The organism is Streptomyces catenulae, assembly GCF_000718015.1.
GTDB lineage: Bacteria > Actinomycetota > Actinomycetes > Streptomycetales > Streptomycetaceae > Streptomyces > Streptomyces catenulae.
Map to the genome: position 1 here is coordinate 1 of NZ_JODY01000017.1, position 115,343 is coordinate 115,343.

A 115,343-nucleotide genomic window follows, 5' to 3' on the forward strand; every position below is an offset into this window, starting at 1 on the left:
CTCGGTGACGCATAATCACGTCGCGGTGTGAAATTCGGGCATGCCGAAATTCGTCCCGGTGAGGAGTCGTGCAGTAGTGGTGTGCCGCGATGCGGCGGATGGCTGCCACAGAACCGTTCCGGCTGAGTGGCAACTCGGAGAACACTACGTATCGGCCAGGGCCGTGTCAACCCGGTCAGTCGAGGTCGCTGAGGCGGCCTTCGGCGTCGGGCTGGGTCTCCTCCACGCGGCGCAGGAGACGGGTGAGGACCGCGCCGAGGATGCGGCGCTCCTCGCCGTCGAGGTCCTGGAGGAGGTCCTCCTCGAAGACGGAGGCCATCCGCATGGCCTCCAGCCACTTCTCGCGGCCCTCGTGGGTCAGCTCGACGATCACCCGGACGCGGTTGTTCTCGTCCCGCTCGCGGTTGACCAGCCCTTCGGCCGCCATGCGGTCGATGCGGTGGGTCATCGCCGCGGGGGTGAGGCCGAGGCGCTTGGCGAGTTCGCCGGGGCCGAGGCGGTACGGGGCGCCCGAGACGACGAGGGCCTTGAGGACCTCCCATTCGGCGTTGCTCATGCCGAGGGTGGCGGTCTGGCGTCCGTAGGCGACGTTCATCCGGCGGTTGAGTCGCTGGAGTGCGGAGACGACCTGTTCCACCTGGGGGTCGAGGTCTTGGAACTCTCGCTGGTAGGCCGCGATCTGTTCCTCAAGGCTCGGCTCGGTGGCACCGGCCGTATCTGAGGTCTCAGGCATGCGCCGCAGTATGGCATGGAACTCATTGGCGTTGAAGTCCTTCGCCATGTACTCTTTAGCTTCGAACTTTAGAGTTGAAGTCTTCAGGGTGTGATCGTCCGGTCCCCTGGAGCAGCGGGGGCTTCTTGGTGTCCGCGCGCCCGTCCGTCGGGCTTCCTCCGCAGTTCATCCCGTACTTCCTGATCGTCTTCCGACCTGACCTAGGTAGGTGAGTGTGACCACCGCAATGGGCGCCGCGCTGCGCCGGATCCAGCTGGGGAACGCGCTGAGCGCGTTCGGCAACGGCTTCACGGTTCCGTATCTCTACGTCTATGTGGCGAAGGTGCGGGACCTGGGTGCCAGTACCGCGGGTGTGGTGCTGGCGATGCTGGCGATCTCCGCGCTGGCCGTGCTGCCGCTGACCGGTCGGGCCATCGACCGGCGCGGTCCCCTTCCGGTGGCCGTCGTCGGTACGGTCTCGGCGGCGCTCGGTGCGCTGGGGATGGGGCTCTCCGTCAGCCAGGCGCAGGTCATCGCGTCGGCGGTGGCGCTCGGTGCCGGTATCGCGGTGATCCAGCCGGCGCTCGCCACGATGATCGTGTGGTGCTCGACGACGGTGACCCGCTCGCGGGCGTTCGCCACACAGTTCTTCCTGAACAACCTGGGTCTGGGTATCGGCGGGCTGGTCGGCGGGCTGCTCGTCGACCCGGCGCACGCGTCGAGCTTCGTGCGGCTCTTCGCCATCGAGGCGGCGATGTTCCTGGTGCTCGGTGCGGCGGTGGCGACCGTACGGCTGCCGCGGGCGCCGAAGGTCGAGGACGCGGTGCCGACCGGTGAGCGGCCGCAGGGTGCGTGGCGGGCGCTCTTCGCCGACCGGCGGATGGTGTGGCTGTGCGTGCTGGGCTTCGTCCTCTTCTTCGCCTGCTACGGACAGTTCGAGTCGGGGCTCGCGGCGTACGCCACCGAGGTCACCCGGATCGCTCCGGCCACGCTGGGGATCGCGCTGGCGGCCAACACGGCGGCGATCGTGGTGGCGCAGTTCGTGGTGTTGAAGCTCGTCGAGCGGCGGCGCCGCAGCCGGGTGATGGCGCTGGTCGGGCTGATCTGGACGGTGGCGTGGGTCGCGGCCGGTCTGTCCGGGCTGGTGCACGGCTCGCAGGTGATCGCGACGACGCTGCTGATCTCGACGTACGCGCTCTTCGGTATCGGTGAGTCGCTGCTGTCGCCGACGGTGGCGCCGCTGGTGGCCGATCTGGCGCCGGCGTCGCTGATCGGGCAGTACAACTCGGCGTTCGCGCTGGTCAAGCAGTTGGCGCTGGCGATCGGTCCGGCCGTGGGCGCGCTGATGGTGGGCCACGGGATGTCGGCGGCGTACATCGGGATGCTGGTGCTGTGTGCGCTGGGGATCACGGTGCTGTCGCTGCGGCTGGGGCGGATGCTCACCCCGGTGCAGGACAACCCGCACCGTGCGGCGGCCGCTCCGGTGCGTGCGGTGCAGGACGCGGAGACCGCGGTGGCGGTGGCCTGAGCGGTCCCGGCGGGCGGTGACCCGTACCCGTAGGGGGAGCCCGTACAGGGGAAGAGTGATGACGAACGGCCCGGCGAGTGCGCCGGGCCGTTCGTCATGAGCGGGGTCAGGGGGACGGGAGGGCGAATTCGCACCAGACGGCCTTGCCGCCGTCGGGGGTGCGGCGGGAGCCCCAGTTGGAGGCGATGGTCGCGACGATGGAGATGCCGCGGCCCGCCTCGTCCGCGGGCTCGGCGGTGCGGCGGCGCGGGAGGTGGTCGTCGCCGTCGGTGACCTCGACGATCAGGCGGCGGTCGGTGCGGCGCAGCCGCAGGCGCATCGGCGGGGTGCCGTGCTGGAGGGAGTTGGCGACCAGCTCGCTGGCGGCGAGGACGCCGAGGTCGTGCAGCTCGGGGGCGAAGCGCCAGGAGGCGAGCACCCCGGAGGCGAAGGCGCGGGCGCGCGGGGCGGCCTCGGTGCCGCCGTGCAGCTCCAGGACGGCGTTGTGGAACAGCTCGGCGTCGTGGCCGGTGCGCTCGGGGTGCTGGACGACGAGGATCGCGACGTCGTCGTCGTGCGCGTCGGTGATGCCCATGGAGCGCAGCAGGCGGTCGCAGACGACGGCGGGGGCGTCGTCCGCCCCGGCGAAGGCGGTGGCCAGCGCCTCGACGCCGTGGTCGATGTCCTTGTCGCGGCGTTCGACGAGGCCGTCGGTGTAGAGGACGGCGGCGGCGCCCGCACCGAGCGGGACGGTGCCGGAGGTGTGCAGCCAGCCGCCGGTGCCCAGGGGTGGGCCGGTCGGTTCGGCGGCGCGGTGGACGGTGCCGTCGGCGTCGCGGACGAGGATCGGCAGGTGCCCGGCGGAGGCGTAGACCAGACGGCCCTCGTTGGGGTCGTGGACGGCGTAGACGCAGGTGGCGATCTGGCTGGCGTCGATCTCGGCGGCGAGGCCGTCGAGGAGCTGGAGGACCTCGTGGGGCGGCAGGTCGAGGCGGGCGTAGGCGCGGACGGCGGTGCGCAGCTGGCCCATGACGGCGGCGGCGCGGACCCCGCGGCCCATGACGTCGCCGATGACGAGGGCGGTGCGGCCGCCGCCGAGGGTGATGACGTCGTACCAGTCGCCGCCGACCGCGGCGTCGGTGCCGCCGGGGCGGTAGGTGGCGGCGACGCGGAGGTCGTCGGGCTGCTCCAGCTCCTGCGGGAGGAGGGAGCGCTGGAGGGTGACGGCGGCGGCGCGCTGGCGGGCCTCGCTGGCGCGGAGGCGTTCGGCCGATTCGATCTGGTCGGTGACCTCGGCGCCGAAGACAAGGACGCCCTTGTGCGGGGCGACGCAGGCGACCTCCGGGTCGGGGGCCGGGCCGCTGGCGGCGACCTCGATGGGGGTGCAGGTGAAGGTGTAGTAGGTGTCGCGGACGCGGGCGGCTCCGGCGCGGATGCGGCGGGATTTGACGGTGCGGGGGCGGCCGCTGCGCAGGACCTGGTCCATCAGGGGGAGCAGGCCGAGTTCGTCCAGCTCGGGCAGGGCCTCGCGGGCGGTGCGGCCGGCCGGGCGGGGGCCGAAGACGGTGGCGTAGGCGGCGTTGACGTAGGCGAGGCGGTGCTCGGGGCCGTAGACGACGGCGACCAGGGCGGGGATGGTGCCGAGGATGTCGTGGACGGAGAGGGCGTCGACGGTGGGCGGGGTGGGGGTGCCCGTGAGGCCCTCGGTGCCCGTGGGGTCCTCGGGGGCAGCGGGTGGCTCCCCGCCGTCGGGGCCGGTGGGGCCGGAGGTCTCGGCGCGGGCGGCCGGGACGGCGCCGCCGGGCGGGGGTTCGGCCGCGGTGGGGCGGGCGGCGGGTGCCTGCCGGCCGTTGGGCGGGGTGGCGGCCGGGCGTGCGGTCCGGCCGGTGCGCCGCTGGGGGAGCTTGGCGCTCCAGCGCGTGAAGATCACGGAGGGGTACCTCTTACTTCGCTTCGTCGCGCGGGCTCGGACCTGTCGTCACGCTCCCGTTGTCGCCCGAAGGGCGCCGGGCAGGACCTTCCGGGCACGTCCTGGGGCCGTCGGCTCGTGGGACGTGCCTGCCGGGGGACCGGCGGGCGGTCGGCCGGGGTCCTGTGGGGCGCTCTCTGACGTGATGCAGCAAACGTCCGAATTCCTCGTGATTATTACTCTTCGCGGAGACGAGCCCACCCATGGTCACACGACCAGTGTGGCCGACCCGCGCGGTATCCGTCAGACGTCCGGGCACCGGGGTGGAGTTCCGGACTCCGTTTCGCCCGGCCGGACCCGGTGCGGCCGGGCCGCGCGGGTGGGGCGTGGCGTGTCCCGGCGGGCGGTGGGTCAGCTGGCCTCGTTGTGGCGGCCCGTACCGGCGGCCAGCTCGAATTCGGCGCGGGGGTTCTCCAGCGAGCCGAGCGAGACGATCTCGCGTTTGAACAGGCCGGAGAGGGTCCACTCGGCGAGCACCTTGGCCTTGCGGTTGAAGGTGGGGATGCGGCTGAGGTGGTAGGCACGGTGCATGAACCACGCCGGGTAGCCCTTGAGCTTGCGGCCGTAGACGTGGGCGACGCCCTTGTGGAGGCCGAGGGAGGCGACGGAGCCGACGTACTTGTGCCGGTAGTCGAGGAGCGGGCCGCCGCGGACGGCGGCGGCGACGTTCTCGGCGAGGGTGCGGGCCTGGCGTACCGCGTGCTGGGCGTTGGGGGCGCAGAGGGCGGGCGGGTCGTCCGGCGTGGCGGGTTCGGGGGCGGTCAGGTCGGGGACGGCGGCGGCGTCCCCGGCGGACCAGACGTGGTCGACGCCGTCGACCTGGAGGGCGGCGGTGCACCGGAGGCGGCCGTGGCCGTTGAGGGGCAGGCCGGTGGCGGCGAGGATCGGGTGCGGTTTGACGCCCGCGGTCCACACGAGGGTGCGGGTGGGGAAGCGGGAGCCGTCGCTGAGGACGGCGGTGCGGTTCTCGCAGGAGTCGAGGCGGGTGTCGAGGCGGACGTCGATGTTGCGGGCGCGCAGCTCGCGTACGGCGTAGCGGCCCATCTCGGGGCCCACCTCGGGAAGGATCTTTCCGGTCGCCTCGACGAGGATCCACTTCAGGTCGGTGGCCTCGATGTTGTGGTAGTAGCGGGCGGCGTAGCGGGCCATGTCCTCCAGTTCGGCGAGCGCCTCGACGCCTGCGTAGCCGCCGCCGACGAAGACGAAGGTGAGCGCGGCGTCGCGGACGGCCGGGTCGCGGGTGGAGGAGGCGATGTCGAGCTGTTCGAGGACGTGGTTGCGCAGGCCGATGGCCTCCTCGACGGTCTTGAAGCCGATGCCGAAGTCGGCGAGCCCGGGGACCGGGAGGGTGCGGGAGACGGAGCCGGGGGCGAGGATCAGCTCGTCGTAGGGGATCTCGGTGTCGGCGGCGCCGGTCGCCTCGGTGGCGAGGGTCTCGACGGTGGCGGTGCGCGCGTCGTGGTCGAGGGCGGTGACCTCGCCGATGACGACCCGGCACTGCGGCAGCACCCGGCGCAGCGGCACGACGACATGGCGGGGGGAGATGGATCCGGCCGCGGCCTCGGGGAGGAACGGCTGATAGGTCATGTACGGCTCGGGGTCCACCACGGTGATCTCGACGCCGCCCTGCCGCAGCTCCTGCTTGAGTTTCCGCTGCAGCCGCAGGGCGCTGTACATGCCCACGTAGCCGCCGCCGACGATCAGGATGCGCGCCACATCGTTCGAAGACACAGCCTTCACAGAGCTTCTCCTCGCGGTGGACCGGTCCCGGCAGGGCCCCGGGGTCAGGCCGGCCGGTGGCACGGCAGCCCCAGGAGGCACTGTGCCCCCGGGAAGGCACAGCACTGTTCCATGACGCCTTCCCGGCCGCGCTTTGTCCACAGGCTCGACGAAATGCGCGGGCGGTCGCGCGGGGCCGGGCGGAGGGTCGGCTTCCGCGGTGTGCGAGCGAGGTGCGCAGGTCAGGCGGGCGGTGGCGGGGCGCTGGGGGAACGCCGTGGAGAAGGTGGTGCCGGTATAGGCCGATCGGGGGTGCGGAGTGCCCGGAACTGACCCTTCATTCTTGACCGGGGCTCAACTATGTTCGGTAGCTCGTGGGGGCGGGCCCGCTCATCGGCGCGCCCCTTTTCCGTCAGGGCGGGGAGTCTCCGGGGGGAGACGTCATGACCGGGGGATCACATATGCATATGCAGGGCACACATTGGTCGGGCACCGTCACGGCGCCCGTTAACGGCGGCCGGGCCGCCATGGCGCACGGCGGCGAGGCCGACGGGCGCACCGGGCGGCCCGCAGGAGGGGGCTCCCGCAGCGCGCCGCTGCGGGTGGACGCCCAGCGCAATCTGGAGCACGTGCTGCGCGCCGCGCGCGAGGTCTTCGGCGAGTTGGGGTACGGCGCGCCCATGGAGGACGTCGCCCGGCGCGCACGGGTCGGCGTCGGGACGGTCTACCGCCGCTTCCCGAGCAAGGACGTGCTGGTACGGCGGATAGCCGAGGAGGAGACGTCCCGGCTGACCGAGCAGGCGCGCACCGCGCTGGGCCAGGAGGAGGACCCCTGGTCGGCGCTCTCCCGCTTCCTGCGGACGTCGGTCGCCTCGGGCGCCGGGCGGCTGCTGCCGCCGAACGTGCTGCGCGTCGGCACCGGTCCGGAGGCGGAGACGGTGGTCCCCGAGGGGGCGGCCGACGCCGGGCAGTCCGCCGCCGCGGGCGCCCGGGTGCCGCAGCAACGGGTGCCGGTGGCGGGCGGGGAGCCCGCCGTGGACGCGTACGGCGCGGAGGCGGAGCGCACCGGGGGTGTGCCCGCGCTGCTGGATGTCGTCGGGCGGCTCGTGGAGCGCGCCAGGTCGGCGGGGGCGCTGCGGCCGGACGTCACGGTCGGCGACGTACTGCTGGTGATCGCCACCAGCGCGCCGACGCTGCCCGATCCGGGGCATCAGCAGGCGGCGTCCGCGCGGCTGCTGGACATTCTGCTGGAGGGGCTCCGGTCGCGGCCGCAGAGCTGACGTAAGGGTGAGATCCGGCCGGGGCGGCGCGTCCCGGCCGGAGCGCTGTCCGCCGCCGGTGCCGGGGCGCGCACATTGTGCCCCGGAACCGCGTCCGAAGGGGCTCTCTCCGGGGAGCGCGCCCCGGACGAGTGGTTGCGGGGACTGACCCCTCGACCCGGGCGTGTCGTGTGGCACGCTTGCGCGGTGTTCCGGTGTGACGGCGTGTTCGGGGGCCTTGGCGATGACTCTTGACGGGCGGGACGAACAGCACGGTGGCGACCACACCACCACGGATCCGGACGGACGGACGGGACAGGTCCCGGGACAGACGGGGCCGCTGGGCGCCACTCCCCCGGCCGCCGGTCCGACGGCGCCGCAGGCGCGCGCCGGGGGGACGCCGCTCGCCGGTGTGCCGCCGCAGCGCGAGCGCACCGAGCCGCCGGGCGCCGGATCCGAGGGCCCGTCAGCCGCGTCCGGGCCGCGGGAGGGTACGGAGGACGCCGAGGGCGGTCCGGCATCCGATGCCGCGCTGATCACCGCGATGCGCGCCGGGGACGACGGTGCGTACGAGCAGCTCTACCGCCGCCATGCCGAGGCGGTGCGCCGCTATGCGCGCGGCTGCTGCCGGGACGCGCACACCGCCGAGGACCTGACCGGCGAGGTGTTCGCCCGCACGTTGCAGGCGGTGCGGGGCGGGGCGGGGCCGGACACCGCGGTGCGGGCGTATCTGCTGACGACGGTCCGGCGGGTGGCGGCCGCCTGGGCGAAGACCGCGAAGCGGGAGCAGCTGGTCGAGGACTTCGCGGTGTTCGCGGTCTCGGCGGCGGGGGCGTCGATGGGCGCCGGTGGCGGTCCGGGCAGCGGGGTCGATCTCGGCGCCGACGTCCGGGCGATGCAGGAGGCCGAGCGGACGCTGGCGATGCAGGCGTTCCGCAGCCTGCCGGAGCGCTATCAGACGGTGCTGTGGCACACCACCGTCGAGGAGGAGACGCCCAGTCAGGTCGCGCCGCTGCTCGGGCTGACCGCCAACGCCACCGCGGTGCTGGCGCACCGGGCCCGCGAGGGGCTGAAGCAGGCCTATCTGCAGGCGCACGTCAGCCAATCGCTGACCGCCGGTGGCGACTGCGCGCGCTACGCCGACCGGCTCGGCGCGTACGCCCGCGGCGGGTTGCGGATGCGGGCGGAGCGGGGGCTGCGCAAGCATCTCGACGGGTGTGCGCGGTGCCGGACGGCGGCGATGGAGGTCGCCGACGTCAACCAGCGGATCGGCGCGCTGCTGCCGGTCGCCGTCATCGGCTGGTTCGCCGCCACGTACGCGGTCAAGGCCGCGGCGGCGGTCGCCGGGACGGCCGGGGTCGGCGCGGTGGCCGGGGCGGGGGCCGCGGCGGCGGCGACCGGTGGCGGTTCCTCGGGCGGTGCGGCGGGCGGCGCCGCGGCGGGGGAGGCGCTGGGGATGCCCGCGAAGGTCGCGATCGGCGCCGGGGTGATGGTCGTCGCCGGTGCGGCGCTGGCGATGGCGATGACCGGGGCGCAGGAGCCGCCGAAGCAGCCGGAGGCGCGGAAGGCGCCGACGCCCGCCGTGGCGCCGCGGACGCCCGCGCCCACGCCGACGCCCACGCCGAGGCCGGAGCCCACGCCGCCGCCCGCCACCCGTCCGGCGCCGCCGCCCCCGCCGAAGCCCACCCCGAAGCCGACGCCCACGCCCACCCCGCCCAGGCCCAGCCCGACGCCGACGCCCACGCCGACGCCGACCCCCACGCCGAGCCCGGCGCCGACGCCGTACCCCCTCAACTCCCTCGGGATGGACCTCGGTGGGGACGGTACGGAGCCGGAGGTCCATCTCTGGGGCAGCAGTTGGATATGGCAGCGGGACGCGCCGGAGATCGCCGAGCGGTCGTACCCGCACGGGGTGACGGTCCACGGCGCGTCCAGCGTCGTCATCGACCTCAACCGCCCCTGCACCTCGTACGACGCGGTCGCCGGGGTGGACGATCTCAGCCTGGGGCGGGGCGCGGTGCGGTTCTCCGTGGAGGGGGACGGCGCGCCGCTGTGGCACTCCGACGTGGTGCGCGGCGGGCGGCCCGGGGTGCCGGTGCACGTGCCGCTGACCGGCGTGAAGACGCTGCGGCTGAGCGTGGCGCCGCAGCGGCCGATGGACGCGTTGACGCTCGCGGACTGGGCGCGGTCGGAGATCAACTGCCGCTGATCCGCGGCCCGTCGGACGGGTCCGCCGAGGGGTCCGCTCAGAGGCGGGCCCGGGGCGGGACCCCGGCGGCGACCGCGCGGCGGCGCGGGGAGGTGGCCGCGTCGGTCCAGCAGCTGCCGCGCCGCAGCACCAGACGGCGCAGCCACAGCTCGGTGGAGACCAGTTCGGCCAGGCCGTCCAGGGGCAGCGCGGCGCCCTCGGCGGCGGCCCGCAGCGCCTTGCGGACCACCCGCGCCTCGACCAGCCCGGCGTCGGCGAGCAGCGGGGCGTCGAAGAGCTGCACCAGTCCGTCGACGGCGGCGCGCAGCCCGGTGCGCTGGGCGGCGGTGTGCGGGAGGTGCACGGTGGCGCCCCAGCCCGGCGGCAGTTCGCGGACGCCCGCCCCGGCGAGGACGGAGCGGAGGACGGCGGCGCGGGCGCCGGGCTGGACGCGCAGGGTGTCGGGCAGCGCGCGGCAGGCCAGCACCACCTGGTTGTCGAGGAACGGCGCGTGCAGCCGCTGGCCGCGGACCTCCACGGCCTGTTCGAAGACGCGGTGGTCGGCGGCGCGGCGGGCCAGCGCGGCGCGCGCCCGGCGCTCGCCCGGGCGTCCCGCGCCGGGGGTGCGCGCCGCCGCCGCGCCCAGCAGGACGGCGACCTCGGCGAGCGCCTCGCCGGTGAGCCAGCGGGCGGCGGGCCCCGGGCGGCACCAGAACAGCGCGGCGAGGGAGGCGTCGACGGCGCCCGGGTCGCCGACGCCGTCGATCCGCCGCTCCCTCAGCCGCCGCGCGGTCTCGGCGACCCCGGTCCCGTAGGGCGTACGGGCGAGTTTGCGGGCGGCGCGGTAGACGGTGAAGGGGACCAGGACGGACTGGGCCGAGGGGCCGTCGGCCCTGGCCAGGGCGGTGACCGGGCGGAGCAGATGGCGTCGGCGGCGGTCGAGGAGGAGGTCGGCGAGGCGGGCCGGGTGGGCGTCGAGGACCTGGCGGGCGCCGTGGCCGGTGAAGTGGTCGGCGCCCCCGGCGAGCAGGCGGCTGCGGTGGCGGAACGCGGTGACGAGGGAGGGGCCCGGCTCGTCGGTGAGCGGGAGGGTGCCGAGCCCGGCGAAGGGCAGCGCCTCCTCGCCGCCGGTGACGACGCGGTGGTGCAGCCGGGGGTTGTCGGCGAGGGCGCGGGCCCGCTCCAACTCGGCGTCGCGGTGGGCCCGGCCGCCCTGGGTGGCGTGGTCGGTGAAGGTGACGGCGAGGAGGCGCTCGCCGTGGCCGGTGAGCGCCCCCGGTGCGCCGGGCAGCCCGGCGGCCAGCAGGGCGAGGGTGCCGGAGGCGCTGCCGCCGGAGAGGTCGGCGGCGACACCGGGGGCCGGGGCGCCGCGGGCCGCGCGCCGCTCGGCGGGGCCCATGCCCGGCACCGGTCCCGGGTCCAGACCGACGGGGCCGTCGGAACCGTCCGGGCCGTCCGGGGCGGCCACGTGCCGGGGGCTCGACAGCCGGGCCCGGACCGCGTCGACCAGCGCCTCGCGGACGCCGTCCACCGCCTGCTCCGGGGCGACCCGGGGACCGGCGACGGCCAGCGAGGCGGCCGGTTCGTACGAGGTGATCTCGTGGGCGCCGCCGCGCAGCACCAGGGCGTGGCCGGGCGGGACGCGGCGCACCCCTTCGTAGGGCGTGCCGGAGCCGAGCGCCTCGGGGGCGTCCGGGCAGGCCAGCAGGGCGCCGAGGTGGCCGATGTCGAGTCCGGCCTCGATGAGGTCGGCGAGCGGCAGGGCGGCGGTGGCGAAGGCGGTGCCGCCCTCCCAGGGGGTGTGGAAGACGGGGCGGGCCCCGGCGAGGTCGCCGGTGATCGTGAGGCGGCGGCCCATGCGGACGACGGCGGTGTAGCTGCCGGGCCAGGCGGTGAGATGGCGCAGCGCACCGCCGCGGGCCGCGAAGAGGCCGACGCGCAGCTGGTCGTCGGTGGCGCCGCAGACGCCGAAGACGGCGAGCGCGGTCTCCGGGTCGGCGCGGACGACGCGGACCTCGTCGGGCCGCCAGTCGCCGACCGCCCACAGCGGATCCGGTCCGTCCCACAGGAGTTGGGCGCCCACGGGCAGGACCGTGCGGCTCCCCCCGGTGGCGGCCGGCCCCGCGGGGGCACTGCTCCACCCCACCAACCAGCGCATGCCGCCTCCCCGCTCCCCGTGCCGCGGGGGCGCGCCACCGCCCCGTACCGCGGATTTCAGCCGTTGTGCCGTCCATGCTGCCATGACGGGGGCGTACGGGAGCCGAGCGGAGCGGCGGGGTGGCGCCCGGCGGCGGGGAGTTGACGCGGCGGGCGGGTCCGGGGCGCGGGGTGCGGACCGGAGCGGGGGCGGGGCGCGCGGCGGGCGCCGGGGGCGTGCCGCGGGGCGCGTCGCGCGGTGACGGAGGGTGCCGGACGGGTCCGCGGCGCGTTTCCGCCGCCCGTCGTTATTCGGCCAAACTCTGCTGAACTCCGTTCAATTGGCGCCGCGCCACGGCGTGTCGCACGGTGCGGCGGCGCGGGGCCGCTCCGGCTCGCGCGACGGTCCGGGAAGCGGGCTGCGCCTCCCGGACCGGACCACCGCCCGCGGGGAATGGAGCGGCGGTATCCCCCAGCCCACCGGATCCAGTACAGCGGGCCGACCCACGCGGCACCCATGCAAGCGGCGGCGTTCCCGGGGAGGCAGCGCGCACATGTGGGCGCACGGCAACACGTACCCGGAGCACATGCCAACTCCCGCTCCCCCGAGCCGAGATGAATCTCGCCATCCGGGACACCGGCCCTTAACGGTCGGGATCCGGCGAACTACTCTGGGTGGACGCACGCCCCGGGGCACCGGGGCTGCCGTCGCAGTGTCGAGGGGTGCGCATGTCCAGGGATATACGCGGGCCGAACGAGAAGCTCGGCACCGTTCTCGCCCTCGCGGGTATCAGCAACGCCGGTCTGGCGCGCCGGGTGAACGACCTCGGCGCACAGCGCGGGCTGACGCTTCGTTACGACAAGACGTCGGTCGCCCGCTGGGTCTCCAAGGGGATGGTGCCGCAGGGCGCCGCGCCCCATCTGATCGCCTCCGCGATCGGCAGCAAGCTGGGACGACCGGTCCCGCTGCACGAGATCGGCCTCGGGGACGCGGATCCGGCGCCCGAGGTCGGGCTGACATTTCCCCGCGATGTGGGCGCAGCGGTGCGTTCCGCCACCGATCTCTACCGACTGGATCTGGCCGGACGGCGGGCCGGCGGCGGAGGGATCTGGCAGAGCCTGGCCGGATCCTTCGCCGTCAGCGCGTACGCCACCCCCGCCTCCCGGTGGCTGATATCCCCGGCCGACAGCTCGGTGGCACGGAACGCGGTCGAGGCGGCCGAGGCGGGCGAGAAGGAGGCCGCCTCCGCCGCGGACGCGGCGACGCCCCAGCATGTCGGCCACAGCGACGTCAGCAAACTCCGCGAGGCGGCGGAGGACGCGCGCCGCTGGGACTCCAAGTACGGCGGCGGCGACTGGCGTTCGTCCATGGTGCCGGAGTGCCTGCGGGTGGACGCGGCCCCGCTGCTCCTCGCCTCGTACAGCGACGAGGTGGGGCGCGCCCTCTTCGGCGCGACCTCCGAACTCACCCGGCTCGCCGGGTGGATGGCGTTCGACACCGGGCAGCAGGAGGCCGCCCAGCGCTACTACATCCAGGCGCTGCGGCTGGCCCGCGCCGCGGCCGACGTCCCCCTGGGCGGCTACGTCCTCGCCTCGATGTCCCTCCAGGCGACGTACCGCGGCTTCGCCGACGAGGGCGTCGATCTCGCGCAGGCGGCGCTGGAGCGCAACCGCGGGCTGGCCACCGCACGCACCATGAGCTTCTTCCGCCTGGTGGAGGCGCGCGCCCAGGCGAAGGCCGGGGAGGCCCGGGCCTGCGAGGTGGCGCTGAAGGCCGCCGAGGGGTGGCTGGAGCGCTCCCGCGGCGGCGACGCCGACCCGTCCTGGCTCGACTTCTACTCCTACGAGCGGTTCGCCGCCGACGCCGCCGAGTGCTACCGCGATCTGCGCCTGCCCCGCCAGGTGCGCCGCTTCACCGAGCAGGCGCTCTCCCGGCCCACCGAGGAGTTCGTCCGCTCGCACGGGCTGCGGCTGGTGGTCTCCGCCGTCGCCGAGCTGGAGTCCGGCAACCTCGACGCCGCCTGCGCCGCGGGCACCCGTGCCGTGGAGGTGGCCGGCCGTATCTCCTCGGCCCGCACCACCGAGTACGTCCGCGATCTGCTCCACCGCCTGGAGCCGTACGGGGACGAGCCGCGGGTGGTGGAACTGCGCGAGCGGGCCCGCCCGTTGCTGGCGGCGCCCGCGTAGGCGCACCGGGGCACGCGGGGCGGACGGGCCGGAGCGTCGGCCGGGGCCAGGGCCGGGGCCGGGTGGCCGGTCGGTCGGGGTTCGGTCGGCCGATCGGTGGACCGCTTCCGCCGGAGTTGCCCGTTCCGCCGCCGTTTCGCAGGCTCTGCGGGGGTTCCCGCCCTGGTCGCGCGGTGTTGTCAGTACCTCGCGTCATGATGGGGTAGGTCGTCGGGCGACGGCGAGCGGGCCGCGGTCAGGGGTGGCCCGCGTCGGGGGCGGTTCCCGCGTTCTCGCGGTTGGGGAGGTGCAGTGGCGGCGCACGACTGCGACGTGCTGGTGATCGGTGCGGGCATCGTCGGACTCTCGACGGCCCATGCCCTCACCCGCGCCGTACCGGGGCTGCGCGTGACGGTGCTGGAGAAGGAGTCCGGCCCGGCCCGGCACCAGACCGGCCGCAACAGCGGCGTGATCCACAGCGGTATCTACTACCCGCCCGGCTCCCTCAAGGCCCGCTACGCCCTCCGGGGCTCGGCCGAGCTGGTGGCGTTCTGCGCCGAGCACGCCATCCCGCACGAGGTCACCGGCAAGCTGATCGTCGCCACCGACCGCGCCGAGCTGCCCCGGCTGCACGCCCTCATCCAGCGCGGACGCGAGCACGGGCTGCCCGTCCGCGAGCTGGGCCCGGCGCAGATCACCGAGTACGAGCCGGAGGTCCGCGGCCTCGCCGCCATCCATGTCGGCACCACCGGCATCTGCGACTTCGGCGCCGTCGCCCGCACCTTCGGCCGCCTCGCCCGGGAGGCCGGGGCCACGATCGCGTACGGCGCCGAGGTGACGCGGATCGGGCGGCGCCCGGGGCGGGTCGCCGTCGCCACGGCGGACGGCACGGTCCACCGCGCCCGCGCCCTGGTCAACTGCGCCGGGCTGCACAGCGACCGGATCGCCCGGCTGGCCGGTGACGACCCGGGTATGCGGATCGTGCCCTTCCGCGGCGAGTACCACCTCCTCGCCCCGGAGCGCGCCGGGCTGGTGCGCGGTCTGGTCTACCCCGTCCCCGACCCGGCGTTCCCGTTCCTCGGCGTCCATCTCACCCGCGGCGTCGACGGCGCCGTCCACATCGGCCCGAACGCCGTCCCGGCCCTGGCCCGCGAGGGCTACGACTGGCGCACCCTGCGCCCCACCGAGCTGGCCGGGACCCTCGCGTACCGCGGCTCGTGGCGGATAGCCCGGCGCCACTGGCGGTACGGCGCGGGCGAGCTGCACCGCTCACTCTCCCGCCGCGCCTTCACCACCGCCGTGCGCCGTCTGCTGCCCGCCGTCACCGAGGACGATCTGCGCCCGGCGCCCGCCGGGGTCCGCGCCCAGGCGGTCCTGCCCGACGGCACCCTCGTCGACGACTTCCTCTTCGCCGACTCCCCCGGCATCGTCCACGTCCTCAACGCCCCGTCCCCGGCGGCCACCGCGTCGCTGCCCATCGGGCGGGAGATCGCGGAGCGGGTGACGGCGGTGCTGGACCGGCGCTGAACGCACAGGTGGGCGGTGCGGGCGCGGGGCCCGCACCGCCCACGCGGTGCTCATGGACGGCGGGCCGTCCGGCGGAGGGTCGTCAGTCGGCGGGGATGGGCATCGGGGAGCCGCTCGACGCCTTGTAGGCGCGGAGGAACGGCTGGGAGGTCGACACCGACTCCCCCTCGACGTACAGCACCCGCTCGTTGCCGTCCCACTTCATCGACATGTTCGGCGCGGACGGCAGATCGTGCTTCTCGGTGAAGAGCGTGCCCATCAGCTCCGTCTTGGCGTCCCGCAGCCCCAGCGACAGCAGTTCGGGGTCCTGCGTGGCGGGGTGCGAGGGGCTGCCGTGGGAGGCACCGACCGCGATGACGTGCTCTCCGTCGAGCGCTACGGCAGCCGCCCCGGACCGCTTCCACAGGCGCTTGCCGGTCTTCAGGTCGACGGCGGTCGTGCCCGCGTGGTTGCCGTACGTCGTCACCAGCACCTTCGCGTCCTGGTCGACCATGGTCGTCCGGGCTTCGAGGTCCAGCTCCGCGAGGTCGCCCGTCAGCTCGATGGTCTTGTCCGGCTTCGGCCGGCTCTCGGTGTCGAACGTCCGCAGCACCCGCTTGTCGTTCGGGCCGTTGCCGCCCATCAGGAGGACCAGCGGGTCGTCGGAGACGATGCGCTCGACCTCCAGCTTCTCGTTGGGGACGAACGCGTTGAAGCTGTCCAGCTCGTGCTCCTGGACCAGCAGCGTGCGGTGCGGCTTCGCCTTCGAGCAGTCGCTGACCCGCGCCAGGTACTCGTTGCTCATACCGAACGACGCGGTGCAGTCACCGGCGGGCCACTTGAGGGTCCACTTGCCGGCGCCGCCGGAGATGGCGTAGCCGGAGTAGGTGTTGCCGATGGCGGCCACGACCTGCTCATGGCTGATGCCGACGAGCGGGTGGTCCTCCGACTGGCGGCCCTTGAGGTTCCGTACCCACAGGGTGTGGCCGGACTTGGTGTCGAAGACGGAGAGGAACGAGCAGTCGCCGCCGCCGGAGTCGAAGACCGCGGCGCCGACGCCGTCGCCGTTCGGCTCCGCGGGCAGCGCGCAGACCTCACCGGCGCCCTTCGGCGCCTCCAGCTCCCATTCCTTCTTACCGGTCTGGTCGTTGTAGGCGCGGACGCCGTCCTTGTCGCCGTAGACGACGGCGCCGTCGGTCATCCACACCGACCGCATCCCGAGCTTCTCGTCGGGCGGGGTGGCGCTCTTCTTCAGATCGACGTTCCACATCTGCGCCATGGAGAGCGGCGGCCGCTGCTCCGCCCCGTCGTCGGAGGAGCCGCGCAGCAGGAAGTACCCGCCGGTGCCGAGCGCCACCACCAGGACGAACACGATCGCGAGGATCGCGGCCAGCGGTATCCCGCGCCGCTGCCCGCCCGGCGGCAGCGGCGCCCCCGGCACCCCGCCGGGCCCCGGCCCGAACGGCGCCCCGCCCTGCGGCGGCTGCCCGAACCCCTGCGGTCCACCGCGCGGCGGGAAGCCCGCACCGCCCTGCCCGGGAGCCATCGGGCCGCCGGGCGGCGGATACATTCCCGGCGCACCGGGCTGCTGACCGTACGCACCGGGGACGCCCTGGCCGGGGGCGTACGGTCCGGGGGCGCCGGGCTGTCCCTGGGGCGCGCCGTACGGGCCCGGGGGCGGCGGCGTTCCCGGGTGTCCCTGGGGCGCGGGGGGCTGCGGGGCGCCGGGCTGCCCCTGCGGCGGCACCGGCGGGGTGCCGGGCGCGGGGGGCTTGGCCATGGAGAGCTGCATGGTTCCGGCGGGGCGCGCCGGAGCCTGCTGGTCCGCAGCCTGCTGGTCCGCAGCCGCGGGCGGCTGGACGGCGGCGAGCTTCATGGTCCCGGCGGGGCGCGCGGGGGCGGATGCCTCCGGTCCCGGCGGGGGAGCTGCGGGGGTGGCGGGTGCCCCGGGGGTGGCCCCGGGGGTGGCCGGTGTGGGGGCGCCGGGGGCGGCGCCCGGCTGGCCCTGGCCCGGCGTCGCGGTGTCGGGCCGGGTCGGCCCGGAGCCCGGTGGCTCTTCCTGCGGATGAGCCCCGTTCCCCTGCTCCTGCGTCATTCCGACCGACCCCCTGGTTTGTTCGTTGTGGCGGCCACGCATCGTATGCAGCCCGCTGCACAGCGCGCCAACCGCCCCGGGGGTAGGCGCCGCAAGGGACAGGGGGCGTGCGGGCGCGGTGTGTGGAGGGTGTGGGGGAGGCGTGTTCGGACGGGTGGGGTGGGGCTTGGGCGGAAGGGGCGGGGCTTGGGCGGAAGGGGCGGAACGTGGCCACCGCCCTCGCCCGCCTCGGCCTGCGGTGGGGTTCCTGGGCGGCTGGGGGGAGGCGGCCGGGGCCTGGGCGGCCGGGTGGGGGAGCGGCTCGGGGACGGGGCCTGGGCGGCAAGGCCGGAGGTCAGCTAGGGCCGTCGACTCGGGGGGATCGGGGCCGAGGCGGCAAGGTCGGATCGTCAGCTAGGGCCGTCGGCTCGGGGTGGTCGAGGCCGAGGCAGCAGGGCCGGACGGTCGGCTCGGGCCATCGGCCCCGTACCCCCGCGCGAGGGCGGATGGTCGGCTCAGGCCATCGCCCCGCCCCACACCGCAAGGCCCGAACAGTCAGCTCAGCCCATCGCCCCCCCCCGCAAGGCCGAACGCCCCACCCCCGGAGGTAGCCCCCGGGGAGCCACCCACTCCCGACCGGACCGCCCGGCCGGGGGCCGATCACCCGCCGCTCACTGCCTGCTCACCGTCCGCCGATCGCCCGCTCACCGCCCGCTCACCGCCCGTCCACTGGCCGACGGCCCCGCTCATCGGGAACGCGTCCGGCCGCCCGGGGCCCGTAGAATCTCCGGACTGTGTCCGAGAATCCCCGCACCCCCGAGTCCGGCAGCCAGGAAACCAGCGTCCCGGAAGGCACCGCCCCGTACCGGGCGGACGGCGCCCCGGCCGACGGCGCTGGGCACGACGGCCCCGTGAACGACGGCGTCCCGGAGTCCGGCGGCGCCGAGGCGTCCGGCGCGACGCGGATCCGCCGCGACGGCCCGATGTTCCCCGACGGGAGCGGGCCCGCCGCCGACCCGGCCGGTGACCACCACGAACGCCGGATCCGCTCCTTCCAGCCCCGCCGCAGCCGCGTCTCGCCGAGCCAGGCCGCCGCGCTGCGACGCCTGTGGCCGGTGTGGGGCCGGGACATCGACGGGCTCTCCCGGATCGACCTCGACACGTTCTTCGACGGCCGCCCGGTCGTCCTGGAGATCGGCTTCGGCATGGGCGAGGCCACCGCGCAGATGGCCGCGGCCGACCCGGACACCGGCATCCTCGCCTGCGACGTCCACACCCCCGGCCAGGGCAACCTCCTCGCCCTCGCCGAACGGAACGGCCTGACCAACATCCGCGTGGTCAACGGCGACGCGATCATCCTGCTGCGCGAGATGCTCGCCCCCGGCTCCCTGGCCGGGCTGCGCGTCTTCTTCCCCGACCCCTGGCCGAAGAAGCGCCACCACAAGCGGCGCCTGATCCAGCCGGAGTTCATCGGCCTGGCCACCACCCGCCTCGCCCCCGGCGCCCTCGTCCACTGCGCCACCGACTGGGAGCCCTACGCCGAGCAGATGCTCGACGTCCTCACCGCCGAACCCACCCTCCACAACCTCCACCCCGACTACGCCCCCCGCCCCGACTTCCGCCCCCTCACCAAGTTCGAGGGCCAGGGCCTGGAGAAGGGACACGTGGTCCACGACCTGATGTTCCGACGGGGGGAGTAGGGGCGGGCGGCGCCTCGCCATCGCGTGGTGCCGAGGTGAGGGGTTCTGGCCTGAGGTCCCCTCACCTTTCTTCGTCAGCTTTTGTGGTCAATCGGCGTACTGAAACGGTCGTCCCAGCGCTGCCGATGGTGGCGCACAAACTCAACCTTTATTTCGTGCTCGCGCACCTTCTTCAGCTTGCCTTTGATCGTCCGGGTCAAACCATCGAGTACGTCAAGGTGATCGGAGAGCTGAAGCGCACCTCGATCAAACAAGGCATGGCAGTTAGCGCACAGGCAGAGCACATTTCCCAGCACATCCGGCCCGTTATGCGGCTTGCCCAGCGCCCGGATATGCGCGGCCTCGCTATACGCCTCGCCCTCAGGAGAGACCTGTAGGCGAGTCTCACACATTTGGCACGTATTGCCGTACATTTCCTTGACGGCGCGCACCACCTTGGAATTCCGCACCAGGCGCTGATACTCCACCGCACGGCGCACCTGCTCCTCGACGGGAGTATCTTCGATCGGCGGCGCTATCGGCTTCGCCTTGGGCGTCTCACCAGGCGCCAGCTTCACCAGCTTGAACTGGCAGACGAGAAAGCCTTCTTTCCCGACGGTCATCCAGTGGTCGGCCACCCGAAACAAGCCGCAATATTCATATCCCCCCATCGCCTTGCGTCGCTTCTTCCCCCTGATCTTCAGACCGCGAATGACGCGTACTGAGTTACCGCGCGCCTCGTTGAGCAGCAGTCCAGCATTTCCGGGAAATTCCATACTCTGGTCCGCATAGAGACGTCCCGTATCGCGGTCGCGACACCCCTCTCCGGTATAGACGATCTCTTCTTCGCCATAGACATCATCGAGATATCCACCAGAGAGGACGATGGAATCTACGCCACCCGAAGCAGTTCCCGCGATTCCCCTACCAAGGGCGCGATGCACCCCGGCTGCATGGAGCTCCGCGTGCCCCTTGAACCACTGCCCCTCAGATACCCCATCAGGGGCGCCAAAGCTAATGGGGGCCGACTTCTCCTTCACCATGGGTCGATCTTGCCAACCTGATGGGGGAATAGCACGCGTCTGCAAGCGATGTGCGCAGCGCCACATCTTTCTGGCGTCCAGCTCCTTGAGGATCAAGAGAATCAGTTGAGGAAACGAGTCGCGTTCTCCCCGATGTCGTAGCGCGCCGGGCAGCCCCTTCAGGTCCGAGGGGGCGGGCGTAAGGTCCAGCAACGAGACGGTTTATCAAACCCGTGAACGAGAGGCATGAGTGATGGCGATGGCAGGCATTCCGACAGCAGCAGTGGCCGCGACCGGTCTCGTGGGTGGTTACGCCGTGGCCCGGTGGACGAAGAAGCGGCCCCTGGGTGGGGTGGCGTTGGCGGCTGCCGGGGCGGTGGCGGCCAAGGGGTGGCAGGAGAAGGCCGGCGGGAAGGCCGCGGCGGCGCTGGGCGGGGCGTATGTGGCGGCGTTCGCCGGGTCGCATCCGCTGGCGAAGAAGATCGGTGCCTGGCCGTCGGTGTTCGCGGTGGCCGGTGGCATGGCGCTGGCGTCCTGGGCGGTGGCGGACCGGCGCGGGTGACCTCGGCGGGGTGGCGACCCAAGCGGACCGGCGCGGGTGCCCCGGCGGGATGGCGACCCAAGCGGACCGGCGCGGGTGCCCCGGCGGGATGGCACGGGTGCCCCCGGCGGGACGCCCCGGGCCGGGCACGGGCCGAAGGTCAATGGCCAGCGACCCACCGGAGCCCACGAACGGCACGCCCCACCAACAGCACACCCGCCCCGCGAGCCACCTCCCCCTCACCCCACCTCAGCCCCCTCCCCGCCTCAGCTCCCTCCTCACCTCGTCCCCCGGGAACCGTGTCCGTTTGGATTTCTCGATCAAGCGGCGGTGGAACTCGTCCAGGATCGTCGCGTGGGGGGCGTGTCGGTCGAGGAGGGTGGTGAGTTCGGGTGGGAGGGCGTGGGGGCGGGGGGCCGTGGGCCAGGTTTTCAGGAAGGGTTCCTGATCGAGGGCTTTGCGTACGGGGGCCGGGAGATGGTGGCGGAGGAGATGCCACGGTGCGTACGAGCGGTCGTACACGAGGTGGTCGGTGAGGAAGGCGGACTCCTCGGGGGTGAGGTCGAAGTCGCGGCTGAGGGCGAGGCCGAAGTCCGTGAAGTAGATCCGGTGGCCGTCGGTGAGCAGGTTGGCGAAGTGGGTGTCGAAGTGGACCAGCCCGTGGGCGCTCATGAACGCGGTGCCGCGTAGCAGTTCGCGCTCCGCCCAGAGGTAGGGCGCGCAGCCGCCGGGCTCCGCCCAGGCGCCCTCGCGGACGTCGGTGAACCGGTCCGCGAGCGTGCGGGGCAGGTGTTCCAGGAAGAGCACCAGGCTGGCGGAGGAGTTCCCGATGGCCTCCAGTCGGCGGCGTACCGCGCCGGATCCCTCCCAGTGGGCGACGGCCCCGTCGATGCCGCCGAACTCGTCGGCGAAGTCGGCCGGGGGCCGGTCCGGCAGCACGCGCCAGTGGTACAGGAGCGGGAAGCCTTGGTACGCGTCGCCCAGGACCCAGGCGGTGGTCATGAGGTGCGCGGCCAGCTCCCGCCAGGCGCCGAAGCCCGCCGAGCCGACCCCGTACTGGTAGTGCACGGGGAGGCCGAAGAGGTTGGCGGTGGAGCGGAGGTGTTCCGGGCGCCGTTCGAGGTCGGTCAGCGGGACTCGTTTGACGAAGACCCGGCGCCCCGCGACCGCCATCTCCGCTCGTCGGCCGCCGATGCCCGAACCCTGCGCCGGGGCGGCGGCCACCGCGTCGCCGAGGGCGCGGTCGCTCAGCAGGGAGAGCCGCGCGCCCACCTCCGCGTACGCCGCCCGACGCGCAGCGGGGAGCGGACCGGGGCCCGCACCCGATGCCCGGACCGCGTCCGCGTCCACGTCCGCGTCCACGTACCTGTCCATGGGCAGCTCTCCTCTCCCCCGCTCCCCTGCTCCCCTACGTAACCGGCCGCCCCGGCACCCGACACCGGGGGCGGCCCCCGTTCGCCCTTCCGCTCCCTCCGCCTCCTACGCCTCCTACGCCTCCTACGCCTCCTACGCCGAAGCCTCGTCCAGCAGGGTCAGTTCCTCGGTGGTGAGCCGGAGGTCCTGGACGGCCAGGAGGGCCGGGAGCTGGGCGGTGGTGCGGGCGCTGGCGAGGGGGGCGGTGACCGTGGGGCGGGCGGCGAGCCAGGCGAGGGCGACGGTGGCCACCTCCGCGCCGTGGGCGGCGGCGACCGTGTCGAGCGCGGTCAGGACGCGGACGCCGCGCTCGGTGGCGAGGTGGGCGGCGGCCTTGCCGGAGCGGACGCTGTCGACGTCCGTACCGGGGCGGTACTTGCCGGTCAGGAAGCCGGAGGCGAGCCCGTAGTACGGGACGGCGCCCAGGCCGTGGCGGGCGGCGACCTCGGACAGTTCGCCCTCGTAGGTGTCGCGGGAGACCAGGTTGTACTGCGGCTGGAGGGCGACGTAGCGGGCGAGGCCCTCGCGCTCGGAGAAGGTCAGCGCCTCCTCCAGGCGGGACGCCGAGATGTTGGAGGCGGCGATCTCGCGGACCTTGCCGGCCCGGACGAGGTCGTCGAGGACGGTCAGGAACTCGCCGACCTCCAGCGAGGTGTCGTCGTAGTGGGTGTAGTAGAGGTCGATGTGGTCGGTGCGCAGGCGGCGCAGCGAGCCCTCGACGGCCTGCCGGATCGTGGCGGCGGAGAGGCCCTTGAGGCCGGGGAGGGCGCCGACCTTGGTGGCGATGACGACGTCGTCGCGGTTGCCGCGGGCGGTGAGCCAGTTGCCGATGACGGTCTCGGACTCGCCGCCCTCGTTGCCCGGGACCCAGGCGGAGTAGACGTCGGCGGTGTCGAGGAAGTTGCCGCCGCCGGCGACGTACGCGTCGAGCACGTCGAACGACCCGGCCTCGTCGGTGGACCAGCCGAAGACGTTGCCGCCGAGGCAGAGCGGGGAGACGGAGAGCGAGCCGAGAGGCTTACGTGTGGTGGTCATACGGCCATTCAACACAGCTCGGGTCAGGGGCATTTCCCGGCTACGGCATCCGGGTGCACCGACCCGGGAGCGGCGCCGGGCCCCGGACTCCGCTCGGGGCCGCCTCAGACGTTCAGGCCCCGGGCCCGCAGCCACGGCATGGGGTCGATCGGGCCGCCGCCACCGGGGCGGACCTCCAGGTGGAGGTGGGGGCCGGTGACGTTGCCGGTGGCGCCGACGCGGCCGATGACCTCGCCGGTGGAGACCTTGCCGCCGGTCTTCACCATCGACGAGAGATGGCAGAACCACAGCTCCGTACCGTCGTCGAGGGTGAGGACGATGCGGTAGCCGTACGCACCGGCCCAGCCCGCCTGGGTGATGGTGCCGGAGTGGACGGCCTTGACCGGCGTGCCCGTGGGGGCGGCGAAGTCCTGGCCGGTGTGGTCGGCGGCCCAGCGGTCACCGGCCTGGCCGAAGCCGGCGGTGAGGGTGTACGAGGTGACCGGCAGCAGATAGCTCTTGGCCAGCTCGGCCAGGCGCGCGGCCTCGGCCTTCTTCCGGGCCTCGGCCTCCCGCTCCGCCTTGGCCGCCGCCGCCTTGCGCGCGGCCTCGGCGCGCTCCGCCTTCGCGTCGGCCACCGCCTCCTTGTGGTCGCTCGTGGCGGTCTGCTCCGCCCGGGCGAGCGCACGGTGTTCGGCGGCGTCCCGGGCGTCGCGCTCCCCGGCCTCCTGCTGGGTGTCGGCCTGCTGGAGGATGCGGCTGCGCAGCGCCTCCCCGGCGCCGGTGCCCTGCCCGTCCTCGGCGGTGAGCCCGGCGGACGAGAGCGGCGCCGCGGCGGTGGCGGGGTGGGACGCGTCGTCGGAGCCGAGCAACGGGCCGATGCCGGGCAGCGATTCGGCGTCCGGCAGCGCCCCGGTGACGTCGGAGGCGAGGGCGCCGATGTCCGGCATGGAGATCGGGACCGGCGGCTTGTCCTCGGCGGTCGCCATGCCACCGGCGCCGACCGCCGCGATCACGCCGACGCCGAGGACCGTGCCGCTGCGGGCGAGCGCGGAGCGCTGCTTCCCGACGCGGTGGCGGCCCCGGACGGAGCGCACGGACTCCTCGGTCGGGTTCCACTCACCGGGCTCGCCGTCCGCGTAGCCGTACGGACCGGGGCCCTCCGGGGCGAACGCGCCCGGGGCGAAGGTGGCCGTATCGGTCAGGGAACCGGGCAGATCCTGGGGGAGGTCGTGGGGGTACGGGGCCTCGGGGGCAAGCCTGTTGGACGCCACGGGGGCGCACTCCTTTCCTTCCTTCGCGCCTACCGGGTTAGCTGACGGGTTCGGAGCAGGAAGGTCTCCTACGGGCGGCCTCTGGCCGAGGCGTCCGATTCACCCCATGGAGGTGGTTCCCCGGTTCCCTCCGCGCCGCTCGGGGCGCCGGGTCAAAGGCAGGACACATCACGGCAGTTCACGAAATATCGGCGCATCGACGTGCGGGGAGGCGCCGTATGCGGAAGTGACCACCGGTGTGCCTGGGTGCCCGGCATACCTGAAGAGCGCGTACGGGATTCGGCGTGGGGGCACGGTGCCGCCTCTGCGACGGCTGGGACGACCGCGCTCCGTTATCGGACAGTAATAGAGATCGCGGCCGATTTCCAAGCGATCCCGCGAATCCACTCCGTACGACTACGGCTCTTGGCCAAGACTTTTCGGGGCAACGCACGTACAAACCGGTCGAGTTGATCGTCGTTCACGAAACGGCCTGCGGGTGATTGTGCATCACTTGTTATGCGGAGGGGTGCACATTCCTCACGCTCCGTGAGGGCAGTAGCGTCTGATCATGGTCGTCGACTTCGTCAACAACGCACCGGCCCTGGCAGCGCGCTACCGGGACTTCTCCTGGTGGGAGGCGCGGGGCCGGTGTGCGGCCCACGAGGAGCTGACGGCACGGATCGGGCACGACCGGGAGCTGTGCGAACTCCTCGCCGCGTCCCTCCCGGTGGGCAACAAACAGCAACCCAACCTCCTGCTGGCGGCCGTCCGCCACCTCGACGGGCCGCACGCCGAGCAGGGTCCGCGCGGGGAGCTGGCGTACGGGCGCTGGCGCGAGTGGACGATCCGGCACTGGGACGAGGTCCGGGCGGTCGTCATGAGCCGCTCCACCCAGACCAACGAGCCGGGCCGCTGCGCCACCCTGCTGCCCCTCCTGGCCCGCCTCCGCGGCCCGTTGGCCCTCCTGGAGGTCGGCACCTCGGCCGGCCTCTGCCTCCACCCGGACCGCTACCGGTACGCGTACGAGCCGGACGGCGTCTCCCCGGGGACGGCCGGGCCGGACGCGCCCCCGGAGGCGCACACCCTCGGCGCCCCGGACAGCCCGGTCACCTTCCGGTGCCGGATCGGGCGGGAGGACCGGGTGGCCGCGGCGGAGGCGGCGCCGCCCGCGCGGCTGCCGGAGGTCGTCTGGCGCGGCGGTATCGACCTCGCCCCGCTCGACCCGGTGGACGACCCCGAGGCGCTGCGCTGGCTGCGCTCCCTGGTGTGGCCGGGCACCCCGGAGCGCGCGCGGCGGCTGACGGCGGCGGTGGACGCGGTACGGGCGGCGCCGCGGCCCGAGATCGTCCGCGGTGACCTGGTCGAGGAGTTGCCGACGCTGGCGGCGCGGGTCCCGGCGGACGCCACGCTCGTCGTCTTTCACACCTCGGTGCTGCCGTATCTGCCGCCCGCGCACCGGGAACGGTTCGCCGACCGGGTGCGGGCGCTGCTCGCCGGGCGGCCGGGCGGCGGCCACTGGATCTCCCAGGAGCACCACTCCGTCACCCCGTGGCTGCCCGCCCCGACCGCCGACCGCCTCGCCCCGGACCACCGGGAGCAGCTGCTGACCCTCGCGCTGGACGACCGCCCGGTGGCGCTGACGGGGGCACACGGCCAGAGCCTCCACTGGGTGGCGTAGCGGTCCGCCCCCGGGGCCGTACCGGCGCGCGGGCCCGGGCCGCACGCCCCGCGCGCCGGTACGGCCCCGGCCTCCCCGCGCGCCCCGGCGCACCCCATGGCGCCGCGCGCCCCGCCGCTCCCCGGAGCGCCCCGCCTACTCCTCCAGCGGCCGCTGCACCGCCAGCAGCGCCATGTCGTCCGCGCCCGCCCCGCCCGTGTGCGCAGCGACCTCGGTGACCAGCGTGTCCAGCAGCCGCTCGGGGCCGGAGAAGACCCGGCCGCGCAGCCGGGCCACCGGGTCGTAGAACTCCCCCGCCCGGTTGCGCGCCTCCGTCAGCCCGTCCGTGAACAGCAGCAGGACCGAACCGGCGGGGTAGAAGAGTTCGTCCGCGCGGTCCGGCCACCCGGCCACCTCGCTCATGCCCAGCGGCAGCGCGTGCACCGCGGGCACCAGCGCCCGCAGCCCGCCGTCCGGGTTGAGCAGCAGCGGCGGCGGATGCCCCCGGTTCAGGACGCGCAGCACCGCGCGCTCCCCGGGCGGGATCTCCGCCAGCACCGCCGTGGTGAACCCCTCGTACTGGTCCAGCCCCTCGCGCCGCCGCCCCTCCCGCTGGAGCGCCCGCTCCAGCCGCCCGGCCACCGCCTCCAGCGTCGCCTCCTGCTCCGCCGCCTCCCGGAACGCCCCGATGACGATCACCGCCGCCTCGACCGCCTCCAGCCCCTTCCCCCGCACATCCCCGACGATCAACCGGACCCCGTGCGGCGTCTCCTGCACCGCGTACAGGTCCCCGCCGATCCGCGCGTCGGCCTGCGCCCCCACGTACCGGGCGGCGACCGCCAACCCCCCGATCCGCTCCGGCGGCGTCGGCAGCACCGCCCGCTGGGCCGCCTCGGAGACATCGCGTACGGAGGCGAGCCGGGCGTCCGAGAGGCGGACGACCCGGTTGATGCCGAGGGCGAGGACGGCGACGACGAAGACGGTGGAGACCTCGGTCGCGGAGAGGTTGGCGTCCCGGGTGTCCGTGTAGAGCGCCGCCCCGAGTTCGCCGAGCAGCGCCGCGAGGGCGGTGAGCGCGGTGTTCCGCAGCGAGTACAGCGGCGCGGCGACCAGCGGCGCCGCCGAGAAGAACGGCGAGGCGGTGTAGCGCGCGGGGGTGATGCTGTCGAAGACGATGCCGACGAGGATCAGCAGGGCGGGCAGCCACCGCGCCAACCGGCGGCCGACCGGCGACATCTGCGCCCGCCGCGCCCACCGCTCCCGGTCCTCCGTGCGGACCCGCCCGCCTCGCCCCATCCGCACCGGCCTCTTCCCGCCTCACCTGCCCGCGGCCGACCGTGCTCCCGGCCACTCCTCCGGCACCCAAGGCTTTCCGCCCCTCCCCCGTCACGCGAGCCGAAGGGGTCCGGACGGGTCATACGGGCCCGAGTCGGCCTTGACCCCATAGCCCTCCCCATAGCCCTCCCAATAGCCCTCCCACGGCTCCTCGCCGGGGCCGTGCACCCAGCCCTTGCCCTGGACCGCGTCCGTCAGGCGCCGGGTGGCGGCGGCGACCTGGTCCGACGTCGAGAACGAGCGGTACGCGGGACACGGCAGCCCGCCGAGGGCGCCGAATCGACCTCCATCGACACAAGGTTGTCCTCTGCATCGAAGTTCATCAACATAGACGTATGTCGAATCAAGAGTGTGAGGTGCGCGCCCAGGAGGCCGCCGACGGCTGCTGTCCGGCCCTGCTGACCTCCCCGCTGGACGAGGAGCAGGCCGGGGAGTTGGCGAAGGTGTTCAAGGCGCTCGGGGATCCGGTCCGGCTGCGGCTGCTGTCGATGATCGCCTCCCGCGACGGCGGTGAGGTCTGCGTCTGCGATCTGACCCCCGCCTTCGACCTGTCCCAGCCGACCATCTCCCACCACCTCAAACTGCTGCGGCAGGCCGGTCTGATCGACGGCGAGCGGCGCGGGACCTGGGTCCACTACCGGCTGCTGCCCGCGATGACGGACCGGCTCGCCGGACTCCTCACCCGCCCCGCGGGCGAGCCGCTGCCCGCCCCCGCCGCGGCCCCCGGGGGCCGCGCATGACCGCCGCGCCCGCGCCGGGCGTGGCCGGGCGCCTGTCGTTCCTCGACCGCTACCTCGCCGTGTGGATCCTGGTCGCCATGGCCGCCGGCCTCGGCCTCGGGCGTCTCGTACCGGGCCTCGGCGACGCACTGGCGAAGGTCACCGTCACCGGCGTCTCACTGCCGATCGCCCTCGGGCTGCTGGCGATGATGTACCCGGTCCTCGCCAAGGTCCGCTACGACCGCCTCGACACGGTCACCCGCGACCGCCGTCTGCTGATCCCGTCCCTGGTGCTCAACTGGCTGATCGGCCCGGCCGTGATGTCCGCGCTGGCCTGGCTCTTCCTGCCCGACCTGCCCGAGTACCGCACCGGCCTGATCATCGTCGGGCTGGCCCGCTGCATCGCCATGGTGATCATCTGGAACGACCTGGCCTGCGGCGACCGCGAAGCCGCCGCCGTCCTCGTCGCCCTGAACTCCGTCTTCCAGGTCCTCGCGTTCGGCCTGCTGGGCTGGTTCTACCTCGACCTGCTGCCCCGGTGGCTGGGACTGGGTGACGGGCAGGGCCTGGACGTGTCCGTGTGGCACATCGCCCTGAACGTGCTCGTCTTCCTCGGCATCCCGCTCGTGGCCGGATTCCTCACCCGCCGCCTCGGCGAACGCGCCAGGGGCCGCACCTGGTACGAGACGAAGCTGATCCCGCGCATCGGCCCGTACGCCCTGTACGGCCTGCTCTTCACCATCGTCGTGCTCTTCGCGCTCCAGGGTGACGCGATCACCTCCCGGCCGGTCGACGTGGCCCGGATCGCGCTGCCGCTGCTGGTCTACTTCGCCGTGCTGTGGACCGGCTCCATGGCCCTGGGCAGGGCGGTCGGGCTCGACCACCCGCGGGCGACCACCCTGGCGTTCACCGCCGCGGGCAACAACTTCGAACTCGCCATCGCCGTCGCGATCGCCACCTTCGGCGCCACCTCCGGCCAGGCGCTCGCCGGCGTCGTCGGCCCCCTCATCGAGGTGCCCGTCCTGATCGCCCTCGTCCATGTGGCCCTCGCCGCCCGCCGGTACTTCCCCCGGGCGGCCACCGAGCCGTCCCCCGACGGGACGGACGCCGCCCGCGCCTGACCCGGAACCCCCGCGCACCGGCCCGTACACGGAACAGAAGCGCCCCGCCCGAGGATCCCCGGGCGGGGCGCTTCCACATCCGTCGACGGCGCCGCAACGCACCGCATCCGGTGGGCCATCAGGGGCTCGAACCCTGAACCAATGGATTAAAAGTCCACTGCTCTGCCAATTGAGCTAATGGCCCGCACCGAGCAGCATAGCCCGACACCCTCCCGCGGCCCGAAGGCATTGCCCCACGGAGCGCCCCCGAGCGGCACCACCCGGGCGCGCCCACCGCCGTTCCACCCCCTCAACACGCAGGGCCCGTACGGCACTTGTGTGCGGTACGGGCCCTGCGGAGGGTTCAGCGGCGCCGGGTCACGGCGTCACCTCGGCCGTGGTCAGCCGTTGCGCTTCCAGCGCGGCTTGTCGTCACGGCGGCCGAAGGAACCGGTACCGGCGCCCGAGCCACGGTGGTCGTCACGGCGGCCGTAGGGACGGTCGCCACCGGAGCGGTAACCACCGGAGGGGCGGCCACCGGAGCGGTCGTCGCGGTTGAACGGACGGTCGCCGCCACCGGAGCGGTAGCCGCCGGAGGACGGACGGCCACCGGAGCGGTCGTCACGGTTGAACGGACGGCTGGGACGGTCGCCGCGGTCACGGTTGAAGCCGGAGCCGGAGCGGTCGTCGCGGCGGTCGAACGAGCGGCCACCGGAACGGTCGTCACGACGGTCGTCGCGGCGGTCGAAGGAACGGCCACCCTGACGGTCGTCACGACGGTCGAAGGAACGCCCACCCTGGCGGTCGTCACGACGGTCGAACGAGCGGCCACCGGAACGGTCGTCACGACGGTCGAAGGAACGGCCGCCGAAGCGGTCGTCACGACGGTCGTCGCGGCGCTCGAAGGAACGCCCGCCGGAGCGGTCGTCACGACGGTCGTCGCGGCGCTCGAAGGAACGGCCACCCTGACGGTCGTCACGACGGTCGAACGAACGGCCACCGGAACGCTCGTCACGACGGTCACGGCGCTCGTAGTTGCCGCGCTCGTCACGCTGCGCCGGGCGGCGCTCCTCGGAGGCGGCGGCCTGGGCCGGAACCTCGGCGGCCACGGCCTCCACGGTCGCGGCGACGGCGGCGAGCGCCTCGGCCGGGTCCTCGCCGCGCTCACGGGCGGCGCGGGCGGTCAGCCGGTCCGCGTCCTCACGCAGCTCGGTGGCGCGGCGCTGGACGCGCTCCAGCTCCCGGGTCAGCTCCTGGACCTCGCGCTCGGCCTGCTTGGCGGAGTTCGCCGCCGACTCGGCCTGGACCTCGGTGAGCGAGCGCGCACCGGTGATCCGGGCGACGTCGTCGTCGAAGGCACCGGCGCCGCCGACGATGTGGCGCGAGGCGTCGACGCCCGCGTCCTCCATCAGACGGAAGATCTGCCGACGCTGGTGCGGCAGGGACAGCGACACGACGGTGCCGGACTGGCCCGCACGGGCCGTACGGCCGGAACGGTGCAGGTAGTCCTTGTGGTCACCGGCCGGGTCGACGTTGAGGACCAGGTCGATGCCGTCGACGTGGATACCGCGCGCGGCGACGTCGGTGGCGACCAGGCAGTTGACGTAGCCGTCCTTGAAGTCGGCCAGGGTGCGGGTACGCGCGCCCTGCGTCATACCGCCGTGCAGCGCGTCGGACTTCACACCGGCGTCGCGCAGCTGCTCGGCGACGCGGTCGGCGCCGAGCTGGGTGCGGACGAAGATGATGGTGCGGCCCTTACGGGCGGCGATGGCGGCGGTGACCGGCGCCTTGTCCTTCGGCTTCACGACGAGGACGTGGTGGGTCATGGTCGTGACGTTGCCCTGGGCGCTGTCGACCTCGTGGCTGACCGGGTCGTTCAGGTACCGCTTGACCAGCGTGCCGATCTCGTTCTCCATCGTGGCGGAGAAGAGCATCCGCTGGCCGCCGGTCGGCACCAGGTCGAGCAGCTCGGTGACCTCGGGCAGGAAGCCCAGGTCGGCCATCTGGTCGGCCTCGTCCAGGACGGCGACCTCGACCTCGTCCAGCGAGCAGGCGCCGCGGTTGATGATGTCGCGCAGTCGGCCCGGGGTGGCGACGAGGATGTCGACGCCGCGCTCCAGGGCGTAGATCTGGTTGCCCATGGACGTACCGCCGCAGACGACCTTCAGCTTCAGGCCGAGGACGTCGCCGTAGGGCTGCAGCGCGTCGCTGACCTGCATGGCCAGCTCACGGGTGGGGGTGAGGATGACGCCGCGGGGGCGCTTCTTCTCGGTGCGGCCACCGGCCAGGCGGGTCAGCAGCGGCAGACCGAAGGAGAGGGTCTTGCCGGAGCCGGTACGGCCGCGGCCGAGGATGTCGCGCCCGGCGATGGCGTCCGGGATCGTCGCCGCCTGGATCGGGAACGGCGTGGTGACACCGTTCTGCGCCAGCTTGCGGACGATCTTCTCGTCGAGACCGAGGTCCGCGAAGGTGATCTGCGGCTCCTCGTCGGCGGCGGCCTCCTCGACGGCCTCGGGGGCCTGCTCGGCGGGGGCCTGCTCGGCCTGCTCGGCGCCCTCGGCGGGAAGCGCCGTCACGGCCTGCTCGTCGTCTGCGGGCAGGACGGACTGTTCAGTGGAAATGGACATGCGAAATGCGAAACCTTCCGGAGTCTCGGCACGCGCCCAAACTCCGTGTGTTTCACAGAGACCGCCTCAATGCGGTCAGCCACGGCAAGGGAGAGAACGCGCCACGCGGCGCGCTTCTTTTCTGGCGCCGGGCAAATGGGATCAAACGATCTACCACCATACGCACCTCCACCCCGGTAAGGCAAATGGCCGCCGCCCCTCCCGGCGCCCCACCGGGCTCCGCGCCGGGCCTCAGCTCAGCACACCCGGCAGCGGCCCCGGCGCCTGCGGCGTGGGCCCCGACGCCCCCGCGCTCGGCGTCCCGGCCCCACCGGACGGCGGTACGGGGCTGCCCGGCGTGGCGGGCGGCGTCGGCCCGGCGGACGAGGCGGGCCCGGTGGCCGGAACCGACGGCGACGGCCGCGGACCCACCGGGGAGCCCGGCCCGCGCGGCGGAACCCCGACGGTACGGGACGGCGCGGGCGGCGCGGTGGCGCCCGGACCCGGCGCGCGTCCGGCCCCGGGCGCCGCGGTCCGGGTCATGCCCCGCTCCCCCGCGGTACCCCCGGGCCGCCCCATGCGGTGCGGCCCCGAACCGCTGCCGTCGACCGTGAGCCCGCCCGGCGCACGCGGCGCCTTCCCGTCCGTATCGCCGTGCGGAACGGTCCCGCCACCCGGCCGCGGCGCAGGACCGGAGCCGGTGACGCTCACACACCCGGCGATCGAGGCGGTCAGCGACGCGGCGACCACCGCCGCGGCCACGGCCCGGCGCACGGGCCCACCCTCCTTACGGGAGGCGGGCGTTGGCGCGGCGCGCGGCACCTCGGGGAGCGGCGGGGCGGTACCCGCCGGGAGCACGGGCGTCGCGGGGTTCGGTCGCACGGGCGGACCTCCGGGCCCGGGGCGCGGACTGCGGCAGGCGTCGGCGCGGCCGGCTGGGAGAACGGGGGACGCCCTGCCCAACTCCCGCGCCCCGCCCGAGGACACGCGCCGGACGACGCCGATCCTTGGCGCGTCCCCACCCCCACCACGGCCGGAACCCACCGCCCGGGGCACGACCGGGCCGCCCGGGGAAGGGCCCGCGCGGCTCAGCCGTACCCGAGTGCGTGCAGCCGCTCGTCGTCGATGCCGAAGTGGTGGGCGATCTCGTGGACCACCGTCACCTCCGTCTCGGCCACGACGTCCTCCCGGCTGTCGCACATCCGCAGCGTCGGGCCGCGGTAGACGGTGATCCGGTCGGGCAGCACCCCCGCGTACCACTCACCGCGCTCGGTGAGCGGCGTCCCCTCGTAGAGCCCGAGCAGATCGGGGTCGTCGGACGGCGGCTCGTCCTCGACGAAGACCGCCACGTTGTCCATCAGCCGGGTCAGCTCCGGCGGGATCCGGTCGAGCGCCTCGGCGACCAGTTCCTCGAACTCCTCGCGCGTCATTTCCAGCACGGGCCCATTGTCAGCCCCCGACACCCTGCCCCGCCGCCCCCGGCACGCACCGGAACCGCCCCCGGCACGCACCACGGCACCCCACCGCAGGCCGCCGCGGCCGCACCGGGTCAACCGTTTTGGCGAACCGTCCCCCCATCCCATATGCTTCTCACGTCCCCGACGGCGCCGGTAACGACGCCAAGGCGGGCCAATTAGCCCTCATCGTCTAGTGGCCCAGGACGCCGCCCTTTCAAGGCGGTAGCACGGGTTCGAATCCCGTTGGGGGCACGCAACACCGTGTGCAAGAATGGCTCAGGTCGTTCCGCGCAATGCAAGGTCCTGTGGAGCAGTTTGGAGTGCTCGCCACCCTGTCAAGGTGGAGGCCGCGGGTTCAAATCCCGTCAGGACCGCTGTGGCTGGGTAGCTCAGTTGGTACGAGCGATCGCCTGAAAAGCGATAGGTCGCCGGTTCGACCCCGGCCCCAGCCACACCCATTGGGAGAAGGCCCCGATCTTCGGATCGGGGCCTTCTTCGTGTGCGGACGCCGTCACTCCGCCGCGTGCGCCGGGGGCTTCTCCGTGTCGCGGCCGCCCGGATGGCGGTGGCGCCAGACCCAGAAGACCGTGCAGGAGACCACCGACCACCCGGCCAGCACCAGGTACGGGAAGAGGTGCTGGGAGCCGCCGAAGTAGACCGCGTTGTGCTGGGCGTTGACCGACGCGCCCGGGGGCAGCCACTGACCGATGTGGCCGAGCGCCGACGGCAGCAGCGGCCAGGAGACCGCGCCGCCCGAGGACGGGTTGCCGAGCAGCACCATCACGCCCCAGGTGGGGATCATCGCCCACCGGCCCATCAGGGTGTTGAACATCGTGAAGACCATGCCGGTCGTGAACATCGTGAACGACAGGATCAGCCAGGAGTGCACGAACGGCAGGTGGAGCGCGCCCAGCCACCAGTCGACGACGGCGGCGATGACGAAGCCGCCGAGCAGCGCGTAGGCGATCGTGAAGGCGATCCGTTCGGCCGGGTTGAGGCCGCGGGCGTGCACGCTGAGCTGGATCGCGCCGACGAAGCCGACGATCACCGCGGCGAGCGAGATGTAGAAGAGCGCCAGGCCCCGCGGGTCGCCCTTCTGGAGCGGCTTGATGTCCTGGACGCGGACCGGCACACCGACCTCCGCGCCCACCTTCGGACCCGCCGTGGCCAGCAGCTCCGCCACCGACGCGCCCGCGGCGCCCGCCACGTCCAGCTCCACACCCGGCCCGCGCGGCCGCACGACCGCGAACTCCCGCTGCTCCTCCACCGCCTTCCTGGCCTGCGCATACGTCGGGTACGCGGTGAGCCGCAGGGAGGCGTTCAGCGCCTTCTCCATGCCGTCGGCGAAGAGCTTCTCGCGCGAGGGGCCGCCGCCCGGCGCGGTCTCCGCCCCGACGATCGCCATCGGCACATGGCGCGGCGTCGGGTTGGCCATGGCGTACGTGTACGAGCCGGCGAAGAGTCCGGCGGCGGCCGCGAGGATGAAGAGGAGGACGCAGGCGGGGAGGAACGGCGACGCCTTGAAGGCACGCCAGCGCTGTGCGGCGGTCGGGGGTCTGCCGTGGGCGCCGTGCGCGGCTCCCCCGCCGCCACCGGGCACGTCGCCGTCGTCCCGCGGCCCCGTCCCGTCGTCCGCGGGCGTGCCGTCCGGGCCGTGGGCGCCGTGTTGATCAGCCATGCGAACACGCTAAAGCACGTAATGCGGACATACCTCTGCGGGGCGGGGCACCGGAGAACGGGGTGCGGGCGCGGCTGCCCGCCGGGTGGGCCGCCGTGCCCCGCCCACCGTGGCCGCGGCGCGCGCCCGGCCGCTGCGGCAAATCGTTCGCCAGTCGAATCGGGGAGGTGAGATCCTGGGATCCGTATGTCCAGTCAGCCTGCCTCCGCCCTGCCCGACGGCGCCTCCGCCGTGTCCGCGGCCGCGCCCACGCTCCCCGCCCTCCTGGAGCGGCTGCCCGAGCTGATGCTGCGCGACCAGCAGCGGCTGGGGCGGCGGCTCGACGGCGCCCGGCGGATCCGTAAGCCCGAGGCCCGTGCGGCCGTGCTCGCCGAGATCGCCGAGGGGATGGCCGAGGCGGAGGAGCGCGTCGCGCGCCGCCGTGCCGCGGTGCCCGCGATCAGCTATCCCGAGCAGCTGCCGGTCAGCCAGAAGAAGGACGAGATCCTGGCGGCGATCCGCGACCACCAGGTCGTGATCGTCGCCGGTGAGACGGGCTCCGGCAAGACCACCCAGATCCCCAAGATCTGCCTGGAGCTGGGGCGCGGCGTCCGCGGTCTGATCGGGCACACCCAGCCGCGGCGGATCGCGGCCCGTACCGTCGCCGAGCGGGTCGCCGAGGAGCTGGACACCCCGCTGGGCGAGGCGGTGGGCTGGAAGGTCCGCTTCACCGACCAGGTCGGCGGCGAGACGCTCGTCAAGCTGATGACGGACGGCATCCTGCTCGCCGAGATCCAGACCGACCGTGAGCTGCGCCAGTACGACACCCTCATCATCGACGAGGCGCACGAGCGCAGCCTCAACATCGACTTCCTCCTCGGCTACCTCGCCCAGCTGCTGCCCAAGCGGCCGGACCTCAAGGTCGTCATCACCTCCGCGACGATCGACCCGGAGCGCTTCGCCCGGCACTTCGGCAGCTTCGCGGCGGTCGGCCCCGGCGCGGCGCGCCCGGCCGAGGGCGAGGAGGCGCCGAGCGCCCCGATCGTCGAGGTCTCCGGCCGGACGTATCCGGTCGAGGTCCGCTACCGCCCGCTCCTGGAGGAGGGCGGCAGCGACGGCGACCGCGACCAGATCACCGCGATCTGCGACGCCGTCGACGAACTGCAGGCCGAGGGCCCCGGCGACATCCTGGTCTTCCTCTCCGGCGAGCGGGAGATCCGCGACACCGCGGACGCCCTCAACAAGAAGAACCTCCGCGCCACCGAGGTGCTGCCGCTCTACGCCCGCCTCTCCCACGCCGAGCAGCACCGCGTCTTCCAGCGCCACACCGGCCGCCGCATCGTGCTCGCCACCAACGTCGCCGAGACGTCCCTGACGGTGCCCGGCATCCGGTACGTCATCGACCCCGGTATGGCGCGGATCTCCCGCTACAGCTTCCGCACCAAGGTGCAGCGGCTGCCGATCGAGCCGGTCTCGCAGGCCAGCGCCAACCAGCGCAAGGGCCGCTGCGGCCGGACCAGCGACGGCATCTGCATCCGCCTCTACTCCGAGGACGACTTCCTCACCCGTCCCGAGTTCACCGACGCGGAGATCCTGCGGACCAACCTCGCCTCCGTCATCCTCCAGATGACCGCCGCGGGCCTCGGCGACATCGAGAAGTTCCCGTTCATCGACCCGCCGGACCGCCGCAACATCAAGGACGGCGTCGATCTGCTGCACGAGCTGGGCGCGCTGGAGGCCCGTACGAAGGGCGGTTCCGGCGGCGCGGCGAAGGCTCCGGCCAAGGGCGGCGGCCCCCGGCTCACCCCGATGGGCCGCAAGCTCTCCCAGCTGCCGGTCGACCCGCGGCTGGCGCGGATGGTGCTGGAGGCCGACCGGAACAACTGCGTCCGCGAGGTCATGGTCATCGCCGCGGCGCTCTCCATCCAGGACCCGCGCGAGCGGCCCGCCGACAAGCAGCAGCAGGCCGATCAGCAGCACGCCCGGTTCAAGGACGAGACCGGCGATTTCCTGGCGTATCTGAATCTCTGGCGCTATGTGCGCGAACAGCAGAAGGCGCTCTCCTCCTCCGCCTTCCGCCGTATGTGCCGCAATGAATTCCTGAACTACCTGCGCATACGTGAATGGCAGGACATCTACTCCCAGATGCGTTCGGTCGCGAAGACCATGGGAATTCATCTGAGCGAGCAGGATGCGGCACCCGACCACATCCATACGTCGTTGCTGGCCGGTCTGCTCTCGCACATCGGCCTGAAGGACACCGACGCGAAGAACGAATATCTGGGTGCCCGCAGCGCCAAATTCGCGGTCTTCCCCGGCTCCGCGCTCTTCAAGAAGCCACCGCGCTGGATCATGTCCGCCGAGCTGGTCGAGACCTCCCGGCTGTGGGCCCGCGTCAACGCCAGGATCGAGCCCGAGTGGATCGAGCCGCTCGCCCAGCACCTGGTCAAACGCACCTACAGCGAGCCGCACTGGGAGCAGAAGCAGGCGGCGGTGGTGGCGTACGAGCGGGTGACGCTCTACGGCGTCCCGATCGTCGCGCAGCGCAAGGTCGCCTACGGTCGGATCGATCCGGAGACCTCCCGCGATCTGTTCATCCGTAACGCCCTGGTCGAGGGTGACTGGCGTACGCACCACCAGTTCTTCCATGACAACCGCAAACTCCTCGGCGAGGTCGAGGAGTTGGAGCACCGCGCCCGCCGCCGCGACATCCTCGTCGACGACGAAACCCTCTTCGACTTCTACGACCAGCGCATTCCGGCGGACATCGTCTCCGGTGCGCATTTCGACGCGTGGTGGAAGAAGAAGCGGCAGGAGGAGCCGGAGCTTCTCAACTTCGAGCATTCGATGCTCATCAACGAATCGGCCGAAGCCGTCACCAAGGACGACTATCCCGATTCATGGCGGCAGGGAAAGCTGAAGTTCAAGGTCACCTACCAGTTCGAGCCCGGCGCGGACGCGGACGGCGTGACCGTCCACATCCCGCTCCAGGTGCTCAACCAGGTCGCGTCCGAGGGCTTCGACTGGCAGATCCCGGGCCTGCGCGAGCAGTTGGTGACGGAGCTGATCCGCTCGCTGCCCAAGCCGATCCGCCGTAACTACGTGCCCGCGCCGAACTTCGCGGCCCGTTTCCTCGACACCACCGTCCCGCTCCAGGGCGCGCTGACGGCGTCGCTGGCCGCCGGGCTCCAGCGGATGGTGGGCGTCCCGGTCGCCGCCGACGACTTCGACACCGCCAAGGTCCCCGACCACCTCAAGATCACCTTCCGGGTGGTGGACGAGCGGCGCCGCAAGCTGGCCGAGGCGAAGGACCTGGAGGCGCTGCGGCTCCAGCTCAAGCCGAAGACCCGCGCCGCGATCTCCAAGGCGTTCGAGCAGGCCGCCGACCGCCCCGCCCGCGAGGGCAAGGGCACCAAGGACGACGGTCCGGCCCTGCCCGGCCCGGAGCAGCGCACCGGCCTGACGTCCTGGACGCTCGGCACCCTGCCCCGCACCTTCGAGACCCGCCGGGCCGGCCAGCCACTGAAGGCGTACCCGGCACTGGTCGACGAGGGCAGCAGCGTCGCCGTGCGGCTCTTCGACACCGAGGCGGAGCAGCTGACCGCGATGTGGGCCGGCACCCGCCGTCTCATCCTGCTCAACATCCCCTCCAACCCCGCCAAGTTCGCCCAGTCGAAGCTGAGCAACCAGCAGAAGCTGGCCCTGTCCCGCAATCCGCACGGCTCCATCCCGGCGCTCTTCGACGACTGCGTGACCGCCGCCGCCGACCGGCTGATGGCCGCGCGCGGCGGCCCCGCCTGGGACGAGGAGTCGTTCCGGAAGCTCTTCGACGGCGTCCGGGCCGATCTGGTGGACGCGACGATGACGACGATCGGGCAGGTCCAGGAGGTGCTGGCCGCCTGGCAGGCGTGCGAACGGCGGCTGAAGGACACCTCGTTCCCCTCGCTGCTCCCGTCGCTCACCGACATCAAGGAACAGCTGGCGGCGCTGATCAGGCCCGGCTTCGTCACCGCGCACGGCGCGAAGCGGCTGCCGGACCTGATGCGCTACTTGGTCGCCGCCGACCGCCGTCTCCAGCAGCTCCCGACGAACGCCGAGCGCGACCGCGCGCGGATGGCGAAGGTCAAGGAGATGCAGGACGAGTACGGCTGGCTCCTCGAACAGTTCCCCCAGGGCCGTCCGGTCCCGGCGGCGGCGCGGGAGATCCGCTGGATGATCGAGGAGCTGCGGGTCAGCTACTTCGCCCATGCGCTGGGCACCGCCTATCCGGTGTCCGACAAGCGCATCGTCAAGGCGGTCGACGCGGCGGCGCCGTAGCCCGGGGCGGGGCGCGACGGCGGGCACCCGGGCTCCGGGAGCGCCCGCCGAAGAGGCCCCGGGAACGGTGCATACCGGCACATACGGGGGCGCAGGGTCCACCCCGTACGCCGGGCGGGGCATCACCCGGAGCCTGGTTCGACCGCACCCCCTGACCTGCTGTAGAGTCTTGCTTCGCAGCGACCGCGCAAGCGGAAGCGGCAGCAAGGTCCTGTGGAGCAGTTTGGAGTGCTCGCCACCCTGTCAAGGTGGAGGCCGCGGGTTCAAATCCCGTCAGGACCGCAGCAGAACGGCCCGCATCCGACAAGGATGCGGGCCGTTCTTCGTTTCCCGCGCCGACGGCCCGCGCGCCGTACGGGCGCGCATGCCGTACGGGCGCGCCTCGCCTTTCCCGCCACGCGGCCGGAGAGCCGCCTCCTGCCGCCACGCCATCACCCCGTTCCGGAACGCGTTTCCGTACCGCGGTCGGTTTCTCCGTGGCGGCGGGATCCGTGGCCGGGGACGGCGCGCGGGTCCGCTCCTCCGCCCCGGCCGAGCCCGGGCGGCTCAGCGGCCGCGTACGGGCCGTTCAGGAGGCTCGGCGTCCGGATCCGCTCCGATGGCGCCGTAGGCGCTCACAGGCGCACGCGGCGCGGGCCGGAAGTCCCGCCGTCCGGTGACCCGAGAAGCCGACGCCATCTCCCTTGCCATGGGAGGTTGGTGACAGAGCGTCGGACAATCCGGCCTTTACCGCAGAGGCAAGTGGAGCTTCAACCTCTTCGCCGTGTGACGGGTGTCACCGTACAAGTTTCCAGAAGTGGGGAACTTACCCCCGCCCTACAACTGGTCCATTTAATATGTGCAATTGCACCACCCTTCAGGACACCCCAAAGGAGACCGCAAGGTCTGTGCGCGGAGCACCCCTCAGAGCCCATGAAGGCACCCCGCAAGGGCGCCGGTGGGCACGGTGGAGCGGACGACGGTCCGCGCCGCCGGGAGGCCCGTGAGCGCGCGCACAAAAAAGATCGCGCTGGACCCGGCGGAGTCCAGCGCGATCGATGACGTACCCGGCTGCTGCGGGTGTGGGCCCGTTGGGGCGGGCGCCGCGTCGAGTGGAGCTGTGTGGAGCGTGGTGAAGCTAGGGGTGTTGCAGGGGCGCTTCTCGGGTTGGGGGGCCCGAAAACAGCCCGGCTATGCGGTTATTCAGGACTCGCTGCGCTGCTGCGGAATGCCCGCGAGCAGTGCGCGGACCTCAGCCTCGCGGTAACGCCGGTGTCCTCCGAGCGTGCGGATGGACGTGAGCTTGCCTGCCTTGGCCCAACGGGTCACCGTCTTCGGGTCCACGCGGAACATCGTGGCGACCTCGGCGGGGGTAAGCAGCGGCTCGGCGTCAGGGGTGCGAGCGGTCATGAGCGGCCTCCTCGGGAGAACCGAACCATCACGGTTCTTTCCTCTAAATTCTGCACCTTGACCCGCGTTGCCCGAAATGGCGGACGCGGGCCGAGTCGGTTATAGGACGAACGGCTTGTCCTCGGCACTACAACTACACCATCCGTCCAGCCACGTCGGCCAAACCGATGGAATTGCCCTCTCAGGTGTTCAACCTCGACGGAAGCCGATGGACCATGTCATAGCGGACAGTCACGCCACCGTGACGATCAGTCACAGGGTGATCACGCGTCACTAGACCCCTCAAGGAGCGCAATACCGATCTATCCACCCAAAGTTGGACGGAGGAGCCCAAGTCAGACTCCTTGTCCTATTTTGGCACGAGGAGACGGCTTGGGCGCAAGGCCCGTTGTCAGTGCTTTAGGTCACTGCTGAGGCAAACGCCCGGATCGGGACCTACGTCCTGGAGAACACCAGCCTACGCGACGACGCCCGCTTTCAAGATCATCTCTTGTCGCGGAAGCATCGCCCGGACGCCCACCGGGATCCGGTCGCGGCACCACGGAAGCCCCGGCACCGCGCCCCGCTCGCCCGCTCCGGCCGGTCCGCCCCGGCCGATCGGAGCCCACCGGGAGGTCAGCTGGAGAACTGCCGCTCGCGCACCGAGCGCCAGCGGTCGCTCAGCTTCTCGTAGGCGGCGCCCGCGCGCTCGCCGTCGCCGTCGCGAAGTGCGGCAAGCCCCTCCGCCACCTCCGCCGCCGACCGGTCCTCGGCGAGCAGCTCGCCGGAGACCGCGTGCACCAGCCCGCCGTAGTCCAACTCCACCAGGGAGCGCGGGTGGAACTCCTCCAGCCAACGGCCCACGTCCAGCAGGCCGTCGATCAGCGGCCCCTCCTCCAGGGCGTCGCGCAGCGTCCGCAGTCCGCGCGCCACCCGGCGGCGGGCCTCGACCATCGGGGTGCGGTAGCGCAGCAGCGGTCCGTCGGCACCCTTCGGCTCGTACTCCCGCTCGGCGTCGTCGAAGAGGACGAACCAGCGGACCGGGACGTGCCAGGTGGCGCCGCGGATCCAGGGGCGGGCGTCCGGATTGCGCTCCTGCCACTCCTCGTAGTCGGTCGCGGCCTGGCGGCGCACCACCGGGGGCAGCGCGGCGTCCAGCACCGGCGCGGGCAGCAGCTCCGGCAGATCCTGGAGCGCCTGCCAGCCGCGCAGCCGGGTGCGCCACGGGCAGATGCAGGGGACGTCGTCGAGGTGGGCGACGAAGGCGTCGGCGCTCTCGTGCACCGGGACCGGGACGGGCGGGGTGGGCAACAGGTCGGCGAGGGCCTTGCGCTGCTCGTCCTGGGCCGTCGGGGTGGACTCGCGGCGGGCGTACCGGGCCCAGTGGGAGCGCTCCGGCTCCGGGAATGCCGCCAGCGGCTCGTAGACCCGCAGGTATGCCCCGTACGGGACCGTCACCGACGACGCCAAGGCCACGCACGCTCCTTCAATCGGAAGTCCGCCACCGGGAGTTACCGGGGGTCAGGGCCACCGGCGGGCCCGGGACACGGCAAATCGTCGCACGTCCGTCCCCCACGAGTGGGTGATCCCGTGGACCCGGCCGATCTTCGGGTCCCGGAGGTCTTACGCTCTTCCCGACCGGCCCTCCCCACCCCACAGGAGGGCGTCCTCCCCGGCCTATGGGAGTCACCACCGTGACCGACGTACGTCCTTCCTCCGCCGAGCAGTCCGCCCCGGGGACACCCCCCGCCGAAGGCGTCCTGCACACCCTGTTCCGGACCGAGCAGGGCGGCCATGAACAAGTCGTGCTCTGCCAGGACCGCGCCAGCGGCCTCAAGGCCGTGATCGCGCTGCACAACACCGCCCTGGGCCCGGCCCTCGGCGGCACCCGCTTCCACGCGTACGCCTCCGAGGAGGAGGCGGTGCGCGACGCGCTCAACCTCTCGCGCGGGATGTCGTACAAGAACGCCCTCGCCGGGCTGGACCACGGCGGCGGCAAGGCCGTGATCATCGGTGACCCGGACACGGTCAAGACCGAGGAGCTGCTGCTCGCCTACGGGCGCGCGGTCGCCTCGCTCGGCGGCCGGTACGTCACCGCCTGCGACGTCGGCACCTACGTCGCGGACATGGACGTCGTGGCGCGCACCAACAGGTGGACCACCGGCCGCTCCCCGGAGAACGGCGGCGCCGGTGACTCCTCGGTGCTGACCGCGTACGGCGTGTTCCAGGGGATGCGCGCCTCGGCGCAGCACCTGTGGGGCGACCCGACGCTGCGCGGCCGGAAGGTCGCGGTGGCGGGCGTCGGCAAGGTCGGGTACCACCTCGTCGGGCATCTGGTCGAGGACGGCGCCGAGGTCGTCGTCACCGATGTGCGCGGCGCCTCCGTCGAGCGGGTGCTCGCGGCGTATCCGCAGGTGACCGCGGTGGCCGACACCGAGGCGCTGATCCGTACGCCGGGGCTGGACGTCTACGCCCCGTGTGCACTGGGTGGTGCGCTGAACGATGCGTCGGTGCCCGCGCTGACCGCCACGGTGGTCTGCGGCGCGGCGAACAACCAGCTCGCCCACCCCGGTATCGAGAAGGACCTCGCCGACCGGGGCATCCTCTACGCGCCGGACTACGTCGTGAACGCCGGCGGTGTCATCCAGGTGGCGGACGAGCTGCACGGTTTCGACTTCGACCGCTGCAAGGCGAAGGCGGCGAAGATCTTCGACACCACGCTGGCGATATTCGCTCGTGCGAAGGCCGACGGCATCCCGCCGGTCGCCGCGGCGGACCGGCTGGCGGAGCAGCGGATGGCGGAGGCCCGGCGCGGCTGACGCCGTCACCCGGACGCCTCGGGTGTGTTTCCGCGCCTAAGGCCGGAAACACACCCTCCGCCGCGTCGGAACGTCGGCGGGCGCGGCCGGGCACCCCGGCGGTGCCCGAAATCTGGCCGAAAATCGCCCATTGGGAGACCCGTCGACAGGGGCCGGGGAGACTTCTCTCACCACCCGTCGGCGGGTCGCCGCAAGGGACGGGTTAAAATCGCAGTTGACCAGCGCGGACAGGGCGCCTCGCAGGTCATGCCGAGCGGCGGGTGATGCGGGCGACGTACCGTATGGCCGCGGAAGCAGGTACCGTTGAAGCCCTACGGACCGGTCTCTCTGTCGAGAGTCCGCTCTGAATCATGAACGCGTGTCAAGACTCTGGGGCCGTCGAGCCCCGTCGTTGAGGGGGTCGAGCCATGGGGCGCGGCCGGGCCAAGGCCAAGCAGACGAAGGTCGCCCGCCAGCTGAAGTACAACAGCGGTGGGACTGATCTCTCACGCCTGGCCGAAGAGCTGGGTGCATCGCCGCAACAGCCGGCACAGCAGCCGCCGAACGGCGAGCCGTTCGAGGATGACGAGGACGACGACCCGTACGCGCGGTACGCCGACCTGTATAACGACGACGATGACGAGGACGAGAAAGATTCGTCCCAGCATCGTCGCCGCGCCTGACGACGCACCGTAGACACTTCCGCGGGAATCCACCCGCGGTTGTTCTGCGGGCCTCTGTGTATCCGCTCACGGCGCGCACAGCTTCTCCACGGACCCGGTCCGGGGTGTCTCACCTCGGACCGGGTTCTGTGCTGCCCCGGCGACCGGCGCGTCAGCCCGCGTAGTCACCGGTCAGGGTCACCGCTTCGGCGTGGTCACCGCGCTCGACGATCTCACCGCTGACCCAGGCGTCCACGCCGCGGTCGGCGAGGGTGGTCAGGGCGACGTCCACGGACTCCTGCGGGACGACGGCGATCATGCCGACGCCCATGTTCAGCGTCTTCTCCAGCTCCAGGCGCTCGACCGCACCGGCGGAGCCCACCAGGTCGAAGACCGCGCCCGGGGTCCAGGTGGAGCGATCGACGGTGGCGTGCAGTCCGTCGGGGATGACACGGGCGAGGTTGTTGGCCAGACCGCCGCCGGTGATGTGCGAGAAGGCGTGCACCGGCGCCGTACGGGTCAGCGCCAGGCAGTCCAGCGAGTAGATCTTGGTGGGCTCCAGCAGCTCCTCGCCGAGGGTCCGGCCGAACTCCGGGATCTCCCGGTCGAGGGCGAGACCCGCGCGGTCGAAGAGGACGTGGCGGACGAGCGAGTAGCCGTTGGAGTGGAGTCCGGAGGAGGCCATCGCGATCACCGCGTCGCCGCTGCGGATGCGGTCGGCGCCGAGGACCTGATCGGCCTCGACGACACCGGTGCCGGCGCCCGCGACGTCGAACTCGTCGACGCCGAGCAGACCCGGGTGCTCCGCGGTCTCGCCGCCGACCAGGGCGCAGCCCGCGAGGACGCAGCCCTCGGCGATGCCCTTGACGATCGCCGCGACCCGCTCCGGGTAGACCTTGCCGACGCAGATGTAGTCGGTCATGAAGAGCGGTTCGGCGCCGCAGACCACCAGGTCGTCGACGACCATGCCGACGAGGTCGTGGCCGATGGTGTCGTAGACGCCCATCTTGCGGGCAATGTCGACCTTGGTGCCGACGCCGTCGGTGGCGGAGGCGAGCAGCGGGCGCTCGTACCGCTTGAGGGCGGAGGCGTCGAAGAGACCGGCGAAGCCGCCGAGCCCGCCGACGACCTCGGGGCGGGTGGCCTTCTTCACCCACTCCTTCATGAGATCGACGGCGCGGTCGCCCGCTTCGATGTCGACACCGGCGGCCGCGTAGCTGGCGCCGCTGGTGCGCGCGGGCTCGGAGGACTCAGGAGGCATGGCCCAGAACTTTCGTGTGATGGGTGTGCAGGCTACGGACGGCGCAGCGCATCGGCGCCACCGACACCGGCCGTCAGCGTCCCGACGCCGTCGACATCCGGCTTGGCCCCGCCCGCGCTCTCCGCTTCCAGGAGGTGCTTGCCGAGCAGCTCGGGGTCGGGCAGCTCCATCGGGTACTCGCCGTCGAAGCAGGCGCGGCAGAGCTTCGGCTTCTCGATCGTGGTCGCTTCGATCATGCCGTCGATGGAGATGTACGCCAGGGAGTCGGCCCCCAGCGACTTGCCGATCTCGTCGACCGTGAGTCCGTTGGCGATCAGCTCGGCGCGGGTGGCGAAGTCGATGCCGAAGAAGCACGGCCACTTGATGGGCGGCGAGGAGATCCGGATGTGGATCTCCTTGGCACCGGCCTCGCGCAACATGCGGACCAGGGCGCGCTGGGTGTTGCCGCGGACGATGGAGTCGTCGACGACCACCAGGCGCTTGCCGCGGATGACTTCCTTGAGCGGGTTGAGCTTGAGGCGGATGCCGAGCTGCCGGATGGTCTGCGAGGGCTGGATGAAGGTCCGGCCGACGTAGGAGTTCTTGACCAGTCCGGAGCCGTACGGGATGCCGCTGGCCTCGGCGTAGCCGACGGCCGCCGGGGTGCCGGACTCGGGCGTCGCTATCACCAGATCGGCCTCGGCGGGCGCCTCGGCGGCCAGCTTGCGGCCCATCTCCACACGGGAGAGATAGACGTTGCGGCCGGCGATGTCGGTGTCCGGGCGGGCGAGGTAGACGTACTCGAAGACGCAGCCCTTGGGGCGGGCGTCGGCGAAGCGCGTGGCGCGCAGGCCGTTCTCGTCGATGGCGACCATCTCGCCGGGCTCGATCTCCCGGATGAAGGACGCGCCGCAGATGTCCAGCGCGGCGGTCTCCGAGGCGACCACCCAGCCGCGCTCCAGACGGCCGAGGACCAGCGGGCGGATGCCCTGCGGGTCGCGGGCGGCGTAGAGCGTGTGCTCGTCCATGAAGCAGAGCGAGAAGGCGCCCTTGACCTTCGGGAGGACGCGCGGCGCGGCCTCCTCGACGGTCAGCGGCTTGCCGTCCTCGTCGACCTGACCGGCGAGCAGCGCCGTGACCAGGTCAGTGTCGTTGGTGGCCGCGACCTGGGTCGCGCGGCCGCCCTCGCGGGGCAGGGCCGCGACCAGATCCGCCAGCTCGGCGGTGTTCACCAGGTTGCCGTTGTGGCCGAGCGCGATCGAGCCGTGCGCGGTGGCGCGGAACGTCGGCTGGGCGTTCTCCCACACCGAGGCACCGGTGGTGGAGTAGCGGGCATGGCCCACGGCGATGTGGCCCTGGAGGGAGCCGAGCGAGGTCTCGTCGAAGACTTGGGACACCAGGCCCATGTCCTTGAAGACGAGGATCTGCGAGCCGTTGCTCACTGCGATGCCCGCGGACTCCTGTCCACGGTGCTGCAGCGCGTACAGCCCGAAATAGGTGAGTTTGGCGACCTCTTCGCCCGGCGCCCAGACACCGAAGACGCCGCAAGCGTCCTGGGGGCCCTTCTCGCCGGGGAGCAGGTCGTGGCTGAGTCGTCCGTCACCACGAGGCACGCCTTGAGTCTAGGGCAGGTCGCTGATTCATCCGAACCGGGGATGGCCGGTGGGCCGGATGCCTGCATGTGAGCGGCGCGCGACGGCCGTGCGCCGGTCCGGTGCGCCGCCCGCCCGCCGGGGCCGCGCACCGGGCGGCGCGGCGGCCACACCCCTTGGGGCGTCTGGCCTCGGGCGGTACGGCGCGGGGCGGACGCACCGGCCGGGGCGCGGCCCCGGCGGACGGGCGGGAGGCGACCGGGCGCCGCGCCCCGGGCGGGCGGCCGCGGGCGGGTGTGAGATGCGCTACGCCGGGGACGGCAACGGTCTTTCAGGACAGGATCGGAAGATACCCGCCGATGTCGGCGCGCTCGCCGCTGGCGGTGACCTTCGCGGCGTCCCGCGCCTCGGACCAGGACGTCCGGCCGGTGGCCAGGCGTATCCACGTCAGCGGGTCGGTCTCGACGACGTTCGGCGGGGTGCCGCGGGTGTGGCGGGGGCCCTCGACGCACTGGACGACGGCGAAGGGCGGGACGCGGACCTCGACGGATCCGCCCGGCGCCGCGGCGGCCAGCGCGTCGGCGAGCAGGCGGGTGGCGGTGGCGAGGGCCTGGCGGTCGTAGGGGATCTCGGTGCCGAGCGCGGCGGCGAGATCGTCGGTGTGCACGACGAGTTCGACGCAGCGGGTGGCGAGGACGTCGACGAGCCGCATGGCGGCGGGCCGGACCGCGACCACCCGCTCGGCCGGATCCTCCTCGACGACCCGGGCGAACTCCTCGGCGGTGCGCTCCAGCAGCTCCACCGGGTCGTGGGCGGCGGCCAGCGCGCGGGTGCGGTCGTCGACCGAGGCAGCGAAGGTGGCGGAGGCGTGCGGCCACTGCGCCGGGGTGGCCTCCGCCCGGGCCGGCGGCGGCAGTTCGAGGCCGCGGGCGACGCTGCCGGTGGCCATGGAGAGGTGCGCGACCAGCTCGCGCACCGTCCACTCCCCCAGCCGCGTCGGCAGGGCGAACTGCTCGGGGGTGAGGGCGCGTACGGCGGCGCGGACGTGGTCGAGCTGGGCCAGGACGGCGGCGCGGGTCTTCCTGCCGTCGTACCGGCGGGCGCGGGCGGCGGATGTCATGCGTTTCAGCCTAGGCGGCACCACCGACAATCGGCCGGGGCTTTCCGCGCTCCGGGCCGTATCGCGGAATGCCGTCCGTGTCCTTTTCCGGCAGATACCGGTGAACGGCCCGGGAGAAACGTTCTGTGAATCCCGTGGTGCCGCCGTACCGGGAAGGGCGGTACGGAACGTCATGCCTTCCGCACGGCCCGGAAAAGGGCCCGGCGGGCGCGGGCGGCAGGCGGGCGGAGGGCCGCGGAAGCCTTGCGGGGTGCGGGTTGTGCGGGGGTGGCGCCGTGGTGGGCGGGGCGGTCCGGTGCCGTCCCGGGGCGCCCCGGGGAACCGGTCAGACAAAAGGGGACGCGTACCACCATGGGTGTGGATAAAGCAGAGGTAAGTGCGTGTACTGATGCCCGCAAAGCGGATAAATATCTACGTTCCCCGCATGATGCTGAAACGTAGATATCGGGTATATGGCGAAAGCGGGTGGCACAGCCGGGCGCGGAGATGGGCCATGGCCCTGCTGGGTGTGCTCAGCATGGTGGCCGCGACGCTCGGCATGCCCGCCACCGCCGCCCATGCCCAAGGGGCGGGCGTACCGCTGGTGAACGAGACGTTCACCGGAGCCACGGCGGACCCGGAGTTCGAAGGGTTCGGGAACGCGTGCCTGACCGGCGCGCCCTCCGCCCCCGCACCCGGTCCGGGGACGCATCCGCTCGGCGGCTGCCCGACGAACGAGGTCGGTCCCGTACCGCCGAACGACGGTGCGCCGCACGGCTATCTGAACCTCACCGACGCCGGTCACGACCGGTCCGCGGCGGCGCTGTACAACCACGCCCTCCCCGCGAACCAGGGCCTGGTGACCACGTTCGACCAGTGGCAGTACGGGAACACCACCAACCCGCCGGCCGACGGCATCTCGTTCTTCCTCATCGACGGCGCGGCCACGCTGGACGCGCCGGGCGCGTTCGGCGGCAGCCTCGGCTATGCGCAGAAGCTGCCGAACGACGATCCCGGGCAGCCGTTCCTGCCGGGCGTCAACCGCGGCTACCTCGGCGTCGGTCTGGACGTCCTGGGGAACTTCTTCGGCGACTGGGAGCACCGGGGCAACGGCTGTACGCAGCGGTCCCCGGCGGGCACCGGGTTCCATGTCCCCGCCCCGGGCGCGAACATGGTCACGCTGCGCGGACCGGGTCACGGCACCGAGGGCTACTGCTTCCTGGACGCCACCACCAGCAACTTCTCCACCACCGGACCCTGGCCCTCCACGCTGCCGGGCCAGCTGCACGGGCCGACCACCGCGATGCCGCCGAGCGCGACGCCCGCCGAGGCCGAGGCGCTGCTGGAGCCGTCGCGGCGCACCGTGACCGTGGAGGTCTCGCCCGCGCCGAACCCGGTCGTCACCGTCTGGATCGACTTCCACGACGGCAACGGCACCCAGGAGGTGCTCTCCACCCCGGCGCCCAACCCGGTGCCGAGCACCTACAAGTTCGGGTTCGCCGGATCGACCGGTGACTTCACCGACGTCCATCTGATCCGGAACGTCACCGTGCACCCGGCCGCGGCGCTGCCGGAGCTCAACCTCGTCAAGCAGGTCTCCGAGGCCACCGAGGTCCCGCAGCCGCTGACGCCGGGTCAGCAGGTGCCGTTCGAGTACGTCGTCACCAACAGCGGCAATGTCACGCTGAACGAGGTGAACGTCACGGACGACCACGTCCCGGGCATCACCTGTCCGCAGACCACGTTGGCCAGCGGCCAGAGCATGACCTGTACCGGCACCTATACCGTCACCGACGCGGACGCCGAGGCCGGGTCGGTGACCAATACCGCCGTCGCCCACGGCACGGGACCCGAAGGGCCGGTGGATTCCCCACCGGACGAAGTGACGCTACCGGTCCAACGCGGGCCGGGACTGCGGCTGGAGAAGACGACCGACGAGGGCCGGGAGTACCGCGTCGGTGACGAGGTCACGTACCACTACACCGTCACCAACACCGGTCCGACCACGCTGAACGACATCCGGGTCTCCGACGACCACGTCACCGGCATCACCTGCGAGGCCACCACGCTGGCCCCGGACGCGAGTACCGGCTGTACGGGGACGTACACCGTCACCGAGGCGGACGGCCGGGCCGGGTCGGTGACGAACACGGCCGTCGCCCACGGGACGTCGGACGGCACCCCGGTCGAATCCGGGCCGGACCAGGCGGTCATCGCGGTCGCCTCGGACCTCTCGCTGAGCCTGACGAAGAGCGTCGACGACTCGCACCCGTACGAGGTCGGGGACGAGGTGACCTACACCTACACGGTCACCAACACCGGGGACGGCACGCTCGACGACCTCACCGTCACCGACGACCGGGCGACCGGGATCACCTGCCAGGCCACCACGCTGGCGCCGGGCGCGAGTACCACCTGCACCGGCACCTACACCGTGACCAGGGCCGACGCGGATCTGGGGAATGTCACCAACGTGGCCTTCGCCCAGGGGCGGTCCGACGGGACGACCGTGCAGTCGCCGCCGGACGACGCCTCCATCGACGTGGTCCCCAACCAGCCGGGGCTGGAGATCCAGAAGGTCGTCGACTCCTCGCACCCGTACCAGGTCGGTGACACCGTCACCTACCGGTACACCGTGCGGAACTCCGGGAACACCACGATCGACAACGTCACCGTGGCCGACGACCGGGTCTCCGGGATCACCTGTCAGGACACCACGCTGGCCCCCGGGGAGAGCACCGAGTGCACCGGTACGTACACGGTGACCGCCGCCGACGCGGACGCCGGGCAGGTGCGCAACACCGCCGTGGCCCGCGGACAGTCGGACGGCACCGAGGTGGAGTCGCCGCCGGACAGCGCGGAGATCGAGGTCGGACGGAACGAGCCCGGGCTGTCGATCAACAAGACGGTCGACTCCTCGCACCCGTACCGCGTCGGTGACGAGGTGACGTACACCTACAGCGTCACCAACACCGGCAACACCACGATCAACGGTGTGACCGTCGCCGACGACCGGGTCTCCGGGATCACCTGCGAGGCCACCACGCTGGCGCCCGGGGCGAGCACCACCTGCACCGGTACGTACACCGTGACCGCCGCCGACGCGGCGGCCGGGAGCGTGGCCAACACGGCGGTGGCGCACGGGCGGTCCGACGGGACGGCGGTGGAGTCGCCGCCGGACAGCGCCCGGATCGACACCGTGGCCGACCGGCCCGGACTCTCGATCGACAAGACCGTCGACACCTCCCGCACCTACGCGGTGGGCGACCGGATCACCTACACCTACCGGGTCACCAACACCGGGAACACCACGATCAGCGGCGTGACCGTCGCCGACAACCGGGTCTCCGGGATCGCCTGCCTGGCGACCACGCTGGACCCGGGTGAGAGCACCACCTGCACCGGCAGCTACACGGTGACCGGCGCCGACGCGGAAGCCGGGCACGTCGCCAACACGGCGGTGGCGCACGGCCAGTCCGACGGCACCACGGTGGAATCGCCGCCGGACAGCGCGGAGGTCCAGGTCGGGCGGAACGAGCCCCGGCTGTCGATCAAGAAGACCGTCGACACCTCCCGCACCTACCGGGTGGGCGACCGGATCACGTACACCTACACCGTCACCAACACCGGGACCACGACGCTGCACGGCGTCGCGGTCGAGGACGACCGGGTCTCCGACGTGACCTGCCGGGCGACCACGCTGGCGCCGGGTGGCAGCACCACCTGCACCGGCACCTACACCGTCACCAAGGAGGACGCGGAGCGCGGCAAGGTCACCAACACCGCGGTGGCCACCGCCGACGGCGGGGTCCGCTCCGCACCGTCCCAGGCGACCGTCCAGGTCAAGGAGCGGAAGCCGTGCAAGGGGAAGGACTGCCGTCCCTGCAAGGGCAAGGACTGCCGCCCGTGCAAGGGGAAGCACTGCGACCGCCCCTGCCACGGCAAGCACTGTGACAAGCCCTGCAAGGGGAAGCACTGCGACCGTCCGTGCCACGGCAAGGACTGCGACAAGCGGTGCGACGGCAAGCACCAGGACAAGCACGGTGACGACCACTGCGACAAGCCGTGCGACGGGAGGCGCTGCGAACAGGAGTGAGGCACCCGGCGCGACGGTGAGGCCCCCGGAGGACTGACCGCCACGCCGTACGACAGGGCGTCCGCCGACCACCGGCGGGCGCCCTCGTCGTCGCCGACCGCACGGGAACGGCCCGCCGGGAATCCCGGCGGGCCGTTCCGCGGTCAGCTCACCGCCGCACGGTGGCGCTCCCTCAGCCGATCAGGCCCGGGATCGTCGCCTCGTGCGCCGTCCGCAGCTCGTCCAGCGCGATGCTGAACTGGCCCTGGACATCGATCGCGTCGCCGTCGACCACACCGATACGGGTGGCCGGCAGACCGCGCGCCCCGCACATGTCGGTGAAGCGCAGCTCCTCGCTCCGCGGCACCGAGACGACGGCGCGGCCCGCGGACTCGGAGAAGAGGAAGACGAACGGGTCGACGCCCTCCGGGACGACCAGCCGGGCGCCGTTGCCGCCGCGCAGGCACGACTCGACCAGCGCCTGGATCAGACCGCCGTCGGAGAGGTCGTGCGCCGCGTCGGCCATACCGTCGCGGGAGGCCGAGATCAGGATCTCCGCCAGCAGCCGCTCGCGCTCCAGATCGACCTTGGGCGGCAGACCGCCGAGGTGCTCGTGGACCACCTGCGACCAGGCCGAACCGCCCAGCTCCTCGGCGGTGTCACCCAGGAGGTAGATCAGCTGCCCCTCCTGGGCGAACGCCACCGGGGTACGGCGGTTGACGTCGTCGATGACGCCGAGCACCGCGACCACCGGCGTCGGGTGGATCGCCACCTCGCCGGTCTGGTTGTACAGCGAGACGTTGCCGCCGGTCACCGGGGTGCCCAGGGTCTGGCAGGCGTCGGCGAGACCACGGGTGGCCTCGGCGAACTGCCACATCACCGCCGGGTCCTCGGGCGAACCGAAGTTCAGGCAGTCGGAGACCGCCAGCGGCTTGGCACCCGTCGCGGCGACATTGCGGTACGCCTCGGCCAGCGCCAGCTGCGCACCCGCGTACGGGTCGAGCTTGGCGAAGCGGCCGTTGCCGTCGGTGGCGAGGGCGACGCCGAGGTTGGTCTCCTCGTCGATACGGACCATGCCGGAGTCCTCCGGCTGCGCGAGGACGGTGTTGCCCTGCACGAACCGGTCGTACTGGTCGGTGATCCACGCCTTCGACGCCTGGTTCGGCGACGCCACGACCTGGAGGATCTGCGCCCGCAGCTCCTCCGGAGTGGTGGGCCGGGCCAGCTGGTTGGCGTCGTCCGCCTGGAGGGCGTCCTGCCAGTCGGGGCGGGCGTACGGCCGGTGGTAGGTCGGGCCCTCGTGGGCGACCGAGCGCGGCGGGACGTCCACGATCTGCTCGCCGTGCCAGAAGATCTCCAGCCGGGTGCCGTCGGTCACCTCACCGATGACGGTGGCGATGACGTCCCACTTCTCGCAGATCTCCAGGAAGCGGTCGACCTTGTCGGGCTCGACGATCGCGCACATCCGCTCCTGCGACTCGCTCATGAGGATCTCCTCGGGCGAGAGGGAGGAGTCACGCAGCGGAACGGTGTCCAGCTCGACGCGCATACCGCCGGAACCGGCCGACGCCAGCTCGCTGGTGGCGCAGGACAGCCCGGCGCCGCCGAGGTCCTGGATACCGGCGACCAGCTGCTCCTTGAAGACCTCCAGGGTGCACTCGATGAGCAGCTTCTCCTGGAAGGGGTCACCGACCTGGACGGCCGGACGCTTCGTGGGCTTCGTGGCGTCGAACGTTTCCGACGCGAGCACCGAGACGCCGCCGATGCCGTCGCCGCCGGTGCGGGCGCCGTAGAGGATCACCTTGTTACCGGCGCCGGACGCCTTCGCCAGGTGGATGTCCTCATGCTTCATCACACCGATGCAACCGGCGTTGACCAGCGGGTTGCCCTGGTAGCAGGCGTCGAAGACGACCTCGCCGCCGATGTTGGGCAGGCCCAGGCAGTTGCCGTAGCCGCCGATGCCCGCGACGACGCCCGGCAGGACGCGCTTGGTGTCGGGGTGGTCGGCGGCGCCGAACCGCAGCGGGTCGACGACCGCGACCGGACGGGCACCCATCGCGAGGATGTCGCGGACGATGCCGCCCACGCCGGTGGCCGCGCCCTGGTACGGCTCGATGTAGCTGGGGTGGTTGTGCGACTCCACCTTGAACGTGACGGCGTAGCCCTGGCCGACGTCGACGACACCGGCGTTCTCCCCGATGCCGACGAGCATCGCGTCGTTCTCGGGGACCTTCTCGCCGAACTGCTTCAGATGGACCTTGCTGCTCTTGTACGAGCAGTGCTCGGACCACATGACGGAGTACATCGCCAGCTCGGCGCCGGTCGGGCGGCGGTCGAGGATCTCGCGGATACGCGCGTACTCGTCCTGCTTCAGGCCCAGTTCGGCCCAGGGCTGCTCGGCCTCAGGGGTCTCGGCGGCATGCTTGACCGTGTCCAGCGTCATGCGTTGACCAACTTCTTCAGGATCGAGGTGAAGAACCCGAGGCCGTCGGTGCGGCCCGTGCCGATCAGCGGTTCCACGGCGTGCTCGGGGTGCGGCATGAGGCCGACGACGTTGCCCGCCTCGTTGGTGATTCCGGCGATGTCGCGGAGCGAGCCGTTGGGGTTCACGTCGAGGTAGCGGAAGGCGACGCGGCCCTCGGCCTCCAGCATGTCGAGCGTGCGCGCGTCGGCGACGTAGCGGCCGTCGATGTTCTTGAGCGGGACGGAGATCTCCTGACCGGCGGTGTAATCCGTGGTCCAGGCGGTGTCCGCGTTCTCCACCCGCAGCTTCTGCTCCCGGCAGACGAAGTGCAGGCTCTCGTTGCGCAGCATCGCGCCGGGCAGCAGATGCGTCTCGGTGAGCACCTGGAAGCCGTTGCAGATACCGAGGACGGGCAGGCCGTCCTTCGCCTGCGCGATGACGGACTCCATCACCGGCGAGAACCGGGAGATCGCCCCCGCCCGCAGGTAGTCGCCGTACGAGAAGCCGCCGGGCAGCACCACGGCGTCGACCTGCTTGAGGTCCTTGTCCCGGTGCCACAGCGGCACCGCCTCCGCGCCGGCGACCCGGACGGCGCGCTGGGTGTCACGGTCGTCGAGCGTCCCGGGGAACGTCACGACTCCGACGCGTGCAGTCATGATCCGGCCTCGACGCGGACGGTGAAGTCCTCGATGACGGTGTTGGCGAGGAAGGTCTCGGCCATCTCGCGGATACGGGCGAGGGCGGCGTCGTCGGCCGGGCCCTCCACCTCAAGTTCGAAACGCTTGCCCTGACGGACGTCGGCGATCCCCTCGAATCCCAGGCGTGGCAGTGCGCGCTGCACCGCCTGCCCCTGCGGGTCGAGGATCTCCGGCTTGAGCATGACGTCGACTACGACGCGTGCCACTGGCACTCCCGGTGGTGTGGTGCGTAAGGCGGTTCCCTCACACTACCGTGTGCGAAATTCTACGCGCATAGATAAGTGATCGTCCCCTCACGGTGCGGTATCGGCCCGACGTGCACACCATGGAAAATCCTCGAAAAGATCCACGCTCCGGATTGCGACATGACACGCTGAAGAAATTAACTGGGCTTCACAATGCATTGCCCACCGCTGTACAAATGAAAAAGCATTGATTCCTGTCAACAGGATCCGAAGCAACGCCCCACGTCAACACGGGGTTGCTGCACGAAAGGACCGATATCCGTGGCGCAGCGCGTAGTGGTAACGCTCTCCGACGACATCGACGGAGGAGAAGCCGCAGAGACGGTCGCCTTCGGATTGGACGGGAAGTCGTACGAGATCGACCTCAATCCCGCCAATGCGAAGAAACTGCGCGACACCCTGGAGCCGTTCGTCGAGGCCGGGCGGAAGCGGGCCAGGTCAGGCAGGACCTACCACCGCACCGCGGTGACCCCCGACCCGGCGGCGGTCCGCGCCTGGGCCCGCTCGCACCAGATGGAGGTGCCGCCGCGCGGCCGCATCCCCAAGAAGGTCTACGAGGCGTTCAGCGCGGCCAACCACTGAGCCGCGCGCGGCCCGCCGGGGCCCGCGCGGAGCCGACTTGCACGGCACCCCTGTTGATCAGCTAGAGTCTGGAGCACGCCGAGGGGCGAGGCCGAAGGGCCGGGCCCCGAGGAGTCATGCGGGTGTAGCTCAGTAGTAGAGCGCCCTCTTTCCAAGAGGGAGGCGCAGTGTGCAATCCCTGTCACCCGCTCTGACAGTTCTCGGTCTTTGGACTCAAGCAGTCTTTTCGATCAGGTAGAGTAGCTGTCGCGCCGCTCGGTGAAAGCCGGGTGGATGCCTGCGGACGTAGCTCAGTTGGTAGAGCGCAACCTTGCCAAGGTTGAGGTCGCGAGTTCGAGCCTCGTCGTCCGCTCAGCGAAAAGGCCCCGGCCGGTGGAGGCGCCCCATTCATTGGCTATAGTGGTCCCCGCACCGCGCGGCGGAGGCCGGAAACGGCCGCCGGATTCGCACGGAGCATGCGGACGTAGCTCAGTTGGTAGAGCGCAACCTTGCCAAGGTTGAGGTCGCGAGTTCGAGCCTCGTCGTCCGCTCAGCGAAAAGGCCCCGGCCGGTGGAAGCCGCTCGTACGCCTCGATGTACTTGGCGCGGGTGGCGTCGACGACGTCCTGCGGGAGGCCGGGGGGCGGGAGTTCGCCGTGGCGGTCCCAGCCGGACGCGGGGGACGTCAGGTGGTCGCGGACGAACTGCTTGTCGAAGGAGGGCTGGGCGCGGCCGGGCTCCCAGAGGTCGGCGGGCCAGAAGCGCGACGAGTCGGGCGTCAGGACCTCGTCGGCCAGGACCAGTTCGCCGTCCTTGAAGCCGAACTCGAACTTGGTGTCGGCGAGGAGGATGCCGCGACCGCGGGCGATGTCGCGGGCGCGGGCGTAGATGTCGAGGGTGGCGCGGCGCAGCCGGGCGGCGGTCTCCGCGCCGACCTGACGGGCGACCTCCTCGTACGAGACGTTCTCGTCGTGGTCGCCGACGGCCGCCTTGGTGGCCGGGGTGAAGATCGGGGCGGGGAGTTCGGAGCCGTCGACGAGGCCCTCGGGGAGCGCCAGACCGCAGACCGTGCGGGACTCCCGGTACTCGGCGAGGCCGGAGCCGGTGAGGTAGCCGCGGGCGACGCACTCGACGGGGGCCATGTCCAGGGAGGTGCAGACGAGGGTGCGGCCCGCCCAGTCGGCGGGGGCGCCGGGGGGCAGCTCCGTGGAGAGGACGTGGTTGGGGACGAGGTCGGCGAGCTGGTCGAACCACCACAGGGAGAGCTGGGTGAGGACGCGGCCCTTGTCGGGGATCTCGGTGGGCAGCACCCAGTCGTACACGGAGATGCGGTCACTGGCGACCATGATCAGTTCGCCGTCGGCGTTCTGGTAGAGGTCACGCACCTTGCCGGTGTGAAGGTGGGTGAGGCCGGGCACCTGCAAGGGCTCGGGCTTTTCTACAAAACCGGACACGCTGCCTCCGCGTAGGTTGGTCCAGGAGTCCCGGCGATTCTCCCGTACGCGGAGGGCGGGCGGTGGGGCGGGGGCGACCGGTCAGGTGCGGGCGGCGTTGCGGACGAGGGCGGCGAGGGTCAGCAGGGCGAGGACCGCGCCGCCGGTCAGGACGGCCGACGGCGACCAGGCGCCGGTGAGCAGGGTGACCAGGTACGGAGCGCAGAAGCCCAGGTAGCACAGGGCCCAGAAGCGGGCGGTGCGGCGGGCCAGCCGGTGCGGCGGGGTGAGGGCGGCGACCTCGGTGAGGCCGTACGCGACGCAGAGGCCGTAGCCGCCGCCGAGGAGGACCGCGGCGAGCAGGGCCAGCGCCGGGTCGGTGCGGGCCACCGCGAGGGCACCGAGGAGCAGACCGGCGGCGATGGCGGCGAGCCCGCAGAACGCGGTGGCCATCCGGTGGCGGGCGGCGAGGCGGCGGGCGAGCGGGGCGACGAGGATGCCGGTGCCGGGGGTGACGGCGGTGGCGAGGCCCGCGTAGACGGTGCGCCAGCCGTCGAGGTGGGCGTCGACCAGCCCCGGGAGGGTCGCGAAGGCGATGGTCGGGGCGGCGAAGACCCACGGCGCCATGGGGGCGACGAGGCGGCGGAAGGCCGCGGGGGACGGGTCGGGTGCGGGCTCGGCGGACGGCGCGGGCGTACCGGCCGGGCGGTGGGCGGCGGCGGTCTCCGGGGTGCGGGCCGCGCTGAGGGCGGCAAGCGTGGCGAGGACGAGGTGCGGGAGGTAGGCGAGCACCATCGGGTGCGGCGCCCACTCGGCTATACAGGCGGCGGCCAGACCGCCGGAGGCGAACCCGGCGGAGAGGAAGAGACCGGAGCGGCGGGCGGCGGCGCCGGGGCTCGGGGCGGTGCCGTACGGGGCGGCGGACAGCTCCTTGATCCAGACGCTGCCCGCGGTGAGCAGGGTCCCGGCGCCGATCCCGGTGAGGAAGCGGCCGGGCCACAGCAGCCAGGCGGCGGACGGACCGGCCATCAGCAGACAGGTGGCCAGCAGCGAGACGGCGAGCGCGGCGAAGGTGACCGGGCGGCGCCCGCGGCGGTCGGCGGCCGGTCCGGCCAGCAGCAGGCCGGGGATCAGGCCGAGGACGTAGACCGCGAAGAGGCCGGTGGTGGTGGCGTCGGTCAGGCCCAGGTCGGAGCGGTAGGCGCCGAGGAGGGCGGAGAACTGGTTGGCGCTCCAGCCGGACGCGGTCATCAGCCAGCCCGCGCGCAGCCAGTGGCGGGGCCCGGCGGCCGGGAGTGCCGGGGCGGCGGGCGCGTCGGTCCGGAGGGAAGGCGTCGTCATACCGGCCGTTCTACGGGAGGCCCCGGGTCCGGCGCCGCCGCCGTTCAGAATTCGTGAATGCGTACGAGCCGACGGGGGCTCCGGCCGTATCGTGGCGCCATGGATCTGCGGCGGCTGTCTTCTTTTCTGGCGGTGGTCGAGGAGGGCCACTTCGGCCGGGCCGCGGCCCGGCTGTTCCTGTCACCGGCCGCGGTGACCGGCCACGTCCAGCAACTGGAGCGGGAATTCGGGGCCCGGCTGCTGGAGCGCGGCCGGGGCACGGTGGTGCCGACGGCGGCGGGGCGGCGGCTGGTCTCGCACGCCCGGACGCTGCTGGCGGCGGTGAACGCGGCGGTCGAGGACGTCTCCGAGGTGGCCCTGGACAGCGGTCCGGCCGCGCGGGGGCTGCGGGTCGGGGTGATGGGCCACGGTTCGGCGGAGGTGACGCCCGCCGCGGTCAACGCCTTCCGGCGGGCGCGGCCCGAGGTGGAGCTGCGGCTGGTCCAGCTGAACTTCACGGAGCACTGCAGCGCGCTGCGCGAGGGCCGGGTGGACGTCGCGTTCGTCCGCCCGGCGATCGAGGCCGAGGACATCGATGTGGATGTGCTGACCACGGAGCGGCGGATCGTCGCGGTGTCGGCGGGTTCGGTGTACGCGGACGCCCGGCGGGAGGGGCTGCGCGTCGCCGATGTGCTGGATCTGCCGTATCTGCGGCTGCCGCGCCACACGCCGCGGCCGTTCACGGACTATCTCTACTTCGACGCGGGCGAGCGGCGGGCGCCGGACTGCGCGCTGACCCCGCAGGACGTGCTGACCAGCGTGGCCGCCGGGCGTGGGGCGGGCTCCGGGCTGGCGTCGTTCGCGCGGTACTACCCGTGGCCCGGGGCGGTGTACGTCCCGGTGCTGGATGCGGCGCCCGCGCACAGTGTGCTGGCGACGCGGGCCGGTGACCCCCATCCCGAGGTGCGGATCTTCCGGGCGCTGACGGTGGCGCTGGCCCGCGAGATGGCGCCGTTCGCGCAGCGGGGGCCGGAGGCGGGGTGAGCCGACGGCGGCCGGGGGCTGCCGCGGGGCGGGCGCGGCGCGGGGTCCGCCCGCCGGTGCCGTCGGTCCGTTCCGTTACGGCGTCAGTCGCGTTTGCAGATGCGGTCCAGGAGGTTGGCCGTGGCGCGCTGGATGCGGGGGTCGACATGGCCGGGGCGGTCCAGCGCCGGTGACCAGGCGAAGGTGCCGGAGGCGAAGACCAGGGCGCCGCTGGGGGCGCGGTAGAGCGAGGTCTCCTGGTGGCGGCGGTGGCCCTCGGTGTCGCGGTACGGGGAGTGGGCGAGCAGCACCCGGTCGGTGTGCTCGGGGAGGCTGGTGCGCGGGAAGTAGCGGTCGGCCTCGCCCGCGACCAGACCGGGGAGGGTGTCGCCCTCACCGGCGCCGGTGGCCTCCCACAGCCAGTGGGCGCCGTTGCGGACGACGAGCGGCGCGGGCTCCGGCACCCGGCCCGCGTACTGGACGCCCATCAGCCGCTGCTCGGGGTCGCCCACCTCGCGCCAGAGGGCGGGGCGGCCCGGACCCTGGCGTTTGCGGCAGCTGAGCAGCGCGTCGGGGCCGGAGGGTGACGGGGAGAGGTCGACCTTCCAGTACATGGTGTTGGCGGAGAGGAAGACCAGTGAGGTGCCCTGGTCGCGGGCGCGCTCGACGGTGCGGCGCATCGGCGTCGTCCAGTACTCGTCGTGGCCGGGGAAGATCAGGCCGCGGTAGCGGGACGGGTCGACGCGTCCGGCGTGCAGATCGCGGGCGTCGGCGTAGGCGAGGTCGTAGCCGTACCGCTCGGCCCAGCGGATGAAGTCGTAGGCGTGGCCGACGTGGAGCGGCAGTCCGGCACCGGCGTAGGGGCGGTCGAAGGAGACGGTGGTGGCGGCGTCCTGCTCGCCGAGGAGCGCGCCCTCCTCGTCCCAGGCGTGGTAGAGGCTGGCGCCGCTGCGGCCGTCCTCCGGGTAGAGGTTGTACGCCTGCCAGGTGATGTCCGGCAGCAGGAGCAGCAGATCGGCCGGGTGGTCGTCGCGGACGGTGAAGGGGATGTGGCTGCGGTAGCCGTCGGCGGTGGTCAGGACGGCGACGTAGGCGCCGAGATTCCAGTACGCGGGGACCTGGAGGCGCCAGGAGAGCCACCAGTGGTGGCAGGAGACGGTGCGCTCGGCGGCGAGCGGGGCGGGCTGGACGATGCCGGAGAGCCGCGGGCTGGTGGTGATCTTGAAGGCGCCGGCGCCGCCGTAGTGGCCGATGCGGTAGATGTCGATGCTGAACGGCTGCGGCGGATCGACCGAGACCCGGAAGTCGATGGCCTCGCCCGGGGCGACCGCGCCGGTGGTGGCGAACCCCTTGATCTGCCGGTGCACGTCGTCGGCGGTGCGCGGGCCGTTGTGCTTACGGGGCGGCGGGACCCGGGGGTCGCCGTGGGCGGTGGCCTGCTCGACGTACCAGGGCACGAGGTGGCCGGAGTCGAAGTAGGTCTCGCTGCCGCGCAGCCAGGGCAGCGGGCCCTGGCCGAACGGGTCCGTCACCGCGTGGGCGAGGGCGCCCGATTCCCAGCGCCTGATCTGATCCGTCCCCACCATCAGCTCCCCTCCCGCGTCCCCCGTGGGCCGGCCTGGTTCCGTACACCGCCGGTCGGACACCCGCGGCGGGCCGGCGTCGCGGGCCGCCCGCACAGAGCCGCTACGGCGTGCGGGACCGGCGCCGCGGAGTTCCTCCGAACCGACGCGGCCACTTCCAGCACATCACATTAAGCACTCAGTTCGTCACCCTTCGTCGCGAATTCAACGGACTTGACGAGAGAAACAACCCGACAGGTATACGGAACGGTGCCTTAGGGGGCGTAGAGGAAAGAGCGTTCGGATAGGGACGGGCGGCCGAGGAGGGGCGGCGAGGCCGGAAAGAGGGCCGCGGGGCCGGTGCCGTGACGCGGAACGCCGGGGCCCGGGGGCCGGGTGGGGCGCCCGGGACGGGCGGCGGCGCGGGCCCGGAGGCATCCGGGGCAGCGGGCGCCGCGGGGCCGGTGCGGGCCGTCGGCTGGGACGGGCGACAGCGGCGGGCAGGCCGGGCGTTCGGTGTGTTCGGTGTTCAGGGTGTGGGGCTCGGGATTCGGGATGTGGGCCCGGGATGCAGGTCCGGGGGGGCTCAGGGCAGGCGAACCGGTTTTTCCGGGCGGGCGCCTATGGTCGCGAGCCAGGCGCGGAGCGGGGCGGCGTCGCCGTCCTCGACGAGGCTGCGGACCGGGGTGCCGAGGTCGGCGCGGCGGGCGCCGTCGATCAGCAGGGCCGGGCCATCCAGCCAGTCGAGGCCGGGGGCGGCGCCCGCGGTGTCCACGGCGGCGCAGCAGACCATCGCCGTGACGTGGTCGGCGAGCAGATCGCGGCCGGTACGGGGCGGCTGGAGCGGGAAGAGCGGCAGCTCGCCGTCGGTGAGACCGTCCGCGCCGTCCGGCTCCGGCAGCTCCGGGAACTCCGGGAGGGCGGGCGGCTCGACGCTCTCCGCCGGGGAGCCGGGGCCGTCGGCCGCACCGGAGCGGTCCGTCGCCGGGGCGGCGGGCGCGTCCGTCGGCCCCGGCTGGGCGGCGCCTTTGGCGGCCGTGGTGCGGGCCTCGCGGGCCAGCTCCGCGTCCAGACGGGCGGCGACCAGGTCACCGGCCGTGGTGTCGCCGGAGAGGTGGTCGATGACCCGCTCCAGCGTCGGGCCCAGGGACGGGGCGGCGGGCGGCGGGGCCGTCGCGGTGGCCAGGGCGGACGGGGGGCGGGCCGGGCCGACGGCGGCGGAGCTGCCGGTCGCGGCCGCGGCGGGGCCCGCCACCGGGGTGGCCAGGGGCGCGGCGACGGGCGCCACGGCGTCCGGGCCCGTCCGCGGCGCGGTGGTGTCCGGCGTACGGGCCGGGCGGTCGTCGGGGCCGGGCGGGGGCGCGGCGGGCAGGTCGTCGAGGACGCGGTGGAGGCGGGCGGCCTCCAGGCGCCAGGTGCGGTCGACGACCTCGTCCGGATACTCGCCCCAGCCGACGGGCGCCCAGCCGGGACCGGCCGCCGCCGGGCCGCCGTGGAAGAGCCGGGCGGCCAGCAGGGAGGTCGCGCCGTCGATGACGCCGGGCTCCTCCAGGAGATCGCAGGCGGGCCGCTCACCGAGCCGGGCGGTGAAGCCGTCGGCCAGCCGGTCGCGGCGGGACAGCTCGGTGAGCGCGGAGACCACGCCGGAGTCCAGGTGCGAGGGCCAGCGGCCCAGCCGCCAGGCGGGCAGCGCGACGCGGGTCAGCAGCCGGTCCCACCCCGCGTACGCCAGACCGACCTGCTCCTGGGCGACGGTCCGCAGACGGTGGTCGACGTCCTGGGCGCGCTCGGACGCGGCGGCCGCCACGGCGCGCTCCATGAGCGTGGCGTGGTCGCGGCAGGCGCGGAGCATCAGATGGGCCACCCGGCCGACGAAGCGGAGCGCCGGGGCCCGTACGCCCCGGGCGCGGGCGGCGACGGCGACCGCGGCGTCCAGCCCGCGGATGAACCGGCGGGCCGCGGCTATGTCCGGGTCGGCCGCGGGGCCCGTACCGGCGACGACGGGGGCGAGCAGGGCGCGCAGCTCACCGACGCGCATCCACCACAGGAACGGGGAGCCGATGACCAGCACCGGGGCCGCCGTCCGCCGGGCGGTGCGGCGGGCGCCGCGGGGCGGGGCGAGCGCGCGGTGGGTGCGGTCCTCCAGCCAGCTGTCGCAGTCCGGGGTGAGGGCCAGGGCGGACGGTGCGGGGACGTCGAGGCGGTCGGCCAGCTCGCGGACCAGGCGGTGCAGGTCGGGTGCGGCCGTCTCGGGGACCGGGACGGAGGGGCTGAGCGCGGGCCTGGCCCCGGCGACGACCGCGCCGACCAGTGCGGCGAGCGCCAGCGTCAGCACCGCGACGCCGCAGGTGATCAGCCGGGCCAGGCCCCAGCCGGAATCCGCGGCGGCGTCCGGCGTGCCGAGGTGGCCGGTGGCGCCGCCGACCAGCAGCACCACGGCGACCGCGGCGGGGAGCAGCGCCACGGCGAGCGCCGCGCCGCGGATCCGCAGCACGGCCAGGGCACGGGAGCGCGCCGCGAGGGCGCCTGTTTCCGGACCTGCCATGAGCCTGCACCCCCTGCTGTCCTCGTGGAGACGGACGGAGACATCGGAGAGATCACGCGAATCGAGCCGAACAGCGGGAGCGCCCGGCGGCTCCGGTCCGCACGGGCACCGGGCCCGAGCCTTCGCGCGCTCCCCACCACTGTGGCACCGGCCACTGACATCGCAACGCCGGTGACCCACTTGCCGCACGTCCCCGTGGTCGCCGTACCGGAGAGCAGCACGGCGCACACAGAACGCTTGCGCGGCACCCTAGTTGGGGGCCCGGCTCCCGTCAGCAGCTCGCCGGATCGGTCACTCGATGGTATGGCTTTGGGCAGAGCCGGGAACTGTCTCCCGGCGGCCCCGGAAACCGGTGCCCGACGGCGTCCCGGCCCCGCCGCGGACCCCGTCCGACCGCTCCCGTAGCCGCTCCGGCGCACGCCCGGCGCGCCCCGGGCCCGCTCCCCCACCGCCGTGACCGCCCCCGTGCCCCGTCGGCACCCGACGGAGGGACGGGCCGAACGGACCGAACGCTCCCGAACACGCCGACGGCCCCGGTGCCACCGCCGCGGCGGGCGGGACCCCGGGGCCGTCCGGTGGTGCCGGACGGGGCGGCGTTACGCCTGCGCCCCCGCGTTCGCCTCCCGGTCCGCGTCCGCCGCGGCCTGGCGGGCGATGTCCGTGCGGTGCTGGGAGCCGTCCAGGGAGATCCGGCCGACGGCGCGGTAGGCGCGGTCGCGGGCGGCGGTGAGGTCGGCGCCGGTCGCGGTCACCGACAGGACCCGGCCGCCCGCGCTGAGGACCGCGCCGGACGCGTCCTGCGCGGTCCCGGCGTGCAGCACGTACGCCTTGGGGCCGTCCTGCTCGGCGACGGCGGCGAGGCCCTCGATGGGGTCGCCGGTGCGCGGGGTGCCCGGGTAGTTGTGCGAGGCGATGACGACGGTGACCGCGGCGCCGTCGCTCCAGCGCAGCGGCGGGACGGCGGCGAGGGTGCCGGTCGCGGCGGCGTGCAGCAGTCCGGCCAGCGGCGTCTTCAGGCGGGCCAGGACCACCTGGGTCTCCGGGTCGCCGAAGCGGGCGTTGAACTCGATGACCCGCACCCCGCGCGAGGTGATCGCCAGACCCGCGTAGAGCAGTCCGGAGAAGGGGGTGCCGCGGCGGCGCAGTTCGTCGACGGTGGGCTGGAGGACGGTGGCCAGGACCTCGTCGACGAGCTGCGGGTCGGCCCAGGGCAGCGGGCTGTAGGCGCCCATGCCGCCGGTGTTGGGACCGGCGTCGCCGTCGAGGGCGCGCTTGAAGTCCTGCGCGGGCTGGAGCGGGACGACGCTCTCGCCGTCGGTGATCGCGAAGAGCGAGACCTCGGGGCCGTCGAGGAACTCCTCGATGACGGTCTGCCCGCAGGCCAGCGCGTGCGCGCGGGCGACCGCGGCGTCCTCGGTGACGACGACGCCCTTGCCCGCGGCCAGCCCGTCGTCCTTGACGACGTACGGGGCACCGAAGGCGTCCAGCGCCGCGTCGATCTCCTCGGCGGTGGTGCAGACGTAGCTGCGGGCGGTGGGGACCCCGGCGGCGGCCATCACGTCCTTGGCGAACGCCTTGGAGCCCTCCAGCCGGGCGGCTTGCGCGGAGGGGCCGAAGACCGGGATGCCGCGTGCGCGGACCGCGTCGGCGACGCCCGCCACCAGCGGCGCCTCGGGGCCGACGACGACGAGTCCGGCCCCCAGGTCGGCGGCGAGCGCGGCGACGGCGGCGCCGTCCAGGGCGTCGACGGAGCGGAGTTCGGCCACCTCGGCGATACCGGCGTTGCCGGGGGCGCAGTACAGCGCGGTGACGTCGGGGTCGAGGGACAGGGAGCGGCACAGGGCGTGTTCGCGGGCGCCGCCGCCGATGACGAGGACCTTCACGGGTGGCAGCCTAGTCGCCCGGGGTTCCGGCCCGGCCCGGCGCCCCGTCCGGGAGCCCTCCCCGGCAACCCGGCGCCCACGGGGGCGGCAACTCTTTCGGGTGAGACGCCCGGTTGGCCTATACCCGATGGCAGGCCACTTCCGGCCGGGAATCCCGTGATCTTGGGGGCAAGCCCCACCGTTCGGCGGTAGGAAGGGGTGTTCGCATCCGCTTTTCCTACGCACCGGGCGCACCGTACGTAGCCGCAACGAGGGAGTCCACGGTTGAGTCAGCCGGAGATGCAGCCGGAGGGGACGCCCGGGGACGGCGGGCGGGGCCGGGAGCCGCGGCGCGCCTGGGAGCGGGCCGCCGCCCTGCTCGGGGCCCGCTCCCAGAGCCGCGGGCCCGGCGACCTGACCGGCCGGGCGTTCCCGCACGGCGACTGGGGCGAGCCCGCCGACCGGCTGGACGCGCTCTACGCGTGGACGGAGGAGAGCGCGCTGCGCGCCGCCGACTGGTATCTGCGCGACCGGCGCGGCAAGCGGCGTGCGGCGCGGGCGCTGCGCGCCGGGACCGCCGCCGGGGTCTCGGTGGGCGCCGCGCTGCCGCTGATCGATCTGGCGGGCGCCTGGCACGGCGGGGCGCCCTGGGAGTACGTGGCGCTGTTGATAGCCGCCGTCTGCGGGGGCTGTGACCGGTACTTCGGGGCGACGGCGGGCTGGATGCGGGACGTGGCGACGGCGCAGGCGATCCAGCGGCGGCTGGAGGCGTTGCAGTTCGACTGGGCGTCGGAGAGCGTGCGCGAGGTGCTGGGCCCGGCGGAGGGCACGGCGAGCGAGGCGGCGGAGCGGTGTCTGGGGGTGCTGCGCCGCTTCCACGAGGACATCGGGGAGCTGGTGCGGTCCGAGACCGGCGACTGGATGACGCAGTTCCGGGCCGGGCCGGTGCCGCGGGCGGACCGGTCGGCGCCGCCGTGGTCCGGGCCGCGGGCGGAGGCGCCGGGGCAGCCGGGCGGCGGGCGGTTCACGCTGCCGCCGGGCGCCCGGCCGAACATGCCGCGGCAGCGTCCGCCGGAGCCGCCGCGCTGACGGCCCCGGGGTGACCGCCCCGGACGCGCGTCCCGTCCGTCGCCGGGCGGGGCGCCGCGTCCGGGGTACGTCTCAGCTGAAGACGATCATGGAGCCCTGGCCGAGGCTGCGGGTGGCGGCCGCGTGCAGGCCGAGCCAGACGTGGCGTTCGCGGGCGAACGGGCCGTCGTCGGCGGGCGGGCTCACCGACGGTTCCTCCAGACCGGTGGGTCCGGACGGCGGCGCGGGCGGGGCCGGTGGGTTGGCCGGGTCGATGCCGAGGGCCGGGGCGACGAGTTCGAGGTCGCGCAGGAGTCCGTGGGAGGAGCCCAACGGGCCGCCGCCGTCGAGGAGTTCGTCGTTGGACAGCGGGTGCGGGAAGTCGACCGGGACGTACGCCCCGGCGTGGTCGTAGTGCCAGACCAGGTGCGACTGCTGGGCCGTCTGCTCGAACATCTCCAGCAACTGCTCGTAGTCGCCGCCCAGTTCGTCGACCGGGGTCACCTCCAGGCCGCACAGGCGCAGCAGGTAGGCGCGGCGCAGGAAGTGCAGTGCGTCGTAGTCGAAACCGGCGACCGGCGCCACGTCGCCGGAGAGCCCCGGCATGTAGCTGAAGACGGGGACCGGCGGCAGCCCGGCGTCCGTCAGGGCCTTGTCGTAGGCGGCGATCTCTTCGGAGAAGGGGTTGTCGGGGCTGTGGCACAGCACATCGACGAGGGGTACCAGCCACAGGTCACATGCCACGAGTGAGTGCTCGCTTCCGGTCGGGGCCACTGGCACGGCGCGCGTGTTGCGGAGAGGACGGGTGGAGAGAGGGCTTACGGAGGTCGGGAGGGGCGGGTGGGCGGTCCGCGGTGGCGGAGGCTTCGGCCGACGGTCGGGACAGCGTAGTGCTAGCCGGGCGTTCCCACGAGGGTGAGGGCGTGCGCGTTGTACTCGGCGATCAGCCGTTGTGCCTCGGCCGGATCGTGCCGGGCGACGGCCTCGGCGAGGGAGCGGTGGCCCTGCCAGAGCAGGCCGCGCAGCTCGTCCCGTTCGCGCAGCAGCGGGACGGCGAACATCCAGGTCTGCACCCGTAGGCGGTCCAGGAACTCCCGGATGTACGCGTTGCCGACCAGCCCGCCCAGCTCGCGCCAGAAGCGCAGGTCGTAGCCGATGAGGACGTCCAGGTCACCGGCGCGGGCGGCGCGTTCGGCCTCCTCGGCGCGGCGGCGCAGGGAGAGCAGGTCCTCGTCGGGCGGGCGCGGCATCCGGGCGCCGGGACCGCGGAAGATGCCCTCGACGACGAGGGTGCGGGCCTCGACCATGGCGCGGTAGTCCTCGGCGGTGAAGGCGCGGACCATGAAGCCGCGGTGTTCCTCGATGTCGAGCAGTCCCTGGGCGCAGAGGTCGAGGAGCGCCTCGCGGACCGGGGTGGCGGAGACGCCGTACTGCTCGGCGATCTCCTTCACCGTGAAGCGGTGGCCGCACGGCAGCCGCCCGGCCAGCACCTCGTCGCGCAGCGCATCGGCGATCTGCCGGCGCAGGGTGTTGCGCCGTACGACCGAGCCGGGCCAGTCAGCGGCCATGGTGTCCGTCCGTCCCCTTCGACGACCTGGTGCCGCACGGCGGGCGGGCGGCCCGTCCACGATAGGCGAGGGCCGTCCTGACCTGCCCGGGGGCCGGTACGGGGCGGTTTCGGGGCCGGTCCGGGGCCCCGCGCACGGGGCGCGCGGGGTCCGGGCGCGCGCCTCCCGGTGCGGGGTGTGCGCCGGGAGGCGGCGGGCCCGTACGGGCCGCTGTGCCGTCAGACGGTGTGGGCGTCCGCGGTCTCCAGGGCGGTGTCGAGGATCGCCAGCCCCTTCTCGGCCTCGGCGGCGGTGATGGTGCAGGCCGGAACGGCATGGGTGCGGTTCATGTTGACGAAGGGCCACAGGCCGCCGCGCTTGCAGGCGGCGGCGAACTCCGCCATCGGGGCGTTGTCGGCGCCGGACGCGTTGTACGGCACCAGCGGCTCGCGGGTCTCCTTGTTCCGCACCAGGTCGAGGGCCCAGAAGACGCCGAGGCCGCGGACCTCGCCGACGGAGGGGTGGCGCTCGGCCATGGCGCGCAGCGCGGGGCCGATGACCGTCTCGCCGATCTCCGCGGCGTTCTCCACGATCCGCTCCTCGGCCATCGCGTTGAGGGTGGCGACGGCGGAGGCGCAGGCCAGCGGGTGGCCGGAGTAGGTGAGGCCGCCGGGGTAGGGGCGGGTCTCGAAGGTCGCGGCGATCTCGGCGCTGATCGCGACGCCGCCGAGCGGGACGTAACCGGAGTTGACGCCCTTGGCGAAGGTCAGCAGGTCGGGGGTGACGCCGAAGTGGTCGGCGGCGAACCAGTGGCCGGTGCGGCCGAATCCGGCCATCACCTCGTCGAGGATGAAGACGATGCCGTGGCGGTCGCAGATCTCGCGGACACCGGCGAGGTAGCCGGGCGGCGGGACCATGATGCCCGCGGTGCCCGGGATGGTCTCCAGGATGATCGCGGCGATCGACTGCGGGCCCTCGAAGGCGATGGTCGCCTCCAGGTGGGCGAGGGCGCGCTCGCACTCCTGGGCCTCGTTCTCGGCGTGGAACGGCGAGCGGTAGAGGAAGGGGCCCCAGAAGTGGACGACACCGGCGGACGCGGTGTCCGAGGGCCAGCGGCGCGGGTCGCCGGTGAGGTTGATCGCGGCGGCGGTGGCGCCGTGGTACGAGCGGTAGGCGGAGAGGACCTTGGCCCGGCCGGTGTGCAGCCGCGCCATGCGGACCGCGTTCTCCACGGCCTCGGCGCCGCCGTTGGTGAAGAAGATCTTGTCGAGGTCGCCGGGGGTGCGCTCGGCGATCAGCCGGGCGGCCTCGGAGCGGACGTCGACGGCGAAGCCCGGGGCGATCGTGCAGAGCTTCGCGGCCTGCTCCTGGACCGCCGCGACGACCTTCGGGTGCTGGTGGCCGATGTTGGTGTTGACCAGCTGCGAGGAGAAGTCGAGGTAGCGGTTGCCGTCGTAGTCCCAGAAGTACGAGCCTTCGGCGCCGGCGACGGGCAGCGGATCGATCAGGCCCTGTGCGGACCAGGAGTGGAAGACGTGCGCGCGGTCGGCGGCCTTCACGGCCGCGCCGGTGGCGGCGGAGGGGGCGGGGGGCGTCGTGGTCACGGTCAGTACCTCGGATCGGTCGCTCGGGTCCGCCGGGGACAGGCGCGGCGAACCTCTCCACCCTAGGGATCACCGGTCGCCCGCCGGTACCGACAGTCTGTACGGCAGCCGCGGCGGGCGCGGACACTCTGTCGACGTGCGGGGACGGGCGCCGGAGACGGCCGGGACGGCGGGGGAGCCGGGGGCGCGCGGGGCCCGGGTGCGCGCCGGGGCCGGGCGCCCGGTGACGGCGGGTCGGCGGTCCGTCGCCGGGTGCCCGGCCCGCGCCCGCCGTTTCCGGGGCGCGCCGGGCGTGACACGGTACGTGCATGCCACATCTTCTTGTTGTCGAGGACGACCCCCAGCTGCGCGGCGCGCTGGTGCGGGCGCTGCGCGACCGGGGGCACGCCGTGGCCACCGCGGCGAGCGGCATGTCCGGGCTGGACGCCGCCGTCACCGACCGCCCCGACCTCGTCGTCCTGGACCTCGGTCTGCCGGACGTCGACGGGACGCAGGTGCTGCGGATGCTGCGCGCGGTCAGCGACGTCCCGGTGATCGTGGCGACCGCCCGGGACGACGAGCCCGACATGGTCGCGGTGCTCGGGGACGGCGCCGACGACTACATCGTCAAGCCGTTCGGCGCGGCCCAGCTGGACGCCCGGATCAAAGCGGTGCTGCGCCGTCTGGGCACCGCCGAGCCGGAGCCCGCGGTACGGATCGGGGAGCTGGTCCTGGACGCCGCGGCCCGCGAGGTGACGCTCGCCGGGGCGGCGCTGGACCTCACCCCGCGCGAGTTCGACCTGCTGGCGTACCTCGCGCGCCGCCCCGGCCAGGTGGTCTCCCGCCGTGAGCTGCTCGCCGAGGTCTGGCAGCAGCCGCTGGGCGGCGCCGACAAGACCGTGGACGTCCATCTGTCCTGGCTGCGCCGGAAGCTGGGCGAGACGGCGCAGCGGCCGCGCTATCTGCACACGGTCCGGACGGTCGGCGTGAAGCTGGCGGCGCCCGAGGAGGCGGCGGGGCCGGACGACGCGGCGGACGCGGGCCGCCCCTCCCCCGGCCGGGCGTAGCCGTGCGCCGCAGCATCCTGCTGGTCACCGCGGCGACCACCGCGCTGATCCTCGCCGCGCTCCTCGTCCCGCTGTCGCTGCTGGCGCGCAGCCACGCCGCGGACCGGGCGACCGCCGACGCCACCTCGCGGGCGCACGCCCTCGCCGCCGGGCTCGGGAAGACGCTCGCCGCGGGCTCCGGGGCGGCCCCGTCCGACCGGTCCGGCGCGGAGGCGCTGGTCACCGCGGCCAACGGCCCGGGGCTCCCCCGCACCTCGGTGATCCTCGGGAACGGCACCGTCCTCGGGCCCCCGGCGCCGGTCTCCGACGCGGTCCGGCTGGCGCGTTACGGGCGGGCGTTCACCTACGAACCGTCCGGCGGCGGCCGCACCGTGCTGCTGCCCGTCCAGGGCGTCGTCGGCGGCACCGCCGTCATCCACATCGCGATCGGCGACGACCGGCTGTACGACGGGACGCTCGCCTCGTCGCTGGGGTTCGCCGGGCTCGGCGCCGGGCTGATGGTGCTGGGGCTGCTCTTCGCGGACCGGCTCGGGGCCCGGCTCGTCGGCGCCACCCGGCGGCTCTCCGCGGTCGCCGACCGGCTGGCCCGCGGCGATCTGACGGCCCGCGCCGAACCGTCCGGACCGCCCGAACTCCGGCTGGTGGCCCGCGAGCTGAACCATCTCGCCGAGCGCATCCAGACCTTCCTGACCGCCGAGCGGGAGAACGCAGCCGACCTCGCGCACCGGCTCCGTACGCCGGTCGCCGCGCTGCGGCTGGACGCCGAGGGGCTGCGGGACCCGGCGGAGGCGGAGCGGATCGGGGCGGGCGTGGCGGCGCTGGAGCGGAGCGTCGACGAGGTGATCCGGACCGCCCGCAAGCCGCTGCGGGAGGACCGTTCGGGCCCGCCGCGCGCCGATCTCGCCGCCGTGGTGGCGGACCGCGCCGCCTTCTGGCTGCCGCTCGCCGAGGACCAGGGCCGCACCCTGGAGTGCGCGCTCCCGGACGGCGCGGCGGACGGGGTGCCGGTCCGGGTGGAGGGGACGGAACTGGCCGCCGCCGTGGACGCGTTGCTCGGCAACGTCTTCGACCACACCCCGGAGGGCACCGGCGTCCGGCTCGCGGTGGTCCGCGCCCCGGACGGCGACGGCGGTCGGCTCACCGTCGAGGACGACGGCCCCGGCTTCCCCGAGGGGCACGTCCCCGAGCGCGGACGCAGCGGCGGCGGCTCCACCGGTCTCGGTCTGGACATCGTCCGCCGCGCCGCCCAGGAGGCGGGTGGCACGGTGGAGTTCACCCGCGCCCCCGGCGGCGGCGCCCGGGTGACGGCCGCGTTCGCCGGGGACGGTCCGCGGACCGGGCGGGCCGCACGGAGCAGGGCCGGTGCCCGTACGGGATCCCGTACGGGCACCGGGTCGGGCGGCGCCCCGGAGCGCGGGGCGCGCCGCACGGGGCGGGGCGGCTGAGGGCGCGGTCGGGGCGGGGCGCCCGGGCCGCGCGCCGGTCAGCGGGCCGGGAACGGCGTCCGCGCGGTGGGCTGCCCGCGGTGGGCGGCGAGGTCCGGGCGGAGGGCGGCGAGGGCGCCGCAGTACTTGGTGAACGGGGCGGCGCGCAGCCCGTAGCCGTGCAGCAGACGGTCGGCCTCGGAGAGCGGGGCGGTGGTCTTCGTCTCGACGAGGACCAGCCCGCCGTCGGCGCGGACGCTGCGGCCGGTCCGGGCGTCCTCGCCGACCAGCGCCACGTCGCAGGTGATGCGCTGGCCGTCGGCGACGAAGGTGGCGCGCTGGTGGTCGGTGGTGAGCGAGGGGTCCAACTCGGCGGGGGCGTCGATGCCGTAGGCGCGGTCGAGGACGTCGGCGAGGAAGTCGCGCTGGCCGGTGCCGAGCGCCGCGTCGTGCGGCCGGAGCGGGCGGCGGTGCTTGACGGTCCGGCCGCCGTCGCCGCTGAGCTTGACCTCGAACTGCCGCTCCCCGGTGTCCCGGTAGAGCCGCTCGCGGATCTTGAAGCGGCCGCCGCGGTCCTGCTGGTGGTCGTGGAAGGAGCGCAGGTCGGGGGTGTCGAAGTAGACGGAGCGGTAGCGGAACCAGCGGCGGCCGTTGATGCAGAGCGCCGCGAACGGGCCGCCGGGGCGGCGCCGGTCGGTCAGCTCGGCGGCGAACTCGGCGAAGACGTCGACCGGCACCAGGTAGCGGCTGTCGTACCGGGTGAGGAGGGCGGCGCGCTCCTGGACGTCGGTGAGCGGGACGGGGCGGGCGGCCATGGCGGCGCGGGCGAGGGCTCGTACGGCGGGGATCACGCGGGTCTCCTTGGCGTCGGTGCTGCGGGGGCCTGCGGCGGGGCGGAACCGGAAGGCGGACGTCGGGGGGTCGGGACGGACGGTTCGGGCGGCGCCGTTCCGGGGCGGGTGGCCCGCCGGGCGGGGGCCTCCGGTGGCGTGCCCGGTCCGGGCCGCCCGGAGAAGGCGCCGGGTAGCAGGCCGCATACCCGCTTTCCGGCACCGGGCACCCGACCGACCGTCCGGATATCGGGACAGGAGGGGGAAAAGTCCGTGCCCGTAAGACACCGGATCGGGGCATTTCCCTACCCGCCGGTGGCGGGTGTTCCCGCGCGGGCCGGTGGGGGTGCCGGTCGCATCGGCCGAGGTCCCCGGCGTCTCCATGGCGTTCCCCCCTTCCGTTCCGGTGCGGCGGTCCGTGCGGCGGCCCCGTCGACCGCTCTCCGATACGTCCGCACGCTAGGCAGCCGCGGGTTAAGCGCGCCCCCTCCCCGGGTTAAGCGCGCCCCTCTCCCGGGCGTCGTGCGGCGGCGGGGCGCGCTCCGTCGGGTGCGCGCCCCGGGCACGGTCGGACGGTCGATATCCTCGGGGCGGCTCCGGGGGTGGCTTCGGGGGAAAGGGCGGCGATCGTGGAACTGCACCCGGGACGCGCGGGACGGCCGGTACGCACCGGTGGGCCGGTGCCGCTCAGGGACCAGGACCCCCGCCGGATCGGCGACTACCGCCTGATCGGGCGCCTCGGGGAAGGCGGCATGGGCCATGTCTACCTGGCCCGTTCGGACCGTGGCCGCACGGTCGCGGTGAAGCTGGTCCGCGCCGAACTGGCCGGTCAGGAGGAGTTCCGTACCCGCTTCCGGCGCGAGGTGCGGGCCGCGCGGCGGGTCGGCGGCGAGTGGACCGCCCCGGTCCTGGACGCCGACACCGAGGCCGAGACGCCGTGGGTGGCCACCGGGTACATCGCCGGGCCGTCCCTCCAGCAGACCGTCGGCGGCGGCACCAAACTGCCCGAGCGGACCGTCCGCATCCTGGCGGCGGGGCTGGCCCGCGCGCTGGAGTCGGTGCACGCCGCGGGCATCATCCACCGCGACCTCAAACCCTCCAACGTCCTGCTGACCCTCGACGGCCCCCGCGTCATCGACTTCGGTATCGCCCGGGCGCTGGAGGCGGTGACCGACCACGGTGTGACGCGCACCGGCGAGGCCGTCGGCTCACCCGGCTTCATGGCGCCCGAGCAGGTCCGCGGCGACGATCTCACCCCCGCCTGCGACGTCTTCTGCCTCGGCTCGGTGCTGGCGTACGCGGCGACCGGGCGCTCCCCGTTCGGTACGCCGGAGAGCCAGGTGCACGCCGTGATGTACCGCATCGCGGAGGCGGAGCCGGATCTCGCGGCGGTGCCCGAGCGGCTGCGCCCGCTGGTCTCCGCCTGTCTGGCGAAGGACCCGGCCGCGCGGCCCTCCCCGGCGCAGCTGGTCGCCTGGGCCGAGCGGGACACGGCGGCGCTCGCCGGTCCGGCGGCGGACGACGAGCCGTGGCTGCCCGGCGCGCTGGTCGCACGGCTGGGCCGCGGCGCCGTGGAGTTGCTGGAGGCCGAGCACCCCGAGGCCGGTGCCGGACCGGCGGCGGAGGCGGAGCCCGCCCCGGCGCCGCGCCGACGCCGCCGCGGCGCCGTCACCGCGCTGGCCCTCGCCGCCGCGGTGGCGCTGGCCGGAGCCGGGGCGGGCGGGGCGTACTTCCTGCTGCACAGCGACCGCGCGGCGGCGGAGAACAACGACTCGGCGGGCAGCAGCACGAGCGGGACGCAGACCGGCGGGATCCCGGCGGCGTTCCTCGGCACCTGGGAGGCGTCGGCCGACGGCTCGGCGGACGTCCGCCGGTTCACCCTCACCCAGGGCGCGGCCGGGGACACCGTGATGACGATGACCGCGTCCGGCGCCGCCTACAGCTGCACCTTCTCCGCGGCGCTCCGCTCGGCGGGCCCGCCGGTCCGGCTGGGGCCCTCGCGGGTCGTCTCGGGTCCGGCCACCAGTTGCCGTCCGGGTGAGCCGAGCACGCTGGAGAAGACCTCCGAGGGGGTGCGCCGCTCCTTCGACGGCGGGGGCGGGGCGCCCGCGCTGACGTACCACAAGGTGCGGTGAGCCGGGCGTCCGTTTCGCCTGCGGTGGGGGAAATCCGCCGGTCAGAGCGGGTGCCCCGACACCCGTGCGGCCACCGATCGTTCTCCCGTCGTAACGACTTGGCGGCCGGTGTGCGATCCGGGTGCACCTACGCTCGGGAGGGGCGCCGGACGACGGCGGCGGGCACGGCAACGACACGGGAGGCGCCCGGATGGAGGGCCTGCGCGGGCTGACGCCCGGCGATCCGGCGTGGATCGGGGACTACCGGCTGCTCAGCCGGCTCGGCAGCGGCGGTATGGGCCGGGTCTACCTCGCGCGCTCGGAGGGCGGCAGGACCGTCGCGGTGAAGCTGATCCGCACCGAGCTGGCGGCCGAGCAGGAGTTCCGGGACCGTTTCCGGGCCGAGGTGGCGGCCGCGCGGAAGGTCGGCGGTCGCTGGACGGCGCCGGTCCTGGACGCCGACACCGAAGCCGCGGTGCCGTGGGTCGCCACCGGCTACATCGCCGGTCCCACGCTGAGCGAGGTGGTCGGCGGCGGCTTCGGCAGGAGCGGACTGCACGGCCCGCTCCCGGAGTACGCACTGCGCCGCCTCGCGTACGGGCTGGCCTGTGCGCTGATCGACATCCACGGCGTGGGGCTGGTCCACCGCGATCTGAAGCCCTCCAACGTCCTGCTGACCATCGACGGTCCCCGGGTCATCGACTTCGGTATCGCCCGGGCGCTGGACGCGGTCGGCGAGCAGACCCAGCCGGGCGCCGGGACGGTCGTCGGCTCGCCCAGCTTCATGTCGCCCGAGCAGGTCCAGGGCCACCGGGTCGGTCCGGCGAGCGATCTGTTCTGCCTCGGCTCGGTGCTGGCGTACGCGGCGACCGGCCGGGCGCCGTTCGGCAGCATGGACTCCGGTGTGCACGCCGTGATGTTCAACATCGCCCAGGAGCAGCCGGATCTGACGGTGGCGCCCGAGGGCCCGGTGCGGGAGCTGATCCGCGCCTGTCTGGCCAAGGAGCCGCAGGACCGGCCGACGCCCGAGGAGATCGCCGCCCGGATAGATCCGCTGCGCGACGGCGATCCGGCCGCGCCCTGGCTGCCCGCCGGACTCATCGCCCATCTGGGCCGCCATGCGGTACGCCTCCTCGACACGGACACCCCGCCCGGCGCCCCGCACCGCACGGCGCCGCCGCCCCGGCACCCGGTCACCGCGGTGGACGCGGAGGCGACGGTACGGCCCGGGCGGCAGACGCCCGCCGGGCCGCCGCTCGTCCCCGTCGAGGGCGCGCCGACCGCCGTCCCGGGCGCCACGGCCGTACCGCGCCCGGCCGACGCGGACCCCGGTGTCCCGCGGCGGCGGCGCCGACGGCGGGTGCTGCTGATCGCCGCGGCCGTGTGCGCGGTGGCGGCGGGGGCGTTCGCGTTCCCCGCGCTGCGCGGCGGGGGCGGCGCGGACGGCGACGACTCCTCCGACATCACCGACCGCTACGTCGGCGTGTGGGCCGGGCCGGTGCTGCGCGACGGTGTGCCCACCGGGCAGCGGCGCCGGTTCGTGATCAGCCACGGCAAGGTCGGTGAGGTGGTCGCCAACAGCACCAGCCTCGGCGGGACGTACGAGTGCCGCAGCGACGCCAAGCTGGTCTCGGTCCGGGACGGGGAGGACCGGCCCGCGCTGCGGCTGGACACCAAGGTCGTCCGGTCCCTGCCGCCCGGCCGGTGCGCCGCGCTCGGCGAGCACACGCTCCGGCCCGGGCCCGACGGCACGCTCCGGTGGGCGGCGGCGGGGCGCGATGCGACGCTGCGCCGCATCGCACCGGCGGCGGAGCGGGTGCCGGACGGCTTCCTCGGCGCCTGGGAGCGGCCGACCGGCGGCGGCTCGAAGCAGCGGCTGACGATCACCCGCTCGCCGGTGGGCAGCCAGGTCGCCACGCTCGTCGCCACCGGCCCCGAGGGCAGCTGCACCGCGCACGCCGATCTCTACGCCGGGGGGAACCAGCTGGTCATCGGCCCCACGGTGGTCGATCACGCCGGGCCGCAGTGCCGCCCGGGCCACTCCTCCGTACTGCGGCTCACCGGCACCGGCGACCTCCGCCGCGACTTCCTCGGCCGCGATCTGCGCCCCCGGAACTACTCCCGCGCGAGCTGAGCGCCCCGGCCCCGAGGTCGTTGTTTCACGTGAAACGGCAAGCGGGGTACGGGAGTTGGCGTTTCACGTGAAACAGTGAGCGGCACACAGGGTCCGCCGTTTCACGTGAAACCTGCCTCCCCGCAAGGGAGTTGATGTTTCACGTGAAACGGCCGGGCCGGTGGACAGGATGCGTCCACCGGCCCGGCCGGTCAGCTCACCGGGGCGGCCCGCAGGCCGCCCCGCGGGGCTCAGGAGAGGAAGGAGTTGATCTCGATCGTCTCGTCACGGCCGGGGCCGACACCGATCGCGGAGATCGGTGCGCCCGACATCTCCTCCAGCGCCTTCACATACGCCTGCGCGTTCTTCGGCAGGTCGGAGAAGGTCTTGGCCTTGGTGATGTCCTCGGACCAGCCCGGCAGCATCTCGTAGATCGGCTTCGCGTGGTGGAAGTCGCTCTGGCTGTAGGGCAGCTCCTCGACCCGCTTGCCGTCGATCTCGTACGCGACGCAGACCGGGATCTGCTCCCAACCGGTGAGCACGTCGAGCTTGGTGAGGAAGAAGTCGGTCAGACCGTTGACGCGGGTGGCGTAGCGGGCGATGACCGCGTCGAACCAGCCGCAGCGGCGGTCACGGCCGGTGGTGACGCCCCGCTCGCCGCCGATGGTGCGCAGCGCCTCGCCGTCCTTGTCGAACAGCTCGGTCGGGAACGGACCGGCGCCGACGCGGGTGGTGTACGCCTTCAGGATGCCGATGACGCGGTTGATCTTCGTCGGTCCGACGCCCGCGCCCGTGCAGGCGCCGCCCGCGGTCGGGTTCGAGGAGGTGACGAAGGGGTACGTGCCGTGGTCGACGTCGAGGAGGGTGCCCTGACCGCCCTCGAAGAGGACGACCTTGCCGTCGTCGATCGCGTTGTTCAGCAGCAGCGTGGTGTCGGCGACGAAGCCCCGGAGCTGGTCGGCGTAGCCGAGCATCTCCTCGACCACCTGCTCCGCGGCGATCGCGCGGTGGTTGTAGAGCTTGGCCAGCACCTGGTTCTTGACGTCGAGGGCCGCCTCGACCTTCTGGTGCAGGATCGACTCGTCGAAGAGGTCCTGCACCCGGATGCCGGTGCGGTTGATCTTGTCGGCGTAGGTCGGGCCGATGCCGCGACCGGTCGTACCGATCTTGCGCTTTCCGAGGAAGCGCTCGGTGACCTTGTCGACCGTGATGTTGTACGGCGTGATCAGGTGCGCGTTGCCGCTGATCAGCAGCTTGGACGTGTCGACGCCGCGCTCGTTGAGTCCGCTCAGCTCGGAGAGCAGGACCGCCGGGTCGACGACGACGCCGTTGCCGATGACCGGGGTACACCCCGGCGAGAGGATTCCGGAAGGGAGGAGGTGCAGCGCGTACTTCTGGTCGCCCACGACGACCGTGTGGCCGGCATTGTTGCCGCCCTGGTAACGCACCACGTAGTCAACGGACCCACCGAGCAGATCGGTGGCCTTTCCCTTGCCCTCATCACCCCACTGAGCACCGAGCAGCACAAGTGCGGGCACAGGCGTACACCCCTTCCGGGCGGGGCATGTCCAACGTGCGTGGATGGCGTGAGCATGCGGTCGCACGCGGATGTCATCACTGCAGCCGTCGAACCGGTGCCCCGGAATAGACGAAGCCCCTGGCGCAATAGCGCAAGGGGCTCTTGCACCGAGATGCTACCTGAGGAAGGACCGAGGTGTCGGCGCAGCCTTCTGGGCACTCTTCATCGGACTCCGTCCGGGGGACCCCTCTGCTCGTGGTCATCGACCCCGCAGCCCGCACCGCGGACGGTGAGTCCGTCCGTATCGCCAAGGACGTGCTGTGCGCGGGCGCGGGCGCGAAAATCTGCCTTCCGGACGGCCCCGAGGAGTTCGCCCGGGCGCTCTCCCGGCGGGGCCGCAGGCGGCCGGTGGTGATCGGCGACGACCGCGCGCTGCGCTTCGCCGTCGGCGTCCTCCACAAGGAACGGGAGCTGGCGCAGGTCGCCGTGTCGGTGGTGCCGGTCGGCACGGCGGACGCGGTGACGCTCAGCCGGGCGCTGGGTGTGCCGACGGACACGGTGGCCGCGGCCCGGACCGTCCTGGACGGCGACGCCCGCCCCCTCGATCTGCTCACCGACGACAGCGACGGCATCGTCCTGGGCGGGCTGCGCATCCCGTACGCCGACGGCGCCGCACCTGCCGGAACGCATCCGGCGGGCGGTCGCCCGGCCACCGCGCCCGCGGCACCGGCGGCGCACGGGGAGGGCGGCGGGGCGTCCTGGTGGCGTCCGGCGGCCCGTACCGCGCGGGCCGCGCTGTCGGCGCTCGCCGCGCAGGCCACCGGCCGGGAGCGGCGGGCGGTGCCGGGGCAGCGGCTGCGGATCGAGGCGGACGGTGTGCTGCTGGCCGATCTGGACCAGCCGGTGCACCAGGTCCGTGTGGTGCCCGGCCCCCGCTCCGGGGACGACGGGACGGACGCCGGGGCGCCCGCCGCGGGCGACGGTCTGGCCGAGGTGGTGGTGGACCGCCCCGGCGACGACCGGCCGCTGCGGGCCCGCGCCCGGGCGGTGACGGTCTCCGGCCCGGACTTCCGCTACCGCGCGGACGCGGTGGTCGGCGGCCCGGTCCGGACGCGTACCTGGACGGTGCAGCCGGGCGCGTGGTGGCTGACGCTGCCACGGGAGTGACCGGGGCGGCGCACCGGAGTGACGGCGGGGCCGTGCCGGGCGGGGCGCCTTGCCGTCCACAGCCTGTGGACGGTTTCACGTGAAACCTGCGCCGGGCCCGACCGCGCGTGCGAGGGCCCGCCCGCTGCGGGCCGCCCGCGCACAGGCTCCCCGTCCCCCTCAGCCGCCCGGCGTCACCAGCCGCGCCTCGTACGCGAAGACCGCCGCCTGGGTGCGGTCCCGCAGGCCGAGCTTCACAAGGATGCGGCTGACGTGGGTCTTCACCGTCGACTCGGCCACCACCAGATGCTCGGCGATCTCGCCGTTCGACAGGCCCTGGGCGACCAGGACCAGCACCTCCGTCTCCCGTTCGGTCAGCTCGCCGATGCGCTCCTGGGCGGGCGCGCGGGGCGTGCCCAGCCGGGAGAACTCCGAGATCAGCCGCTTGGTGACGGTCGGTGCGAGCAGCGCCTCGCCGGAGGCGACGACCCGGACGCCGTCGGCGAGCTGCCCCGCCGAGGCGTCCTTGAGCAGGAAGCCGCTCGCCCCGGACCGGAGCGCCTGGTAGACGTACTCGTCGAGGTCGAAGGTGGTCAGCACCAGCACCTTCGCGTCCGCGTCGGCGGCGACGATCTCGCGGGTGGCCTCCAGGCCGTTCATCTCCGGCATCCGGATGTCCATCAGGACGACGTCCGGCCGCAGCTCCCCGACCTTGGCGACGGCCTGCCGTCCGTCCACCGCCTCGCCGACCACCTCGATGTCCGGCATCGCGTTGAGCAGCACCGAAAAGCCCTCGCGGACCATCACCTGGTCGTCGACGATCAGCACCCGGATCATGACTGCGCCTCCCCCGCGGCGGAGACCGGAAGGAACGCCGCGACCTCGAACCCGCCGTCCTCGGTGTGGTCGGCGGTCATCTCCCCGCCCAGCATCTGCACGCGCTCCCGCATCCCGAGCACGCCGTGGCCCGCGCCCGGTGACGGGGTGGCGAGCCGACTGGGCTTGCCGTTGACGATACGCAGCCCGATCCCGCCGAGCACATACGAGACCTCGACGCGCGCCTCGGCGCCCGGCGCATGGCGCAGCGTGTTGCTCAGCGCCTCCTGGACGATGCGGTACGCGGACAGCTCCACGCCCTGTGGCAGCGGACGCGCCGCGCCGGTGACGACCGCCTCGACGGTCAGCCCGGCGCCGCGCACGCTCTCCAGCAACCCGTCGAGCTGGGCGAGGCTCGGCTGCGGCGCCTCCGGATCGTTCTCGGCGAACGCGTCCGGGTCCTCGGAGCGGACGACGCCGAGGATGCGGCGCAGCTCGGTGAGCGCGGCGACGGCGTTCTCCCGGATGGTGGCGAACGAGGTCGCCAGCTCCGGCGGGGTGTGCTCGACGCGGTACGGCGCGGCCTCGGCCTGGATGGCGATGACCGACATGTGGTGCGCGACGACGTCGTGCAGCTCCCGGGCGATGGTGGCCCGCTCCTCCAGCAGCGTGCGGCGGGAGCGCTCCTCCGCGGTGACCGTCTGCGTCTCGACGACGTGCCGCCGCTCCTCCCGCCAGGCACGGACCGCCGCGGCGGCGGTGAGGATGAACGCCGAGGGCACCGCGAGCGCGAACAGCTCGCGGTAGCCGAAGCCACCGGTCGCCGTCGACAGGATGCCGCCGGCCACGATCGTGACCACCCACATCTCCAGCGCCAGGCGCGGCCGGGTCCGCAGCACGACCAGCGCCATCACCACGACATGGGTGGGCAGCGACACCATCGGCCAGGTCGCGTCGTAGGCGCCGAAGGCGGTGTCCAGCATCGCGAGGCCGAACCCGGCGAACGACACCCAGAACGCGCCGACCGGGCGGAAGAGGACGAGCACCACCGGGGCGGCGACGAGCAGGCTGAAGCCGAGGGAGGACGGGGTGTGGAGGAAGCCGTAGGAGCCGCCCCGTTCGAGCGTGGCGGAGATGCCCAGCAGGAAGTTGGCCACCGCGGCGCAGACCAGCACGATGTGCGGCGCCCAGCGCCCGTAGTGCCGGACCCGCTTCGGCAGCCGCTGCCGCCAGCCCGGGACGGCGGGGTCGTCGAGCGGCAGCATCGGGCGGAAGGCGAAGGCGTCCTCGAAGAGGTCCTTGCGCAGCAGGTGCAGTGCGCCACGGGCTATCCGGGCCTCGGTACGCAGGGCGTCCTGCGGCTGGGTGTCTTTCACCCCACCAAGGTAAGCAGGACGCCCCGCGGAATCGTCCCCACCGAAGGGGATCTGCCGAGGTCCGCCTCAAGTACTACGCGGTGTGCACGGTCGGTCTCAGCAGCCGCCGCACACCGCACCCAGCAGGGTCCGGAACGCCGCGGCGGACGGGACGAACGGCGCGTAGTGCCCCACCCCGGGCAGTTCCCGCAGCGCCACCTCCGCCCCGGCGGCCCGCGCCGCGGCGGCGAAGCTCCGCGAGAGCTGCGGCGGCACGTCCGGGTCGTCCGTCCCGTGCAGCACGGTGACCGGGACGCCCGCCGGGGGATGCCGTACGGGGTCGGCGGCGGCGAGGCGGTCGGCGAAGCCGGGGCCGTCGCCGAGCAGCGCGGCGACGGCGTGGTCGCTCAGCCCGAGGCGGTGCGCCGCCGCGAGATCGGCGACCGGCGCGACCGCCACCACCCGCCCGATCCGCCCGGCCGCGCCCCGCGCCGCGGTCAGCAGCACCAGCTGCCCGCCCGCCGAGTGCCCGACGAGCACCGGCGCGGGCGCCGGACCCTCCGCAGCCCAGGCCGCGGTGGCCGCCGCGACGGCCGCCGCCACGTCGTCGAAGGTCCGCTCCCCGCCGCCGCCCCCGCCGACCCGGCGGTACTCGGCGAGTGCGACGGGCAGCCCGCGCCGGGCCAGTTCCGCGGCGGCCGGGGAGAGGTGCGTCCGGTCGTACGCGGCGCGCCAGAACCCGCCGTGCACCAGGACGACGTGCGGCCCGCGGGCGGTGCCGGGCGCCGGGTCGTACAGGTCGACGCGCTGGTCGGGATGGGGCCCGTACGTCACGGAGCGGTGCGGCGCCACCGGGGCGAGCCCCAGCAGCGCCGCCTCCTCGTCGGCGACGCTCACGCGGCGGGGCCGTCCGGCGCCGGACCGTCGCCGCCCTCGGCCGGACCGTCGCCGCCGGTGCCCGCCCCGGAATCCGCCCCGGTCTCCGCCGGGCGCTCGCGCAGCACCTCGCCCAGGATCCGGGCGGCGCGCTCCACATCGGTGAAGGAGGTGTAGAGCGGCGTCAGCCCGAAGCGGAGCACATCCGGTTCGCGGAAGTCGCCGACCACCCCGCGCCGGATCAGCTCCGCCATCACCTCGCCCGCCCCGGCACACTCCAGCGACACCTGGCTGCCGCGCCGCGCATGCTCGTACGGCGTCACCGAGCGGACCTCGCCGGGCGGGACGTACGCGGCCACACAGTCGAGGAAGAAGTCGCTCAGCGCCAGGCTCTTGGTGCGGACCGCCTCGACGGTGACGCCGTCCCAGGCGTCCAGCGCCGCGTCCAGCGCCAGCAGCGAGAGGATGTCCGGGGTACCGACGCGGCCCCGGGTGATGCCCTCGGCCGGTTCGTAGCGCGAGGCCATGCCGAACGGTTCCACGTGCGAGTTCCAGCCCGGCAGTGGCGAGTCGAACCGCTCCTGGAGGCTCTCGCGGATGTAGAGATACGCGGGCGCGCCGGGCCCGCCGTTGAGGTACTTGTACGTGCAGCCCACCGCGAGGTCGACGCCGTGCGCGTCCACCCCGACCGGCAGCGCGCCCGCGCTGTGGCACAGATCCCAGACCGCCAGCGCGCCCGCGGAGTGCAGCGCGGTGGTGATGCCGGGCAGGTCGTGGAGGCGTCCGGTGCGGTAGTCGACGTGGTTGACCAGCGCCAGCGCGGTCCGTTCGGTGACCTCGTCGGCGATCCGCGCGGGCTCCACCGGGCGCACCGCCAGGCCCGTCAGCCGCGCCGCGGAGCGGGCGATGTAGCCGTCGGTGGGGAACGTCGTGGCGTCGACGAGGATCTCCGTACAGCCGGGACCGGCCATCCGGACGCCCGCGACGACCGCCTTGAAGACGTTGACGCTGGTGGAGTCGCCGACCACGACCCGGCCCGGCGCGGCGCCGATGAGCGGGGCGATACGGTCGCCGATCCGCTCCGGCGCCTCCCACCAGCCGCCCTCGGTCCAGGACCGGATGCGCAGCTCGCCCCACTGCCGGGCGACGGCGTCGGCGACCTTGTCGGGGACGGAGCGGGGCAGCGCGCCCAGGGAGTTGCCGTCGAGGTAGACGGTGTCGTCGAGGACGAAGCGGTCGCGGATCGGGGCCAGCGGGTCGGAGGCGTCGAGGGTGGCGGCCTCCGCACGGTGGTCGCGGGGCGCCTGGGGCTCGTGGTTCTCGCGGTGATCAGACATGGCTGCGTGCCGTCCAGAGCTCGGGGAAGACGTTCTTGCGGGCCCGCTTCTCCAGCCAGGCCACGCCCGCGGAACCGCCGGTACCCATCTTGGCGCCCATCGCCCGCCGGGTCGCGACCAAATGATCGTTGCGCCACCGCCAGACCAGCTCGGCGACATCGGTCAACGCCTCGCCCAGGGTGACGAGGTCGGAGTCCTGGTCCCCGGCGTACACCTCGGCCCAGACCGCCTCGACCGCCGGATCGGGCTCATGACGCTCGACCGGATCGCGCTCCAGGACGGCGGCGGGCACCGCGTAACCGCGGCGGGCCAGCAGCCGCAGCACCTCGTCCCACAGGCTCGGCTCGTGCAGCGCCTTCTCCAGCTCGGCGTGGGCGCGCGGCGTACCGCGGTGCGGCACCAGCATCGACGCGGACTTCTCCCCGAGCAGGAATTCCAGCCGCCGGTACATCGCGGACTGGAAACCGGAGCCCTCGCCCAGCGCCCCGCGGTAGGCGTTGAACTGCGCGGGGGTCAGCCGGGCCAGCGGCTGCCAGGCGGCGTTCAGCGCGGTCAGCTCGTGGGTGGAGCGCCTGAGCGCGTCCAGCGCCACCGGCAGGTCGTCGCGGTGCAGCGCCTCACAGGCGGTACGCCACTCGTGGACGATGACGGTGAACCACAACTCCATCACCTGGGTGGTCACCAGGAACACCATCTCGCCGGGGTCCTCGGAGAGCGGGTGCTGCAGATGCGTCAGGACGTCGGCGCGGACGTAGTCCTCGTACGGGGTGGTGGCCTCGGCGCCGATGGAGAGATCCGGGGCGAGCGGCGCCGCGCCGGAGGCGGCGGGCGAACCGTGTGCGGACGGCGAAGGGTGCGACATGAGGGACTCCTCAGGCTGCGAACTCCGGGTAGCGGTCCGCCCCTTCCTGATCGGCTCGGGAGCCCCGGTCCCCTCGGGACGGATCAGCCGCCCCACTCGCATCATCGGTGCTGGTCCCGTGCGGCGCAAGAGCCGACCGGACGTCCGGCCGGTGACCCGCTGCGACGCCGCGGACACACTCGGGGACCGGCCGTCCGTACGACCGGCCCCCGGGCGGGTCAGGAGAGGGTGTCCGCCGCGGTCGGGGACGAGTCGCGCAGGAAGGTGGTGCAGCGCTCGTACTCCGCCTCCTCGCCGATCGCATGGGCGGCGCGGGCCAGCGCGTGCAGCGCCCGCAGGAAGCCGCGGTTCGGCTCGTGCTCGAACGGCACCGGTCCGTGCCCCTTCCAGCCCGCCCGCCGCAGGGCGTCGAGCCCGCGGTGGTAGCCGGTCCGGGCGTACGCGTACGACTCGACGGTCCGGCCGCCCTGGAACGCGTCGTCGGCGAGCTGTGCCCAGGCCAGCGAGGAGGTCGGGAACTTGGCCGCGACATCGGCCGGGGCCGTACCGGCGGCGAGCAGCTCGCGCGGGCCCGGGTCGTCGGGCAGATGGGTCGGGGGCGGTCCCCCGAGAAGGTTCTCGTGAATGGCCATGCCCCAAGTCTGCCTGGTCCCGCGGACCGCTCGGCGGGCGCCCGGAGCGGGCCGGTACGGGTGGCCGAAAAGAGGCGGTTCGGGGCCCCGCGGCCACCCGTACCGGCCCGCCCTACGGCTCCCGGTCGCCCTCCGGGCCGGGCCGCTCCGTGACGGGACCGGAGCCGCCGGACGGGCCGGACGCCTCCGCGCCGGGCCCGGGCGCCGCCCCCGGCCCGGGCGCCGCCCCCGCGCCCACCGGCGGCTCCGCCGCCACGTCCCCCGGGTCGAGCGGCGGCGCCCCCACCCCGCAGTGGTACGTGCACTCCGGATGGCACGGCGCCCCGTGCCGCACCTGCTCGTGCACCGCGCTCGCGCCCCCGGCGCCCTCCGCCGCGCCGACCGCCTCCGGTGCCGCGACCGCCGCCCGTTCCTCCGCCTCCGGCTGCTCCTCCGCCGCCGCGGGCACCGTCCGCACGGTCAGTCCGGCGATCACCGCGCCGACCAGCAGCACCCCGGCGCACCACGGCATGGCCCGGCGGAACGCCGCGTCGAAGGCGTCGGCCGAGCGGTACGCCTGGGGGCCCATTCCGGCCAGCAGCGGCAGCGCCGCGATGGCCACCAGGCCCGCCGCCCGCGCCGCCGCGTTGTTGATACCGCTCGCCAGCCCGGCGCGGTCCACGTCGACCGAGGCCAGCACCGTCGCGGTCAGCGGCGCGACCAGCGTCACCATCCCGGCGCCCAGCACCACCAGCGCCGGGAGCACATCCACCACGTACGACGCCCCGGCGCCCACCCGCGTCATCAGCAGCATCCCGACCGCGCAGAGCAGCGGCCCCACGGTCAACGGGATACGCGGCCCGATCCGCTGGCCCAGCTCGCCCGAGCGGGCGGAGAGCAGCAGCATCAGCACCGTGGTCGGCAGCAGCGCGGTGCCCGCCGCCAGCGCCGAGTACCCGGCCACCACCTGGAGCTGCACCACCGAGAGGAAGAAGAACCCGCTGAAGGCCGCGTAGACGCAGACCGTCACCGCGTTGACCGCGCTGAACTGCCGGACGGTGAACAGCTGCGGCGGCAGCATCGGATCCGCCCGCCTCCGCTCCACCTCGACGAACGCCACCCCCAGCAGCAGCCCGACCACCCCCGGCACCACCACACCCGCCGAAAGACCCCGCTCCGGCGCCGCGATCAGCGCATACGTCACCCCGCCGAGCGCCAGCGCGCCCAGCACCGCGCCCGCCACGTCGAACCCGCCGCGCGCCGCCGCCCGCTCCCGGGTCTCCGGTACGAACCGCAGCGCGATCGGCACACACACCAGGGCCAGCGGCACATTGAGGAAGAACACCCAGCGCCAGCCCGCGCCGTCCACCAGCCAGCCGCCGACGAACGGGCCGATCGCCGTGGCCACCCCGCCCAGCCCGGACCAGGCGCCCACCGCCCGCGCCCGGTCGTCCGGCCGGAACACCGCCTGGATCAGCGCCAACGACCCCGGTGTGAGCAGCGCCCCGCCGATGCCCTGGAGCGCCCGCGCGGCGATCAGCACCCCCGAGGTCGGCGCCAGCCCGCACAGCAGCGACGCCACCGCGAACCACACCACCCCGACGAGGAAGATCCGCCGCCGCCCGTAGCGGTCGCCCAGCGCCCCGCCCAGCAGGATCAGCGAGGCGAGCGTGAGCATGTACGCGGTGATCGTCCACTGGAGAACGCCCAGGTCGGCGTGGAGATCGTCGCCGATGTGCGGCAGCGCGACATTCACCACCGTACTGTCGAGCATCGCCATGCCCGACCCCAGGACGGCGGTCAGCAGCACCCATCGGCCCTGCGGAGAGACCAGGCGGACGCCTCCGGGCGGACTCGGCATCGTCATACCGCGAGCATGCCCGCGATCGGCCCGGGATTCCCGCCGGACATGCGCGAGGGCCCCGCACCACCCGGGTGCGGGGCCCTCGTACGAACGGGGTGTCAGCTCACTTCTGCAGCGTGGTGCCCGTGGACCGCAGGTCCGCGCACGCCTTGGTGACCCGCGCGGCCATGCCGGCCTCGGCCAGCTTGCCCCAGCTGCGGGGGTCGTAGACCTTCTTGTTGCCGACCTCGCCGTCGACCTTCAGCACACCGTCGTAGTTGCGGAACATGTGGTCCGCGATCGGGCGGCTGAAGGCGTACTGGGTGTCGGTGTCGAGGTTCATCTTGACCACGCCGTTCTCCAGCGCGGTGGCGATCTCCTGCTCGGTGGAGCCGGAGCCGCCGTGGAAGACGAAGTCGAACGGCTGCGAACCGGTCGGCTTGCCATACTTGGCGCCGACGCCCTCCTGGAGGTCCTTGAGCAGCTCGGGGCGGAGCACGACGTTGCCCGGCTTGTAGACGCCGTGGACGTTGCCGAAGGAGGCGGCCAGCAGGTAGCGGCCCTTCTCGCCCAGGCCCAGCGCCTCGGCGGTGCGCAGCGCGTCGTCGACGGTGGTGTACAGCTCGTCGTTGATCTCGTGGCTGACGCCGTCCTCCTCGCCGCCGGTCGGGGTGATCTCGACCTCAAGGATGATCTTGGCGGCGGCGGCCTTGGCCAGCAGCTCCTGGCCGATGGCGAGGTTGTCCGCGAGGGTCTCGGCCGAGCCGTCCCACATGTGGGACTGGAAGAGCGGGTTCTGGCCCTTGGCGACCCGCTCGGCGGAGACCTCGATCAGCGGGCGGACATAGCCGTCCAGCTTGTCCTTGGGGCAGTGGTCGGTGTGGAGCGCGACGTTGACGCCGTACTTCCCGGCCACCACGTGCGCGAACTCGGCGAGCGCCACCGCGCCGCTGACCATGTCCTTGCTGTACTGGCCGCCCAGGAACTCCGCACCACCGGTGGAGATCTGGATGATGCCGTCGCTCTCCGCCTCGGCGAAGCCGCGCAGCGCCGCGTGCAGCGTCTGCGTCGAGGTCACGTTGATGGCGGGGTAGGCGAACTTGCCCGCCTTCGCCCGGTCGAGCATCTCGTTGTAGATCTCGGGAGTTGCGATGGGCATCTGTCCGCTCCTTGTGAAGTACGGGTATGCGTTTAGGCCCTGACCAGGGGGCGACGACCGCGCCGTCCTCATCTTCCCAGACGGCCCGGATCGCTCGGCATCCCCCGCCGTGCCGGATATGCCGGGGGCGGCCGTTTCACGTGAAACAGCCGCCCCCCGAAGAAAACCACCGGTCAGCGTGGTGACGCCGGGACGGGCCCGGCGCCCCACCGATTACCGGCCGCCCATGCGGCGGTCCGGCGGACCCGGCTCAGGCCAGGCCGAGGTCACCGAGACGGTAGCCGGTGAGATACGGCAGACCGGCCTCGGCGATGGCGTCGGCGGCACCGCGGTCGACGATCGTCGCGACCGCGACGACCTCGGCACCCGCCTCCCGGGCCGCCTCGACGGCGGTCAGCGGCGAACCACCGGTGGTCGAGGTGTCCTCGACCACCAGCACCCGGCGGCCCTTGATGTCCGGGCCCTCGATACGGCGCTGCATCCCGTGGGTCTTCTGCGCCTTGCGGACGACGAACGCGTCCAGCCGACGGCCGCGCGCCGCGGCGGCGTGCAGCATCGACGCGGCGACCGGGTCGGCGCCCAGCGTCAGCCCGCCGACCGCGTCGAACTCCAGGTCCGCGGTGAGGTCCAGCATCATCTGCCCGACCAGCGGCGACGCCGCACCGTCCAGGGTGATCCGGCGGAGGTCGATGTAGTAATCGGCCTCCTTGCCGGAGGAGAGCGTCACCTTGCCGTGCACCACGGCCTTGTCCTTGATCTGCTGCAGCAGCGCGCCGCGTACGTCCTCGGTCATGCCCCTGAGCTTAATTGGGCAGGTACCGGACGCCCGCGGCGGTCAGCCGAGCGTCCGCCAGCTGAAGGTGGTGGAGACCTCCAGCGGGTCGATCGGGGTGACCAGCCGGGGCAGCGTATTGAGGCCGTTGGGCGGGCCGGACTGCGGCTCGACACAGACCGCCGCCTCCTGCTCGTCGTAGACCACGACCCACTCGGCGCGGCTGGCGACGGTCAGCTCCAGACGGCCGGGCCAGGTCACGGTGGCCTCGACGCCGTCCGGCATGGCGAAGCAGTCGTCCCAGGGGCCGGGCCGCGGGTCGATCCGGCGGCCGGTCGGCAGATGGTCCTCGCCCCGCTCCTCCTGCCACGCCGCGTCGAAGGACAGCTCCACGGGCGCGCCGCCGCCGTCGAGCCGCCGCACGAACCACGGGTGCCAGCCCGCCTGCGCGGGGAACGAGTCGGCCGCCGCCTCCACCCCGAGCGTCAGCGTCAGCGACCGGCCGTCCTCGGCCAGCTCCACGACCTGCGTGACGGTGCCCGGGTACGGCCAGGGCGCGGCCGGGTCGGCGAGGTCGTAGGTGAAGACGGCGGCGCGGGCGTCCCGGCGGGCGGTGCGCCAGCGCAGGTCGCGGCCGGTGCCGTGGATGGCGTGCGGCGGGGCGTTGACCGGCATCCGGTGCAGCTGCCCGCCGTTGCGGAACTCTCCCCGGTCGGTCCGTCCGCACCAGGGGACCATCGGGAAGCAGCCGTACTTCGCACCCTGCCGCAGCAGTTCGGTGCCGCCGACGCGCAGCCCGGAGAGGCGGCAGCCGTTGTCCGGCTCGACATCGACCTCGGCGTCGCCTGCGGTCAGCCGTACAACCCGGTGCCGGTCCTGCCGTGCCTGTGTGGTGTTGTCCGTACTCACACCGCCCGACCCTAGGCGATCCCGGCCCGGGCGCCGCGGAGCGGCCGCCCCCGGAGGCCGGGCCCGGGGTCAGCGGCGGCGGCGCAGCGCCCGGCCGACGACGACCGCGCCCGCCAGCACCACGGCGGCGGCCGGTGCGGCCCAGCGCAGCGCCGCGGAGGCGGTGTGGGTCTCGGGCGCGGGCACCGGCGCGTACCGGCCGCGCGGCGGGGCGTGGTCGACCTCCTCGGCGCTGCGGCCGATCATCGTCCGCCGGGCGTGCGCGGCTTCGGCGGGCACCTCGTCCTCGTCGTCGCCGAAGTCCTGCCCGTCGTAGGTCTGACCGTCGTAGTTCTCCCCGTCGACGACGCCGTCGGGGCCGGTTCCGGGGAGCGCGTCGTCGTCGGAGGCGGGGCGGTCCGCGCCGTCCGCGTCCGGTGCGGGGACGTCCTCCGGGGCGTCGTCCGCCTCCGGGTCGAGGGAGGGCGGCGGGACCTCGGTGTCGAAGACGGAGCCGCCCGGGCGGTCACCGGCGGGGGCGTCGGGCCCCTCGTCCTCCGCCACCGGGTCCCGGGCCACGTCCGCCGCGAGGTTCTCCGCGAAGCGGTCCAGCAGGCGCCGCCCGGCCGTCCGCGCGGTCTGCGCCTCGGCCTCGGCCAGCCGCCCCTCGCTACGGACCGTGCCGGTGCAGGTCAGCGTCGTACCGGAACCGTCGGGCGACAGGCGGACGGTGAGGGTGACGGCGACGGACCCGGCGCCGCGCGCCTCCGTGCCCCGCGCCTCGACCGTGACGTCGGCGTCCGCCCCGCCCGGCGAGGCGACCGTCAGCGCACCGCGGTAGGTGATGGTGGAGCCGCCGATACGCAGCCGCAACCGGCCTTCGGGGCGCGCGGCATCCGCCTCGGCGTCGAGTTGGGCGCCGGGGACGCAGCGCGCGACCCGCGCCACCTCGCCCAGCGCCCGCCGGACGGTCCCGACGGGAAGCGGAACGTACATCTCATGCTCCATGGCATGGCAGCCTACCCAGCGCCCCCGGGCGCCTACCCGCATCGGTGCGACTTTCCCGGCGGCCCGGAACGCCGCGGTCAGCCGTAGCGCGGATGCATCAGCGTCGACGGCGGCAGCCCGCCGATCCGGGCGCCGGACAGCGGCCGGGCGCCGTCCGGCAGCACCGCGCGGGCGGCGGACGGCGGCCGGGAGGACGGCGCCGTGTCCAGGTCGCGGGCGTGGTGCCCGGCGAGGATGAAGCCCCAGTACCGCGTCCCGGCGGCGGCCCGCCCCGCGCCGCCGCCGGACACCGGGCGGGCGCTCTCGCCGCCGCGCCGCCCGGGCGCCTCGTACGGCACGGTCGCCAGCCCCGCCGAACGCAGCGTCGACTCGACCGTCCAGAACACCCGCGGCCGTGCCTCGGGCGCCGCGGCGTGCACCGCGAGCCGCCCGTCCGGCGCGAGCAGCCGCGCCACCAGGCCGTAGAACTCCTGGGAGTAGAGCTTGGTCCCGGCGGTCATCCGGGGGTCGGGCAGATCGGAGACGATGACGTCGTACGGGCCGCGGCAGCGGCGTCCGCAGCGGGCGCTCGCCGCGCGCAGCCAGTCGAAGGCGTCGGCGGTGACGACCCGGACGCGCGGATCGTCCAGGGCGTGGCGGTTGAGGGCGGAGAGCCCGGGGTCGGTGCGGGCCAGGTCGCTCACGCCCGGGTCGAGTTCGACGACGGTCACCGAGCGGACCGCGCGGTGGCGCAGCACCTCGCGGACGGCCAGTCCGTCGCCGCCGCCGAGGACCACGACGCGGCCGTGCGGACCACCGGCGACGGCGGGGTGCACCAGGGCCCGGTGGTAGCCGCGTTCGTCGTCCGCGCTGACCTCCAGCCGTCCGTCCAGATAGAGCGCGAGCGGCCCGCCGGAACCTTTCCTCGCGTGTCCCGCACCGCCCCCGGGCCCCGCGCCGCCGGTCATCACCACCTCCTGGACGCCGGTCTGCAGCACGACCCGGGCGGCCGATCCGTACACCGCGTGCCGGGCGGCGCGTTCGAACGGGGCGACCAGCAGGACGGCCACCGCGAGCAGGACCAGGACCAGGGCGTTGACGGCCAGCAGACGGCGGCGGGCGCGCCGGGTCAGATCGCGGCGGAAGAGCCACAGGACCAGCGCGCCGCCCGCGACGGCGTTGACCGTGCCGGTGGCGAGCGCGCCGGTGAGCTGACCGAGCACCGGGAGCAGCAGGAACGGGAAGGCCAGCCCGCCGACGAGGGCGCCCACGTAGTCGGCGGCGAAGAGGTCGGCGACCGCGCCGCCCGCGTCCTGTTGCCGCACCCGCTGGATCAGCGTCATCAGCAGCGGCACCTCGGCGCCGATCAGCACCCCGATGACCAGCGAGAAGCCGACGAGCACCGAGCGGGACTGGCCGAACCAGGCGAAGCAGGCGTACAGCGCCATCGCCGAGCAGCCGCCGACCAGCGCGAGCCCCGCCTCGATCGCGCCGAAGCCGACCGCCGCCCGGCAGCGCAACCGCTTGGCCAGCAGCGCCCCCAGCCCCATCGCGAAGACCATCACCGACAGCACGACGGAGGACTGGGTGACGGAGTCGCCGGTCAAGTAGGAGGCGAGGGCGACCAGTTCGAGTTCGTAGACCAGACCGCAGGCCGCGCAGACGAAGACCGCGGCGAGGACGAGCAGCCGGCCGGGCCCGGACCGCACCGGCAGCCGCGCCGGTCGCATGACCTCCGGTGGCCCGTAGGCAGCGGTTGGGGCGGGCTCCTGCGGATCGATCATGAAATGAACGCTACGTGACGATTCCGTGCGTATTCGTCACCCACAAGAGTGCAGTAGGCCGGTTACACACGGGAGTTGGGTGGTTGTGGTGCACAGGGGGCGCTCGCCCGTCGCCGTGCGCGGGGTGACGCACACCGGGCGCCGGTCTCCGGTCGCGCCGGACGGCCGGGCCGGACCGGGGCCGCACCCCGGCCGTCCCCGGCGCACCGCCGTACGCGACCGCCCGCCTCAGACCGCGGCGGGGATGCGTACGCCCACCCTCGTACGGGTGGCGACCAGGCACCCCTCCTGGGGGTAGGAGTGCCAGGTGCGCCAGCAGACCTCGCCGCCACGGCGCTGGGCGAGCATCGCGGTGAAGGCGTGCGGCGAGCCGGGGAACGTCCCGGCCAGACCGTGTGGATGGTCGGATACCAGCGCCAGCAATTCCTGGGCGCGCCCGGCGAACGAGCCGCGGGAGAGCGTCTCGACATGGGCGGCGAATTCGTATTCCCATTCCCCGAGGCGTTTGGCGACGCCGAGTGGGAGAGGGGTACTGCTGCCCGGCATACAGGCGACGGTTTCGGAACAGGTGCCGCGCTCCTCCTCCAGCAGCACCTGATGGGAGGCCCCCAGCAGCCTCAACTGCACCTGGGCGCCTGCCAGTTGGAGATCGAGAACCGCGAGGGCCGGCAGGGGTTCCCTGCCGAGCGCCCAGGCGAGATCTGATGCACGGGTATCGGTATAGGCCGTTGTCAGGGTCGTGAGCATGGGTCGGCTCCGCAAGCACGCAGTGGATGGGTGGGCCGGTCCGCCCCGGAGAAAACATCGGGGACATCTGTGCCGGCTCGCGCCCACGCGGGATCCGAGAACTGGGGGATTCTCATTGAAGAGGGAATCACGAATGACAGGCGCCCACAGCGGAATTACCCATGTTCGCGGGGTTTCCATCCCTCAGAGGGCCCATCAGATCATTTGTTCAACCGCCAAGCACACAAGGGGCGTTCGCCGGTCCCCGGAGGCGCCGCTCCACGCGGCGGTCCGGCTGCCGTACGGCGGTGGCGGCGAAGGCGGTGGCCACGGTGCGTACGCGGCAGGGCGGGCGGTGGCGGGCCCGGTGATCCGGCGGGCGGTGCGGTGCCGCGACCGGCGACCGGCGGCCGTACGGCACCCCACGGTGCGCACCCCGGCGCGCGCCGGTGCGCCGCCGGGCCGCCCCGCGCCCCGGCCGTGGTGTCCGTGGCGTCCGGCTCAGCCGCCGCCGCAGGACGAGCCGCCGCCCCCGCAGGAGGAACCGCCGCCGCACGACGAGCCACCGCAGCCGTGGTGCCCGCCGCCGTGATGACCGCCGCCGTGGTGGCCCGTACCGGAACCGGAGTCGCCCGCGACCCACCAGCTGGAGCCGCCCGCCCGCTTGCCGCCGGAGCCGCGGGACGCGGCGGACACGATGCCGAGCACCGCCACCACGATCAGCAGGAACAGCGCCACACCCATCTGCCTCACACTCCTTCCGCTCCCCCGAGCGAGGCTTCCGGCGGCCGCCAGGCGCGCCGGTGGTCCTTCCGTGCGGGGCTGATGCCCGACCGCCGCTGACTCAAAGCGCAGTTGAGGAAGTCCAGAGGTTCGGCGGAGGATGGCGCGCATGGACCGACCGCTGCTCAACCGCCGCCTGGCCGAATTCGGCACGACGATCTTCGCCGAGATGTCCGCGCTCGCCGTACGGACCGGCGCCATCAACCTCGGCCAGGGCTTTCCCGACACCGACGGCCCCGAGGAGGTCCGCGAGGCGGCGGTGCGCGCCCTGCGCGACGGCCACGGCAACCAGTACCCGCCCGGCCCCGGCATCCCCGAACTCCGCGCCGCCGTCGCCGCCCACCAGGAACGTTTCTACGGACACCTCGGCCTGACCTGTGACCCCGACACCGAGGTCCTGATCACCACCGGCGCCACCGAGGCGATCGCCGCCTCACTCCTCGCCCTGCTGGAGCCCGGCGACGAGGTCATCGCGCTGGAGCCGTACTACGACTCGTACGCCGCCTGCATCGCGATGGCCGGGGGGCGGCGCGTCCCCGTGACGCTGCGCCCGCGGCCGGAGTCCGGGACGTACGCCCTCGATCTGGACGAGCTGCGCGACGCGATCACCGACCGCACCCGGCTCATCCTCCTCAACTCCCCGCACAACCCCACCGGCACCGTGCTCAGCCGGGAGGAGCTGACCGAGATCGCCCGGCTCGCCCGCGAGCGCGATCTGCTGGTCGTCACCGACGAGGTCTACGAGCACCTGGTCTTCGAGGGCGCGCATCTGCCGCTCGCGACGTTCCCCGGGATGCGGGAGCGGACGGTGACGATCGGCTCGGCGGGCAAGACGTTCTCGTTCACCGGCTGGAAGGTCGGCTGGGTGACCGCCGCGCCGGAGCTGGTGGCCGCGGTCCGCTCGGCGAAGCAGTTCCTCACCTTCACCTCGGGCGGCCCGTTCCAGTACGCGCTCGCCGAGGCGCTGGCGCTGCCGGACGGCTACTTCACCGGGCTCCTGGAGGATCTGCGGGCCAAGCGCGATCTGCTCTCCGACGGGCTGCGCGCCGCCGGGTTCGAGGTCTACCGGCCGCAGGGCACCTACTTCGTCACCACCGACATCCGCCCGCTGGGCCACACCGACGGCCACGCCTTCTGCCGGGCGCTGCCGGAGCGCGCCGGGGTCGTCGCCATCCCGAACGCGGTCTTCTACGACCACCGGGACCAGGGCGCGCCCTTCGTCCGCTTCGCGTTCTGCAAGAAGACCGAGGTTCTCCAGGAGGCAGTGGACCGGCTCAAGAAGCTCGCCGCCTGACGGGGCGCGCGGGTGCCCACAGGCCGACGGGCGGCGACCGAGATGCACCCATCGCCTCGCCTTCCGCCCGTGAGCTCTCCGGCCGGGACAGAGGACCCGTCACCGCAGGTACGGGACGGACTCCACCGGATCGTCCTGCCCCGCCACCGTCCAGCGTTCGCCCTCCAGTTCGGCGGTGGGGACGTCGGTGCGCCCGGGGGCGACGCGGGCGAGGCGAGCACTGACGTATTCGCGGGGGCTGGGCTGCGGCAGGCCCAGCTGCGCGGCCAGATCGCGGTCGAACCAGGTGAGGATCACGATGCCGTCGTCCGCCAGCCGGGCGCGGACCCTTCGGATCCGCCGGTCGACGTCGGAGGTCATCCCCACCGTCTTGAGCGCCGAGCGCGATACGAGGCGCCCCGGCGCCCGGCGCATGAGTTCGACGATGCGCCCATGAGCGGACCCGGGGGCGAAAATCGCCTGAAGGTCGTCGGCAGGCAGCTGCAGGAGCACATTGCCCGGCAGGGGTGCGTCGCGGAACAGCCAGTGCATCGTGTCCTGCAGCTCACGGCCAAGAAGAGCCGCACCGCCCGCTTGCGGATCGCACCAGAGCCCGGCGCTCCACAGGCCCCTGCCGTCGTCGGCATGCACGAGGAGAACCGGATCCGGACCGAAGGACCGCACCCTGCCGATCCTGCCCACCCGGAATCTGAAGTCGACCGGGACGCCCTCCACGTAGAAGTCCGCGCCGTGGCCGACGGAGAGGCTCCGGTTGGAGGCGAACCCGAACTCCCGCTCCACCTCGGTCTCCATCTGCAGGGGCAGACGCATCCGCTCGGACCTGCTCAACTGGTCGAGCCGAAACCTTCCGGTCCGTGGTCCATCCAGCACCTGATCGAAGGTTCTGCGGATACAGGACACCAGGCGTGATCCATCGGGGTCCAGCGACTGCAGCGTCCGGGCGACGGTACTCAGGCCCGCGCCACCGTCCCCGCCAGGGTGGGCCTTCGGCGTGGGCGGGACCGCGGCGACGGCAGGCTCCCTCATCGGGGACGGCTCGGCCCGTTCAGCCGTCAACCGGAGCCGGAGCAGGCGCACTTCCTTCTCCAGCCCGTCGATGCGGTGGACGAGCTGACCGGTGTCCGAGTGCCGACCAGGCAGGCCGCTCGCGGCATTACCGGCTCCACGGGCAAGCATGCCCATGAGCATGGCCGTGACCACCTGACTCCGGCGCAGCTTCTCTCGCTCCTCGTCGAGCTGACGCCGGAGGTCGGGCACCTGAGGAGCCAGCACGATCTCCTCGCTCCTCGCGCCGCCCTGTTCGCGGGCGCGCCGTTTGGCTAGCAGGTCCCGCACGCGTCCCTTGAGCGCGTCCACCTCGTCGGCCGGGGCGCACACGTGGAGGACAGCGTCCACCAGCCAGCCCTCGTTGATCAGGCCCACTCCGGCGAACCTGTTGGAGAGCGTGGTGACGCTGGGGGCCTTCCTGCCGTCGAGCAGTTGCGGGGTCAGCAGCTCCCGCAGTTGCCTGATCGTGAGGCCAGCTCGGTCGAGCTGATCACGCATCAGCATCGCGATCTCGTCGCTCTCCCTGTCCCTTCCGCGCAGGGGTGCCCAGGGCCTCCCCTGCGAACCACCCCTACCCGCCACACCAGCCCCTTTGTTCACTGAAACAAAATGAAGTTCACTGAACAATATAAACAAAGCCGCGCAGCGCCTCAAGCGCGGGAAAGATGGCGCCGGGCACACAAACACTGTGTGACTCCCGGCAGTTCGTGCTCATCCAAGGACGGTGCACCTCATGGCGAACGTAACGACGGTCAAGGTCCTCGTGACCTGCGTCGTGCTCCTCATCGCGATCGTGGCGGGACTCGTCACCGCCCTGGTCAGCGAGGAGGTGTCGCCGTCCAGGAGGGCCGGGCGCGCGGCCATGGCCTTCGTGCTGGCCATCCCCGCCGAGGGCGTCGTCCTCGGCATCGCCGGCTTCACCATGGGCTGAGCGCACAGCGGCTCACCCTGCCGTCTCGGCGCGTGGGCCAGCGGGGAACCGCCTGACGGGGTCCGCGCGGGGCGGGCCCCGTCAGGGGTGAGGGTCAGCCGGTGACGGTGACCGGCCGGTCCGCGCGGAGTTCGGCGAAGAGGCGGTGCGCCTTCGCCTTGTCCCAGACGACGACGCTGCCCTTCGAGGTGCCCACGCCGAAGCCGGAGATGGGCACGTTGAGCTGGCGTCCGCGGCCCGAGGACGCGTCCTGCAGCGCCTCGAAGAGGCGGGTCAGCCGGGGCAGCCCGGTGGACCGGTCGACGATCAGGGTCTTCAGGCCCGCACCGGCGGTGCCGACGAGGGCGGACGGATTGAGCAGGACGTCCCGGGAGGCCGCCTTCGCGGCGAGGGCGGCCAGGAACTTCCGCTGGTTGCGGGAGCGTCCCAGGTCGCCCTGTTTCTCCTGGTGGCGCTGGCGGACGAAGGCCAGCGCCTGGCGGCCGGAGAGGGTGTGGCAGCCGCGGGTCAGGTCGAGGCCGGACTTCTCGTCCACGACATGGCGGTTCACACACATCCGCACCCCGCCGACCGCGTCGACGATGCCGACGAACCCGGCGAAGCCGATCTCGGTGTAGTGGTCGAGGCGGAGACCGGTGTTGGACTCGATGGTGCGGACCAGGAGCTTGGGTCCGCCCAGGGAGAACGCCGCGTTGAGCTTGTTGCGGGCCGGCCGGTGGTGGATGCCGGTGCGCGGGTCGACGTAGGCGGGGATCACCACCCAGGAGTCGCGCGGGAGGCTGGTGATCGTGGTGCCGTGGGCGCCGGTGTGCAGCACCATCATCGAGTCGGTGCGGCGGCCCTCGGCGTCGATACCGGACCCGGTGTGCAGGTCCTGGGCCTGTTTCGCGGAGAGCCCGGCGCGGCTGTCGGAGCCGACGATCAGGTAGTTGGTGCCCTTGCCGGGGGCGGGCCGGTCCGGCAGCGCGGCGAGATCGACCGTGCTGTCCAGCCGGGAGTCCGCCCAGGCGTAGGCCCCGGCGCCGCCGCCCACCGACAGGACGAGCAGCACACAGCACGCCCGGACGGCGCGCCCGAGGCGGGAGCGGCGGCGGCGCGAGGGACGGCGCACCCGCCGGGGCTGCCCGGCGACCGGTGGCGCGTCCGGCAGCACCGCGTCCGCGTCCGCCGGGTCGAGCGGATGCGGTTCGGGCAGCTCCGTGACCTCGGCGGCCTGCGGTGCCGGGTGCGCGGGCGGGTATCCGCCGTGCTCCGGTCCGTACGGCACGAGGGCGTCGGAGACATGGGCGCCGGGCACCGGGGCCGCCTCATACGCCTCGTATGCCTCATACACCTCGTACGCCGTGTGTTCCGGGGCGTACGGGGTCAGTGGTTCCGGGGCGTAGGTGAGCAGGGGGTCGGCGCTGTGGCCGTACCCCTGGCCGTACATCTGGCCAGGCCCCTGGCCAGGCATCTGGCCGTACCCCGGTCCGTACTCCTGGTGCCCCGCGACGTGGGGGTTCGCGGGCCACTGGACGTATCCGGTGGGGGGATACAGGGTCGTCACCTCGTAACGGTCAGACTGCGGCGGTCGTGGGGTCCGCCGATGTGCTGGGCCGCCGCGGCGGCCGTACCGGAGCGGTGCATGCGCTGCCACTTCAGTCGGCTGCCGGTCACGAAGGCGACCACCGACTGAAGGACGACGAGGTACATCAGCTGCCGGTAGACCAGCAGTTGGAAGGGGAGCGCCCACAGCGGACGCCGGGATTCCCCGTCCAGCCGTAGCGCGTACGCCGCCACGGCGATCTGCACTGCCAGGAACCCGAACCACGTCACGACCGACTTCACCGGGCTGTCCGTGAACAGCACGCTGTAGAGCATGAAGACGTCGATGACGGGGGCGAGCAGCGGCAGCAGTACCTGGAAGAGGAGGAGATACGACAGTCCGCGGCGACCGAAGCGACCGGCGTGGCCGACCTCCCGGACGGCGCGGCGGTGCTTCCACATCGCCTGCAGCGTGCCGTAGCACCAGCGGTAGCGCTGGCGCCAGAGCTGCCTGAGGGTCGTGGGCACCTCGGTCCAGGCGATGGCGTTCTCCTCGTAGACCACCCGCCAGCCGGCCCGCCACAGCGCCATGGTCAGGTCGGTGTCCTCGGCGAGGGTGTCCTCGCTGAGACCGCCGACGCCCATGAGCGAGTCGAGCCGGAACGCACCGATCGCGCCGGGCACCGTCGGCATGCACTCCAGGACCTCGAACATCCGGCGGTCGAGGTTGAACCCGAAGACGTACTCCAGGTGCTGCCAGCGCCCCAGGAGGCGGGTGCGGTTGCCGACCTTGGTGTTGCCGCTCACCGCGCCGACCGCCGGGTGGGCGAGTGGCTGGATCAGGCGCTCGATCGCGTCCGCCTCGAAGACGGTGTCCGCGTCGACCATCACCACGTACGGGGAGCGGGTGTACGCCAGCCCGTGGTTGAGGGCCGCCGCCTTGCCCGCGTTGGGCTGGCAGAGCACCTGCACCCGCGGGTCGCGCTCCGCGTACCCCTCCGCGATCTCCACGGTGCGGTCGGTCGATCCGTCGTCGATGACGAGGATCTGGAGCCGCTCGTGGGTGGAGGCGAGGAGCGAGCGCAGCGTGGTGCCGATGCCCGCCTCCTCGTTGTACGCGGGGACGAGGACGGTCACCGGGTCGGCGATCTGCCGCAGCCGGGGCGCGCCCGGCCGTTCCCGCTCCAGCCGTCTGACGTGCGCGCGGGCGAAGAGCACCAGCGTGAACAGCCGGAGCAGACCGAGCGCGGCGGCGATCGTCAGCACCCAGGTCAGGGCGGAGACGGAGCTGCGGCCCAGCTGCTGGAACCAGATCAGCGCGGTGCCCAGCCAGCGCTGCGGGGCGCCCACCTCGGTCATGGCGGGCTCGGTGGCTCCGGTGCCCGCCGAGATGGTGGTGAAGCGGCGGGCCTTCGGATCGGCCAGCAGTTGCTTGGTCTGGCCGTAGGCGAGGGAGGTCAGGCTGAACTGCCGGACCAGGCCCTGGGCGGGTTTGCGGCCGGAGTGGTCCGCGGCGACCAGGGTGTAGCCGTGCTCGGAGGCGCGCTGCGCCGCGGGCCATTCGGCGCCGCAGAGCGTGGCCACGGTCGTGGTCATCGGCATCCGCAGCAGTTTCGTCCGGAAACCGTCGGCTCCGGCGAACGCGCCCTGGGTGAGCCGGAGTTCGAGGGCGCGGCGCACCCCCGAGGCGTTGCCGAGGTCGGCTCCGGTGTAGGAGTGGGAGCCGATCTCGTGTCCCTCGGCCCGGATCTGCCGGACGAGGTCGGGGTACTGCGCGGCGTCCGCACCTTCGAGGAAGAAGGTGGCGTGGGCATGGTGCTTCTTCAGCAGGGCGAGCAGCCGCGGGGTCCAGTAGGGGTCGGGGCCGCCGTCATAGGTGAGGGCGACGGTGCCGGCGGGCATCGAGGTGGAGCGGGCACCGTCGCCGTTGACGGTGAGGACGGGTCCGGCGTCCGCCGCCGCGGCGGGTACCGGCCGGGTGCAGTCCTGTTTGGTCTTGGAGCCGTCGACCTCGTTCTCGGTCCAGCCCTGGAAGAGCAGGGCACCGAAGAGGACGGGCAGGGTGAGCGCGAGGAACAGCCAGTGTGCCCGGGGATCCCTCGCCTGTTTGTGGCGGGCGGCGCCGTTACCGGTCGCTTTGCCGCGGCCCGCCATCAGCGGCGGACATCGGGACTGTGCGGGTCACCGGCGCCGTCCGATCTGTTCCCGTCCTGCCGCGGCGCCCGTATTCGCCACCTGGTCTCCACTGTCCGTTCACGCATGGCAGGGGAGTGTATCCGGGCCCTACCGGCGAGTTGGAGATCCGGTTCCCGCCATGGTGAGACGGTCGTACCGGAACGGGCAGCCGCCCCCATACGGCGGGAAAAGCGGGCATTCGCCGTCTACGGAACGGGCTGCCGGACAGGCCGCGGGCCCCCGGAACGCTTCCGTTCCGGGGGCCCGCGGCAGGTGTGGGACGCCGGGTCAGCCCTCGTCGTCCGGCTTGTCGTCGCCGGAGTCGTCCAGCTCGGACTCCAGGCCCAGCTGCTCGACGATCCACTTGTCGAACTCGATGGAGGCACGGACCCAGCTGACCGTGCTCGACACGAAGTGTTCGAGCGCGACACCGGTGCCGACCAGCATCGACGCCTCACCGATCAGCCGGACGGTGCCGTCGTCATGGGTGTGGGTGTACGCCTTGGGCCACAGGGTGCGGCGGTTCCAGTCGTCGATCGCCTCCAGCAGCTTGGCCTTGTCCTCCAGGCCGTGCGGGCGGTCGTAGAAGGTGCGGACGGAGAAGATCTGCTGCTCCTCCTCGCCGCGGAACATGAAGTACGTACGGAACTGCTCCCACGGGGCGGCGAGGTCACCTTCCTCGTCGACTACGTACTTCAGCTCCATCTGGTCGAGGAGCTGCTTGACCAGATCCTGGTCGGGCACGACGGGACCCTCGGGCCCGGTCGGCTGCGGTTCGGGCTGGCCCCCGAAATTCGGAATCGAGGACGGGTCGATGCTCACCGTGGTTTTCCCTTCGTATGGTCTGCGCCATCCTCCACCATGCCCGCCCCGTCCTGGCAACCCCGGACGGGGCGGAGCGTGGCGCGTCAGTCGGCGGCGCGGGCGGACGTGACGGCGAGGTGGTCGCCGTCCACGTCGACACGGACGGTGTCGCCGTCCAGCACGTCACCCGCCAGGATGGCGCGCGCCAGCTGGTCGCCGATGGCGGTCTGCACCAGGCGGCGCAGCGGCCGGGCGCCGTACGAGAGGTCGGGCGCCGGGGCGTCCGCCCCCGGCTCCTGGCCGAGCCAGGCGAGCCAGGTCAGGGCCGCGTCGCTGATGTCGAGGGTGAGGCGGCGGTCGCCGAGGCGCCGCTGCAGATGGTCGATCTGGATCTTCGCGATCCGCTGGAGCTGGTCGGTGCCGAGCGGGTGGAAGACGACGAGGTCGTCGAGGCGGTTGAGGAATTCCGGCCGGAACGACGCCCGGACGGTCTCCAGCACCTTCTCCTTCTTCTGCTCCTCCTTCAGCAGGGGGTCCATGAGGAAGTTCGAGCCGAGGTTGGAGGTGAGGATGAGGATGGTGTTCCGGAAATCGACGGTCCGGCCCTGGCCGTCGGTGAGCCGCCCGTCGTCGAGGACCTGGAGCAGCACGTCGAAGACCTCGTGGTGGGCCTTCTCCACCTCGTCCAGCAGCACCACGCTGTACGGCCGACGGCGGACCGCCTCGGTCAGCTGGCCGCCCTCCTCGTAGCCGACGTAGCCGGGAGGCGCGCCGACGAGACGGGCGACGGAGTGCTTCTCGCCGTACTCCGACATGTCGATACGGACCATCGCCCGCTCGTCGTCGAAGAGGAAGTCGGCGAGCGCCTTCGCCAGCTCGGTCTTGCCGACACCGGTGGGCCCGAGGAAGAGGAACGAGCCGGTGGGCCGGTCCGGGTCGGCGATCCCGGCGCGGGTGCGGCGGACCGCGTCGGAGACCGCGCGCACCGCCTCGCCCTGCCCGATCAGCCGCTTGCCCAGCTCGTCCTCCATCCGCAGCAGCTTCTGCGTCTCACCTTCGAGGAGGCGACCGGCGGGGATGCCGGTCCAGGCGCCGACGACGTCGGCGATGTCGTCCGGGCCGACCTCCTCCTTCACCATCGACTCGGCGGACGCCTCCTGCTCCGCCTCGGCAGCCGCAGCCGCCTCCAGCTCCTGTTCCAGGCCCGGGATCTCGCCGTAGAGCAGCTTGGAGGCGGTGTCGAAGTCGCCGTCGCGCTGCGCGCGCTCGGCCTGTCCACGCAGGTCGTCGAGGCGTTCCTTCAGCTCACCGACGCGGTTGAGGCCCTGCTTCTCCTTCTCCCAGCGGGCGGTCAGCCCGCGCAGCTCCTCCTCCTTGTCGGCGAGGTCGCGGCGGAGCTTTTCCAGCCGGGCGACGGAACCGGCGTCGGTCTCGTTCCGCAGCGCCAGCTCCTCCATCTTCAGCCGGTCCACGGAGCGCTGGAGCTCGTCGATCTCGACGGGCGAGGAGTCGATCTCCATCCGCAGCCGGGACGCGGCCTCGTCGACGAGGTCGATGGCCTTGTCGGGCAGGAAGCGGGAGGTGATGTAGCGGTCGGAGAGGGTGGCGGCGGCGACCAGCGCGGAGTCGGCGATGGCGACCTTGTGGTGCGCCTCGTAGCGCCCCTTGAGCCCGCGCAGGATGGCGACGGTGTCCTCGACGGTCGGCTCGGCGACCAGCACCTGCTGGAAGCGGCGCTCCAGCGCCGGGTCCTTCTCGATCCGCTCGCGGTACTCGTCCAGCGTGGTCGCGCCGACCATCCGCAGCTCACCGCGGGCCAGCATCGGCTTGAGCATGTTGCCGGCGTCCATCGCGGAGTCGCCACCGGCGCCCGCGCCGACGACGGTGTGCAGCTCGTCGATGAAGGTGATGATCTGGCCGTCGCTGGACTTGATCTCCGCGAGGACGGTCTTCAGCCGCTCCTCGAACTCCCCGCGGTACTTCGCGCCCGCGACCATCGCGCCGAGGTCGAGCGCGACCAGCCGCTTGTTCCGCAGCGACTCGGGGACGTCGCCCTTGACGATGCGCTGGGCCAGCCCCTCGACGACGGCGGTCTTGCCGACGCCGGGCTCGCCGATCAGCACCGGGTTGTTCTTCGTCCGGCGGGAGAGGACCTGCACGACGCGGCGGATCTCGTGGTCCCGGCCGATGACCGGGTCGAGCTTGCCCTCCCGCGCCGCCGCCGTGAAGTCCGTACCGAACTTCTCCAGCGCCTTGTACGTGCCCTCCGGGTCCGCGTTGGTGACCCGGCGCTCGCCCCGCGTCTCCTCGAACGCGGCCAGCAGCTTCTTGGCGGACGCGCCCTGCTCGTCGAGGAGCGCGCCGGTGGCACCGCCCTTGGCCGCGATGCCGATGAGCAGGTGCTCGGTGGAGACATAGGCGTCGCCCAGCTCCTTGGCGCGCTGGGCGGCGTCCGCGAGGACGGCCAGCAGCTCCCGGTCGGGCTGCGGCGGCGCGACCGTCGAGCCCTGCACGCTGGGCAGCGCGGCGAGCCGCCGCTCGGCGCCGCCGCGCAGCACCGCGGCGTCCGCGCCGACGGCGGCCAGCAGATCGGTGATGTTGGCGTTGCTCTCGGCCGGTGCGGCCAGCAGTGCGAGCAGCAGATGGGCGGAGGTCAGGTCCGCGTGCCCGGCGGTGATCGCCCGCTCGTTGGCGGCGCTCAGCGCCTCCCGGCTCTTGTTGGTCAGCTCGGCGTCCACGGTCGCGGGGTCCTCCTCGTGCTCGACGTTCTCGTCCGGTACTGCCGGTCCGCCCGCCGACGGGCAGGCGGTGCGCCTACGGCGCTCCCCCGCATGCTCGGGTCGACGTTCAGTAAGTTGAGTCTACGACACTCAAGAGTGAAGTTGAGCCGGGTTGACTCAAGATTATGGAAAGCCCGCCCCCGACGCCGAGCCTGCCGCGCCACGGCGGCATCCGGGTTCCCGGGGACGGGCAGCGCCACACCTGCGGGGGCGCCACACCTATGGGTGAACGGGGTGGCATATGCCAGCGACATGCGCCACAGGGCCTCGACACTGGCCCTGAACGCAATGGAGGTGCAGTGACTGTCACGTACGAGCCGACGGCGACCGACCAGGAAACCCTCCTGGAGTACTTTCTCGGCCTGGCCGTCCCCCGAGGGTGCCGGGCCGAGATCATCGAGGGACAGATCGTCGTGGCCCCGCCTGCCGGTGGAGACCGCGAGGACTGCCTGAGCACGCTGATCTGGCAATTCATCCGCTTCTCGGCGACCGAGATGGACGTATCGGAAAACAAGGGCCTCGTCCTGCCGGGCAGAGGGCGGTACGCGAGGAATCACGTCGTCCCCGACGCCACGGTTGCACCGCGGCGGCTGCGCCACTTCCGGGGCGCTCCCCCCTGGATGCCGCCCGACGGCATTTCCTTGGCCATCGAGGTGACCGGCAGCACTGCGCACCGGGTCCGCATCGACAAGCGCCACTGCTGTGCCCGCGGCGCGCTTCCCCACTACCTCCTGGTCGACCGCGAGACCGCCACGACCACGCTGTTCTCGGATCCCTCCGGCGACGACTACCGCGAATCCCACTCCGTGGCCTTCGGCAAACCGCTGCCGCTCCCCGCCCCCTTCTCCTTCACGCTGGAGACCGGCGACTTCCTCTGAGCCGGAGGCCCGAGCCGCGGCCCCCGCCCCACTCCGTACGCGGAACGGGCGCCCCGCAGCCCGTTCCGTACGCTTCCCCCATGGCTCACGATCTCGCCGACCTCAGCCCCGCCTACCTCGCCTTCTGGGGTGAGCACCTCATGTCGACGCTCACCACGCCGCGGCGCGACGGCTCCCCGCACGTGGTGCCGGTCGGCGTGACGTACGACGCGGAGCGGCGGATCGCGCGGGTCATCACCCGCGGCGGCTCCACCAAGGCGCGCAATGTGCGGGCCGCGGGGGCGGACGGGGCGCGGGTCGCGGTCTGTCAGGTCGCGGGGCGGCGGTGGGCGACGCTGGAGGGGATCGCCCAGGTGCGGGCGGACGCGGCGGCGGTCGCGGAGGCCGAGCGCCGGTACGCCGAGCGGTACGGCCGGACGCCGACGCCCAACCCGGAGCGGGTGGCGATCGAGATCAGCGTGGTCCGGGCGCTCGGCCGGGCCTGAGCGGGTACGACGGCGGTGCGCGGCAGGTGTGCGCGCCGTTACCGCGGGCGCCGTCCGCCGGTATCCTCGCCCGCACACCGAACCCGTCCGGAGGGCCCGATGAACCCGGTCCGCGCCACCGCCCTCGCCTGTCTGATGCCGCTGTCGGACCTGGGCGACGAGCCCTTTCTCGTCGACGACCGGGGCCAGCACGCGATGTGCGCGCGGTGGGCGGCAGCCCACGGCTACGACCTCACCTGCCGGTTGAGCCTGCACCGGCTGCCCGCCGGACACCCCACACTCTGGCGCGACGTGGACCGCGGACTGGTCGACGTCTTCGTGGCCCCGCACCGCCGGGCGCTGGAGCACGCCGTGGACGACGCCGACGCCTTCGCCGCCCGCTGCGCCGCCGCCGGTGTCCGCCTGGCCACCGCCGACCTCGACGAACCGGTCTACGACCGCGCCCTGACCTCGGGCGTCCACCGCCGTCTGTCGATGCCGACGGCGGGGTACAGCGGACGCTGAGCGGGCCCCCGGCGCACCCCGGACCCGGGCATGCGAAAGGGCCGGGTAGCCCCGGCCCTCTCCGCTGTTCACCACCGCACGCCTGCGGTCACTCGCCCCGCTTGGGGCGCCACACCACCAGCGCGCTGGTCTGCTGCACATCCTGATACGGCACCAGATCGCGGCGGTAGGACGCGTGGACCGCGGCCTCCCGCTGCTGCATCGCGCTGGCCGCGCCCTCCAGGGCTCCCTGGAGTTCGGCGACCCGCTGCTGGAGGGCGGTGACCTGGTTCTCCAGCTCGATGATGCGCTTGATACCGGCGAGGTTGATGCCCTCGTCCTGGGACAGCTGCTGCACCGTGCGGAGCAGTTCGATGTCCCGGGCGGAGTACCGGCGGCCCCGCCCGGCCGTGCGGTCGGGCGAGACCAGGCCGAGCCGGTCGTACTGACGCAGGGTCTGCGGATGCAGGCCGGAGAGCTGGGCCGCGACGGAGATGACGTATACCGGCGAATCTTCGGTCAGTTCGTACGGATTCCGACGGTGACCCCGGCTGTCCATCTCATGCTCCCTTCGCGGCCTGGAACAGCTCCGCCCGCGGATCCTGATCCGCGGTCGCCTCGCGATAGGACTCCAGCGACTCCTTCGCCTTGTCGCCGAGGTCCTTGGGAACGATCACCTCGACGGTGACCAGCAGGTCACCCCGGGTGCCGTCCTTCCGCGCCGAGCCCTTGCCCCGCGCCCGCATGGTGCGGCCGTTGGGCGTACCCGGTGCGATCTTGAGCGTGACGGGTGGTCCGCCCAGCGTCGGCACCCGCACCTCGCCGCCGAGCGCCGCCTCCGGGAAGGTGACCGGCACCGTGACGGTGAGGTTGTCGCCCTTACGGCCGAAGACCGGGTGCGGCTGGACGTGCACCACGACGTAGAGATCGCCCGCCGGACCGCCGTGCTCGCCGGGCGTGCCCTTGCCGCGCAGCCGGATGCGCTGCCCGTCGGAGACACCCGCCGGGATGCGGACCTGCATCGTCCGGGCGCTGGTGGCCCGGCCGCTGCCCTTGCAGACGTCGCAGGGGTTCTCCGCGATCAGGCCGCGGCCCTTGCAGTCGGCGCACGGATCGGTGAGCGAGAAGCCGCCGCCCGCGCCCCGGCTGACCTGACCGGTGCCCACACAGGTCGGACAGACCCGCGGGGTGCCGTTCTTGTCGCCGGTGCCCGAGCACGCCTTGCACGGCTCCTTGCTGGACATCCGGAGCGGGACCGTGGCCCCGTCCACCGCCTCGGTGAAGCTCAGCGTCACCTCGGACTCGATGTCCTGCCCCCGCCGCGGCTGGGTACGGGTACCCGCCCCGCCGCCGCGGTTGAACAGGCCGCCGAAGACGTCCCCGAGGCCCCCGCCGAAGCCGCCGCCACTTCCCTGCTGCCCCGGCGTGCCCCCGAAGAGGTCGCCGAGGTCGAAGTTGAAGTTGCCGCCGCCCCCGCCGGGACCGGGCCGGAAGCCACCGTTGCCGAACAGCGCCCGCGCCTCGTCGTACTCCTTGCGGCGCTTGGGGTCGCCGAGGATGTCGTTCGCCTCGGAGATCTCCTTGAAGCGCGCCTCGGCGCCGGAGTCACCGGTGTTGGCGTCCGGGTGGTTCTCCCGGGCGAGCTTGCGGTACGCCTTCTTGATCTCGGCGTCGGTGGCGTCCTTCGGGACGCCGAGGACCTTGTAGTAGTCCTTCTCGACGAAGTCCTTCGTGCTCATCCCCGACGTCCCTCCTTCCGTGTCTTCTTCTCTGCCGTCCGCACGTCAGCCCTCGTCCGGGCCACCGTTTTCCTCGTCCGAAGCCTTGGCACCGTCCTCGGATGCGGACTTACCACCCTGGGCGCCCGGCTGCGGCTCGGCGACGGCGACCCGCGCGGGGCGGATCGTTCGCTCACCGATGCGATACCCGGGCTGCAGGATGGCCACGCACGTGGTCTCCGTGACGTCCGGTGCGTACGAGTGCATCAGGGCTTCGTGGATCGTCGGGTCGAAGGGCTCGCCCTCCTTGCCGAACTGCTGCAGGCCCAGCTTGGCGACCACGGTCTCCAGCGATTCGGCCACCGACTTGAAGCCGCCGACCAGCTCGCCGTGATCGCGGGCGCGGCCCACGTCGTCCAGGACCGGGAGCAGCTCGGACAGGAGGTTCGCCGCGGCGATCTCCTTGACCGCGACGCGGTCCCGCTCCACCCGGCGCCGGTAGTTCTGGTACTCGGCCTGGAGCCGCTGGAGGTCCGCGGTGCGCTCGGTGAGCGCGGAACGGGCCTGGTCCAGCTGGGCGGTGAGCGCGACGTCCTGTGCGCTCTGCTTGTCGTCCCCGGCCGGGGCCGAGCCCGCCTTGTCGGCGGACTCGGCTCGTGCCGCGTCGTCAGCTGCGGACTCGGCGGAGACGTCGGGCTTCTCGTCGAAGCCCGGGGTCTCCTCCGTCACGCCGCACCGTCCTTCTTGGGCTTCTCGTCGTCGACGATCTCGGCGTCCACGACGTCGTCCTCGGCCTTGGCCTCGCCCGCACCGGCACCCGCGGCGCCGGCGGCACCGGCGTCGGCACCCGCGGCCTGGGCGTCGGCGTACATGGCCTGGCCCAGCTTCTGCGAGACGGCGGCGACCTTCTCGGTGGCGGTGCGGATCTCGGCGGAGTCCTCGCCCTTGAGCTTCTCCTTCAGCTCACCGACGGCGGTCTCGACCTCGGTCTTCACCTCGGCGGGGACCTTCTCCTCGTTGTCCTTGAGGAACTTCTCCGTCTGGTAGACGAGCTGCTCGCCCTGGTTACGGGACTCGGCGGCCTCGCGGCGCTTCGCGTCCTCATCCGCGTACTGCTCCGCCTCCTGGCGCATGCGGTCGACCTCGTCCTTCGGCAGCGAGGAGCCGCCGGTGACGGTCATCTTCTGCTCCTTGCCCGTGCCCAGGTCCTTGGCGGTCACGTGCATGATGCCGTTGGCGTCGATGTCGAAGGAGACCTCGATCTGCGGGACACCGCGCGGGGCCGGCGGCAGACCCGTCAGCTCGAACATCCCGAGCTTCTTGTTGTACGCCGCGATCTCACGCTCGCCCTGGTAGACCTGGATCTGCACGGACGGCTGGTTGTCCTCGGCCGTCGTGAAGATCTCGGAGCGCTTCGTCGGAATCGTGGTGTTCCGCTCGATGAGCTTGGTCATGATGCCGCCCTTGGTCTCGATACCGAGGGACAGCGGGGTGACGTCGAGGAGCAGAACGTCCTTGACCTCGCCCTTGAGGACACCGGCCTGGAGGGTCGCGCCCATGGCGACGACCTCGTCCGGGTTGACGCCCTTGTTGGCCTCCTTGCCGCCGGTCAGCTCCTTGACGAGCTCGGCGACGGCCGGCATACGGGTCGAACCGCCGACCAGGACCACGTGGTCGATCTCGGACAGCGAGATGCCCGCGTCCTTGATGACGTTGTGGAACGGGGTCTTGCAGCGGTCGAGCAGATCGCTGGTGAGCTGCTGGAACTGCGAGCGCGTGAGCTTCTCGTCCAGGTGCAGCGGGCCCTCGGCGGAGGCGGTGATGTAGGGAAGGTTGATCGTCGTCTCGGTGGAGGACGACAGCTCGATCTTCGCCTTCTCGGCGGCCTCGCGCAGCCGCTGGAGCGCCATCTTGTCCTTGGACAGGTCGACGCCGTGGCCGTTCTGGAACTGCTTGACCAGGTGGTCGACGACGCGCTGGTCCCAGTCGTCACCACCGAGGTGGTTGTCACCGTTGGTGGCCTTCACCTCGACGACGCCGTCGCCGATCTCCAGCAGCGAGACGTCGAAGGTGCCGCCACCGAGGTCGAAGACCAGAATGGTCTGGTCGTCCTTCTCCAGGCCGTAGGCCAGCGCGGCCGCGGTGGGCTCGTTGACGATGCGCAGGACGTTCAGACCCGCGATCTCACCGGCCTCCTTGGTGGCCTGGCGCTCGGAGTCGTTGAAGTAGGCCGGGACGGTGATGACCGCGTCCACAACCTTCTCGCCCAGGTACGCCTCGGCGTCACGCTTGAGCTTCTGCAGGATGAAGGCGCTCATCTGCTGCGAGTTGAAGCCCTTGCCGTCGATGTCGACCTTCCAGTCGGTGCCCATGTGGCGCTTGACCGACCGGATGGTCCTGTCGACGTTGGTGACCGCCTGGCGCTTCGCGACCTCGCCGACCAGCACCTCGCCGTTCTTGGCGAAGGCGACGACGGACGGCGTGGTCCTGGCGCCCTCGGCGTTGGTGATGACGGTGGGCTCACCGCCTTCGAGAACACTGACGACGGAGTTCGTCGTGCCCAGGTCGATGCCGACCGCACGTGCCATGTCGATTCCTCCAGCTGACTTGAGTGGAACGGACTCAAGCATGCATGAGCCCGGAACACCTGTCAACGGAGTTGAGTCGCGACCGCTCAACTTTTATACGAGCCTTATCCTCAGCGGAGCGATCAAGGAGCGGGCGCGGGGGCGCGACCGCCGTCCGGTGGACGCCCGCCGCCCTCGCGCGGGGGCGCCCGCGCGACGCAGATCACCGGCCGGGCGGCTTCATGGGGCCCCGGATACTGGGTAACCTCAGCGCAGACCCGAAAAGTTACTGCTTAGTAGTCGCAGTAGTCCCCGCTCTCGCAGGCCCGAGGAGCCATCAATGCAACTCGCCGCGATCATCGTGTCGCTGGTCCTAATCGCGGTCGGCGTCGCGCTGTTCGGCCGTGCCATCGCACAGATCTACCGCTTCGTACGGCTCGGCCAGAACGTCCCCGCCGGCTCCCGGACCGACGACCCGAAGCAGCGCACCGTCACCGTGGTCAAGGAGTTCCTCGGCCACACCCGCATGAACCGCTGGGGCGTCGTCGGCGTCGCGCACTGGTTCGTGGCGGTGGGCTTCTTCTCGCTGCTGCTGACGATCGTCAACGCCATCGGCCAGCTCTTCAAGGCGGACTGGCTCCTGCCGATCATCGGCGACTGGGCCCCGTACAACGTCTTCGTCGAGTTCATCGGCACGATGACGGTGCTCGGCATCCTCGTGCTGATCGCGATCCGCCAGCTGAGCAAGCCGGGCAAGCCGGGCCGCAAGTCCCGCTTCGCGGGCTCCAACTTCGGCCAGGCGTACTTCGTCGAAGCCGTCATCCTCATCGTCGGCGTCTGCATCTTCATGCTGCACGCGCTGGAAGGCGCCCAGCACCACGTCGACGGCTACGAGGCGTCCTTCTTCATCTCGTACCCGGTCGTCAGCTGGTTGGAGGGGATGGACGTCGCGACGCTCCAGAACCTCACCTACTTCTTCGCCGGGCTGAAGATCGCGACCTCGTTCATCTGGATGATCACCGTCGCGCTCAAGACCGACATGGGCGTCGCCTGGCACCGCTTCCTCGCCTTCCCCAACATCTGGTTCAAGCGCGAGGCGGACGGCGATGTCGCGCTCGGCGCGCTGCAGCCGATGACCAGCGAGGGCAAGGAGATCGACTTCGAGGACCCGGGCGAGGACGACCAGTTCGGCGTCTCGCAGATCGAGCACTTCTCCTGGAAGGGCCTGCTCGACTTCTCCACCTGCACCGAGTGCGGTCGCTGCCAGTCGCAGTGCCCCGCGTGGAACACCGGTAAGCCGCTCTCCCCGAAGCTGCTGATCATGGCGCTGCGCGACCATGCGCACGCCAAGGCGCCGTATCTGCTCGCGGGTGGCGGCAAGGACGCCGAGGGCGAGGAGAAGGCGACCGCCGAGCAGTTGGCGGACGTCCCGGCGGCGGCGCTGGCCGAGGCCGAGCGCCCGCTGATCGGCACGCTGGAGGAGAACGGCGTCATCGACCCGGACGTCCTGTGGTCCTGCACCACCTGCGGCGCCTGCGTCGAGCAGTGCCCGGTCGACATCGAGCACATCGACCACATCGTCGACATGCGCCGCTACCAGGTCATGATCGAGTCCAGCTTCCCCTCGGAGGCGGGCACGATGCTGAAGAACCTGGAGAAGAAGGGCAACCCCTGGGGTCTGGCCAAGAAGCAGCGGCTCGCCTGGACGAAGGAGGTCGACTTCGAGGTCCCGGTCGTCGGCAAGGACGTCGAGGACCTGACCGAGGTCGACTACCTCTACTGGGTCGGCTGCGCCGGTGCCCTGGAGGACCGAGCGAAGAAGACCACCAAGGCGTTCGCCGAGCTGCTGCACATCGCGGGCGTGAACTTCGCGATCATGGGCGGCGACGAGAAGTGCACCGGTGACTCCCCGCGCCGCCTGGGCAACGAGTTCCTCTTCCAGCAGCTCGGCGCGGAGAACGTCGCCACGCTGAACGCCGCCTTCGGCGAGGACGACGAGGACGAGTCGACCAGGAAGCCGAAGTCCTCGAAGAAGATCGTCGCGACCTGCCCGCACTGCTTCAACACGATCGCCAACGAGTACCCGCAGCTCGGCGGCGAGTACGAGGTCATCCACCACACGCAGCTGCTCCAGCACCTCGTGGACGAGGGCAAGCTGGTGCCGGTCACGCCCGTCGAGGGCCTGATCACGTACCACGACCCCTGCTACCTCGGTCGGCACAACAAGGTCTACACACCGCCGCGCGAGATCATCGCCAAGGTGCCGGGCCTGCGGAACGAGGAGATGCACCGCCACAAGGAGCGCGGCTTCTGCTGCGGCGCGGGCGGCGCCCGTATGTGGATGGAGGAGCGCATCGGCAAGCGGATCAACAACGAGCGGGTCGACGAGGCGCTCTCCCTCAACCCCGACATCGTCTCGACCGCCTGCCCGTTCTGCCTCGTCATGCTGACCGACTCGGTCAACGGCAAGAAGAACGACGGCAAGGCGAAGGAGTCGATCCAGGTCGTGGACGTGGCCCAGCTGCTGCTGGACTCCGTCAAGACCCCGATCGACCCCACCGACGACGCCCCGGCGGAAGACGCACCGGAGCCGGAACCGGCGAAGTGATCCCGGGACCCGAAGTGACCCCGGGCCCCGGAGTGATCCGGGCGCCGGTGGCCCCCTAGGGGCCGCGTTCCACGGAAACGGCCGGTCCGTATCGAGCTCATCCCTCGATGCGGACCGGCCGTCGGTTTGTACGGGGGCGAGGCGGAGGCCCGGGGGCGCGGGGCCCGGAAGCGCCGCGTCCGCTGCCGCCGTCCCCGGGCTCTCCCCTGGCTCTCCCCGGCGCCTCCCGCCCCCGGAAAACCACGCGACGTCCGTCCCGCCGTCCGGCACGATGACGGCCATGACCTCTGCCCCGGCACCCGACGCGCGCCCCGGCGGCGCGATCCCGGACGACGGCGTCCGCGTCCGCCGCGCCACCACGGCGGACGCCCCCGCCATCGCCCGTGTCCACCGCGAGTCCCGGCGGGTCACCATGCCCTACCTCCCGCCGCAGCGGCGCGACCTCGACGACGTCATCACCTGGATCCGCGACCATCTGCTGCCCGGCTGCACCACCTGGGTGGCCGAACGCGGCACCGAGATCATCGGCTACGCCGCCGTCCGCGACGACGCGCTCGAAGACCTCTACCTCCACCCCGACGAGCTGCGCCGCGGTCTGGGCACCCGGCTGCTCGAAACGGCGCTGGCCCACCGCCCGGACGGCCTCACCCTGCACGTCTTCGAGGCCAACACCGGCGCCCGCGCCTTCTACGAGCACCACGGCTTCACCACCGTCGCCGACGGCTCCGACAACATGGAGGGCCTGCCCGAGCTGACCCTCCACCGCGGCCCGACCGGCTGAGGCGGAGCCTCCCGTCGGAATCTCCCGTCGGGGCTTCCCCTAGGGGTCATGGCCGGTTTGCGCAGGTAGCGGTGTCCGGTTCCCCCTAGGGGATGTCACAGCTCGGCAGCAAAGGTCCCCCGCTGTCCCCGGGCCACCACGGGGACCGCGCGGAGCAGGTACGTTCGAGGGCGTGGCTGGATTCAGGATGGGTCGCGGACAAGATCCCCGCGCCGCACAGGACAGGCAGCAGCAGGGACAGCAGGCGCCGTACGGGCAGGGCCCCTACGGGCAGCAGCCCCCGCCCCCGCACGCCCAGTGGCAGCAGCCGCAGCCCGGGCAGTACGGCGGGCCGGGCGCCACGCAGCCGGACCGCTCCGGCGAGCCCGAGTACTTCGGCGACGGCGGCTACCAACAGCCGTACGCCCCGTACGCCCAGGCAGACGCCCCCGGACACACCCAGCAGTTCAGCCTCGACGAGGCCGACGCATACGGGCAGCAGCCCTACGACGACGGGCAGTAC

Annotated in this window: 83 protein-coding genes, 8 tRNA genes, 1 pseudogene and 1 riboswitch (1 of these 93 running past the window's edge); of the genes and pseudogenes, 37 read left to right on the forward strand and 55 right to left on the reverse strand. The window is 73.2% G+C overall.

Going from position 1 to position 115,343, the window contains the following annotated elements; translation table 11 throughout:
* Positions 1–175: 175 nt before the first annotated feature.
* Complete coding sequence (locus tag IF23_RS0116315) at positions 176–733, reverse strand: MarR family winged helix-turn-helix transcriptional regulator (protein WP_030284247.1); 558 nt, start codon at positions 731–733, stop codon at positions 176–178.
* 214 nt (positions 734–947) lie between these two features.
* On the opposite strand from IF23_RS0116315, the gene IF23_RS0116320 reads away from it, so the two are divergent.
* Entirely contained in the window at positions 948–2,240 is a 1,293-nt protein-coding gene (locus tag IF23_RS0116320; protein WP_030284249.1) for an MFS transporter, read from the forward strand.
* 106 nt (positions 2,241–2,346) lie between these two features.
* Here IF23_RS0116320 and IF23_RS0116325 read toward each other — a convergent pair whose 3' ends face one another.
* Together IF23_RS0116325 and IF23_RS0116330 are read right to left on the reverse strand one after the other, a co-directional pair.
* Complete coding sequence (locus IF23_RS0116325) at positions 2,347–4,149, reverse strand: ATP-binding SpoIIE family protein phosphatase (protein WP_030284251.1); 1,803 nt, start codon at positions 4,147–4,149, stop codon at positions 2,347–2,349.
* 390 nt (positions 4,150–4,539) lie between these two features.
* Positions 4,540–5,919 (reverse strand): NAD(P)/FAD-dependent oxidoreductase, encoded by a 1,380-nt coding sequence (locus tag IF23_RS0116330; protein WP_342667927.1) that lies wholly within the window; start codon positions 5,917–5,919, stop codon positions 4,540–4,542.
* Positions 5,920–6,368: 449 nt separating this feature from the next.
* Here IF23_RS0116330 and IF23_RS0116335 point away from each other — a divergent pair, with 449 nt between their 5' ends.
* Positions 6,369–7,187 carry a TetR/AcrR family transcriptional regulator gene (locus tag IF23_RS0116335; RefSeq protein ID WP_030284257.1) on the forward strand — a complete coding sequence of 273 codons (819 nt, stop codon included), beginning with the start codon at positions 6,369–6,371 and terminating at the stop codon, positions 7,185–7,187.
* A 223-nt stretch (positions 7,188–7,410) separates the two neighbouring features.
* Positions 7,411–9,375 (forward strand): sigma-70 family RNA polymerase sigma factor, encoded by a 1,965-nt coding sequence (locus IF23_RS0116340; RefSeq protein WP_030284259.1) that lies wholly within the window; start codon positions 7,411–7,413, stop codon positions 9,373–9,375.
* A 37-nt stretch (positions 9,376–9,412) separates the two neighbouring features.
* Here IF23_RS0116340 and IF23_RS0116345 read toward each other — a convergent pair whose 3' ends face one another.
* Positions 9,413–11,512: an asparagine synthase-related protein gene (locus IF23_RS0116345; protein WP_030284261.1), complete on the reverse strand. Its 2,100-nt coding sequence runs from the start codon at positions 11,510–11,512 to the stop codon at positions 9,413–9,415.
* 707 nt (positions 11,513–12,219) lie between these two features.
* On the opposite strand from IF23_RS0116345, the gene IF23_RS0116350 reads away from it, so the two are divergent.
* Positions 12,220–13,677: an NsdA family TPR-like regulatory protein gene (locus IF23_RS0116350; protein WP_030284263.1), complete on the forward strand. Its 1,458-nt coding sequence runs from the start codon at positions 12,220–12,222 to the stop codon at positions 13,675–13,677.
* Positions 13,678–13,968: 291 nt separating this feature from the next.
* Entirely contained in the window at positions 13,969–15,183 is a 1,215-nt protein-coding gene (gene lhgO, locus IF23_RS0116355) for an L-2-hydroxyglutarate oxidase (protein WP_030284265.1), read from the forward strand.
* Between the two features lie 82 nt (positions 15,184–15,265).
* Here the strand turns inward: lhgO and IF23_RS0116360 are convergent, their stop codons facing one another.
* Positions 15,266–17,257, reverse strand: coding sequence for a PQQ-binding-like beta-propeller repeat protein (locus tag IF23_RS0116360; RefSeq protein ID WP_157848016.1), 1,992 nt, complete (start codon positions 17,255–17,257; stop codon positions 15,266–15,268).
* Between the two features lie 773 nt (positions 17,258–18,030).
* Between IF23_RS0116360 and trmB the strand changes: the two genes are divergently transcribed.
* The gene (gene trmB, locus IF23_RS0116365) at positions 18,031–18,936 is read left to right on the forward strand and encodes a tRNA (guanosine(46)-N7)-methyltransferase TrmB (protein ID WP_030284270.1); all 906 of its coding nucleotides are present in this window, start codon (positions 18,031–18,033) and stop codon (positions 18,934–18,936) included.
* Positions 18,937–19,010: 74 nt separating this feature from the next.
* Here trmB and IF23_RS34965 read toward each other — a convergent pair whose 3' ends face one another.
* Complete coding sequence (locus IF23_RS34965) at positions 19,011–19,958, reverse strand: YDG/SRA domain-containing protein (protein ID WP_030284272.1); 948 nt, start codon at positions 19,956–19,958, stop codon at positions 19,011–19,013.
* 238 nt (positions 19,959–20,196) lie between these two features.
* On the opposite strand from IF23_RS34965, the gene IF23_RS0116375 reads away from it, so the two are divergent.
* On the forward strand, positions 20,197–20,499 hold the full coding sequence (locus IF23_RS0116375; protein WP_030284274.1) for a hypothetical protein: 303 nt from the start codon (positions 20,197–20,199) through the stop codon (positions 20,497–20,499).
* A 228-nt stretch (positions 20,500–20,727) separates the two neighbouring features.
* Here the strand turns inward: IF23_RS0116375 and IF23_RS0116380 are convergent, their stop codons facing one another.
* The 3 genes from IF23_RS0116380 to IF23_RS0116390 form a co-directional block, all read right to left on the reverse strand.
* Positions 20,728–21,852: a protein kinase family protein gene (locus tag IF23_RS0116380; protein WP_037678356.1), complete on the reverse strand. Its 1,125-nt coding sequence runs from the start codon at positions 21,850–21,852 to the stop codon at positions 20,728–20,730.
* 132 nt (positions 21,853–21,984) lie between these two features.
* Positions 21,985–22,926 (reverse strand): aldo/keto reductase, encoded by a 942-nt coding sequence (locus tag IF23_RS0116385; protein ID WP_030284278.1) that lies wholly within the window; start codon positions 22,924–22,926, stop codon positions 21,985–21,987.
* Positions 22,927–23,030: 104 nt separating this feature from the next.
* Positions 23,031–24,179, reverse strand: a complete 1,149-nt coding sequence (locus IF23_RS0116390; protein ID WP_030284280.1) for a M23 family metallopeptidase — start codon at positions 24,177–24,179, stop codon at positions 23,031–23,033.
* A 12-nt stretch (positions 24,180–24,191) separates the two neighbouring features.
* Positions 24,192–24,336: riboswitch (cyclic di-AMP (ydaO/yuaA leader) on the reverse strand.
* A 393-nt stretch (positions 24,337–24,729) separates the two neighbouring features.
* Between IF23_RS0116390 and IF23_RS0116395 the strand changes: the two genes are divergently transcribed.
* Positions 24,730–25,839, forward strand: a complete 1,110-nt coding sequence (locus IF23_RS0116395) for a DUF2332 domain-containing protein (RefSeq protein WP_030284282.1) — start codon at positions 24,730–24,732, stop codon at positions 25,837–25,839.
* Positions 25,840–25,974: 135 nt separating this feature from the next.
* Here the strand turns inward: IF23_RS0116395 and IF23_RS0116400 are convergent, their stop codons facing one another.
* Positions 25,975–27,114: a PP2C family protein-serine/threonine phosphatase gene (locus tag IF23_RS0116400; RefSeq protein ID WP_051739608.1), complete on the reverse strand. Its 1,140-nt coding sequence runs from the start codon at positions 27,112–27,114 to the stop codon at positions 25,975–25,977.
* Positions 27,115–27,488: 374 nt separating this feature from the next.
* Here IF23_RS0116400 and IF23_RS0116405 point away from each other — a divergent pair, with 374 nt between their 5' ends.
* Both IF23_RS0116405 and arsB read left to right on the forward strand, forming a co-directional pair.
* Positions 27,489–27,893: an ArsR/SmtB family transcription factor gene (locus IF23_RS0116405; RefSeq protein ID WP_030284287.1), complete on the forward strand. Its 405-nt coding sequence runs from the start codon at positions 27,489–27,491 to the stop codon at positions 27,891–27,893.
* The gene (gene arsB / locus IF23_RS0116410; protein WP_030284289.1) at positions 27,890–28,993 is read left to right on the forward strand and encodes an ACR3 family arsenite efflux transporter; all 1,104 of its coding nucleotides are present in this window, start codon (positions 27,890–27,892) and stop codon (positions 28,991–28,993) included. The genes IF23_RS0116405 and arsB overlap by 4 nt, the downstream gene beginning before the upstream one ends.
* 111 nt (positions 28,994–29,104) lie before the next feature.
* On the opposite strand, the gene IF23_RS0116415 is transcribed toward arsB, so the two are convergent.
* The 3 genes from IF23_RS0116415 to IF23_RS0116430 form a co-directional block, all read right to left on the reverse strand.
* Positions 29,105–29,177, reverse strand: a tRNA-Lys gene (locus IF23_RS0116415).
* A 196-nt stretch (positions 29,178–29,373) separates the two neighbouring features.
* The gene (locus IF23_RS0116420) at positions 29,374–31,599 is read right to left on the reverse strand and encodes a DEAD/DEAH box helicase (RefSeq protein ID WP_030284291.1); all 2,226 of its coding nucleotides are present in this window, start codon (positions 31,597–31,599) and stop codon (positions 29,374–29,376) included.
* A gap of 1,067 nt (positions 31,600–32,666) precedes the next feature.
* Positions 32,667–33,017, reverse strand: a complete 351-nt coding sequence (locus IF23_RS0116430; protein WP_030284295.1) for a metallopeptidase family protein — start codon at positions 33,015–33,017, stop codon at positions 32,667–32,669.
* Between the two features lie 197 nt (positions 33,018–33,214).
* Here IF23_RS0116430 and IF23_RS0116435 point away from each other — a divergent pair.
* The 3 genes from IF23_RS0116435 (at position 33,215) to IF23_RS0116445 (ending at position 33,487) form a co-directional block, all read left to right on the forward strand.
* Positions 33,215–33,287 (forward strand) — tRNA-Glu (locus tag IF23_RS0116435).
* Positions 33,288–33,334: 47 nt separating this feature from the next.
* Positions 33,335–33,409, forward strand: a tRNA-Asp gene (locus tag IF23_RS0116440).
* 4 nt (positions 33,410–33,413) lie between these two features.
* A tRNA-Phe gene (locus IF23_RS0116445) sits at positions 33,414–33,487 on the forward strand.
* A gap of 59 nt (positions 33,488–33,546) precedes the next feature.
* Here IF23_RS0116445 and IF23_RS0116450 read toward each other — a convergent pair.
* Positions 33,547–34,713, reverse strand: coding sequence for an ABC-2 transporter permease (locus IF23_RS0116450; RefSeq protein WP_245654997.1), 1,167 nt, complete (start codon positions 34,711–34,713; stop codon positions 33,547–33,549).
* 186 nt (positions 34,714–34,899) lie between these two features.
* On the opposite strand from IF23_RS0116450, the gene hrpA reads away from it, so the two are divergent.
* Both hrpA and IF23_RS0116460 read left to right on the forward strand, forming a co-directional pair.
* Positions 34,900–39,009, forward strand: a complete 4,110-nt coding sequence (hrpA, locus tag IF23_RS0116455) for an ATP-dependent RNA helicase HrpA (protein WP_030284298.1) — start codon at positions 34,900–34,902, stop codon at positions 39,007–39,009.
* Positions 39,010–39,216: 207 nt separating this feature from the next.
* Positions 39,217–39,291 (forward strand) — tRNA-Asp (locus IF23_RS0116460).
* 900 nt (positions 39,292–40,191) lie between these two features.
* On the opposite strand, the gene bldC is transcribed toward IF23_RS0116460, so the two are convergent.
* Positions 40,192–40,398: a developmental transcriptional regulator BldC gene (gene bldC, locus IF23_RS0116465; protein WP_003980577.1), complete on the reverse strand. Its 207-nt coding sequence runs from the start codon at positions 40,396–40,398 to the stop codon at positions 40,192–40,194.
* Positions 40,399–41,013: 615 nt separating this feature from the next.
* Positions 41,014–41,853, reverse strand: a complete 840-nt coding sequence (locus IF23_RS0116470) for a DUF8083 family protein (protein WP_030284300.1) — start codon at positions 41,851–41,853, stop codon at positions 41,014–41,016.
* Between the two features lie 203 nt (positions 41,854–42,056).
* On the opposite strand from IF23_RS0116470, the gene IF23_RS0116475 reads away from it, so the two are divergent.
* Together IF23_RS0116475 and IF23_RS0116480 are read left to right on the forward strand one after the other, a co-directional pair.
* Positions 42,057–43,196: a Leu/Phe/Val dehydrogenase gene (locus IF23_RS0116475; protein WP_030284302.1), complete on the forward strand. Its 1,140-nt coding sequence runs from the start codon at positions 42,057–42,059 to the stop codon at positions 43,194–43,196.
* Between the two features lie 407 nt (positions 43,197–43,603).
* On the forward strand, positions 43,604–43,858 hold the full coding sequence (locus IF23_RS0116480) for a DUF3073 domain-containing protein (protein ID WP_030284304.1): 255 nt from the start codon (positions 43,604–43,606) through the stop codon (positions 43,856–43,858).
* Positions 43,859–44,009: 151 nt separating this feature from the next.
* Here IF23_RS0116480 and purM read toward each other — a convergent pair whose 3' ends face one another.
* From purM to IF23_RS0116495, 3 genes are all read right to left on the reverse strand, one after another.
* Positions 44,010–45,098: a phosphoribosylformylglycinamidine cyclo-ligase gene (gene purM, locus IF23_RS0116485; protein ID WP_030284306.1), complete on the reverse strand. Its 1,089-nt coding sequence runs from the start codon at positions 45,096–45,098 to the stop codon at positions 44,010–44,012.
* Positions 45,099–45,130: 32 nt separating this feature from the next.
* Positions 45,131–46,690: an amidophosphoribosyltransferase gene (purF, locus tag IF23_RS0116490; RefSeq protein ID WP_030284309.1), complete on the reverse strand. Its 1,560-nt coding sequence runs from the start codon at positions 46,688–46,690 to the stop codon at positions 45,131–45,133.
* Positions 46,691–47,000: 310 nt separating this feature from the next.
* Positions 47,001–47,789: a maleylpyruvate isomerase family mycothiol-dependent enzyme gene (locus IF23_RS0116495; RefSeq protein WP_030284310.1), complete on the reverse strand. Its 789-nt coding sequence runs from the start codon at positions 47,787–47,789 to the stop codon at positions 47,001–47,003.
* 493 nt (positions 47,790–48,282) lie between these two features.
* Between IF23_RS0116495 and IF23_RS0116500 the strand changes: the two genes are divergently transcribed.
* On the forward strand, positions 48,283–51,864 hold the full coding sequence (locus tag IF23_RS0116500; protein ID WP_030284312.1) for a DUF7507 domain-containing protein: 3,582 nt from the start codon (positions 48,283–48,285) through the stop codon (positions 51,862–51,864).
* A 172-nt stretch (positions 51,865–52,036) separates the two neighbouring features.
* On the opposite strand, the gene purL is transcribed toward IF23_RS0116500, so the two are convergent.
* Genes purL through purS form a run of 3 tightly spaced genes read right to left on the reverse strand, consistent with a single transcriptional unit; the run spans position 52,037 to position 55,211 of the window.
* Complete coding sequence (purL, locus tag IF23_RS0116505) at positions 52,037–54,286, reverse strand: phosphoribosylformylglycinamidine synthase subunit PurL (RefSeq protein ID WP_030284314.1); 2,250 nt, start codon at positions 54,284–54,286, stop codon at positions 52,037–52,039.
* A complete protein-coding gene (gene purQ, locus IF23_RS0116510) occupies positions 54,283–54,963 on the reverse strand; it encodes a phosphoribosylformylglycinamidine synthase subunit PurQ (protein WP_030284316.1) in 681 nt (226 codons plus the stop codon). Before purQ ends, purL begins: the two co-directional genes overlap by 4 nt.
* A complete protein-coding gene (purS, locus tag IF23_RS0116515) occupies positions 54,960–55,211 on the reverse strand; it encodes a phosphoribosylformylglycinamidine synthase subunit PurS (RefSeq protein ID WP_030284318.1) in 252 nt (83 codons plus the stop codon). Before purS ends, purQ begins: the two co-directional genes overlap by 4 nt.
* A gap of 300 nt (positions 55,212–55,511) precedes the next feature.
* Here purS and IF23_RS0116520 point away from each other — a divergent pair, with 300 nt between their 5' ends.
* From IF23_RS0116520 to IF23_RS0116535, 4 genes are all read left to right on the forward strand, one after another.
* Positions 55,512–55,832 (forward strand): histone-like nucleoid-structuring protein Lsr2, encoded by a 321-nt coding sequence (locus tag IF23_RS0116520; RefSeq protein WP_030284320.1) that lies wholly within the window; start codon positions 55,512–55,514, stop codon positions 55,830–55,832.
* Between the two features lie 118 nt (positions 55,833–55,950).
* Positions 55,951–56,022, forward strand: a tRNA-Gly gene (locus tag IF23_RS0116525).
* Between the two features lie 89 nt (positions 56,023–56,111).
* Positions 56,112–56,184, forward strand: a tRNA-Gly gene (locus tag IF23_RS0116530).
* 105 nt (positions 56,185–56,289) lie between these two features.
* Positions 56,290–56,362: transfer RNA gene (locus IF23_RS0116535), tRNA-Gly, on the forward strand.
* Between the two features lie 84 nt (positions 56,363–56,446).
* On the opposite strand, the pseudogene IF23_RS35605 reads toward IF23_RS0116535, so the two are convergent.
* Positions 56,447–57,265: pseudogene (locus IF23_RS35605) on the reverse strand (phosphoribosylaminoimidazolesuccinocarboxamide synthase); the annotation flags it as partial.
* An 81-nt stretch (positions 57,266–57,346) separates the two neighbouring features.
* Positions 57,347–58,585: an MFS transporter gene (locus IF23_RS0116545; protein WP_245654998.1), complete on the reverse strand. Its 1,239-nt coding sequence runs from the start codon at positions 58,583–58,585 to the stop codon at positions 57,347–57,349.
* Positions 58,586–58,684: 99 nt separating this feature from the next.
* Here IF23_RS0116545 and IF23_RS0116550 point away from each other — a divergent pair, with 99 nt between their 5' ends.
* Entirely contained in the window at positions 58,685–59,608 is a 924-nt protein-coding gene (locus tag IF23_RS0116550; protein WP_037678359.1) for a LysR family transcriptional regulator, read from the forward strand.
* 83 nt (positions 59,609–59,691) lie between these two features.
* On the opposite strand, the gene IF23_RS0116555 is transcribed toward IF23_RS0116550, so the two are convergent.
* The 3 genes from IF23_RS0116555 to purD form a co-directional block, all read right to left on the reverse strand.
* Positions 59,692–61,170 carry a N,N-dimethylformamidase beta subunit family domain-containing protein gene (locus IF23_RS0116555; protein ID WP_030284328.1) on the reverse strand — a complete coding sequence of 493 codons (1,479 nt, stop codon included), beginning with the start codon at positions 61,168–61,170 and terminating at the stop codon, positions 59,692–59,694.
* A gap of 565 nt (positions 61,171–61,735) precedes the next feature.
* Positions 61,736–63,694 carry a hypothetical protein gene (locus IF23_RS0116560; RefSeq protein WP_030284330.1) on the reverse strand — a complete coding sequence of 653 codons (1,959 nt, stop codon included), beginning with the start codon at positions 63,692–63,694 and terminating at the stop codon, positions 61,736–61,738.
* A 596-nt stretch (positions 63,695–64,290) separates the two neighbouring features.
* Positions 64,291–65,577: a phosphoribosylamine--glycine ligase gene (purD, locus tag IF23_RS0116565; RefSeq protein WP_030284332.1), complete on the reverse strand. Its 1,287-nt coding sequence runs from the start codon at positions 65,575–65,577 to the stop codon at positions 64,291–64,293.
* Between the two features lie 264 nt (positions 65,578–65,841).
* Between purD and IF23_RS0116570 the strand changes: the two genes are divergently transcribed.
* Positions 65,842–66,645: an SLATT domain-containing protein gene (locus IF23_RS0116570; RefSeq protein WP_030284334.1), complete on the forward strand. Its 804-nt coding sequence runs from the start codon at positions 65,842–65,844 to the stop codon at positions 66,643–66,645.
* Positions 66,646–66,717: 72 nt separating this feature from the next.
* Here the strand turns inward: IF23_RS0116570 and IF23_RS0116575 are convergent, their stop codons facing one another.
* The 3 genes from IF23_RS0116575 to IF23_RS0116590 form a co-directional block, all read right to left on the reverse strand.
* Complete coding sequence (locus IF23_RS0116575) at positions 66,718–67,368, reverse strand: hypothetical protein (protein ID WP_030284336.1); 651 nt, start codon at positions 67,366–67,368, stop codon at positions 66,718–66,720.
* 149 nt (positions 67,369–67,517) lie between these two features.
* Positions 67,518–68,192 (reverse strand): GntR family transcriptional regulator, encoded by a 675-nt coding sequence (locus tag IF23_RS0116580; protein ID WP_030284564.1) that lies wholly within the window; start codon positions 68,190–68,192, stop codon positions 67,518–67,520.
* 218 nt (positions 68,193–68,410) lie between these two features.
* Positions 68,411–69,775, reverse strand: coding sequence for an aspartate aminotransferase family protein (locus IF23_RS0116590; protein WP_030284338.1), 1,365 nt, complete (start codon positions 69,773–69,775; stop codon positions 68,411–68,413).
* A 308-nt stretch (positions 69,776–70,083) separates the two neighbouring features.
* Here IF23_RS0116590 and IF23_RS0116595 point away from each other — a divergent pair, with 308 nt between their 5' ends.
* Both IF23_RS0116595 and IF23_RS0116600 read left to right on the forward strand, forming a co-directional pair.
* Positions 70,084–70,821, forward strand: coding sequence for a response regulator transcription factor (locus IF23_RS0116595; RefSeq protein ID WP_051739609.1), 738 nt, complete (start codon positions 70,084–70,086; stop codon positions 70,819–70,821).
* A 2-nt stretch (positions 70,822–70,823) separates the two neighbouring features.
* Positions 70,824–72,266, forward strand: a complete 1,443-nt coding sequence (locus IF23_RS0116600) for a sensor histidine kinase (RefSeq protein ID WP_078654020.1) — start codon at positions 70,824–70,826, stop codon at positions 72,264–72,266.
* 38 nt (positions 72,267–72,304) lie between these two features.
* On the opposite strand, the gene IF23_RS0116605 is transcribed toward IF23_RS0116600, so the two are convergent.
* Complete coding sequence (locus IF23_RS0116605; protein ID WP_030284344.1) at positions 72,305–73,096, reverse strand: polyphosphate polymerase domain-containing protein; 792 nt, start codon at positions 73,094–73,096, stop codon at positions 72,305–72,307.
* 659 nt (positions 73,097–73,755) lie between these two features.
* On the opposite strand from IF23_RS0116605, the gene IF23_RS0116610 reads away from it, so the two are divergent.
* Both IF23_RS0116610 and IF23_RS32680 read left to right on the forward strand, forming a co-directional pair.
* Positions 73,756–75,210, forward strand: a complete 1,455-nt coding sequence (locus IF23_RS0116610) for a serine/threonine-protein kinase (RefSeq protein WP_037678395.1) — start codon at positions 73,756–73,758, stop codon at positions 75,208–75,210.
* Positions 75,211–75,400: 190 nt separating this feature from the next.
* The gene (locus IF23_RS32680) at positions 75,401–77,323 is read left to right on the forward strand and encodes a serine/threonine-protein kinase (protein ID WP_037678361.1); all 1,923 of its coding nucleotides are present in this window, start codon (positions 75,401–75,403) and stop codon (positions 77,321–77,323) included.
* 230 nt (positions 77,324–77,553) lie between these two features.
* On the opposite strand, the gene IF23_RS0116620 is transcribed toward IF23_RS32680, so the two are convergent.
* Positions 77,554–78,840 carry an adenylosuccinate synthase gene (locus tag IF23_RS0116620; RefSeq protein WP_030284350.1) on the reverse strand — a complete coding sequence of 429 codons (1,287 nt, stop codon included), beginning with the start codon at positions 78,838–78,840 and terminating at the stop codon, positions 77,554–77,556.
* A 236-nt stretch (positions 78,841–79,076) separates the two neighbouring features.
* Here IF23_RS0116620 and IF23_RS0116625 point away from each other — a divergent pair, with 236 nt between their 5' ends.
* Positions 79,077–79,988, forward strand: a complete 912-nt coding sequence (locus IF23_RS0116625) for a diacylglycerol kinase family protein (RefSeq protein ID WP_030284352.1) — start codon at positions 79,077–79,079, stop codon at positions 79,986–79,988.
* Between the two features lie 159 nt (positions 79,989–80,147).
* On the opposite strand, the gene IF23_RS0116630 is transcribed toward IF23_RS0116625, so the two are convergent.
* The 14 genes from IF23_RS0116630 to IF23_RS0116695 form a co-directional block, all read right to left on the reverse strand.
* Positions 80,148–80,804: a response regulator gene (locus IF23_RS0116630; protein ID WP_030284354.1), complete on the reverse strand. Its 657-nt coding sequence runs from the start codon at positions 80,802–80,804 to the stop codon at positions 80,148–80,150.
* Complete coding sequence (locus tag IF23_RS0116635; protein ID WP_030284356.1) at positions 80,801–82,159, reverse strand: sensor histidine kinase; 1,359 nt, start codon at positions 82,157–82,159, stop codon at positions 80,801–80,803. Before IF23_RS0116635 ends, IF23_RS0116630 begins: the two co-directional genes overlap by 4 nt.
* A 96-nt stretch (positions 82,160–82,255) precedes the next feature.
* Complete coding sequence (locus IF23_RS0116640; RefSeq protein WP_030284358.1) at positions 82,256–83,035, reverse strand: alpha/beta hydrolase family protein; 780 nt, start codon at positions 83,033–83,035, stop codon at positions 82,256–82,258.
* The gene (kynU, locus tag IF23_RS0116645; RefSeq protein WP_078654021.1) at positions 83,032–84,351 is read right to left on the reverse strand and encodes a kynureninase; all 1,320 of its coding nucleotides are present in this window, start codon (positions 84,349–84,351) and stop codon (positions 83,032–83,034) included. Before kynU ends, IF23_RS0116640 begins: the two co-directional genes overlap by 4 nt.
* Entirely contained in the window at positions 84,344–85,213 is an 870-nt protein-coding gene (locus tag IF23_RS0116650) for a tryptophan 2,3-dioxygenase family protein (protein WP_030284362.1), read from the reverse strand. The genes kynU and IF23_RS0116650 overlap by 8 nt, the downstream gene beginning before the upstream one ends.
* Before the next feature lie 218 nt (positions 85,214–85,431).
* Positions 85,432–85,845, reverse strand: coding sequence for a DUF3151 domain-containing protein (locus IF23_RS0116655; protein ID WP_030284364.1), 414 nt, complete (start codon positions 85,843–85,845; stop codon positions 85,432–85,434).
* Between the two features lie 112 nt (positions 85,846–85,957).
* Positions 85,958–87,691, reverse strand: coding sequence for an MFS transporter (locus IF23_RS0116660; RefSeq protein ID WP_051739611.1), 1,734 nt, complete (start codon positions 87,689–87,691; stop codon positions 85,958–85,960).
* A 100-nt stretch (positions 87,692–87,791) separates the two neighbouring features.
* A complete protein-coding gene (gene fbaA, locus IF23_RS0116665) occupies positions 87,792–88,826 on the reverse strand; it encodes a class II fructose-bisphosphate aldolase (RefSeq protein ID WP_030284368.1) in 1,035 nt (344 codons plus the stop codon).
* A 250-nt stretch (positions 88,827–89,076) separates the two neighbouring features.
* Positions 89,077–89,619, reverse strand: coding sequence for an orotate phosphoribosyltransferase (gene pyrE / locus IF23_RS0116670; protein ID WP_030284370.1), 543 nt, complete (start codon positions 89,617–89,619; stop codon positions 89,077–89,079).
* Positions 89,620–89,661: 42 nt separating this feature from the next.
* Entirely contained in the window at positions 89,662–90,507 is an 846-nt protein-coding gene (locus tag IF23_RS0116675; RefSeq protein WP_030284372.1) for an aldose epimerase family protein, read from the reverse strand.
* 69 nt (positions 90,508–90,576) lie between these two features.
* Complete coding sequence (locus IF23_RS0116680) at positions 90,577–91,494, reverse strand: SRPBCC domain-containing protein (RefSeq protein ID WP_030284374.1); 918 nt, start codon at positions 91,492–91,494, stop codon at positions 90,577–90,579.
* A gap of 77 nt (positions 91,495–91,571) precedes the next feature.
* Positions 91,572–93,257, reverse strand: a complete 1,686-nt coding sequence (locus tag IF23_RS0116685; RefSeq protein ID WP_078654022.1) for a polyamine aminopropyltransferase — start codon at positions 93,255–93,257, stop codon at positions 91,572–91,574.
* A gap of 228 nt (positions 93,258–93,485) precedes the next feature.
* Complete coding sequence (locus tag IF23_RS0116690) at positions 93,486–94,004, reverse strand: DUF2617 family protein (RefSeq protein ID WP_030284377.1); 519 nt, start codon at positions 94,002–94,004, stop codon at positions 93,486–93,488.
* A 480-nt stretch (positions 94,005–94,484) separates the two neighbouring features.
* Positions 94,485–94,727: a hypothetical protein gene (locus IF23_RS0116695; protein ID WP_030284379.1), complete on the reverse strand. Its 243-nt coding sequence runs from the start codon at positions 94,725–94,727 to the stop codon at positions 94,485–94,487.
* 148 nt (positions 94,728–94,875) lie between these two features.
* On the opposite strand from IF23_RS0116695, the gene IF23_RS0116700 reads away from it, so the two are divergent.
* On the forward strand, positions 94,876–96,060 hold the full coding sequence (locus IF23_RS0116700) for a pyridoxal phosphate-dependent aminotransferase (protein WP_030284381.1): 1,185 nt from the start codon (positions 94,876–94,878) through the stop codon (positions 96,058–96,060).
* 99 nt (positions 96,061–96,159) lie between these two features.
* Here IF23_RS0116700 and IF23_RS32085 read toward each other — a convergent pair whose 3' ends face one another.
* Entirely contained in the window at positions 96,160–97,611 is a 1,452-nt protein-coding gene (locus IF23_RS32085; protein ID WP_051739612.1) for a NaeI family type II restriction endonuclease, read from the reverse strand.
* 229 nt (positions 97,612–97,840) lie between these two features.
* Between IF23_RS32085 and IF23_RS0116710 the strand changes: the two genes are divergently transcribed.
* Positions 97,841–98,038, forward strand: coding sequence for a hypothetical protein (locus tag IF23_RS0116710; protein WP_030284385.1), 198 nt, complete (start codon positions 97,841–97,843; stop codon positions 98,036–98,038).
* A gap of 94 nt (positions 98,039–98,132) precedes the next feature.
* Here the strand turns inward: IF23_RS0116710 and IF23_RS0116715 are convergent, their stop codons facing one another.
* The 4 genes from IF23_RS0116715 to clpB all read right to left on the reverse strand — a co-directional run bounded on the left by IF23_RS0116715 (position 98,133) and on the right by clpB (position 105,279).
* Positions 98,133–99,584 carry an LCP family protein gene (locus IF23_RS0116715; protein WP_245654999.1) on the reverse strand — a complete coding sequence of 484 codons (1,452 nt, stop codon included), beginning with the start codon at positions 99,582–99,584 and terminating at the stop codon, positions 98,133–98,135.
* On the reverse strand, positions 99,581–101,716 hold the full coding sequence (locus IF23_RS0116720; protein WP_051739614.1) for a bifunctional polysaccharide deacetylase/glycosyltransferase family 2 protein: 2,136 nt from the start codon (positions 101,714–101,716) through the stop codon (positions 99,581–99,583). The genes IF23_RS0116715 and IF23_RS0116720 overlap by 4 nt, the downstream gene beginning before the upstream one ends.
* 309 nt (positions 101,717–102,025) lie before the next feature.
* Complete coding sequence (locus IF23_RS0116725; RefSeq protein ID WP_030284391.1) at positions 102,026–102,559, reverse strand: YbjN domain-containing protein; 534 nt, start codon at positions 102,557–102,559, stop codon at positions 102,026–102,028.
* A gap of 86 nt (positions 102,560–102,645) precedes the next feature.
* Positions 102,646–105,279, reverse strand: coding sequence for an ATP-dependent chaperone ClpB (clpB, locus tag IF23_RS0116730; protein ID WP_030284393.1), 2,634 nt, complete (start codon positions 105,277–105,279; stop codon positions 102,646–102,648).
* Positions 105,280–105,620: 341 nt separating this feature from the next.
* Between clpB and IF23_RS0116735 the strand changes: the two genes are divergently transcribed.
* The 3 genes from IF23_RS0116735 (at position 105,621) to IF23_RS0116745 (ending at position 107,188) form a co-directional block, all read left to right on the forward strand.
* Entirely contained in the window at positions 105,621–106,199 is a 579-nt protein-coding gene (locus tag IF23_RS0116735) for a Uma2 family endonuclease (RefSeq protein ID WP_030284395.1), read from the forward strand.
* 80 nt (positions 106,200–106,279) lie between these two features.
* The gene (locus IF23_RS0116740) at positions 106,280–106,684 is read left to right on the forward strand and encodes a pyridoxamine 5'-phosphate oxidase family protein (RefSeq protein ID WP_030284397.1); all 405 of its coding nucleotides are present in this window, start codon (positions 106,280–106,282) and stop codon (positions 106,682–106,684) included.
* Positions 106,685–106,783: 99 nt separating this feature from the next.
* A complete protein-coding gene (locus IF23_RS0116745; RefSeq protein WP_030284399.1) occupies positions 106,784–107,188 on the forward strand; it encodes a hypothetical protein in 405 nt (134 codons plus the stop codon).
* An 88-nt stretch (positions 107,189–107,276) separates the two neighbouring features.
* On the opposite strand, the gene IF23_RS0116750 is transcribed toward IF23_RS0116745, so the two are convergent.
* The 4 genes from IF23_RS0116750 to dnaK are packed head-to-tail and all read right to left on the reverse strand — an operon-like array spanning position 107,277 to position 111,473.
* Complete coding sequence (locus IF23_RS0116750; protein ID WP_030284401.1) at positions 107,277–107,726, reverse strand: heat shock protein transcriptional repressor HspR; 450 nt, start codon at positions 107,724–107,726, stop codon at positions 107,277–107,279.
* Position 107,727: 1 nt separating this feature from the next.
* Positions 107,728–108,906 carry a molecular chaperone DnaJ gene (gene dnaJ / locus IF23_RS0116755; RefSeq protein WP_030284402.1) on the reverse strand — a complete coding sequence of 393 codons (1,179 nt, stop codon included), beginning with the start codon at positions 108,904–108,906 and terminating at the stop codon, positions 107,728–107,730.
* Between the two features lie 45 nt (positions 108,907–108,951).
* Positions 108,952–109,614 carry a nucleotide exchange factor GrpE gene (gene grpE / locus IF23_RS0116760; protein ID WP_030284404.1) on the reverse strand — a complete coding sequence of 221 codons (663 nt, stop codon included), beginning with the start codon at positions 109,612–109,614 and terminating at the stop codon, positions 108,952–108,954.
* Positions 109,611–111,473 (reverse strand): molecular chaperone DnaK, encoded by a 1,863-nt coding sequence (dnaK, locus tag IF23_RS0116765; RefSeq protein WP_030284406.1) that lies wholly within the window; start codon positions 111,471–111,473, stop codon positions 109,611–109,613. Before dnaK ends, grpE begins: the two co-directional genes overlap by 4 nt.
* 319 nt (positions 111,474–111,792) lie before the next feature.
* Here dnaK and IF23_RS0116770 point away from each other — a divergent pair, with 319 nt between their 5' ends.
* From IF23_RS0116770 to IF23_RS0116780, 3 genes are all read left to right on the forward strand, one after another.
* On the forward strand, positions 111,793–114,060 hold the full coding sequence (locus IF23_RS0116770; protein WP_030284408.1) for a (Fe-S)-binding protein: 2,268 nt from the start codon (positions 111,793–111,795) through the stop codon (positions 114,058–114,060).
* A 280-nt stretch (positions 114,061–114,340) separates the two neighbouring features.
* Complete coding sequence (locus IF23_RS0116775; RefSeq protein ID WP_245655000.1) at positions 114,341–114,841, forward strand: GNAT family N-acetyltransferase; 501 nt, start codon at positions 114,341–114,343, stop codon at positions 114,839–114,841.
* 187 nt (positions 114,842–115,028) lie between these two features.
* Positions 115,029–115,343, forward strand: partial view of a Yip1 family protein gene (locus IF23_RS0116780; RefSeq protein ID WP_030284412.1) — the 5' end (the start) only. The gene runs 588 nt beyond the window's last position; the window shows 315 of its 903 coding nt (coding positions 1–315); the start codon lies at positions 115,029–115,031; its stop codon lies beyond the right edge, outside the window.

What these genes read in the sequence shown, in the direction of transcription:
- IF23_RS0116315 (WP_030284247.1), bottom strand. Translation starts at nt 733, where the DNA reads ATGCCTGAGACCTCAGATACGGCCGGTGCCACCGAGCCGAGCCTTGAG.
- IF23_RS0116335 (WP_030284257.1), top strand. Translation starts at nt 6,369, where the DNA reads ATGCATATGCAGGGCACACATTGGTCGGGCACCGTCACGGCGCCCGTT.
- IF23_RS0116340 (WP_030284259.1), top strand. Translation starts at nt 7,411, where the DNA reads ATGACTCTTGACGGGCGGGACGAACAGCACGGTGGCGACCACACCACC.
- IF23_RS0116345 (WP_030284261.1), bottom strand. Translation starts at nt 11,512, where the DNA reads ATGCGCTGGTTGGTGGGGTGGAGCAGTGCCCCCGCGGGGCCGGCCGCC.
- IF23_RS0116350 (WP_030284263.1), top strand. Translation starts at nt 12,220, where the DNA reads ATGTCCAGGGATATACGCGGGCCGAACGAGAAGCTCGGCACCGTTCTC.
- IF23_RS0116360 (WP_157848016.1), bottom strand. Translation starts at nt 17,257, where the DNA reads ATGACGCAGGAGCAGGGGAACGGGGCTCATCCGCAGGAAGAGCCACCG.
- IF23_RS34965 (WP_030284272.1), bottom strand. Translation starts at nt 19,958, where the DNA reads ATGGTGAAGGAGAAGTCGGCCCCCATTAGCTTTGGCGCCCCTGATGGG.
- IF23_RS0116375 (WP_030284274.1), top strand. Translation starts at nt 20,197, where the DNA reads ATGGCAGGCATTCCGACAGCAGCAGTGGCCGCGACCGGTCTCGTGGGT.
- IF23_RS0116380 (WP_037678356.1), bottom strand. Translation starts at nt 21,852, where the DNA reads ATGGACAGGTACGTGGACGCGGACGTGGACGCGGACGCGGTCCGGGCA.
- IF23_RS0116385 (WP_030284278.1), bottom strand. Translation starts at nt 22,926, where the DNA reads ATGACCACCACACGTAAGCCTCTCGGCTCGCTCTCCGTCTCCCCGCTC.
- IF23_RS0116395 (WP_030284282.1), top strand. Translation starts at nt 24,730, where the DNA reads ATGGTCGTCGACTTCGTCAACAACGCACCGGCCCTGGCAGCGCGCTAC.
- IF23_RS0116400 (WP_051739608.1), bottom strand. Translation starts at nt 27,114, where the DNA reads ATGGGGCGAGGCGGGCGGGTCCGCACGGAGGACCGGGAGCGGTGGGCG.
- IF23_RS0116405 (WP_030284287.1), top strand. Translation starts at nt 27,489, where the DNA reads ATGTCGAATCAAGAGTGTGAGGTGCGCGCCCAGGAGGCCGCCGACGGC.
- arsB (WP_030284289.1), top strand. Translation starts at nt 27,890, where the DNA reads ATGACCGCCGCGCCCGCGCCGGGCGTGGCCGGGCGCCTGTCGTTCCTC.
- IF23_RS0116420 (WP_030284291.1), bottom strand. Translation starts at nt 31,599, where the DNA reads ATGTCCATTTCCACTGAACAGTCCGTCCTGCCCGCAGACGACGAGCAG.
- IF23_RS0116450 (WP_245654997.1), bottom strand. Translation starts at nt 34,713, where the DNA reads ATGGCTGATCAACACGGCGCCCACGGCCCGGACGGCACGCCCGCGGAC.
- hrpA (WP_030284298.1), top strand. Translation starts at nt 34,900, where the DNA reads ATGTCCAGTCAGCCTGCCTCCGCCCTGCCCGACGGCGCCTCCGCCGTG.
- bldC (WP_003980577.1), bottom strand. Translation starts at nt 40,398, where the DNA reads ATGACCGCTCGCACCCCTGACGCCGAGCCGCTGCTTACCCCCGCCGAG.
- IF23_RS0116475 (WP_030284302.1), top strand. Translation starts at nt 42,057, where the DNA reads ATGGGAGTCACCACCGTGACCGACGTACGTCCTTCCTCCGCCGAGCAG.
- IF23_RS0116480 (WP_030284304.1), top strand. Translation starts at nt 43,604, where the DNA reads ATGGGGCGCGGCCGGGCCAAGGCCAAGCAGACGAAGGTCGCCCGCCAG.
- purM (WP_030284306.1), bottom strand. Translation starts at nt 45,098, where the DNA reads ATGCCTCCTGAGTCCTCCGAGCCCGCGCGCACCAGCGGCGCCAGCTAC.
- IF23_RS0116495 (WP_030284310.1), bottom strand. Translation starts at nt 47,789, where the DNA reads ATGACATCCGCCGCCCGCGCCCGCCGGTACGACGGCAGGAAGACCCGC.
- IF23_RS0116500 (WP_030284312.1), top strand. Translation starts at nt 48,283, where the DNA reads ATGGCCCTGCTGGGTGTGCTCAGCATGGTGGCCGCGACGCTCGGCATG.
- purL (WP_030284314.1), bottom strand. Translation starts at nt 54,286, where the DNA reads ATGACGCTGGACACGGTCAAGCATGCCGCCGAGACCCCTGAGGCCGAG.
- purQ (WP_030284316.1), bottom strand. Translation starts at nt 54,963, where the DNA reads ATGACTGCACGCGTCGGAGTCGTGACGTTCCCCGGGACGCTCGACGAC.
- IF23_RS0116545 (WP_245654998.1), bottom strand. Translation starts at nt 58,585, where the DNA reads ATGACGACGCCTTCCCTCCGGACCGACGCGCCCGCCGCCCCGGCACTC.
- IF23_RS0116550 (WP_037678359.1), top strand. Translation starts at nt 58,685, where the DNA reads ATGGATCTGCGGCGGCTGTCTTCTTTTCTGGCGGTGGTCGAGGAGGGC.
- IF23_RS0116560 (WP_030284330.1), bottom strand. Translation starts at nt 63,694, where the DNA reads ATGGCAGGTCCGGAAACAGGCGCCCTCGCGGCGCGCTCCCGTGCCCTG.
- IF23_RS0116580 (WP_030284564.1), bottom strand. Translation starts at nt 68,192, where the DNA reads ATGGCCGCTGACTGGCCCGGCTCGGTCGTACGGCGCAACACCCTGCGC.
- IF23_RS0116595 (WP_051739609.1), top strand. Translation starts at nt 70,084, where the DNA reads ATGCCACATCTTCTTGTTGTCGAGGACGACCCCCAGCTGCGCGGCGCG.
- IF23_RS32680 (WP_037678361.1), top strand. Translation starts at nt 75,401, where the DNA reads ATGGAGGGCCTGCGCGGGCTGACGCCCGGCGATCCGGCGTGGATCGGG.
- IF23_RS0116630 (WP_030284354.1), bottom strand. Translation starts at nt 80,804, where the DNA reads ATGATCCGGGTGCTGATCGTCGACGACCAGGTGATGGTCCGCGAGGGC.
- kynU (WP_078654021.1), bottom strand. Translation starts at nt 84,351, where the DNA reads ATGTCTGATCACCGCGAGAACCACGAGCCCCAGGCGCCCCGCGACCAC.
- IF23_RS0116650 (WP_030284362.1), bottom strand. Translation starts at nt 85,213, where the DNA reads ATGTCGCACCCTTCGCCGTCCGCACACGGTTCGCCCGCCGCCTCCGGC.
- IF23_RS0116655 (WP_030284364.1), bottom strand. Translation starts at nt 85,845, where the DNA reads ATGGCCATTCACGAGAACCTTCTCGGGGGACCGCCCCCGACCCATCTG.
- IF23_RS0116660 (WP_051739611.1), bottom strand. Translation starts at nt 87,691, where the DNA reads ATGACGATGCCGAGTCCGCCCGGAGGCGTCCGCCTGGTCTCTCCGCAG.
- fbaA (WP_030284368.1), bottom strand. Translation starts at nt 88,826, where the DNA reads ATGCCCATCGCAACTCCCGAGATCTACAACGAGATGCTCGACCGGGCG.
- pyrE (WP_030284370.1), bottom strand. Translation starts at nt 89,619, where the DNA reads ATGACCGAGGACGTACGCGGCGCGCTGCTGCAGCAGATCAAGGACAAG.
- IF23_RS0116680 (WP_030284374.1), bottom strand. Translation starts at nt 91,494, where the DNA reads ATGGAGCATGAGATGTACGTTCCGCTTCCCGTCGGGACCGTCCGGCGG.
- IF23_RS0116685 (WP_078654022.1), bottom strand. Translation starts at nt 93,257, where the DNA reads ATGATCGATCCGCAGGAGCCCGCCCCAACCGCTGCCTACGGGCCACCG.
- IF23_RS0116690 (WP_030284377.1), bottom strand. Translation starts at nt 94,004, where the DNA reads ATGCTCACGACCCTGACAACGGCCTATACCGATACCCGTGCATCAGAT.
- IF23_RS0116695 (WP_030284379.1), bottom strand. Translation starts at nt 94,727, where the DNA reads ATGGGTGTGGCGCTGTTCCTGCTGATCGTGGTGGCGGTGCTCGGCATC.
- IF23_RS0116700 (WP_030284381.1), top strand. Translation starts at nt 94,876, where the DNA reads ATGGACCGACCGCTGCTCAACCGCCGCCTGGCCGAATTCGGCACGACG.
- IF23_RS32085 (WP_051739612.1), bottom strand. Translation starts at nt 97,611, where the DNA reads ATGCTGATGCGTGATCAGCTCGACCGAGCTGGCCTCACGATCAGGCAA.
- IF23_RS0116710 (WP_030284385.1), top strand. Translation starts at nt 97,841, where the DNA reads ATGGCGAACGTAACGACGGTCAAGGTCCTCGTGACCTGCGTCGTGCTC.
- IF23_RS0116720 (WP_051739614.1), bottom strand. Translation starts at nt 101,716, where the DNA reads ATGGCGGGCCGCGGCAAAGCGACCGGTAACGGCGCCGCCCGCCACAAA.
- IF23_RS0116740 (WP_030284397.1), top strand. Translation starts at nt 106,280, where the DNA reads ATGGCTCACGATCTCGCCGACCTCAGCCCCGCCTACCTCGCCTTCTGG.
- IF23_RS0116745 (WP_030284399.1), top strand. Translation starts at nt 106,784, where the DNA reads ATGAACCCGGTCCGCGCCACCGCCCTCGCCTGTCTGATGCCGCTGTCG.
- IF23_RS0116750 (WP_030284401.1), bottom strand. Translation starts at nt 107,726, where the DNA reads ATGGACAGCCGGGGTCACCGTCGGAATCCGTACGAACTGACCGAAGAT.
- dnaJ (WP_030284402.1), bottom strand. Translation starts at nt 108,906, where the DNA reads ATGAGCACGAAGGACTTCGTCGAGAAGGACTACTACAAGGTCCTCGGC.
- dnaK (WP_030284406.1), bottom strand. Translation starts at nt 111,473, where the DNA reads ATGGCACGTGCGGTCGGCATCGACCTGGGCACGACGAACTCCGTCGTC.
- IF23_RS0116770 (WP_030284408.1), top strand. Translation starts at nt 111,793, where the DNA reads ATGCAACTCGCCGCGATCATCGTGTCGCTGGTCCTAATCGCGGTCGGC.
- IF23_RS0116775 (WP_245655000.1), top strand. Translation starts at nt 114,341, where the DNA reads ATGACCTCTGCCCCGGCACCCGACGCGCGCCCCGGCGGCGCGATCCCG.